Source organism: Pseudomonas sp. 10S4 (assembly GCF_034344865.1).
Classification (GTDB): domain Bacteria; phylum Pseudomonadota; class Gammaproteobacteria; order Pseudomonadales; family Pseudomonadaceae; genus Aquipseudomonas.
Genome location: NZ_CP133774.1, coordinates 3,734,462 through 3,847,640 on the forward strand (window position 1 = coordinate 3,734,462; position 113,179 = coordinate 3,847,640).

The window sequence follows — 113,179 nt, forward strand, 5'->3', positions numbered from 1 at the left end:
ACAAGCGTTGCGGGCTCGCTGGCTGCATCCTGACTAAACTGGATGAAACGGCGAGTCTGGGCGAGGTGTTGAGCCTGGCTATCAGTCATGAATTGCCGGTGGCTTACCTCACCGATGGTCCGCGTATCCCGGATGATTTGCATCTGCCGCGACGTCATCAGTTGGTCAGTCGCGCGGTCAGCGTGCAAATGCAGGAAGAACCCAGCGAAGAAGCCATGGCTGACATGTTCGCTGATATTTACCACAGCCCGACCAAGCAGGTTGGCTGAGGTACTAATGAACAGTTTTTGTACCTACATCGATGGTCTGCCATGCATTGTTCAGTTGATGAACGCGCAGCCAGTAATGTGGCCTCCGTCTATGCAAGACAAGGTAAAGAAATAACATGGGCAGCATGCATCCCGTACAGGTGATCGCGGTGACCGGCGGCAAAGGTGGCGTCGGGAAGACTAACGTGTCAGTGAACTTGTCCCTGGCTCTAGCTGAGCTCGGCCGGCGCGTCATGCTGCTGGATGCCGATCTGGGGCTGGCGAACGTCGACGTTCTGTTGGGACTGACGCCAAAACGTACCCTGGCCGACGTGATCGAAGGCCGCTGCGAGCTGCGCGACGTTCTGTTGCAAGGCCCGGGCGGTATTCGCATCGTCCCGGCCGCTTCCGGTACCCAGAGCATGGTTCATCTGAGCCCGGCCCAACATGCCGGCCTGATCCAGGCCTTCAGCGATATCGGCGACAACCTCGACGTACTCGTGATCGACACAGCTGCCGGTATTGGTGACTCGGTAGTCAGTTTTGTCCGCGCCGCCCAGGAAGTGTTGCTGGTGGTCTGCGATGAGCCGACCTCCATCACCGACGCCTACGCGCTGATCAAACTGCTGAATCGCGATTACGGCATGAACCGCTTCCGCGTCCTGGCCAATATGGCCCAGAGCCCGCAAGAAGGTCGCAACCTGTTCGCCAAGTTGACCAAGGTCACGGACCGCTTCCTCGACGTCGCCTTACAATACGTCGGCGCCGTGCCTTACGACGAAAGCGTGCGCAAGGCCGTGCAGAAGCAACGTGCCGTCTACGAAGCCTTCCCGCGCTCCAAGTGCGCCCTGGCGTTCAAGGCGATTGCACAGAAGGTCGACACCTGGCCACTGCCGGCCAACCCGCGCGGGCATCTGGAATTTTTCGTCGAGCGTCTCGTGCAACAGACCGCAGGACCCGTCCTATGACAGCCAGTGGCTACAACCTCTACAAGAAGTCGGCACGTGACTCGCAGTACGAGCTGATCGAGCGTTACGCGCCACTGGTTAAACGCATTGCTTACCACTTGCTGGCACGTTTGCCGGCCAGTGTTCAGGTGGAAGACCTGATCCAGGCCGGGATGATCGGCCTGCTTGAAGTATCGACCAAATACGACGCCAGCAAAGGCGCGAGTTTCGAGACGTACGCGGGCATTCGAATCCGCGGCGCGATGCTCGATGAAGTACGCAAAGGGGACTGGGCGCCACGTTCGGTCCACCGCAATACCCGCATGGTCAGCGACGCAATTCGCTCGATTGAAGCTAAAACCGGCCGTGACGCTAAAGATCACGAGGTTGCGGCCGAACTCCAATTGAGTCTCGACGATTATTACGGGATTTTGAACGACACCTTGGGCAGCCGCCTGTTCAGTTTCGACGACCTGTTGCAGGACGGCGAACACGAAGGGCTGCATGAGGACGGCGCCAGTGCTCATCTGGAGCCGTCACGCGATCTGGAAGATGAACGTTTCCAGGCTGCGTTGGCGGACGCGATTGCCAATTTGCCGGAGCGTGAGCGACTGGTGTTGGCGCTGTACTACGACGAAGAGCTGAACCTCAAGGAAATCGGTGAGGTCCTGGGGGTCAGCGAATCGCGTGTCAGCCAGTTACACAGCCAGTGCGCGGCCCGTTTGCGGGGGCGTTTGGGGGAGTGGCGAGCGCGCTGAAGGCAGTGTGGGGACACTGCGAACGAGGCTGGTGTGGTGTTGAACTGCAGCGGTCTCGATCTGTTGTGCTCCAGACAGTCATTTGAGTGCTTTGCCGGATTGATTGAAGTGGCGTGTCCAGGTGCTGGGCGCGTTTAAGACTGCTTGGAGGTCGAATTGGACAAGAACATGAAAATCCTCATCGTTGATGACTTCTCAACGATGCGGCGGATCATTAAAAACCTGTTGCGTGACCTTGGGTTCACCAACACGGTCGAGGCTGACGATGGCATCACTGCCATTCCGGTTCTCAACAGCGGCAGCATCGACTTTCTGGTAACGGACTGGAACATGCCTGGCATGACCGGTATCGATCTGCTGCGCCACGTGCGCGCCGATGAAAGACTCAAGCACCTGCCGGTGCTGATGGTGACTGCTGAAGCCAAGCGCGAGCAAATCATCGAAGCGGCCCAGGCCGGTGTAAACGGCTATGTGGTCAAACCCTTCACGGCCCAGGCGTTGAAAGACAAAATCGAGAAGATTTTCGAACGCATCGGTTGAGAAACTGCGCCACGGGGGAGCTATGGACCATAACGAATCTTCACAGGGCGACTTTGAGTCGACCCTGAAAAAACATGCCCGCGAACTGGTCGACAGCCTTGAAAAAGGCAAGTTTGGCGACGCTGTGCAACTGATCCATGAGCTCAATCAGACCCGTGACCGCGGCCTGTACCAGGAAGTGGGCAAGCTCACTCGTGAGCTGCATAGCGCGATCGTCAATTTTCAGATTGACCCGCACATGCCGCAAGCCGAGGAAGTTTCGCAGATCACGGACGCCACCGAGCGTCTGGGTTATGTGGTCAAGCTGACCGAGGCCGCAGCCAACCGCACCATGGACCTGGTGGAAAACGCCACGCCGCTGGTCAACGGCCTGAGCAATGAAGCCCAGGCGTTGAGCACCGACTGGGGACGGTTCATGCGTCGCGAAGTCGGGGCTGAAGAGTTCCGTGAGCTGGCGCGGCGGGTCGACGGTTTCCTGACACGCAGCAGCGAAGACAATCGCGTGGTGTCGAGCAACCTGAACGACATTCTGCTGGCTCAGGATTACCAGGACCTCACCGGTCAAGTGATCAAGCGCGTGACCCAATTGGTCACCGAAGTTGAAAGTAACCTGCTCAAGCTCGTGCTCATGGCCAGTCAGGTAGACCGCTTTGCGGGTATCGAACATGACCGTGAAGCGATGCTGGCTGAAAAAGATCCGCAAAAACATCTCTCTCAGGGTGAAGGTCCGCAGATTCATGCCGATAAAAGAGAAGATGTTGTGTCCGGTCAGGACGATGTGGACGATTTGTTATCCAGCCTAGGATTTTAGAGTTTTAGAATTTCAGGTTTTTTAGGTTTTTAGACCTTAGGAGCACCCCCTTAATGAGCTTCGGCGCCGATGAAGAGATCCTTCAGGATTTCCTGGTTGAGGCCGGCGAGATTCTAGAGCAGCTGTCCGAACAACTGGTTGAGCTGGAAAGCCGACCGGATGATGCGGACTTGCTCAATGCAATTTTTCGCGGTTTCCACACTGTAAAAGGGGGCGCCGGCTTCCTCCAGCTCAATGAGCTGGTGGAGTGCTGTCACATCGCCGAGAACGTGTTCGACATCCTGCGCAAGGGTGAACGACGCGTCGACTCGGAACTGATGGACGTGGTTCTCGAAGCGCTGGACGCAGTGAACGGCATGTTCACCGAAGTCCGCGAACGCAGTCCGATCACGGCTGCCACTCCAGAATTGCTTGCGGCACTGGCCCGTCTGGCCGAGCCGCAAAGCGCCGATGCAGCGGCTCCGGTTGCTGACGCGGTGGAAGAACCGGCCGCTGAAAGCGAGTCGGGCGACATTACCGATAACGAATTCGAACAACTGCTGGACTCGCTGAATGCCGTCAAGGCTCAGGCCGAGGCCCCGGCGGCTGCTCCTGCACCGGCCGCCGATGCATCGGCCAGCGACGAAATCACCGACGCCGAGTTCGAGTCGTTGCTCGATCAGCTGCATGGCAAAGGCCAGTTCGCGGTCGATGCCGTGGCCGCGCCTGCTGCCCCGGCTGCCCCGAAAGCGCCGGGCGACAGTTCGGACATCACCGACGACGAATTCGAAGCACTGCTCGATCAACTGCACGGCAAGGGCAACTTTGCTGTGGACGCGCTGGAATCGGCCATTGCCTCGGCACCGGCCCCGGCGGCGCCAACCGCTAAAGCGGCCGGCGGTGATCTGATTTCCGATCACGAGTTCGAATCGCTGCTCGACGAGTTACACGGTAAAGGCAAGTTCACCGAAGTCGGCACCGGGGCAGTGGTTTCCGCGCCAGTCGCCAAGGCGCCTGCCGCTGCCGCGAAACCTGCGGCTAAAGCCCCTGAGCCTAAAGCTGAAGCGCCGAAACCGGCGGCTGCGGCTGCTCCGGCACCTGCTCGCGCCGCACCGGCGGCACCGCCACCGGAAAAACCGGCCAGCGAAGCCGAGACCACCGTGCGGGTTGATACTGCGCGGCTGGACGAGATCATGAACATGGTCGGCGAATTGGTACTGGTGCGTAACCGCTTGGTTCGCCTGGGCGCCAACAGTGCCGACGAGGCCATGTCCAAAGCTGTGTCGAACCTCGACGTGGTGACGGCTGACCTGCAAACCGCGGTCATGAAGACCCGGATGCAACCGATCAAGAAAGTCTTCGGGCGCTTCCCGCGCCTGGTTCGAGACCTGGCTCGCCAGCTCAAGAAAGAGATCAACCTGGAACTGGTCGGCGAAGAAACCGACCTCGACAAGAACCTCGTCGAGGCCCTGGCCGACCCGCTGGTCCACTTGGTGCGCAACGCGGTCGACCACGGCATCGAGTCGCCGGAAGAGCGCGAAGCGTCGGGCAAGGCCCGCGGTGGCAAGGTGATCCTGGCCGCTGAACAGGAAGGCGACCACATCCTGCTGTCGATCTCCGATGACGGCAAAGGTATGGACCCGAACGTCCTGCGTGCCATCGCGGTAAAACGCGGTGTGATGGACAAGGACGCGGCCGATCGCTTGAGCGAAACCGAGTGCTACAACCTGATTTTCGCACCGGGCTTCTCGACCAAAACCGAGATCTCCGACGTGTCGGGTCGTGGCGTGGGCATGGACGTGGTGAAAACCAAGATTTCCCAGCTCAACGGTTCGATCAACATCTACTCGACCAAGGGCCTGGGCTCGAAGATCGTCATCAAGGTGCCGTTGACCCTGGCGATCATGCCGACGCTGATGGTCATGCTCGGCAACCAGGCGTTTGCGTTCCCGCTGGTGAACGTCAACGAGATCTTCCACCTCGACCTGTCGCGCACCAACGTGGTGGACGGCCAGGAAGTGGTGATCGTGCGGGACAAGGCCCTGCCCTTGTTCTACCTCAAACGCTGGCTGGTCAGCTCCGCCGCTCACGAAGAGCAGCGCGAGGGCCATGTGGTGATCCTGTCGGTGGGCACGCAGCGGATCGGCTTTGTCGTCGATCAACTGGTGGGCCAGGAAGAAGTGGTCATCAAGCCATTGGGCAAAATGCTTCAGGGAACCCCGGGCATGTCCGGCGCCACCATCACTGGTGACGGCCGCATCGCGCTGATTCTCGATGTCCCGAGCATGCTCAAGCGTTACGCCGCACGGCGTATTTGATTCTGGCGGGGCGGGGCGACTGAGCCTCGCTCCGTCTAATGGAGTGTTTATGGTAGTCAAAGTCCTGGTGGTGGACGATTCGGGGTTTTTCCGCCGCCGCGTCTCGGAAATTCTTTCAGCGGATTCGAACATCCAGGTTGTCGGTACGGCGACCAACGGAAAAGAGGCGATCGATCAGGCGCTGGCCCTCAAGCCAGACGTGATCACCATGGACTACGAGATGCCGATGATGGATGGCATCACGGCGGTGCGGCACATCATGCAGCGCTGTCCGACCCCGGTATTGATGTTCTCCTCGCTGACGCACGAAGGCGCCCGGGTCACCCTGGATGCGCTGGACGCTGGTGCGGTGGATTTCCTGCCGAAGAATTTCGAAGACATCTCCCGCAACCCGGAGAAGGTCAAGCAACTGCTGTGCGAGAAGATTCTCAGCATTTCGCGCAGTAACCGTCGCGCCAACACCTACACCGCCCCAGCCCCGGTCGCCGCGCCAGCCCCGACGCCTGCGCCTTCGAGCGCCAGCAGTTATGGCAGCAGCGCGCCTGTGCGTCCGGCACCGGCACCGATGCCAACTCGCAGCTATGCGCCTGCGTCGTCCAGCCCGTCGTCACCTGCGCCGAAACGCAAAGCCTACAAACTGGTGGCCATCGGCACGTCCACCGGCGGCCCGGTTGCCCTGCAACGGGTCTTGACCCAGTTGCCGGCCAACTTCCCGGCGCCGATCGTGTTGATCCAGCACATGCCGGCGGCCTTCACCAAGGCCTTCGCCGAGCGTTTGGACAAGCTCTGCCGCATCAGCGTCAAGGAAGCCGAGGATGGCGACATCCTGCGTCCTGGCCTGGCGTTGCTGGCGCCCGGTGGCAAGCAAATGATGATCGATGGCCGTGGCGCGGTGAAAATCCTGCCGGGTGACGAACGTCTGAACTACAAGCCGTGCGTGGACATCACGTTCGGTTCGGCAGCCAAGTCCTACGGCGACAAAGTTCTGGCGGTCGTACTGACCGGCATGGGCGCCGATGGCCGTGAAGGCGCACGCCTGCTCAAACAGGGCGGCAGTGCGATCTGGGCCCAGGATGAAGCGAGCTGCGTGATCTACGGCATGCCGATGGCCATCGTCAAAGCTGATCTGGCGGACGCGATTTACAGCCTGGACGACATTGGCAAGCACCTGGTTGAGGCCTGTATCTGATGGATGTACTCAGCCTGATCGGGATCATCATGGCGTTTGTCGCCATCATCGGCGGCAACTACCTTGAAGGCGGTCACCTCGGCGCACTGGCCAACGGCCCGGCGGCGTTGATCGTCATCGGTGGGACCATCGGTGCGGCGTTGTTGCAATCGCCGATGAGCGCTTTCAAGCGCGCCATGCAAATCCTTGCCTGGATCCTGTTTCCACCGCGTGTGGATCTGGCCGGTGGCATCGATCGCGTCGTGAACTGGAGCTTGACCGCCCGCAAGGAAGGTTTGCTGGGGTTGGAAGGAGTGGCGGACGCCGAACCGGATAACTACTCGCGCAAAGGCCTGCAATTGCTGGTGGACGGCGCCGAGCCGGAAGCGATTCGCAGCATCCTGGAAGTGGATTTCTACACCCAGGAAAGCCGCGACATTGAAGCCGCCAAAGTCTTTGAAAGCATGGGCGGCTACGCGCCGACCATCGGCATCATCGGTGCGGTGATGGGCTTGATCCACGTCATGGGCAACCTGGGCGATCCATCGCAACTGGGCAGCGGCATCGCCGTCGCCTTCGTCGCCACCATCTACGGCGTGGCCAGTGCCAACCTGGTGTTGCTGCCGGTCGCGTCCAAGCTCAAGTCCATCGCATTGCGTCAGTCGCGTTATCGCGAAATGTTGTTGGAAGGGATTCTGTCGATCGCCGAAGGTGAAAACCCTCGCTCTATTGAGTTGAAGCTTCAGGGCTTCATGGATTGATGGGAGACATGGACCATGGCACGTCGCCGGCAACCTGAAGAACACGTCAATCACGAACGCTGGCTGGTGTCCTATGCGGACTTCATCACCTTGCTGTTTGCGTTCTTCGTGGTGATGTACTCGATCTCTTCGATCAACGAAGGCAAGTACAAAGTCATTTCGGAAGCGTTGATCGGCGTGTTCACCGACTCGGATCGCGCCGTCAAGCCGATCCCGGTGGGTGAAGAGCGGCCGATGACGGTTACCCCGGCCAAGCCGTTGGTCAAAGACGCCGAACAGATTGATGCCGGCATCGCGGGCGCCAGCGATCCGCTCAAAAGCATCGCCGATGACATCAGTGCTGCGTTCGGCGACCTGATCAGCTCCAACCAGATGACCGTGCGTGGCAACGAACTGTGGGTCGAGATCGAACTCAATTCCAGCCTGTTGTTCGGCAGCGGCGACGCGATGCCCAGCGACATCGCCTTCAACATCATCGACAAGGTCGCGGCGATCCTGAAGCCGTTTGACAACCCGATCCACGTTGAAGGCTTTACCGACGATCAACCGATCCGCACCTCGCAGTACCCGACTAACTGGGAGCTGTCCTCGGCTCGTTCGGCGAGCATCGTGCGCATGCTGGCGATGCAAGGTGTCAACCCTGGCCGCCTGGCGTCGGTGGGTTACGGCGAATTCCAGCCTGTGGCCAACAACGCCACGGCAGAAGGCCGGGCGCGCAACCGTCGGGTGGTGCTGGTGGTGTCGCGAAATCTCGATGTACGCCGCAGCCTCACCGGTACCGGAACCGCCAATGCGAAACCGGATGCCGCGTTGAAGCGTGCTGGCACACAAACTGCACCGACCCCGGTCAAGTCGCCGGGACGAGAGAGCGCCGTCAATTCTCCGTCACCCGCATTAATACGTTGAGCTATTTCTCGGTCGGCGTTATCGACCGGGAGGAATATCCGAATGAGAGTCTGGGCAGTTGCCAATCAAAAGGGTGGTGTTGGTAAAACCACTTCCTCTATCGCTTTAGCCGGTTTGCTGGCCGAGGCGGGGAAACGTGTGGTCATGGTTGATCTCGACCCACACGGCTCGATGACCAGCTATTTCGGCTACGACCCCGACAGCCTGGAACACAGCAGCTACGACCTGTTCCTGCACAAGGGCAGCGTGCCTCAGGGCCTGCCCGGTCAGTTGTTGATGCCCACCAGTCATGAAAATATTTCGCTGTTGCCATCGAGCACCGCGCTGGCGACCCTTGAGCGTCAGTCGCCAGGCCAAAGTGGCCTGGGCCTGGTGATCGCCAAGAGTCTGGCGCAATTGTGGCAAGACTTTGATTACGCCGTGATCGACAGCCCGCCGTTGCTCGGTGTGTTGATGGTCAACGCCTTGGCCGCGAGCCAGCAGTTGGTGATCCCGGTGCAGACCGAGCATCTGGCCGTCAAAGGCCTTGAGCGCATGGTCAACACCCTGGCGATGATCAACCGTTCGCGCAAACAAGCGTTGCCGTTCACCATCGTCCCGACCCTGTTCGATCGCCGGACCCAGGCGTCCCTCGGGACCCTGCGCGTGCTGCGCGACAAATACCCGGAAGAAATTTGGCAAGGTTACATCCCGGTCGATACCCGTCTGCGCGATGCCAGCCGGGCCGGGGTCACGCCTTCGCAATTCGACGGCAAGAGCCGTGGCGTTCTGGCTTACCGCGCACTGCTCAAGCATCTGCTGACCGCACAACTCGTTCCGGCGGTGGCCTGACATGAACCCAATTCGCGTAGGAGCTGCCGCAGGCTGCGATCTTTTGATCCTGCTTTGTGACACCTTCGAATCCGCCAAAAGATCGCAGCCTTCGGCAGCTCCTACACAGGTGCGCGCATGAACCGGCCGGTGAAGGTCACCTCGCGTCCGCAACTGGCGCTCCAGTCTTATCTGGACAGCTTGCTGATGGAGGCGACTGAAGAGTTGCTGCCGGAAGTCGAGGCGGTTTCTGAAGTCGTTGAGGTTGTCGCAGTCGTCGAGGCCGAGGCCGCACTGGACGAGTTCCAGTTGGCGGTGCTCGAAGAACAGGCCCGTGATGCGCGGCCACCGGCGACCGTTGCCGCGCCAGCCGTTGCGCCCGTCGTTGAAAAAGCACCGGTTGCCGTGATCGAAGCCCCGGCACCGATCCTGGCGCCGGTATCGACCATCGCACCGCTGCTACAAGCCTTGGTGCCGCCGGTGGTCGAAGTCCACTTGCCGCCGAGCAACACGCCGCCACCGGTGGAAACCGATGGCCGCCCGTCTTGGGCTGCCGAGCCGTTCGAATGCCTGTTATTCGATGTCGCCGGGCTGACCCTGGCTGTGCCGCTGGTGTGCCTGGGCTCGATTTATTCCCTGGCCGGCCACGAACTGACGCCCCTGTTTGGTCAGCCGGAATGGTTCCTCGGGATCCTGCCGAGCCAGGCCGGCAACCTGAAAGTGCTGGATACCGCACGCTGGGTCATGCCGGACCGTTACCGCGATGACTTCCGCCAAGGCCTGCAATACGTTATTTCGGTGCAGGGCTACGAGTGGGGGTTGGCGGTGCATCAAGTCAGCCGCTCGTTGCGCCTGGACCCGAACGAAATCAAATGGAGAAGTCATCGAGGTCAGCGGCCATGGCTCGCCGGCACGGTGATTGAGCACATGTGTGCATTGCTGGACGTTTCCGCACTGGCCGAATTGATCGCCAGCGGTGGGGCAAAGCACATGGGCGGCAGTAAGCCGCTACATAAACCGACATAGCAGCCGACATAACAAGTAGGCGACGGCATTGTTGAATGCCGCCACACAGACACACACCGCCAAGCGCGGTTTTCTAGGGGTCAGGTATGAGCAGTCAAGCGACGAATGCAAAAGGTTCTGAAGATCCGATCCTGCAATGGGTAACCTTCAAACTGGACAATGAAACCTACGGCATCAACGTGATGCGCGTTCAGGAAGTCCTGCGTTACACCGAAATCGCCCCGGTCCCGGGTGCCCCGAGCTACGTGCTGGGCATCATCAACCTGCGCGGTAACGTGGTCACCGTGATCGACACCCGTCAGCGCTTTGGCCTGATGAACGCCGAGATCAGCGACAACACCCGTATCGTCATCATCGAAGCCGACAAGCAAGTGGTCGGGATCATGGTCGACAGCGTCGCCGAAGTGGTTTACCTGCGTCAGTCGGAAATCGAGACGGCGCCGAACGTCGGTAACGAAGAATCCGCCAAGTTCATCCAAGGCGTGTGCAACAAGAACAACGAACTGCTGATCCTGGTCGAACTCGACAAGATGATGAGCGAAGAAGAATGGTCGGATCTGGAGAACATCTGATTGATTCTTGAGGTTGCGGTCATTGTCCTGTTCCTGTTTTGGGCAGGCACGCTGGCGATGTTCCTGGCGTACATTCGCGGTCAGCGGCTGATCGCCGCGCAACAGGCCGAGGGCGATGCGCTGCGCGATCAGCGCATCAAGGACCTGGCCAAGCGCGTCGACAACTACCAGAACGGCAACGTGCGCATGGGTGAAGACCTGCACGAACTGCGTGCGGTGGTCGGCCCGTTGCCGGACAAACTCGCTCAGCTGGAACAGCGCGATCCTTCGAGCCTGTCGTTTGCCCAAGCGGCGCGACTGGTGGGAATGGGCGCGAGCGTCGATGAACTGACTCAGTCGTGTGGCTTGACCCAGGCTGAGGCGGAGTTGATGAGTAAGCTTCACAAGAGCTGACGCCTGTCAGAGCTCGTTCCCACGCTCTGCGTGGGAATGACTCTGGGGACGCTCCGCGTTCCGCTGTTGAATGTGACGCAGAGCGTCACGGGCTGCATCCCCACGCAGAGCGTGGGACCGATCCTGCCATTCGGGACGGATATATTTATCTGTCCCTGCCTTCCTCCCTGACGAATGCTGATGTCAATTAAACAGCGATGTTTAAAAGACATCTCCAGACATTCTCCGCGGCTACACATCCTTGCGCCGCTGCCTACGGCTACGTCAGAATCCACCGGCTTGTGCGTCTATAGCCCGAGACCTATCGTTTGCCTGCCACTGCTAATCAGTGGTCGGGTTTCGCAGCCCGGGTTAATCAAGGCGCATAGCGCCACTGTATCCTTTCAGTCGACGCTTTTTTGTCTACTGCATTGCGTTATGGCGGCTGTGTGCGGGAGATCTTCGGGTCTGCCGGGTTCCTTGATTCCCGGTCTGCGAACCCGCGCATAGCTGCCACCTCTCTTCGTTTCGCAGCGAAACGTGGTAGCTCCATTAATCAAGGAGCTCCAAATGTTCAAGATCACCCCCCAATCCGCCAGAAACCGATGACGTTTCCCCGTACGAAACCGCCGATTCCAAAAAACTCAACGACGCCGCCGATCGCGCTCTCGATTACTACCTCAAACCAGTTATTCCCAAAGACGCCCAACGCAAACCCAGCACGCTTTTTTTGTCGACCCCGACGCGGATGACGAAACGCTGCTGGCCAACACCTGCGAATCCCTGGCGTCGGCAAGTGTGATGCTCAGTGATGCCGCGGGCTTGTTGGAGGGCACGCAACGCAACACCATCCTGGGGATTCAACAGGTGGTGATGCTGGGTGAGTTGGCGGTGAATCGCATGCTGGACAGGCTTGATCCGCAGCCTTAGCGGTAATTGACAGATCGAGCTCCTACATCGGGATGGCGTACATGGTGTAGGAGCTGTCGAGCGAAGCGAGGTTGCGATCTTTTGAATTCAACCCGGAATCAGTAATCATCCCCACGCTCGGTCACATTCTTCTCGAGCACCGGTGCGTTTGGATCATGCCCCGCCGGGAACTTGCCCTTCAGATTCCACGCAAACGCAATAATCTCGGCAATCGTGCGATATAACTCCTGCGGAATACTTTCCCCCAGTTCCATCCGCGCCAGCAGCCTCACCAGTTCGGGGTTCTCATAGATTGGCACTTCGTAGTCGCGGGCAATCTTCAGAATGGCTTCGGCCAGTGCGTCGTCACCCTTGGCCGTGAGGGTCGGGGCGTGGGTGCCGTCGTACTTGAGGGCGATGGCCTGGCGTGGGGTGTTGGGATTGTTCATGCGGTTTCGTCGACCCAGCGTTGTTCGAGGCGGGTTTTGGGGGGCATCTGGCAAGGCACTAATCGGCTTGGCGTGGCAGCTATATTTATGGCGATACGGAAGGTGAAGGTGATGGAAATTCAGATTGGGTACCCGTCCTCAGACCAAGACTACACTGCCTTAGTCCCTTGCCCACAACTTTGTCGGATCCCGCCGACTTGTAATAGTTGTCCGTCGTCGGTAACTTGATAATCCATTGGATTGGTCGGTTCGTCTTAGCTAACTTAGCTAGTAATACGTCTTAAATAAGAGTTTTGTATTGAGTCGTGGCGTTTAAATAATAGGAGGTGGCTTTTTCAGTGAGTTTGTCTGCTTTCTGTTTTAAGCTGAAATTAATATGTAAATGATATCCATAGCCTCGTATTGAGAAAATAATAAGGACTATGTATCTCACTAAGATAAAAGAAATCACTGCTAATATACTTTTTTTGGGCTTTGCAGACGATATAAAAGGCGATGCATCATTCGAGGAAATTGGTTTTTCCTCCATTGACTTCATTGATTTTTGTTATGAGGTCAAGGCGCAGATAGATCCAAGTATTGAGCCGAATGATATATGGCCATTTACGAGGTTGCTGGTCGATCCACAATTTTATGCTGAAGGCTGCTGGACTGAGGCAGGTAGAAAAATTGTAAATGACCTATTAGGTGTGGACGACAGTGTGGTGGTAGATCCCAAGTCGCTGGATCAATACTGGACGCCAGAATTCTGCGCCCGACGAATTGAGACGGTTCTAAATGCCTAATCTATTCATCACCGGCTATGGCATTGAACAGGCAGCGTTGAATCCATATGACTTGGCTCAGTGCCTGACTGAGCGCCCAGACGATTTGCCAGACAACCAGCCAGGAGAGGCAAAGTTGTTAGCGGCTATTGTTCCGCACATCGCTCGCGAAGATCGGGCGATGCTGACCTCTCAAACGATTTGTAGCTTAAATGTTGGTTTCTTGGCCATGAGCATGGCCCAGCAACATGCTGGTTTCACTTTGGATGAAAAGGACGCCATGTGCGTGTACACCACCTATGAAACGGTCCGTGATTTCCATGAAGTAATTTGGCAATTCAAGTCGTCCAGCGAGCACTACACCAACAAAGATTTTCTGTTCGCCAATCTGGGGAAGTTGCCAACGCTGTGCATCCGTTGCGATTGTTTCGCAAGCTGCCTACCAATGGTCTTTTCCATTTATCCAAGCTCTTCGGGCTACGCGGCGGCGGTTATCCGTTGCGCAAGATGTCATTGGGTGGGCTTTCCTTGCTGGAGGAAGCTTTTTATAACCTACCTTGCAGTGAGTCCAGCGGGGCGTTGATCTGTGCCTACGGTGATATGTCGAAAGCCGATAACTCCCAGGTGTTCAAAAAAATGGGGTTGATCAATGCCAAGGAACCCCAGCGCTCAAGCGTTAATGGAACCAGTGGCGCGGTGTCGCTGGTTGTCGAAACCGGAGAACGGATTTCTCGGTTGCACGTCCAACCGCTGGCAGAAGTGTTGCTGGCGGTCAGTCGATTCTCCACCAGCATGTTCGCTTCACACCAGGACTGGGTCGAGGCTTACGCACAGTTGGAACCCTGGGTACGTGAAAGTCATCCGGTTGTGGTGCTTTACGACAACGGTGCACCTGGCATTGGCGAGGCGGAAGTGCAGGCGCTGGAGAGCAGTCTGAACACCTTTGAGTTACGTCGTTACAAACCCTGGTCGCGGTATGCAGTGGCAACCAGCGGTCTGGTAGATCTGGTGTGCGCGTTGGCCGACCCGTCCATTGAGCCGGGGCGGGTGATCATCATCCATGGCGAAGGTGCAGGGATGGGCCTGGGTTTGATCGTGTTGCGCAAGTCATCAATGCCATCGCAGAAGGCCTCGTCATGAATCAGCAAAGGGTTGTCATCAGCGGGTTCGGTTGTTGTACACCGTTGGGCGATCACTATGCAGCCATTGAAGAATCGCTGCGAGATGGCCGCTCCGGGGTGAGAAAAATCGCCAAATATGACACCGCTACATTCAAGAGCCATTTTGCCGGGATTCCGGTGTCGGGAAACTTTCCCACACACGACGTGCGGCGGCGGTTCAGTCACGATGAGTTCTATACCCGTACCGCCATGGAAAATCTGCTGGCGTCGGTGTCCTTTGATCCTGGCTCGATCGGTGAGCAGCGCATTGGTTGTTTCCTGGGGGTTGACGAGCCCGCGGTGGACATTCAGCAAACGGTCGACCTGGCCTACGATCTGAACAAGGTGGACGGGCAGTTTGCCAATCTCGACCCGGCACTCGAAAGGCATTTTCGCGTACAGGACTTCATTCGTTACGACCCGACCAATGCGTTGCGCACGGTGCATAAGTTTGTGCCGTTCAAGGGGCCGGCATCGGTGCATCTGGGGCTGTGTTCCGCTTCCCTGCAAGCCATCGGCACCGGTTTTCAAGCCGTAAGGCAAGGGCGCGTGGATGCGGCGATCGTTGGCGGTATCTCGGCCAAGGTCACCGCCGAACATTACATCGGGTTGGAGTCAGTCGATATCATCGCTACCGATGAACGACTCGACGCCACGGCGCTGTCGCGACCCTTCGATGCGCGGCGTTCGGGTTATCTGCCCGCTGAAGGCGCGGTGCTGTTTCTGCTCGAGTCTCTGGACGCATGTCTGAAAGCAGGGCGGGAACCGTTGATGGAACTGGTGGGTTTTGGCACCAGTACCAACGCCAGCCATATCGTCAAACCCGCACCCGACAGCGGCGAGATGAAACTGGCCATGACCCGGGCCTTGAAAAACGCCGGATTGCAGGCGCGCGATATTGGAATGGTCAATGCGCACGGGACTTCGACAATACTCAATGACTTGCACGAGTCCGCCGCCATTTGCGCGGTACTGGGAGAGCAAGTGCCTGTCACCGCCAACAAGTCTTTGCACGGGCACATGATTGCCGCCGCCGGGGCCATGGAAACCCTCAATACCTTGATCAGCCTGCGTTCGAGGTTCATTCCGGGAACGATCAATCTCGAGTCCAGGGACCCTGACTGCCTGGCCAATGTTTCTCCGTTCACCTTGCAGCGTCCAGTGGACTACTGCCTGAAAAACTCCTTCGGCATGGGCGGCCTGGCCGCGTCGATGATATTTAAAAGAATCGGATAATGACTATAAAAAGCCGCACTTCGTTTGATATCGAAAAATTCAACAAGATGATCGGCGAGTACGCCGAACAGGGTTATCCGCTGGATTTGCCAACGGTCACGGGATATGACGATTTCGTGCACAAATACCCGCCATTGAGCAAAAAAGCACTGATGCAGGTCAGCGATACGCTGATTGATGCTGGCAAGCTACAGCATTGCTACGTCATCTCGACCTCGGGCACCACCTCGGCGCCGCTGGTCCTGGCCAGTCGTATCTTCCAGCGTGTCACCGAGGACAGCTACCCTTATCAGGTGCGCGGTTTCATGGCCGAGCATGTGTTTTGTGCCGAGGACACCGTGGTCAATCTGCTGACCGCCGGCTGCCTGGGTTACAACTATGAAGGAATGTGCCGGATGCTTGAGCCGATCGGCTCGACGGTGTTGCCGGTAGGGCGTCCTCGACGTGATGAACAACATGCCGTCGTTACTCGCCACCATGAAGAGTTTCAACGCAAACGTATTGGTGGGCTCACCGACCGGGATCATCCAGGTCGCCCAGGCCGCGGAACAGCTTGACGTGGATCTGGCCATCACCAAGATCGTGTTTGTCGGGGAGGCATTTCACCTGGGCAAGCGCGAATTTATCCAGCGCCTGTGGCCCAAGGCGCAATTCCATAGCCTGTACGGGGCCACGGAGCTGGGGTTCGCGGCGGTGAACACGCCGGCCATGGAGCCGCACCAGCACTTGATATTGTCAGACTGGTTCTTCATGGAGCAGACCGATTCCGGCGAGCTACTGGTGACCGACCTGAAGGCCCCGGTGGTGCCGGTCATTCGCTACCGGATTGGTGATGTCGGTGAGCTGACCCTGAGTGAAGACAACCAGTATTACCTCAAGATCGGCCAACGCGTGGCTGAGGAGTTCAGTCTCGGCGGGCACCGCATCAGCCTGACACTGATTGAGCAGGCATTGGTGGCCGCCAAGGTGCCGTCAGAGGCGTTTCAGGTGCGCCTGTCAACCACTGACGCAGGCAAGGACAGCGTTACGGTCCTTGTCGATGTCGAGCCTTCGGTCATCAATGATGCCTGGGGCGTGCGGCTGCAAGAGCAACTCTTGCTGATTCCAAAGTTGAAGGAGGCAGTGACGCGTGGTGTTGCGGTGGTCAAGTGGGCGAACAACGCAGATTTCTCCTATAACCCACGGGGCAGCCTCAATCGTTTGCTCGACCATCGCAATCAACTTTCGGTTGTTGGCTGATCGTCATTGTTTGTCTCAGGCATGTGCAGTGCCAAGGGGTTTTTATACTGGACATTTTGCGCGGTACACCGCTGTGGGTTTATGCGGTTTTTTTCATCGTGACCTATTACGGCGTCATTGCCTGCTTCACGAATAATAAATCAAAACGCTCGTTGCAAATAACGCCGGTGATCTTCGTCGCCATTTCCCTGGCCTCGCTGAAACTCTCCCAGGGGGTCGTGATTCCGCTGTCGGTTTATGCCCTGGGATTGCTCGCGGGATGGGCGCTGGCCTTGCGCTTTTACTCGTATCACAACGTGGAACGTGAGGGCGAGCGGCTGGTACTGGGCGGCACGATCAAGGTGCTGATGGTGTACTGGTGTTTTTTTGCCTGGCGTTACTACAGCGGTTACCAGGCGGCGATGCATCCGGAGTTGGCCGATGACGTGTCGGTGGCGGCCTGGTCGGCGCTGGGGTCCGGGCTGATTAATGGTCTGATTGTCGGCCGAAGCCTCAGGCTGCTGCGTTTTTTCAAGACCGATAACGTGACCGCGGCGCCGTCCAAATGAAGGCTTACCTGGACATGTGCCCTGCGGTCGAGCCGATGGGAGAGGGCTGGAGCAGCCAAGTGAATGAGGGGCGCTTTGAGCGGTATATCGAACGTTATGGCGCGGTCGTCGTGCTGTCCGAATTGCTCAATCAGTTTGCCGTGCGATGCGTACGCGGGGCTAGCGGTACAGCGCCGTCGACCCATTACGTCCCGGCGCTGATTACCGGTTTGCGCGTCTTGAACCCTCGGCGGATCACGCAATTGACGGGGCGAGTCAGTGTGGACGGCGGCGCAGGGCGTGTCGAAGTCTTCGCCACGCTCGGTCCAGATGCCCAGGCTCATGCGTTGGCGACCATCACGGTGTTGAGCCTGAAGGCGCGCCAGCCATGATCAAACTCATGATTCCCTGGTTGTTGTTTCCCTACCTGATTGACTGGTTCGACGGCAATTTTGCGAAGGCCGCCTTGTCGGTAGCCTTTTTGATGTTCGTCTTGTGTTTCGACACGCTTCGAAGGGGCTTCGTCATTGAATGCACGTTGGTCATTTGCCTGCTCGGTATGGCGCTGATGTCCGTGTATTGGCCAGGTCTCTCTACCTTCGAAAACGTCAAGCTCCTGTTGTATGGCGTGTTGACGGTCATCGGCTGGTCGAGTGTATGGCGCGGGCAACCGTTCACCTTGCAGTACGGCAGTGAAGGCGTTGACGAAGATGCCCGCCAGTCCAGTGCGTTTTTCGACATCAACAACACGATCACCAAGACGTGGTGCATGACGTTCTCGATCAACGCGGTGTTAGCGGGGTTGAGCCTGGGTTTTGAAGCGTACTGGCCGGTGTTCCTGATCGGTTCTTACATGAGCATTTTGGTGGCATCGGTCATGACGGAAGTCTTCCCGGATGCCTACTTCAGCAAAAGGATGTCAGCTAATGGCTGATTTGCAGATTTTTCAAATCGACGCCTCCGTGGCCTCGGCCCAACATTTCGACGCTCGCTTGACTGTCAACGAGGCGGCGCCGATTTTCGCAGAGCACTTTCCCGATTATCCGATTGTGCCGGGCGCTTGCATCATTGGCTTCGTCAGTGACTGCATCGCACGGATGAAGGGGGCGGCCGTCGAAGCGTTTACGGTTTCCCGGGTGGCTATTCTCGAACCCATCGTCCCGCGTTTGTCCCTGTGCCTGGTGATCGACAAAAAACCGCGGGCCAGGACCCTGGCCACCAATACAGTTTCAGGCTCCATCACGAGGCCATTAACTACTGTCGTGGCGTGATTTCGCTGGAAGGAGAGGGCGTATGAGCGGCATTGCGGTGGTAACGGGTGGCACGCGGGGGATCGGTCGTCGTATCGCCGAACAGTTTCTGGGTGCCGGTTATAAAGTGTTCGTCACTTACGCTCGGGACGAACAGGCTGCGGCCAGTTTCATGGCGGATTGTAATCGCGTTTGACCAGACGGCAGAACGCTTGCTGGGCGGGACGGCATTCAGCGAAGACGGCTGGCGCTCGATTCGTCGTACCTATGATGAGTACTTGGTGGGCTGATAGGCAAAGAGGGGGAACGCCGTCTGGGGGGACGGCGTTTTCTATACCGGGCTAGCGTAGAGGCCACTAATAATCATCCCCACGATCCGTCACATCCTTCTCCACCACCGGCGCATTCGGATCCTGCCCCGCCGGGAATTTCCCCTTCAGGTTCCACGCAAACGCAATAATCTCGGCAATCGTGCGATATAACTCCTCCGGAATACTGTCCCCCAGTTCCATCTTCGCCAGCAGCCTTACCAGTTCCGGATTCTCATAGATCGGCACTTCGCATTCGCGGGCAATCTTCAGAATAGCTTCGGCCAGCTCTTCGTCGCCTTTGGCAGTGAGGGTCGGGGCGTGGCTGCCGTCGTATTTAAGGGCGATGGCCTGGCGTGGGGTGTTGGGGTTTTTCATGCGGTTTCGTCGACCCAGCGTTGTTCGAGGCGGGTTTGGCTGCCCTGGGGCGGCGTGCCGAGGTGGCAATCCAGATCGCCGACGTTCAGGCCGGATGCCAGCAAACGCTCACGCAGCGCTGCCAGGTTACTTTCGATCAGGCTTGCGGTGTATGGCCGTTCGGCCCATAGCTGGCTGGACAGGCTGCCCTGGATCAACTGTGCCTGAACCTGCAGCGGGCCAAGCGGTTCGAGGTCGAATGCCAACTCTACCCGCCATAACTGTTGTTTTGGCTCGCGTTCTTCACGGCGTTCGTTTTGCTGCTCTTTTTCCGGGGCTTCTTCGCGCTGGAACTTGACCTGCAACGGGACGATGTCCTGCATATTGCGCATCGGAATTTCAAGCTGCCAGGTGCTCAGCAGCCGTCCATCGTCGGTGACACCGGTCTGTTCCAGGCTCGACAGTTGGTGGCTTTGCAGGCGCGAAACCGCCGCAGCCGCCAGGCGCAGCAAGAGTTCAAGGTCGCCTTCACCCTCCTGGCTTTGCAACAAGCGTTCGGGCAGCGGAAAACTGGTCGGCAGCGGTTTGGCGCTGACCTGACCGAGCATGCCCAGCGCGCTGCGCACAAAGCTTGGCATTGCCTGGGCCAGGGTATTGGCGGCGATGATCGCGGTGAGGTTGGTGTTGGCCGGGGTCAGTTGCGCGATCAGCTTGAGCAGATCGGCTTTCAGGTCCGGGGCCTGTGTCGGGTTTTGGCCGGTGAGCAATTTCGTTTCGAGGAACAGTCCACTGCTGAGCAACGCCTGAGCCAGGCCTTTGGGCGTGCTCAGTTGCTGAACGTCCGGCAGGCTGGCGAGCAACTTGTTCACGGCGGCTTGCAGGTCGTCGGACGTTTCATCGGACTGCGGCAGGTTCTGCAAAGCGCTGAGCAGACCATCGAGCGAACCCTGGCGACTCTGCTGGGTGTTCAACTGCTGCGACACCGCCAACTGGTCCTGGCGATTGCTCAGCGGCAGGAATTTCAAGGTTTGCGTGTCCTGTACCAACGCGCTGAGCAAGGTGCCGATGCGCAGCGGTTGCGGGCTGTCGATGGTCAGCGTGCTGCCGCTCAGTGCGGTGTTGAGCAGACTCACCAGCGAGCGAAACACAGTCGGCTGGCCCGGCGTCTGCGGCAACACCTGAGAAGTCAGTACTTTGCCTTGCAGCAACGTGCCGACCGGCAGTTGCGCGGTGTCGATGCGGGTGAGGGTGGCCACGCTGGAGGCAATCGCCTGTTGCACCGTAATCGCCAGGTTGCTGGCGGACGGCTGGGTGATCGCCAGGTTGGTGCCTGTTGGTAGCGGTTGTGTGCTGGTGGCCTGGACCGTGGTCTGGCGGCCGCTGTCGAGGGTGACTTTGAGCAGCAATTGAAAGGACTGATCCGCTTGCTTGAGCGACAGCACTTCAGCGTTGGCAGTCTGGCCGGGCGTGATCAGGCCCTCCATCGGCGTCAGCAGCTTGAGCAAGTCGCCACTGACCACCAGCGGGCGGGTGACGGCCGGCGTGGTCTGGGGCAGCGGGAGGATGTTCATTTCGCCTGTCATACGCGGTCACAACCTTGGGAAAATGCGCTCTTTAGAGTAAGGCATGGCATGTATAATGCCGCCCGTCTTTCAGGGAGCGGTGAAAACATTGCAATTGTTTTGACGCAGCTCTCTAAAACAGGCCGCCAATGCATCTATGCTGCATCACTTTAGCGGCCGCGCCACTGCCGACTTGAACCGCCGATTTGAAACGCCGATTTGAAACGAAAAGGCCCGTGATCTCTTGAACAGTCCACTCCTGCAAACCGTCGACCTCGCCTGTGAGCGAGACCTTCGGCTGCTCTTCGAAAATCTCGAATTGAGACTGTCCAGTGGCGAAATGGTGCAGGTCAGCGGTCCGAACGGCAGCGGCAAGACCAGTTTGTTGCGTTTACTGTCCGGGCTGATGCAGCCGACCGCCGGTCAGGTGCTGCTCAATGGCCAGCCGCTAAACGAACAACGCAGCGAACTGGCGCGCAACCTGCTGTGGATCGGCCATGCCGCTGGGATCAAGGATTTGCTGACGCCGGAGGAAAATCTCAGCTGGCTCTGCGCCCTGCATCAACCGGCGACCCACGAGGCCATCTGGCAAGCGCTGGCTGCTGTCGGACTGCGCGGTTTCGAGGATGTTCCCTGCCACAGCTTGTCCGCCGGCCAGCAACGCCGTGTAGCCCTGGCACGGCTTTACCTCGACAGCCCGCCGTTGTGGATTCTCGATGAACCCTTCACCGCGCTCGATAAACAGGGCGTGGCGCAACTCGAAGAACACCTGGCCGGCCACTGCGAACGCGGCGGCATGGTGGTGTTGACCACCCACCACACGCTGACCCGGATGCCGGCCGGCTATCGCGACATTGATCTGGGGAACTGGGCCGTATGAGTGTGTTCGGCCTGTTGGTCGCCCGTGAGGCTCGTCTGTTGTTCCGCCGTCCTGCGGAGCTGGCCAATCCGCTGGTATTCTTCGCCATCGTGGTGTCGATGTTCCCGCTGGCGGTCGGCCCCGAGTCTCAATTGTTGCAAACCTTGTCTCCGGGACTGGTCTGGGTGGCAGCCCTTTTATCGGTTTTACTCTCGCTGGACGGGCTTTTCCGCAGTGATTTCGAAGACGGATCGCTTGAACAGTGGGTCCTTTCGCCGCACCCCCTGGCTCTTCTGGTTTTGGCCAAGGTACTGGCACACTGGGTCTTCTCTGGCCTGGCACTGGTTTTGCTCGCTCCACTGCTGGCGTTGATGCTCGGTTTGCCTGCCGCTTGTCTGCCGGTGTTGCTGCTTTCTTTATTGCTCGGTACACCGGTACTGAGCCTGCTCGGTGCGGTGGGCGCGGCGCTGACGGTTGGATTGAAGCGCGGCGGCCTGTTGCTGGCGTTGCTGATTCTGCCGCTGTACATCCCGGTGTTGATTCTTGGCAGTGGCGCCTTGCAGGCCGCACTCCAAGGCATGCCGGCGACCGGTTATCTCCTGTGGCTTGGTAGCCTGACCGCCCTGGCGATAACCCTGACACCTTTTGCAATAGCCGCTGGCCTGAAGATCAGCGTCGGCGAATAATGAGGTCTGGTTGTTTTTTAGCCAGTAAAGACCCTTGGCTCTTCTATAGCGAAGAGCAACCGTGATGGAAACAGTAATGACCTGGACCTGGTTTCATAAGCTCGGCTCGCCCAAATGGTTTTACGGCATCAGTGGCAAACTGCTGCCGTGGCTGAGCGTCGCGGCGTTGCTGCTGATTGGTGTCGGCGTGGTCTGGGGCCTGGCCTTCGCGCCACCGGACTACCAGCAAGGCAACAGCTTTCGCATCATCTATATCCATGTTCCGGCCGCCATGTTGGCGCAGTCCTGCTATGTGATGCTGGCGGTGTGCGGCGTGGTCGGGCTGGTCTGGAAGATGAAACTGGCCGACGTCGCCCTGCAATGCGCGGCACCGATCGGCGCCTGGATGACCGCCGTGGCGTTGGTCACCGGGGCGATCTGGGGCAAACCGACCTGGGGCTCGTGGTGGGTCTGGGACGCACGACTTACGTCCATGCTGATTCTGCTGTTTCTGTACTTCGGTCTCATTGCGCTGGGCAACGCCATCAGCAATCGTGACAGCGCGGCCAAGGCCTGTGCGGTGCTGGCGATTGTCGGCGTGATCAACATCCCGATCATCAAATACTCGGTGGAGTGGTGGAACACCCTGCACCAGGGCGCGACGTTCAGCCTCACCGAAAAACCGGCGATGCCTGCCGAGATGTGGCTGCCACTGCTGCTGACGGTGCTGGGCTTCTACTGTTTCTTCGGCGCGGTGCTGTTGCTGCGCATGCGTCTTGAAGTGCTCAAGCGCGAAGCCCGGGCGAGCTGGGTGAAAGCCGAAGTGCAGAACAGTCTGGAGGCGGCTCGATGAGTTTTGCTTCATTCGGCGACTTCCTCGCCATGGGCCATCATGCCCTGTATGTCTGGTCGGCCTATGGCATCTGCCTGGCGGTACTGGCCCTCAACGTGGCGGCGCCAATCCTGGCCCGCAAGCGGTATCTGCAACAAGAGGCGCGTCGTTTGCGCCGGGAGAACGGCAAGTGAATCCGCTGCGCAAAAAGCGTCTTATCATCATTCTCGCGATCCTGGTCGGTGTCGGCGCTGCCGTTGGCCTGGCGCTGAGCGCCCTGAAAGAGAACATCAATCTGTTTTACACCCCGACCCAGATCGCCAACGGCGAAGCCCCGCAAGACACGCGCATCCGCGCTGGCGGCATGGTCGAGAAAGGTTCGCTGCAACGTTCCGGCGATTCCCTGGACGTGAGATTCATCGTCACTGACTTCAACAAATCTGTGACTATCACTTATCGCGGCATCCTTCCGGACCTGTTCCGCGAAGGGCAGGGCATTGTGGCCCTGGGCAAAATCAACGCCGATGGCGTGGTGGTGGCCGACGAAGTGCTGGCCAAGCACGATGAGAAGTACATGCCGCCAGAAGTGACCAAGGCCCTGAAAGACAGCGGTCAGTCGGCGCCTACCCAAGCCAAAGAGGGTTGATTTGATGACGTCTGCAAACTTTATCCCAGGGCTTTTAATACCAGAGCTGGGCCAGTTGGCGATGATCCTGGCGCTGTGTTTCGCGCTGGTTCAAGCCACCGTGCCGTTGCTCGGCGCCTGGCGCGGTGACCGCCTGTGGATGAGCCTCGCTCAGCCTGCGGCCTGGGGCCAGTTCGCCTTTCTGGTCTTCGCCTTCGGTAGCCTGACCTATGCCTTCATGACCGACGACTTCTCCGTCGCGTATGTGGCCAACAACTCCAACAGTGCGTTGCCGTGGTACTACAAGTTCAGCGCGGTGTGGGGCGCCCACGAAGGGTCGTTGCTGCTGTGGGCCTTGATTCTCGGCGGCTGGACCTTCGCGGTGTCGGTGTTCTCCCGGCAGTTGCCGCAAGTCATGCTCGCCCGCGTCCTGGCGGTGATGGGCATGATCAGCGTTGGTTTCCTGCTGTTCCTGATCCTGACCTCGAACCCGTTCGCGCGGATCCTGCCGCAGATTCCGGCGGACGGTCACGACCTCAACCCGTTGCTGCAAGACATTGGCCTGATCGTTCACCCGCCGATGCTGTACATGGGGTACGTCGGTTTCTCCGTGGCGTTCGCTTTCGCCATCGCCGCGCTGCTGGGTGGCCGACTTGATGCGGCGTGGGCGCGCTGGTCGCGTCCATGGACCATCGTCGCCTGGGCCTTCCTCGGTATCGGCATCACGTTGGGCTCCTGGTGGGCCTACTACGAACTCGGCTGGGGCGGCTGGTGGTTCTGGGACCCGGTGGAAAACGCTTCCTTCATGCCTTGGCTGGTGGGTACGGCGCTGATTCACTCGTTGGCGGTCACGGAAAAACGTGGCGTGTTCAAGAGCTGGACCGTGTTGCTGGCTATTGCGGCATTCTCACTGAGTTTGCTGGGGACCTTCCTGGTGCGTTCCGGCGTACTGACCTCGGTTCACGCCTTTGCGTCCGACCCTGAGCGCGGCGTGTTTATCCTGATCTTCCTGCTGTTTGTGGTCGGTGGTTCGCTGACGTTGTTCGCCCTGCGCGCTCCGGTCGTGAAAAGCCATGTAGGCTTCAACCTCTGGTCTCGAGAAACCCTGCTGCTGGGTAACAACCTGGTGCTGGTGGTTGCCGCTTCGATGATCCTGCTCGGCACCTTGTATCCGCTGATTCTCGATGCGATGACCGGCGCCAAGTTGTCGGTCGGTCCGCCGTACTTCAACGCGTTGTTCATTCCGTTGATGGCGTTGCTGATGGTGGTAATGGCCGTCGGTATGCTGGTGCGCTGGAAAGACACCCCGGTCAAATGGCTGGTGGGCATGTTGACCCCGGTGTTGCTCGGCAGCGCCGCATTGGCCGTGGTGGCCGGCGTCGCTTACGGCGACTTCAACTGGGCGGTGATCGCGACGTTCATGCTCGCTGCGTGGGTATTGCTGGCCGGCGTGCGGGACATCCTCGACAAGACTCGCCACAAGGGCTTGATCAAAGGCCTGCCGACCTTGACCCGCAGCTATTGGGGCATGCAGGTCGCGCATTTGGGCATCGCCGTTTGTGCGCTCGGTGTCGTGCTGTCGAGCCAGAACAGTGCTGAGCGTGATTTGCGCCTGGCGCCTGGCGAGTCCATGGACCTGGCCGGTTACCACTTCGTCTTCGAAGGCGCCAAGCACTTCGAAGGGCCGAACTTCACGTCCGACAAGGGCACCATCCGGGTGATCCGCAGCGGTCAGGAAGTCGCTGTGCTGCACCCGGAAAAACGCCTCTATACCGTGCAGAACTCGATGATGACCGAAGCCGGGATCGACGCCGGTTTCACCCGTGACCTCTACGTTGCCCTCGGCGAACCGCTGGGCGATGGCGCCTGGGCCGTGCGCGTGCACGTCAAACCGTTCGTGCGCTGGATCTGGTTCGGCGGCCTGCTGACAGGTTTCGGCGGGTTGCTGGCGGCGCTGGATCGCCGTTATCGGGTCAAGGTGAAAAGCCGCGTGCGTGAAGCGCTGGGCATGACGGGAGCCACTGCATGAGACGTTGGTTGATGCTGTTGCCACTGGCGATTTTCCTGGTGGTGGCTGTTTTCCTGTATCGCGGTCTGTACCTGGACCCGGCCGAGTTGCCCTCGGCCATGATCAACAAGCCGTTCCCGGAGTTTTCCCTGCCAGCGGTGCAGGACGGCAAGACCCTGACCAAGGCTGACGTCGTCGGCAAACCGGCGCTGGTCAACGTCTGGGGCACCTGGTGCATTTCCTGCCGGGTTGAGCACCCGGTGCTGAATAAACTGGCCGAGAAGGGCGTGCTGATCTACGGGATCAACTACAAGGACGTCAACGCCGACGCCTTGAAGTGGCTGGTGGAATTCCACAACCCGTACCAACTCAATGTCCGCGACGACGAAGGCACCCTGGGCCTGAACCTCGGTGTGTATGGCGCTCCGGAAACCTTCTTCATCGACGCCAAGGGCATCATCCGCGACAAGTACGTCGGCGTGATCGACGAACAGGTCTGGCGCGAAAAACTGGCGGCCAAGTATCAGGCGCTGGTCGACGAGGCCAAGCCATGAAGCGCTGGATAGCCGCCGTTGTATTGGGGTTGAGCATGGCCGGCGTGGCACACGCGGCCATCGACACTTACGAGTTCGCCAAAGAAGGCGATCGCGAGCGTTTCCGCGAGTTGACCAAAGAGCTGCGTTGCCCCAAGTGCCAGAATCAGGACATTGCCGATTCCAATGCACCGATTGCCGCTGACCTGCGCAAAGAAATTTTCCGCATGCTCGGCGAGGGTAAGGACAACCAGCAGATCATCGACTTCATGGTGGATCGCTACGGTGATTTCGTCCGCTACAAACCCGCTCTGAACGCCAAGACTGCCTTGCTCTGGTTCGGCCCTGCCGGCCTGTTGCTGGGCGGCTTCGTGGTTATCGCCGTGATCGTCCGCCGTCGTCGCGTGCAACGCGCTGACACCCCGGACGCGCTTTCCGCCGAGGAGCGCGAGCGCCTCGACCACCTGTTGGATAAAAACCAAGAATGATTGATTTCTGGCTCGCTGCAGGTCTGCTACTTCTGGTTGCCCTGAGTTTTCTGTTGATCCCGGTTTTGCGTGTCCGTCGCGCCCAGCTCGAAGAGGATCGTACCGCCCTGAACGTCGCGCTGTATCAAGAGCGCGTGGCTGAGTTGCAGACTCAGCAGGAAGAGGGTGTGCTCGATGCAGCGCAAATGGATAGCGGTCGCGCCGAAGCGGCGCGTGAGTTGCTGGCCGACACTGAAGGCGTCGCGGCGCCGCGAGTGTCTCGTCTGGGTAAATCGTTGCCGTTGCTGGCGGCGATCATGGTGCCGGTGCTGGGCCTTGGGCTCTACCTGCATTTCGGCGCCAGCGATAAGGTCGAGCTGACCCGTGAATTCGCCCAGGCGCCGCAGTCGATGGAAGAAATGACCCGTCGCCTGGAACGCGCGGTCGCTGCTCAACCGGATTCGGCGGAAGGCTTGTACTTCCTCGGTCGCACCTACATGGCTCAGGATCGTCCGGCCGATGCCGCGAAGATTTTCGAGCGCACCGTGAACCTCGCTGGTCGCCAGCCGGAACTGCTCGGGCAATGGGCGCAGGCTCAGTACTTTGCTGATGGCAAGAAGTGGTCCGACAAGATTCAGGCCCTGACCGACGAAGCGCTGAAAGCCGATCCGAAAGAAGTCACCAGCCTTGGCTTGCTCGGCATCGCCGCGTTTGAAGGCGAGCGTTATCAGGACGCCATCGACTACTGGAGTCGCCTGCTGGCGCAACTGCCACCGGAAGACAACTCCCGGGCCGCACTGCAAGGCGGGATTACCCGGGCTACCGAGAAACTCGAAGCCAGCGGCGGCAAAGTTGTCCAGGCGCCTGCCACCAAAGGAGCCTTGCTCAAGGTTCGTGTCGATCTCGCGGCCGACCTGAAAGCCAAGGTTCAACCGGGCGACAGCGTGTTCATCTTCGCCCGCGCCACCTCCGGCCCTCCGGCACCGCTGGCAGCCAAACGCCTGACCGTGGCTGACCTGCCGGCGACCGTCGAGCTGGGCGATGCCGACGCAATGATGCCGCAGTTGAAACTGTCGAACTTCCCTGAAGTCCAACTGGTTGCACGCATCTCCCGCGCCGGCCAACCGACTGCCGGCGAATGGGTCGGTCGCAGCCAGCCTCTGGCCAGCAGCACCACCGCGCCACAAAAACTGACCATCGACAGTCCGGATAAATAACAGAGAAGCAACGCCATGACCGCGCATCGGCTCGTATCACCCTGCTCAGTCTGGTTCTGGGGTTAAGTGCTTGTGCGGTCCATCGGCCTCCTGAACATACATTGCCGCCGATTCCGCCATCGCAGCCCAGCCCGACGCCGTCACCCACACCGACGCCAAGTAAACCGGGCATCCCGGCCAAACCCGCCAAACCCATGCCCCGCACCTCCGCCAGCTTCGCCCCGCCACCGGGGGGCAACAGCCATTGGGATGCGAAGCTCGGCGTCTACGTCCTCGAAGACCAGCCCAACACCTTCTACCGCCAGCGCACCTACTACCGCTGGAACAACGGCTGGAGCCGCTCGATCAGCCCGAACGGGCCATGGGAAGACACCGACATCCATGGCGTGCCGGGCGGATTGGGCAGGCAATTCGGGGAGTAAGCAGAAACGGCGATCTTCGGATCGCCGTTTTGCTGTCTGGAATTCGAAAAGATCGCAGCCTTCGGCAGCTCCTACAGGATCGCGTACGACGTTGATCCACAGGTGTACGCGGCTTTTGCAGGAGCTGGCGAAGCCTGCGATCTTTTGATCTTGCTCAAAGAATGGCGCGGTATTTGGTGAGTGCCTCGACCGAACGGACCAAGCCTTGGCGCAACAGAAGATCAAGATAAGCACCGACTTCCATCGGCGGCATTTTCAATTGTTTACGTTGCCGCTGAGCCGCCGTGACAACGGCTGCCGGGTCCAGATCAAACAGGTTGTCGACGAACTCGTCAGGGTGCTGTGCCTCGACGCCAAAAGGCTCCAATGATGCGCACGGGAAGTCTTTTTGATTGAAGGTCACGATGACGCTGGCGTTGCAGCGAATGGCAGCGGCCAGGACATGGCGGTCATTTATGTCTGGCAGTGTTAACCCGTCAATAAGCGCTTCATGGCCGCAGACACAGGCATCAGGAATCGCCTGGTCCATCAGCTCTGATGTGCGATCGAGTTGCTCCGGCGTCAGGTCCGGACGGTTTTTCAGCAGGCTTCGTTTCCATTCGTTATGTATCTCCAATGACCATCGCGCCCGAAAACGTCCTGATAGCGCAAGCCACATCAGGAAGTCTCTCAAGGGAGCGGGGTACAAAACACATGCGTCATATACAGCGGTAAAAGGGAGTGCCTCACTCGTATCCTGTCCTTAACGCTTGTGCTTGCTCGGCGAGAAGCGTCATTGCTTGCTCGCTGGCGGTGTCGCGCCGGTTTTTATAATCCATCAAATCGGCAAAGCGCACACGTCGGTGCTTGCCGGTTTTGTGGTAGGACAACTCGCCGGACTCCAGTAGTTTGATCAGGTGCGGACGTGAGACGTTGAGCAGGTCGGCGGCTTCCTGGGTGGTCAGTTCCGCGTGAACCGGGACGACCTTGACCGCATTGCCCTCGGCCAATGCGGCCAGGATGTCGAGCAGTAACCGAAGGGCTGATGTGGGCAATTCGACGCTGTGAGCTTCATTCTGCTCATCGAAAATCTGGATGCGCTGGGTTTCGAATTGAGTCGCGAGATAGGCGGCGAGGGCGCGCTGGCCTTCAATAGCGGCCTGAACTTCGCGGGCTATGGGCAGGTTGATCGGTGGATGGATGACTAAGGACATGATGGTTTCCAACATTCTGAGCAAGCGATGCTGAAAGGCTATTCGAATCAAACGAAAATCGCAATAAACGAAAAAAGGCCCTGTTTAAGACTCTTTTGCCAGCAAGACCTGGACGTAATCCACAAACGCCCGAGCCTTGGCACTGGCCATCCTCCCCGTCGGAAACACCGCCCATAGGTCCTGATTCGGCAAAACCCAATCGCTCATCACTTCCACGACCGCACCATTGGCCAACTCCGGCGCAAACATCCATTCCGACGCCATGGTCAGCCCTAGATGCGCCAGCACTGATTCACGCAACCCTTCGGCGGCGTTGACGCGGATTCGGCCACTGATGATCACCGGTTGTTCTTCGCCGGCTTTCTTGAACTGCCAATTGGTGCCGCCGCCCTGGCTGTAAACGACGGCTTGGTGTTTGGTCAGGTCGACAGGGCAGGTGGGTTCGCCGTGTTTTTCGAAGTACGCCGGTGTGCCCAGCACCACGCGCCGGCATTCGGCGATCTTGCGGGCGGTCAAGCCGGAATCGCTCAAGATGCCCATGCGCAGGGCAACGTCGACGCCTTCTTCCACCAGATTGATGTTGCGGTCGTCGAGCATCAGGTCGATGTTCAACTCCGGGTTCTGATCAAGAAACGGCCCCAGGTGCGGCACGATGTGTTGCCGGCCGAAGGTGACGGCAGCGCAGATCCGCAGATTGCCGGTCAGCCTCCTCGGCGGCGCCGCGAGCGGCGTTGTCGGCCTCGTCGGCTTCTTCGATGGCGCGTTTGGCCCTGTCGAAAAACGCCAGCCCGGCTTCGGTCGGGGTCAGGCCGCGGGTCGAGCGCAACAGCAGTCGTACGGCGAGTCGGGTTTCCAGTTGCGCGATGGTTTTCGAGACGGCGGGCTGGCCGATATTCAGGCGTCGGGCTGCCGCGGAAAACGAGCCGGTTTCGACCACGTAGACGAAGGTTTCCATTGCGCCGAGGCGGTCCATCTTGAGTCCTTGTGAAGATCAAATGTGGGGGCGAGCTTGCTCGCGATAGCGGTCTGACATTCAGCATTGATACTGACTGTTATGGTCTCATCGCGAGCAAGCTCGCTCCCACAGTGGATTGATGTTGTCTGAAAAAACTCATCAGAACGCGGCTTTGCCGATCGAAGCGCCACCATCGACAAACAGCGTTTGCCCGGTGATGAACCCACTCTGTTCGGACAACAAAAAGGCAATCGCAGCGGCGATCTCTTCCGGTTGCCCCAGCCGGCCCATCGGCACGCCGGCCAGATAGCGGGCTTCACCTTCGCTGCCGATCGGGTTGTTGGCGCGGAACAGTTCGGTTTCGGTAGGGCCCGGGGCCACGGCGTTGACCGTGATCCCGGTTTGCGCCAGTTCCAGCGCCCAGGAGCGGGTGAAACTGATCAGCGCCGCTTTCGCCGCCGCATACGCCGTGCGCTGGGTAATCCCGAGCACCGTCAGACTGGAAATGTTCACCACCCGACCCCAGCCTTTGGCGCGCATGTTTGGCAGCAGTGTCTGCGTCGCTTGCAGGGCTGAATGCAGGTTGACCCGCATCACGTCATCGAAGGTGTCGAGGTCGATTTCGCCGAAGACCTCGAGCGCGCGAACCAGACCGACGTTGTTCACTAGTCCATCGAACTCATACGTCCTGGCCAGATCCGCCAACACTTCCTGGGTCAGTACTCGGTCGCTCAGGTCCAGTGGAAACAGAATGCCGGGGAATGTCAGGTCCGGTGTGCGGGCAATCCCGACCACGCGATGACCCGCACGGTCCAGATGCTCGGCCACCGCACGACCGATGCCTTTGCTGGCGCCGGTGATGAGAAAGGTACGTCGGGTCATGGGAACTCCTTCAAAGAACATGCCGCGGGTCAGGCGGCACGTGATCGGTTCAGCCGCGAATCGCATCCAGCATCGCTTCCGGCTCTGGTCGCTGAGTGTAATCCGGGTTGACCTCGGCGTAACGAATCACGCCATCCCGACCGATCACATAACGCGCCGGCATCGGCAGGGTCCAGGACGGATCGTCGTTAAACGTCGGCAGGTCATTGCGCAGGTTCTTGTACAACTCGATCAAATAATCCGGCAATTCGAAACGCAGGCCAAAGGCCTCCGCCACGTCGTTGTGGGTGTCGCTCAGAATCGGAAACGCCAGGCCATTGGTGCGCAGCGATTTGCGGCTGTTGGCGGCGATTTGCGGCGAGATTGCCACAAGGTTAGCCCCGGCCTCCTGCAAGGTCGGCAGGAAGGCCTGAAGGGCTTGCAGCTCCATGTTGCAGTACGGGCACCAGACGCCACGGTAAAACGTCAGCACCAACGGACCTTCGGCCAGCAGATCGGCAGAGGACACGGGTTTGCCGTCGGGATCCTTGAGGGTAAACAACGGCGCTTTGTCCCCGACTTTCAGCGCTTTGTCCGCCGCGCCGGACGCAATCAGTTCAGCGGTGGCACGCTCCATGATCGGATGGATTTCGGCCGGAGCGTTGTAGGGCGGTTTCCCGGCCTTGAAATCGGCTTTGAAGGCATCGAGTTTTGCTTGCAGGGTCATGATCGTAATCCTTGGTGGGGAGGCCGGTTAGCTGGGATCGATGGTGACCTTGTGCGGGTGAGGGCGGAACGCGGGTGGGGGGCATAGGATTCATTCTTGGGAAGAATGGCCTGCCCTTAATCACACTCTGTAAAACAACCGGACGTCGTGCTTTCCATTTTTGTGCTTGAGTAAAGATAACTCTGGAGTTACTTTTGTCTGGGTCAAAGCAAGGAGGCTGTTGGTGCAAAGCAGGTTATTGATCAAGGAACTGGAGGAGGCGGGCTGGACACTGGATCGGGTCACTGGCAGTCATCACATTTTCACTCACCGTTATAACCCGTACACGATTCCCGTCCCGCACCCGAAAAAGGATTTACCGATCGGGACGGTTAAAAGCATCAGGAGGCGAGCCGGGCTGTATTGCCCGCTAGCCAGCTACGCAGGAGATCCATAATGCAATATCCAATCTGTATCGAGTGGGGCGACGAGAACACCGCCATCGGTATTCAGATCCCCGATATTCCAGGCGCGGTAACCGCCGGGGATACGTTTGAAGACGCCTATAACGCGGCAGTCGAGATAGCCCACATCATGCTGCAGGAGATGGCGGCTGATGGGGAGCCGATTCCAATGCCGACTTCCGCGGCCGCGCACCGCGGCAATCCCGAGTTTGCCAACATGGGCTGGGGAATGCTGGAGTTGGACATCGCGCCGTACATGGGCAAAACCGAGAAGGTCAATGTGACGCTGCCGGGGTACGTGATTCAACGCATTGACCGTTATGTGCGTGAGCACAACGTCAAAAGCCGCTCCTCCTTTCTGGCGGATGCGGCGATGGAGAAGTTGGTTCGTCACTGAGAGCCGACAGTCACATCGTATTCGCGGGCAAGCCCCACTCCCGTAGGAGCGAGGCTTGCCCGCGAAGCTTCTAGCGATTTATGCCGTTGCCAGGGAAGGTTCTTTTGAAACGCTCAAGAATCGCAACAACGCCAACAGCGGAAACGCGCTGCCGACAATCACGATCCACAACCAGCCGCCGTGTTCATACACCGCACTGGCCACCGACGAACCGAAGGCGCCGCCGATGAAGATGCTGGTCATGTACAGCGCATTCAAGCGGCTGCGGCTTTTGGCGTCGAGGGCGTAGACCGCGCGTTGGCCCAGGACCATGTTCATCTGCACGCAGAAGTCGAGCACCACGCCGGTGACGGCCAGGCCGATGACGCTGTAGAGCGGGTGGATGAAGGCCGGCAGGAAGCTCAGGCTGGCGAATATCAGGGCCAGCAGTGAGGCTTTGCGGGTGTGCCCGGCGTCGGCCAGTCGACCGGCAATCGGTGCGGCGATGGCACCGATGGCACCGACCAGGGCGAAGATCGCGATCTGGGTTTGGCTCAAACCGTGGTTACGCGCCAGTTCCAGCGGCACCGCGGTCCAGAACAGGCTGAAGGTGGCGAACATGCAACCCTGGTAAAACGCTCGCTGGCGCAAGACTGGTTGTTGACGCAACAGCGTCCACAGCGAGCCGAGCAACTGACCATAAGAAGCGCTGTGATCAGGCTGGCGCTTGGGAATGGTCAACGCCAGCACGATACTGATCGCCGCCATCAACGCTGCCGCAATGATGAACATCGCCCGCCAGCCGAAGTGGTCAGCCACCAAGCTCGACACCGGACGCGCCAACAAAATACCCAGCAGCAAACCGCCCATGATCCCGCCGACCACTCGACCGCGAGACTCTTCCGGCGCCAGGTGTGCGGCCAACGGAATCAGGATCTGCACCGACACCGAACTGAAGCCCACCAGCAACGAGATCAGCAGAAACACATTCGGTTGATCGGTGAACGCTGCACCCAGCAGGCTGGCAATCGCCACCAGCGTGGTGATGATCATCAACTTGCGGTTTTCCAGCAGATCACCCAGCGGCACCAGAAAGAACAGGCCCAGCGCATAACCAATCTGGGTCAGTGACACGATGAAACTGGCCATGGTGCTGGTCAGGCCGATGTCCGGTGCGATCAGGCCGATGATTGGTTGGGCGTAATAGATGTTGGCAACGATGGCGCCGCAGCAGAAGGCGAACAACATCACCATGCCTTTGGTCATTGTCACGGCGCTGTGGGGCGCCTGAGTCGCTGGGTTCATAACGTGTCTCGCTAAACAGGAGGAATGCGCGAAGGCTAAGGGGCTGACCGAAACGGCGGAAGAGGGATTGGAGTGATAGTAATCATTCCGTTGCGGAATGAGTGACGGACGACTGCGATGTCCATCGATGAACCTTGCGTCAAAACAGTGAGGCTGATGATACATTCACTTACATCTTGTTCGATAGCGTGCTTATGTTCTCTCTTCACGTTTCATAACCGGAAGCCACTTCCATGAATGCGATGTTCCGTCACCTGATTCGCAGCGCCTCAGCGATTACGCTGGTCACCTTATTCTCGGCAGGACTGGCTCAGGCGGACGACGCTCCGGGCCTGCGCATAGGCGTGCGCGGCGAGATTACCGGCGTCAATGCCGATACCCTGAAGGTTCACACCAAAAGCGGCGAAAACGTGGTCATCACCCTGACCAAGGACACCAAAGTCCGAGCCGTGACCCTGGCCAATATCGAAGACATCAAACCCGGTAGCTACATCGGCTCGGCCGCCATTCCCCAGGATGACGGCACCCTCAAGGCACTCGAAGTCCACGTCTTCCCACCGGAACTGGCGGGCAGCGGCGACGGCCATCGGCCCTTCGACCTGGCCAAGGGCAGCAGCATGACCAATGGCAGCGTTGGCGATCTGGTGGTCAGCAATGGCCGCACCTTGACCGTTAACTACAAGGGCGGCCAGCAGAAGATTCTGGTGCCGGAAGACGTGCCGATCGTCAACCTGATGCCGGGGGATCGCACTTTGTTGAAGGTTGGCGTGAAGATCGTGACGTTTGTGACCCAAAGTGCGGACGGGACGCTGACGGCTCAATCCATCTCTGCGGGTAAGGATGGCGTTACACCGCCGATGTAACGACTTGCCGAAATCCCTGTGGGAGCGGGCTTGCTCGCGAAGGCGGCTTCACATTCAACAGAGATGTCTACTGAGACACCGCTTTCGCGAGCAAGCCCGCTCCCACAGGGGATCTTCGGTGAACACAAATTTACTGTTTGGCCACAAAAAAAGGCGACCTCCGCAGGTCGCCTTTTCATTGAGCCTTAGCCTTTACTGCGCATAAATCTGATCAAAAATCCCACCATCATTGAAGTGGGTCTTCTGCACGGTGCGCCAGTCACCAAAGGTCTTCTCTACCGAAAGGAAATCAACCTTCGGGAAACGATCGGTGTACTTGGCCAAAACCGCCGGGTCTCGCGGACGCAGGTAGTTTGCCGCTGCAATCTCCTGACCTTCCGGCGACCACAAGTACTTCAGGTATTCGTCAGCAGCGGCGCGAGTGCCTTTTTTGTCGACGACTTTATCGACGACAGATACCGGCGGCTCAGCCTCGGCGGAAACACTTGGGTAGATCACTTCAAACTGGTCACGGCCAAACTCGCGGGCAATCATTTCCGCTTCGTTTTCGAAGGTCACCAGCACGTCGCCGATCTGGTTGGTCATGAAGGTCGTCGTGGCTGCACGGCCGCCGGTGTCCAGCACGGGCGCCTGTTTGAACAGTTTGCCGACAAAGGCTTTGGCCTTTTCGTCATCGCCGCCATTCTTCAGCACGTAACCCCAGGCCGAGAGGTAGGTGTAGCGGCCGTTGCCCGAGGTTTTCGGGTTCGGCACGATCACTTGCACACCGTCCTTGAGCAGGTCGGGCCAGTCTTTCAGGGCTTTCGGGTTGCCTTTGCGGACGATGAACACGGTGGCCGAGGTGAACGGCGCGCTGTTGTTTGGCAGGCGGGTGACCCAGTTGTCCGGAACCAGTTTGCCGTTGTCTGCCAAGGCGTTGATGTCGGTGGCCATGTTCATGGTGATGACGTCAGCCGGCAGGCCATCGATGACCGAACGTGCCTGTTTGCTCGAGCCGCCGAAAGACATCTGCAGGGTGATGTTTTCGTTGTGCTTGGCTTGCCAGTGTTTCTGGAACGCAGTGTTGTAGTCCTTGTAGAAATCGCGCATCACGTCGTAGGAAACGTTGAGCAGGGTCGGTGCGGCCTGAGCCACGCTGGTCAATGCCAGGCCAGCGGCCAGAAGTGAGGCGCCAAAGAGTTTTTTCACTGCGCATTCCTTGTTCTGGTAGGCGCAGCCTTCGGCAGCTCCTACAGGTTATTTTTCAGTCATTGAAGAGGTGTTGCCACCGTTTTGCCAGCGACTATAGCCGGGCACGCATAGTCCTTTAAAGATTAAAAAGCTCTTTGCTTATTCCAGTTTTGTAAACAACGCATTACCACACCGCGAGCAAAACGCGGCACTGGGTTCGTGGCTGTTTTTCTTGCACACCGGACAGTCGTGTTGCTGTTGTTCGCCGCGCATCGCACTGGCCAGTTCAGCGGTAAAGATCCCGGTCGGGACCGCGATGATCGAGTAACCGGTGATCATCACCATCGACGAGATGATTTGCCCCAGCACGGTTTTCGGCACGATGTCGCCGTAGCCGACGGTGGTCAAGGTCACGATAGCCCAGTAGATGCCTTTCGGGATGCTGGTGAAGCCATGTTCCGGGCCTTCGACCACATACATCAAGGTGCCGAACACGGTCACCAAGGTGCAGACGCCGAGCAGGAAGACGAGGATTTTCTGCTTGCTGCCACGCAGGGCATCGAGCAGGTAATGGGCCTGTTTCAGGTAGGGGCTGAGCTTGAGCACCCGGAAAATCCGCAGCATCCGAATGATCCGGATGATCAGCAGGTACTGTGCATCGCTGTAGTACAACGCGAGGATGCCGGGCACGATCGCCAGCAAATCCACCAGCCCGTAAAAGCTGAACGCGTAACGCAGCGGCTTGGGCGAGCAGTAGAGGCGCAGGATGTACTCACCCAGAAAGATGACCGTGAACCCCCACTCGATGCACGCCAGTACGTCGGCGTAGTTCTGATGAACCGCGTCAATGCTGTCGAGGATCACGATCACCAGGCTGGCGAGGATGATCAGCAGCAACGTGCTGTCAAAGCGCCGGCCAGCTACCGTGTCGGTCTGGAAAATCATCACGTACAGGCGATTGCGCCACGTGTCGTTGCCGTTCATTCGAATCGCCCTGAGCATGAAAATCAGCGCAGCCTAGGGTTATTCTCCCCGGTAGCGCAAGGCGCAGTGTCTTTGGCGGCCCCACGCAGTACGCGAATGCCGGCACGGATCAGCCAGCAAGCGAGGATGAACGGCGCGGTCAGCGTGGCCAGGCCTATCGCGGCGAAACCCGGCGTCAGCATCATCGCCAGCACAATGCCCAGCAGCGGCAGCCAGGGTTGGCGGCGGACCTGGCTGAAGGCGAGGGCGGCTAGCACCGGGTTATAGCTGCTCAAGCCTGACAATGCGCTGGAAGTTTCGTGATGCAACAGAGCGAAGCCCAGACCCGCCAGCGAACCCAGCAACGCCCAGCAAAACCCACGCCGGTCGGCGATCAGCAAACCTGCGGCAATCAGCGCACCCGCCAGCGGATGCCCGAGAAACATCACCTGACCCAAGCCTTTTAATGAAGCGGCGATCACGTTGAGGGTGTTCATTTCAATCAGCGGCGCCGGGTGCTGGGGCGCAGCAAACGCGAGCAGCATCCAGCTCAGGCCAACGAACGGTGCGGTGTAGGCCGGCAGGCACTGATGATCACGGCAGCGCTTGAGCCATTGCTCGGTGAGCATCGCACTCAGGCCACCGCAGGCGATGATCAGCGGCGGCAACATGGCGGACCAGGGGAAATACAGGCTCAGCAACAGGCCGAGCAACACGCCGTTATAGCTGAACAGCCCGGCCTGACGATCAGCCTTGGCGTAGCCGCGACGTTGCGCGGTCAGCAACCCCGCGACCCCGCCCAGCAGCGCACCGCCGAGCAGGAGCGGCGCGGTAAAAAGAATCGCCAACAGGCACAGCAGGCCACACAGCGGATGGCGCTGGAGGAAGATCTGACTGAAACCGTTGAGCAGGGCAGTGGCCCAGTCGGGGCAGTGGGTGTTGAAGTGGTTGGCAGGCATGAAAGTAAATACCAGGGACTTGCACAAAACCCTGTGGCGAGGGGTTTACCCCCGTTGGGCTGCGAAGCGGCCCCAAATCGGCGAATGCGGTTTCTCTGTGAAAACCATCATGCCAAACAGACGACTGCTGCGCAGCCGAGCGGGAGCAAGCTCCCTCGCCACAAAGGTTGTTTTTTAGATCAGAGTCTCGATGCGCAAAGAGTTAGTCGACCCCGGCTGCCCAAACGGCACGCCCGCGGTGATCAACAACGTGTCGCCACGCTTGGCCATGCCTTGCGCCTGCGCAATCTCCAGCGCCGTCGAGCAGACTTCATCCACTTGGCGCAGCCGATCATTGACCACCGAGTGCACGCCCCACGCCACGGTCAGGCGGCGAGCGGTTTGCAGGTTGGGCGTCAGGTTCAGGATCGGCACGGTCGGCCGTTCCCGCGCGGCACGCAGGCTCGACGTCCCGGACTCGCTGTAGTTCACCAGCACCGCCACCGGCAGCACGTTACTGATGCGCCGGATCGCGCAGCTGATCGCATCGGAAACAGTCGCTTCAGCCTTAGGTCGGCTCACGTCCAGTTGCGCCTGATAGTCCGGACCATTTTCCACCTGGCGAATGATCTTGCTCATCATCTGCACGGCTTCCAGCGGGTATTCGCCGGATGCGGTTTCTGCCGACAGCATCACCGCATCCGCACCTTCAGCCACGGCGTTGGCAACGTCAGTCACCTCGGCGCGAGTCGGCGCCGGGGAGAAGCGCATCGACTCCAGCATCTGGGTCGCTACGACCACCGGCTTACCGAGTTCGCGGCAAACGGTGATGATGTTCTTCTGAATCTGCGGCACGCTCTCGGCCGGCACTTCCACGCCCAAATCACCGCGAGCCACCATGATCGCGTCGCTCAATTCGGCGATTTCCCGCAGTTGCGTGACCGCCGACGGTTTCTCGATCTTGGCCATCAAAAACGCTTTGTCACCGATCAACGCGCGGGCTTCTTGAATGTCTTCCGGACGCTGCACGAACGACAGCGCGACCCAGTCCACGCCCAGCTCCAGACCGAAGCTCAAATCGCGACGATCCTTGGCGGTCAGCGGGCTGAGGTCGAGCACCGCTTGCGGCACGTTCACGCCTTTACGATCTGACAGTTCTCCGCCATTGAGCACGGTGGTGTCGATCGCGTCGGAGTACTTGGTGACTACGCGCAGACGCAACTTGCCGTCGTCCAGCAGCAGGTCCATGCCCGGCTCCAGCGCAGCGATGATTTCCGGGTGCGGCAGGTTGACCCGGCGTTCGTCGCCCGGGGTCGGGTCGAGGTCCAGGCGCAGGGCCTGGCCGCGATGCAGTTGCACCTTGCCGCCGGCAAACTTGCCGACCCGCAGTTTCGGGCCTTGCAGGTCCATCAGAATCCCGAGCGGGTAATTCAGTTGGCGCTCGACTTCACGAATCCACTGATAGCGCTGGGCATGGTCAGCGTGATCGCCGTGGCTGAAATTCAGCCGGAAGATATTGACCCCGGCCTGCACCAGTTCGCGGATGTCATCGATCCCGTCGGTGGCAGGGCCGAGGGTGGCGAGGATTTTGACCTTTTTATCAGGCGTCATGGTGTGTGCTCTCGAGAATCAGGATGGCGCGGAAGTCGTTGACGTTGGTGCGCGTCGGTTCGGTGACGATCAGGGCGTCCAGCGCCTCGAAATAGCCGTAGCCATTGTTGTTGTCCAACTCGTCGCTGGCGCTCAAACCGAGGGCGGCGGCGCGGGCGTAGCTGTCCGGGGTCATGATCGCGCCGGCGTTGTCTTCGGAGCCGTCAATGCCGTCAGTGTCACCGGCCAGGGCGTAGACGCCGGGCAGGCCTTTGAGGCTGTCGGTCAGGCTCAGCAGGAATTCGGCGTTGCGCCCGCCGCGACCATTGCCGCGCACGGTGACCGTGGTTTCGCCGCCGGAAAGAATCACGCACGGCGCCGCCAATGGCTGGCCATGCAGGACGATCTGCCGCGCGATGCCGGCGTGGACTTTCGCCACTTCCCGGGATTCGCCTTCCAGGTCACCGAGGATCAGCGGACTGAAACCGGCCTGACGGCACTTCACCGCCGCCGCTTCCAGGGATTGCTGCGGACGAGCGATCAATTGGAAATGACTGCGGGCCAGGCTCGGGTCGCCTGGTTTGACGGTTTCCGATTCCGGGCTTTGCAGCCAGGTGCGCACCGAGGCCGGGACTTCGATGCTGTAGCGCTTTAGGATCGCCAGGGCTTCGGCCGAGGTACTCGGGTCGGCCACGGTCGGGCCGGAGGCGATGACGGTGGCGAGGTCGCCCGGTACATCGGAAATCGCGTAGGTATAAACAGTGGCGGGCCAGCAGGCTTTGCCGAGACGGCCGCCCTTGATCGCCGAGAGGTGCTTGCGCACGCAGTTCATCTCGCCGATGGTCGCGCCGGATTTGAGCAGGGCTTTGTTGATGGATTGCTTGTCGGCGAGGGTAATTCCCGCCGCCGGAAGTGCGAGTAGCGCAGAGCCGCCGCCGGAGAGCAGGAAGATCACGCGGTCGTCTTCGGTCAGGTTGCTGACCAGTTCCAGCACGCGTTTGGCCACGGCCAGACCGGCCGCATCCGGCACCGGGTGCGCGGCTTCGACCACTTCGATTTTTTCGCACGGGGCGCCGTGGCCGTAGCGGGTCACCACTAAGCCTGAGACTTCACCCTGCCAGCAACGCTCGACCACTTGGGCCATGGCCGCTGCGGCTTTGCCGGCGCCGATGACGATCACGCGACCGCTACGATCTTTGGGTAAATGGGCTTCGAGGACTTGTTGCGGATGGGCCGCGTCGATGGCTGTGGCAAACAGCTCGCGCAGCAGATGTTGCGGATCGACCGACATGGCGGGCTCCCGGAATTCTTGTTATTTGAAGGGTAACTCGGCCCCCTGTGGGAGCGGGCCCTGTGGCGAGGGGCTTGCCCCCGTTTGAGTGCGTAGCACTCACAAAATCTTTAATGCGTCAGAGATTTCGGGGCAGCTTCGCAGCCCAACGGGGTGGTGCGGCATTCCGACAAGCCCCCTCACCACAGGTCGCTCCTACAGGGGAGCGGGGGGTAAGGCTTACTTCTTATCGCGAATCGAGAAATTCGCCATGTGTTCCAGGCCTTTGATCAGCGCCGAGTGATCCCAGTTGCTGCCACCGATGGCCGCGCAGGTGCTGAACACTTGCTGGGCGTTGGCGGTGTTCGGCAGGTTGATGTTCAGTTCGCGGGCACCTTGCAGGGCCAGGTTCAGGTCCTTCTGGTGCAGGCTGATGCGGAAGCCTGGGTCGAAGGTGCCTTTGATCATGCGATCACCGTGCACTTCGAGGATCTTCGACGAAGCAAAACCGCCCATCAGCGCTTCACGAACCTTGGCTGGATCGGCACCGTTTTTCGAGGCGAACAGCAGGGCTTCAGCGACAGCCTGGATGTTCAGCGCAACGATGATCTGGTTCGCCACTTTCGCGGTTTGACCGTCGCCATTGCCACCGACCAGGGTGATGTTCTTGCCCATGGCCTGGAACAGCGGCAAGGCGCGTTCGAAGGCATCGGCATCGCCGCCGATCATGATGCTCAGGCTCGCAGCCTTGGCGCCCACTTCACCGCCGGACACTGGCGCGTCGAGGTACTGGGCGCCTTTTTCGTTGATCTTGGCGGCGAAAGCTTTGGTAGCGGTTGGCGAGATCGAGCTCATGTCGATCACCACTTTGCCTTTGCCAACACCGGCGGCGATGCCGTCAGCGCGGAACAGCACGTCTTCGACCTGCGGGGTATCCGGCACCATGATGATGATGAATTCGGCTTCCTGGGCGACTTCTTTCGGGTTGGCCAAGGCGATGGCGCCACCGGCAACCAGGTCAGCCGGGGCGGGGTCGTGGTGCGCCGACAGGAACAGGCTGTGACCGGCTTTCTGCAGGTTCAACGCCATTGGGTGGCCCATGATGCCGGTGCCGATAAATCCGATTTTAGCCATGAGAAAATCCTCTTGTTTTTGTTTGGCTCCCGGCTCTGGACCGATGAGCTCTTTGTGGCGAGGGGGCTTGCCCCCGTTGGGTCGCGAAGCGGCCCCAAATGTGTTTTTGCGGTCAGTCAGATAGAACACATGTGCAGGTTTTGCGACTGCTTCGCAGCCGAACGGGGGCAAGCCCCTCGCCACACAAGCTCGCTCCCACAGGTTCCGTGTCAAATTGCGTTATGGGTTTTCAACCAGCCCAGACCCGCTTCAGTGGTGGTCAGCGGCTTGTATTCACAACCAACCCAACCCTGATAACCAATGCGGTCCAAGTGTTCGAACAGGAAGCGGTAGTTGATTTCACCGGTGCCCGGTTCATTGCGCCCTGGGTTGTCCGCCAACTGCACGTGGTTGATCTCGCCCAGGTGCGATTGCAGGGTGCGGGCCAGGTCGCCTTCCATGATTTGCATGTGGTAGATGTCGTATTGCAGGAACAGGTTGGCGCTGCCGACCTGTTCGCGAATCGACAGGGCTTGCGCGGTGTTGTTCAGGTAGAAACCCGGGATGTCGCGAGTGTTGATCGCTTCCATCACCAGTTTGATACCCGCCGCTTGCAGCTTGTCGGCCGCGTACTTGAGGTTGCTGACGAAGGTTTTTTCCACGGTGGCGTCATCGACGTTTTGTGGACGAATCCCGGCCAGGCAGTTGATCTGGGTGTTGCCCAGCACTTTGGCGTAAGCGATTGCCAGGTCGACCCCGGCGCGGAACTCTTCGACCCGATCCGGCAGGCACGCGATACCGCGTTCGCCCTTGGCCCAGTCACCGGCCGGCAGGTTGAACAGCACCTGAGTCAGACCGTTGGCGTCGAGCTTGGCCTTGATCTCGGCGGAGCTGAAGTCGTAAGGGAACAGGTATTCGACACCACTGAAACCGGCCTTGGCGGCCGCTTCAAAACGGGCAAGAAAATCCTGTTCGGTGAACAGCATGGACAGGTTGGCTGCGAAACGCGGCATGGTGGTCTCCCGTATGTGTGTGAGGGCCCCCTGTGGGAGCGGGCTTGCTCGCGAAAGCGGTATATCAGGCGACATCAATGTTGACTGTGCCGACGCCTTCGCGAGCAAGCCCGCTCCCACAGTGGGAACGATCAGCAGTTAATCGAGCAGCGAAATCGCGGTCGGCGCATCGTTACCGACCAACGCCAGGTCTTCGAATTCGTTGACCGCGTTGATCTCGGTGCCCATGGAAATGTTGGTCACGCGCTCCAGGATAATCTCGACGATCACCGGCACCTTGAACTCTTCCATCAGTTCCTGAGCCTTGCGCAGGGCAGGCTGGATCTGAGCCGGCTCGAACACTCGCAGTGCCTTGCAACCGAGGCCTTCGGCAACTGCGACGTGGTCAACACCGTAACCGTTGAGTTCCGGAGCGTTGAGGTTATCGAAGGACAGCTGCACGCAGTAGTCCATGTCGAAACCGCGCTGGGCCTGACGGATCAGCCCCAGGTACGAGTTGTTCACCACCACGTGGATGTACGGCAGTTTGAACTGCGCGCCCACCGCCAATTCTTCGATCATGAACTGGAAGTCGTAGTCGCCCGACAATGCCACAACCTTGCGGGTCGGATCAGCCTTGACCACGCCCAGCGCTGCCGGAATGGTCCAGCCCAACGGGCCGGCCTGGCCGCAGTTGATCCAGTGACGCGGTTTGTAGACGTGCAGGAACTGCGCGCCGGCAATCTGCGACAGACCGATGGTGCTGACGTAGCAGGTGTCTTTGCCGAACACCTGGTTCATCTCTTCATACACGCGCTGCGGCTTGACCGGCACGTTGTCGAAGTGAGTCTTGCGATGCAGGCTGGCTTTGCGCTGCTGGCAATCTTGCAGCCAGGCGCTGCGGTTTTTCAGCTTGCCAGCAGCTTGCCATTCACGAGCGACTTCGATGAACACGGTCAGCGCGGCAGCGGCGTCGGAAACGATGCCCAGGTCCGGGGTGAACACGCGGCCGATTTGCGTCGGTTCGATGTCAACGTGAATGAACTTGCGGCCTTCGGTGTAAACGTCGATCGAGCCGGTGTGGCGGTTGGCCCAACGGTTACCGACGCCCAATACCACGTCCGATTTCAGCATTGTTGCGTTGCCGTAACGGTGCGAAGTTTGCAAGCCAACCATGCCGACCATCAATGGGTGATCGTCCGGGATGGTGCCCCAGCCCATCAGGGTCGGGATCACTGGAATGCCGGTCAACTCGGCAAACTCCACCAGCAACTCGCTGGCGTCGGCGTTGATGATGCCGCCACCGGCGACCAGCAATGGGCGCTCAGCCTGATCGAGCATGGCCAGGGCCTTCTCGATTTGCACGCGGTTAGCGGTGGGCTTGGCCAGTGGCAGTGGTTCGTAGGCATCGATGTCGAATTCGATTTCAGCCATCTGCACGTCGAACGGCAGGTCGATCAGCACTGGGCCTGGACGACCGGAGCGCATTTCGTAGAAAGCTTTCTGGAACGCGTAAGGCACTTGGCCCGGTTCCATGACGGTGGTCGACCACTTGGTCACTGGCTTGACGATGGCCGTGATGTCGACGGCCTGGAAGTCTTCCTTATGCATACGGGCCCGTGGTGCCTGGCCGGTGATGCACAGGATCGGCACCGAGTCGGCCGAGGCGCTGTAAAGCCCGGTGACCATGTCAGTGCCCGCCGGGCCGGAAGTGCCGATGCACACGCCGATGTTGCCAGCCTTGGTGCGGGTGTAGCCCTCGGCCATGTGCGAAGCGCCTTCAACATGGCGTGCGAGGACGTGATCGATGCCACCGACCTTCTGCAAGGCGGAGTACAGCGGGTTGATCGCGGCGCCCGGGATGCCAAAAGCGGTATCAACCCCTTCGCGGCGCATCACCAGAACGGCGGCTTCGATTGCTCTCATTTTGCTCATGGTTTTGGTGCCTCTTACGTTTTGTAATTGTATACAAGTGGCTTTGCGCAGAGTGTATTCACGGCGGACGGCGCAGGTCAATCCATTTTCTCAAGCGACTGTTTCATTCGTCGGAAGCCCGTTCTGCTGTGGCTTTTCGTCGCATGTGGCGCTTTTCGAGAATTATTGTATACAAATAAATAATCTATTGTGTTCTATTTGTTGCATCGGACTGCGGCATTACGTAGCAGTCCAACGGCTTTCCCAAAAACAAAATGAGGACGGCACCATGAGCGCTTTAACCTTGAAAGTCGCAGTCAGCCTGACCAGTCAGGCCATCGCCGCAGGGCGTGCAATCTGCGCAGCTCCGCTGACCATCGCTGTATTGGATGCCGGCGGGCATCTTCTTTCTCTACAGCGAGAAGACGGCGCCAGCCTGCTGCGCCCGCAAATCGCCATCGGCAAAGCCTGGGGTGCGATTGCGCTGGGCAAAGGCTCGCGGCTGCTGGCACTGGATGCCCAGCAACGCCCGGCGTTTATTGCTGCATTGAATAGCCTGGGGCAGGGCAGCGTCGTGCCGGCACCGGGCGGTGTATTGATTCGGGATCAGGACGGGAATGTGCTGGGAGCGGTAGGCATCAGCGGCGATCTGTCGGATGTGGATGAACAGTGCGCGATCAGCGCGATTGAGGCGCAGGGGTTGCGGGCGGATGCTGGGGTTACTGCCTGACATTTTTGTTGATTGATCTACCGCTTTCGCGAGCAAGCCCGCTCCCACATTGGGCCTGTGGTGGACACAACATGTGTAAACACCGCCAATCCACTGTGGGAGCGGGCTTGCTCGCGAATAGCCGCGCCGCGGTCTTTCAGTCCGGCTCACACCCCTTGAGCACCAACCGAATAATCGTCTGCGCCGCCGCTTCGTAATCCGCCTCGTCCAGCTTCGCTTTACCGGTCACCGCCGAGATCTGCCAGTCAAAGTCGGCATAGGTCTGGGTCGCGGCCCAGATGCTGAACATCAGGTGGTTGGGGTCGATGGCGGCGATCTGGCCGCGGTCGATCCAGGTCTGGATGCAGTCGATGTTGTGTTTGGCCTGGCCGTTGAGTCGTTCGACCAGGTCGGCGCTCAGGTGTGGGGCGCCGTGCATGATTTCGCTGGCGAACACCTTGGAGGCGAAGGGCAGATCGCGGGAGATGCGGATCTTGGAGCGGATGTAGCCGCTCAGCACTTCGCTGGGCACGCCATCGGCGTTGAAGGGCGTCGAGGCCTGCAGGATCGGCTCGATGATGCTTTCCAGGACCTCGCGGTAGAGGTTTTCCTTGGATTTGAAGTAGTAGTAGACGTTGGGCTTGGGCAATCCGGCCTTGGCTGCGATATCACTGGTTTTGGTCGCAGCGAAGCCCTTGTCGGCAAATTCTTCACTGGCGGCACGCAGGATCAGTTCTTTGTTGCGCTCGCGGATAGTGCTCATAAACCAGGGGGTTCCTTGCCTGTTCTGGCGGTTGCGCATGGTAGCACCGGCCTCGCGCGGCGCTCAAGAATGCCTGTAACCGAACGGTTACTGACAATCTCTGTCGGTACGCTGAACAAGTTTGCGGATGTTCGGGTGAACCGCCGACCCACTGCTAGAGTTCAAGGCAGCGATCAGCCATTGGCACTATTGATCTTGAGTGGCCGGGCTTCACTTTCAATCGCCGCGCATCACTGTCGGCCTGTTCGAGTGAACACTGTGGAGAAAAGCAGACGAAGCAAAATCGGCCTGGCAGTCGGGGTACTCCTGCTGGTGCTGCTGGCGGTCGCGCTTTGGTATTTCCTGGTGCAAGGGCGCCACAAGGTTAAACCGCCGCCTCCCGCCGAGCCCGTTGCGGCGGCGGCCGTCAAGTTGCAGGACGTGCCGGTGTACATCGATGCCTTGGGCACGGTCACGCCGACCCGCAGTGTGACGGTGATCACTCAGGTCGATGGGATTCTCAGCTCGGTCGAGTTCAAGGAAGGCCAGCAGGTGCACAAGGGACAGGTCATCGCCCGTATCGACGACCGCGCGCTCAAGGCGCAACTGGCGGTAGCCAAGGGCACGCTCATGCATGATCAGGCGTTGTTGAGCAACGCAGTGCGGGACCTGGCGCGCTATCGTGAGCTGATCAAGGTCGGCTCCACCACCCAGCAAACACTCGACACCCAGGCCTCTCTGGTACAGCAGCTGCAAGGCACGGTCGCCTCCGATCAGGGCAGTGTGCAGAACCTGGAAGTGCAGTTGAGTTATTGCACCATCACCTCACCGGTCGATGGTGTGGTCGGTTTGCGCCAGGTCGATCCCGGCAATTACGTCACCACCGCGAGCACCACCGGTATTGCGGTGATTACCCAGATGACCCCGGCGACCGTGGTCTTCGCCGTGCCAGAAGATGACCTGGGGGCGATCAATCAGGCCATGGCCAAAGGCGCGGTGACGGTACTGGCCTACGACCGTAACAAGCACAACCTGTTGGGCACCGGCAGCCTGCTGGCGCTGGACAATCAGGTCGATACCAGCACCGGTACGATCAAGGTCAAGGCGCAGTTCGATGACTCGGGCAAGGCGCTGTTTCCCAATCAGTTCGTCAACGCCCGGCTCAAGGCCGACACCCTGACGCAAATCACGGTGGTGCCGACCCGGGCGATTCAGCACGGCAGCAAGGGCGATTTCGTGTTTGTGGTGGTCGATCCCGGCAACAAGGTCAGCCTGCGTAACGTCAAGACCGGGCCGGCCACGGGCGATGTTTCGGCGATTCTCGACAATGGCGTGAAACAGGGCGAGCAGGTGGTCACCGAGGGCGCGGACAAACTGGATGACGGTTCTGCTGTGAAGGTCGTCACGCAGTGAGGGATGGCCAGTCATGAACGTCTCGCGGCCCTTTATCGAACGCCCGGTGGCCACCACATTACTGATGGTGGCCGTGCTGTTGCTGGGCATGCTCGGTTATCACCTGCTGTCGGTTTCGGCGCTGCCGGAAGTGGATTATCCGACGATTCAGGTTTTCACCCAGTATCCCGGCGCGAGCCCGGAGGTGATCAGTTCGTCGATCACCGCGCCGCTGGAACGTCAGCTCGGCGAGATGCCGGGCCTCAAGTCGATGAACTCCACCAGTTCCGACGGCGCGTCGGTGGTGACCCTGCAATTCGATTTGTCGCTGTCGCTGGATGTCGCCGAACAGGAAGTGCAAGCCGCGATCAACGCTGCCGGGACTTTCCTACCGGCCAACCTGCCGTATCCGCCGGTCTACAGCAAGGTCAACCCGGCCGATGCCCCGGTGCTGACGCTATCGCTGACCTCTGACGTGCTGCCGCTGACCAAGGTCGAAGACCTGGCCGACACCCGTCTGGCGCAGAAAATTTCGCAGATCACCGGGGTTGGCCTGGTCACCATCAGCGGCGGCCAGCGCCCGGCGGTGCGGGTCGAGGCCAACACCTCGGCGCTGAATAATCTGGGGTTGTCCATCGACGACCTGCGCACCTCGCTGGGCACCGCCAACGTCAACCAGGCCAAGGGCAACATCGACGGCAAGTACCAGGCCTACTCCATCGGCAGCAACGACCAGTTGCAGTCGGCCGAGGAATACCGTGATCTGGTGATCGCCTACAAAAACGGGGCGCCCATTCGCTTGTCGCAGATCGCCAGCTCGACCCAGGGTCCGGAAAACCCGCGTCAGGCGGCCTGGACCGACAGCACGCCATCGATTGTCCTTAATATTCAGCGCCAGCCCGGTGCCAACGTGATCGACGTCGTCGACCGGGTGCAGCAACTGTTGCCCAAACTGCGCGCCAGTTTGCCGGCCACCCTCAAGGTCGCCGTACTCACTGACCGCACGCAAACCATCCGCGCTTCGGTCACCGACGTGCAGTACGAACTGGGCGTAGCGGTGCTGCTGGTGGTAATCGTGATTTTCCTGTTCCTGCGCAATTTACCCGCGACGATCATTCCAGCCGTGACCGTGCCGCTGACGCTGATCGGCACTTTGGCGGTGGCCTATGGGTTTGGATTTTCGCTGAACAACCTGACGCTGATGGCGCTGACCATTGCCATCGGTTTTGTGGTCGATGACGCCATCGTCATGATCGAAAACATCACGCGCTACATCGAGGCCGGCGACTCGCCGATGGAAGCCGCGCTCAAGGGCTCGGAGCAGATCGGTTTCACCATTATTTCGCTGTCGATAGCGTTGATCGCGGTGATGATTCCGCTGCTATTCATGGGGGATGTGGTGGGACGGCTGTTTCGCGAATTCGCCATGACGGTGGCGGTGACCATCGTCATCTCGGCGCTGATTTCCCTGACGCTGACGCCGATGATGTGTTCGCGGATGCTCAAGCATAAAAAGGAAGAGCGCCGGGTCGATTTCTTCGACCGCATCAACGGCTATTACGTCAAAGGCCTGGACTGGGTGCTGGTGCATCGGGGCCTGACGTTGATCTCCGTGGTGATCACTGCGGTGCTGACCCTGCTGATCATTGTGATCATGCCAAAGGGCTTCTTTCCCGAGCAGGACACCGGGCTGATCCAGGGTATTTCCCAGGCGTCACCGACCATCTCCTTCCAGCAGATGCAGGTTGAACAACAACGGTTGGCGGCGCGGATTTTGAAGGACCCGGCGGTGGCGAGCCTGTCATCCTTCGTCGGCATCGATCAAACCAACCCGACGATCAACCAGGGCAACCTGCTGATCAACCTCAAGCCCCACGGCGATCGTGACAACAGTGCAGCGGTGATTCGCCGGCTCTCCGACGCCAATGCCGACGACGCCGGGATTCGCTTGTACCTGCATAGCGTGCAGGACCTGACCCTCGATGCCACGGTATCGACCACCAGTTATCGCCTGGGCTTGCAGGCCACCGATCCTGACGAGCTGGAGCAGTGGACCACCAAACTGCTGGCGGCGATCAAGCAGGACCCGATGTTCACCGATGTGCAAAGCCAGGCGATGCAGTTCGGCAATCAGCTCCAGCTCAACTTCGACCGCGCCACCGCGTCGCGCTTGGGCGTCACGCCGCAGGCCATCGACGACGTGCTGTACGACGCCTTCGGCCAGCGTCAGGTCTCGACCATCTACACCCAGCTCAACCAGTATCACGTGGTGATTGCCACCGATCATCCGCCACGCAATCTGGCGGACTTGCTGACCGGACTGTACGTGGACATCCCGTCCGGCGGCGTGGCGCCACTGTCGAGCATGGCGACCATGCAAGTGATCCGCACGCCGGTCACCATCAATCGCCTGGGGCAATTCCCCTATGCCGATGTCTCGTTCAACCTGGCCCCCGGCCAGACCCTCGGCGCTGCCGTCACCCGGCTCAAGGACATCGAAGCCCAGGCCGGGCTGCCGCTGTCGGTGCAGGCAAACCTGGAAGGGGCGGCGGCAACCTTTGAGGCGTCGCTGTCCAACCAGGTGTTTCTGGTGCTGGCCGCTGTCGTCGTGGTGTACCTGATGCTGGGGATTCTCTACGAGAGTTTCGTGCACCCGATAACGATTCTCTCGACCTTGCTGTCCGCTGCACTGGGGGCGTTGCTGGCGTTGCTGATCACCGGCACGCAGTTCGACATCATCGGCCTGATCGGCATTGTGTTGCTGATCGGGATCGTGATGAAGAACGGCATCATGATGGTCGACTTCGCCCTGGAACTGGAGCGCGAGGGCGGGCTGGACCCGGTGGCGGCGATTCGTCAGGCCGCCGAGTTACGGTTTCGACCGATCCTGATGACCAGCATGGCCTCGCTGTTTGGTGCGGTGCCTTTGGCGCTGGGCACCGGGATCGGCTCTGAACTGCGCCATCCACTGGGGATCGCGATCATTGGCGGGCTGCTGCTGAGCCAATTGCTGACGCTGTTTTCCACGCCGGTGATTTTCCTCGCCATGCACAGTCTGGAGCGGCGTTTCAGTCGGCGCCAGCCGGTGGTCGAGGCCTATCGCGATGAACCTTAGCGCGCCCTTTATCCAGCGTCCTATTGCCACCACATTGCTGGCAGTCGGGTTGGCGCTGTTTGGTGTGCTGGCGTTCAATCTGTTGCCGGTGGCGCCGCTGCCGCAGGTGGATTTCCCGACCATCAGTGTGCGCGCATCATTGCCGGGAGCAGACCCGAGTACCGTGGCGTCGTCGGTAGCCACGCCACTGGAACGCCAGTTCGGGCAAATCGCCGGGGTCACCGAGATGACGTCGTCCAGTTCGCTGGGGGCGACACGCATCACCCTGCAATTTGACCTTAATCGTGACATCGACGGCGCCGCCCGGGATGTTCAAGCGGCGATCAACGCTGCGCGCAGCAGCTTGCCCAGCGACTTGTCCGGCAACCCGACCTACCGCAAGGTCAACCCGGCCGACTCGCCGATCCTGATCCTCAGCCTGACCTCCGACAGCGCCACCCGCGGGCAAATGTATGACGTGGCCTCGACCTTGCTGGAGCAGCGTTTGCTGCAGACTACCGGGGTCGGCGATGTGACGGTGGGGGCGCGTCTTTGCCGGCGGTGCGGATTGATCTCAATCCGGACCGGCTCAATCGCTACGGCGTCAGCCTGGAGCAGGTGCGTCAGGTGATTCAGGCGGCCAACGTCAACCTGCCCAAGGGCACGGTGTCGGTGGGCGATCAGTCTTACGGCCTGAAAGCCAACGACATGCTTTACCAAGGCGCGGACTACGGGCCGTTGGTGGTCAAGCAAAGCAACGGCGATCTGGTGCGTATCTCGGACTTGGGCGATGTCACCGAGGATGTCGAGGACCTGCGCAACTTCGGTCTGTCCAACGGCAAACCGGCGGTGCTGCTGGTCGTGTTCAAGCAACCGGGGGCCAACGTCATCGACACCGTGGATGCGGTGAAGGCTGAGCTGCCGTTTCTCCAGAGTTCGATTCCGTCGTCGATCAAGATCAACACCCTGATGGACCGCACCACCACCATCCGGGCGTCGCTACGGGATGTCGAGTTGACGCTGATGATCTCGATTGCCTTGGTCACGTTGGTGACTTTCGCGTTTTTCCGCGACTGGCGCAGCACGCTGGTGCCGGCCATCGTGGTGCCGCTGTCGCTGCTCGGCACGTTTGGCGCGATGTATTTTCTGGGCTACAGCCTGAACAACTTGTCGCTGATGGCGCTGACCATTTCCACAGGCTTTGTGGTGGACGATGCCATCGTGGTCGTCGAGAACATCATGCGTCACCTGGAGAAGGGCGAAAGCCGGATGCAGGCGGCACTGGCCGGCGCGCGGGAAGTCGGGTTCACCGTGATGACCATCAGCGTCTCGCTGGTGGCGGTGTTCATTCCGTTGCTGCTGATGGGCGGGATTGTCGGGCGGTTGTTTCGCGAGTTCTCGATTTCGCTGTCGGTGGCCATCGTTATTTCGATGGTGGTTTCGCTGACGGTGACGCCGATGCTGTCCAGTGTACTGCTGCGTACTAAAGAGCAGGCCGCCAGCGACAGTGATCACCCGGATTCGCGCTTCCATCGCTTCTATGACCGCACCCTCGGCTGGGTGATCGAGCATTCGTTTCTGATGGGCCTGACCACTTTGCTGGTGATCGTGCTGGCGTGTGTGCTGTATGTGCTGGTACCCAAGGGTTTCTTCCCACAGGAAGACACCGGGCGCATGTCCGGCAGCATCATTGCTTCCCAGAGTATTTCGTTCGGTGCGATTCAGTCGAACTTCAGCGACATCAACCGCAAGGTCCTGAGCAATCCGAATGTCGAGACGGTCGGCGGGTTTGTCGGCGGTGGCGGGGGGATTGGCGGGGCGGTCAACAGTGCGCAGTTGTTCATCACCCTCAAATCCCTGTCTGACCGCAAGGACAGCGCCGATCAGGTCATGGCCCAGGTGCGCAAAACCCTCGGCGACATGCCCGGCACCCGCCTGTATTTACAGTCGGCCCAGGACATCACCGTAGGCGGCCGACAGAGCGGGGCGCAGTATCAATACACCATGACCGCTGATGACCAGAGCACCCTCGACGAATGGGTGCCCAAGGTGGTGGCGGTGCTGCACACCTTGCCCCAACTGACTGACATCAACACCGATCAGCAGGACAACAGTCTAATGGCCAGCGTGATCGTCAATCGCGACGCGGCTGCGCGTTTGGGGGTGAGCATGTCGGCCATCGATCAGACGTTGTACGACGCTTTCGGCCAACGTCAGGTCTCGACTATCTACCGCTCGGCCAACCAGTATCACGTGGTGATGGAAGTGGCGCCGCCGTACTGGTCCGACCCGGCGGCGCTCAAGGGGATTTATGTGCCCGTCGGCAAGGCCGCCGCCACTACCAAAGGCAGTGCGGCGGCGCCTAACCTCAGTGCCACCGCCAAGCAACAGTTGGTCCCGCTGTCGGCGATTGCCGACTATTCGGTGGGCCGCACGGCGATTTCCATCAGCCATCAGGGCACCTTTCCGGCGGTCACGGCCTCGTTCAACCTCGTCTCCGGCGTGTCCATCGGTCAGGCGACGGCGCTGGTGGAGAACGCCGTGGCGCAGTTGCGAATGCCAGCAAGCATCGTTGGCCAGTTCGCCGGCACGGCGCAGGTGTTCCAGTCGTCGGTGGCCAATGAGCCGTTGCTGATCGTCGCGGCGCTGCTGTCGGTGTATGTCGTGCTGGGCATGCTTTACGAGAGCCTGGTGCACCCGTTGACGATCCTCTCGACCCTGCCGTCCGCCGGGGTCGGTGCGCTGATTGCATTACTGCTGACCGGTACCGAACTGTCGATCATTGCGCTGGTGGGGGTGATTTTGCTGATTGGTATCGTCAAGAAAAACGCGATCATGATGATCGACTTCGCCATCACCGAGCGCCGGGAGTCCGGCCTGAGCGCCAAGGAAGCGATTCGCCGTGCGTGCCTGATCCGTTTTCGGCCGATCATGATGACCACCCTGGCGGCGATTCTCGGCGCATTGCCGCTGGTGCTGGGCATCGGCTATGGCTCCGAATTGCGCCGGCCCTTGGGGATTTCGATTATTGGCGGATTGGTGTTCAGCCAGTTGCTGACGCTCTACACCACTCCGGTGATTTACCTCTGGCTCGACCGGGCGTCCCAGCGCCTGCGCCGCAAGGAGCAATAAATGAAGCTTCATGCATCCCTCGTAGAAACTGTCGAAAACCCTGTGGGAGCGAGCTTGCTCGCGAAGGCGCCAAATCAGTCGACATCTATGTTGAATGTTCAGCCGCTATCGCGAGCAAGCTCGCTCCCGCAGGGGATTGTGGTGTTCATTCTGGCGGGTGTTTTCAGTATGGCGCTGAGCGGTTGCATGGTCGGCCCCGATTACCACAAGCCAGCCATCGAGCTGCCGATGACCTTCAAGGAAGGCAGTCAATGGCAGCGGGCGGAGGCCAATCCGCAGGGTGCGCTGGACAGCCAGTGGTGGCTGGCCTATCAGGATCCGGTCCTGAACGACCTGATCGCCCGTTCGGCCAAGGCCAACCAGTCGATCATCGCCGCTGAAGCCGCGTATCGCCTGGCGCAGGCGCAAGTGGCGTCGAGTCGCGCCGGGTTGTGGCCGACAGTGGGGGTCGGGCTTTCCGGGACGCGGGGTGTGGGCGGCAGCAGTTCCAGTTCCAGCACGACGACCACTGGCGTCAGCAGCAGTGGCGGTAGCGCCGGCGTTTCGCAATCGGTCAGCGCCACCCTGAGCGCCAGTTGGGAGCCGGATTTGTGGGGGCTGGTGCGACGAGGCATCGAGTCGAGCCAGGCCTCGCTGCAGTCGTCCGATGCGTTGCTGGCCGGGGTGCGCCTGTCCATCGATGCCAGCGTGGCTACCAACTACCTGGGATTGCGGCAACTGGACATGGATGTCGACCTGTTGCAGAAACAGCAGACCATCAATCAACAGTTGCTGGAGATGATTCAAGCGCAAACGGTCCAGGGCACGGCAACCAACGACCAGTTACTGGTGGCTCAGGACCAGTTGGCCACGGTAATTGCCGACCTGCAAACCTCACAGCGCTCGCGAGAACAGGCCGAACATGCACTGGCGGTGCTGGTGGGTGTGGCACCGGCGCAGTTCAATCTGCCCGCCGTGGACAGCTACAATTTTGTGCTGCCAATGCCGCCGCGAACCCTGCCATCAAGCCTGTTGCAACGACGCCCGGATGTGGTGTCTGCCGAGCGCGTGGCGGCGGCGGCGAACGCGAAAATCGGTGTCGCCGAAGCGGCGTTTTTCCCGACGCTGGACCTGACTGCCGAAGCCGGCTATCGCGGCACCGCGCTGGGGGATTGTTCTCCGTGCCTAACCGCATCTGGACCCTCGGCCCGGCGCTGGCCGAAACCATTTTCGACGGCGGCGCGCGGGAGGCGGCGAAACAACAGGCCCAGGCCAGCTACGATCAGGATGTGGCCAACTATCGGGGGACAGTGCTCAGTGCCCTGCAAAACGTCGAGGACAATCTGTCGGCGATCAATCATCTGCACACCCAGGCCCAGGCCTTTGAACAGATGTATCAGCGCAATCAGCAGTTGTTCGGCAGCCAGGAGGCGCAACAACGCGCGGGTATTGTCAGTCAGCAAGCGGTGCTGACCCAGCAGTTGGTGTTGCTGCAAGCCGAACAGAACTGGCGCGACACCCAAGGGTTGCTCAGTCAGGGCAGCGTTGCGCTGTTCCAGAGCCTTGGCGGCGGCTGGCAAATGCCCGCGGATCACTGAGGCGCCTCGCTTCCCCTGCATCGCGCGCGTTATGCTTCGCGCACTTTTTTATGTAGGGAAGCCTGACCCATGGCAGGAAGCAGTTTGCTGGTGCTGATCGACGATATTGCCGCCGTACTCGATGATGTAGCGTTGATGACCAAAATGGCCGCGAAGAAAACCGCCGGCGTGCTCGGCGATGACTTGGCGCTCAATGCCCAGCAGGTCAGCGGCGTACGCGCCGAACGGGAAATCCCGGTGGTTTGGGCCGTGGCCAAGGGCTCGTTTCGCAACAAACTGATTTTGGTGCCCTCGGCGCTGGCCATCAGCGCGTTCGTACCGTGGCTGGTCACGCCGTTGTTGATGGTCGGCGGTGCGTACCTGTGCTTCGAAGGGTTCGAAAAACTGGCCCACAAGTTTCTCCACAGCAAGGCTGAAGATGACGCCGGGCATGCCCAATTGGTCGAAGCCGTGGCTGATCCGGCGACCGATCTGGTGGCGTACGAACAGGACAAGATCAAAGGCGCGATTCGCACCGACTTCATCCTTTCGGCGGAAATCATCGCCATCACCCTCGGCACCGTGGCCGACGCCACGTTGACCCAGCAAGTGATCGTGCTGTCCGGCATCGCCATCGTCATGACCATCGGCGTCTATGGCCTGGTGGCGGGCATCGTCAAACTCGACGATCTCGGCCTGTGGCTGACCCAGAAACCGGGACAAATGGCCAAAAGCATCGGCGGGGCGATCCTGCGGGCGGCACCGTACATGATGAAAAGCCTGTCGGTGATTGGTACCGCTGCGATGTTTTTGGTCGGCGGCGGGATCCTGACCCACGGCGTGCCGGTGGTGCATCACTGGATTGAAAGTGTCGGCGCGAGTGCGGGTGGGGCAGGGTTTATTGTGCCGGCGTTGCTGAATGCGGTGGCGGGGATTGTGGCGGGGGCGGTGGTGTTGGTGGGTGTTATGGCCGCCAGCAAAATCTGGAAATCCGTGAAAGGCTAAAGCCTGATTATTTCCAGAGACCACCACAATCAAATGTGGGAGCGGGCTTGCTCGCGAAAGCGGTGTGTCAGTCAACATCTCTGTTGAATGTGAAGCCGCTTTCGCGAGCAAGCCCGCTCCCACATTGGGTTTGTGGTGTGGCCGGAAATGAAAAGGCCATTCGATTCGCATCGAATGGCCTTTTTTGTTGCCGTCAGATTTTGTGCCGCCAGAGTTACTCGGCGATCTGCAACTTGCGGGACTCGGTGTAGACGTAACGCACCTTCTCGTACTCGAACGGCGAGTTCAACTGGCCGTAGCGGAAGCTGGTCTGGTAGCGCTTGTCGATACCGCGCAGGACCCAGATTTCCGGGTGGTTTTCGCTGACTTTGGAGACGTTCAGGAAGTTGATCGCCGATTCTCCGGTGTAGTCGACGGCCAGGCCTGCGGTGTCGCGCAGGTTGGACGGGCCGAGGATCGGCAGGACGAAGTAGGCGCCGCCCGGTACGCCGTAGAAGCCCAGCGTCTGGCCGAAGTCTTCGCTTTGGCGCGGCAAGCCCATGGCGGTGGCCGGGTCCCAGAGGCCGGCGACGCCGATCGTGGTGTTGAGCAGCAGTCGCCCGGTTGTCTCCAACGAGCGATGACCCTTGAGCTGCAACAGACTGTTGAACAGGTTCGGCACGTCACCCAGGTTATTGAAGAAGTTGCTCACGCCGGTGCGCAGGAAGCTCGGGGTGATGTAGCGATAACCGTCGACCACGGGCAGGAACACCCATTGGTCGAAGCGGTAGTTGAAGTGGTAAACCCGGCGGTTCCACTCTTCCAGCGGGTCATAGACCGCCAGTGCGTTGAGCGTCGAGCGTTCGAATTCGCGTTGATCCAGCCCCGGGTTGAACTTGAGTTTGCTCAGCGGTTCCTTGAAGCCATCGTTGTCGATAACGACCGGTGCGTTGGCTTTGCTGTTGTCGGCTTGGGCGACGCCTGCACAGAGTAACGCTGCGAAAAGCAGGAGATATTTAGCCACGGAAGAACTCCAGCATGGCGTCGCTGTTGACGCGATAGTTAAGGTTGCCGCAGTGGCCGCCCAGTGGGTAAACGGTCAAGCGATCACCGAATGTCTTGCGCAGGAAACCCAGGTCGCCAGGGCCGAGGATCACGTCGTCGGCGTTGTGCATGACCGAGATTTTCGGGCTGTCATGCAGATAGTCCTTCAGTGCATACAAGCTGACCTGGTCGATCAGTTGCAGCAGGCTGCCGCCGTCGGTGCGGGCGCGCCACATCGGAATGACCTGTTCGGTGATGTAGCAGTCGAAGTCGCATTGCAGCGCACGCTTGAGGAACGGCGTGAGGCTGGTGCCTTCGGTGATCGGGTATTTCGGCGGGGTGATCAGGCCACGGCGGTTGATCAGGTCCGAGGTGAAGGCAATGTCGGCCGCCGAGAAGCGGAACGAGGTACCGATCAGCATGGCCATCTGTTCGTTGGTCAGGTGCTGCTTGGACTGCTGGAAGTCATAGAGCAGGGCATCGTTGAGGTCGATGTAGCCTTTCTGCTGGAAGTAGCGGGTCAGTTTGTTCAGCACCAGTTCATAGAAGGTGGTGCTGTTGTTGATGCCCTTGACCTCGGTCTGGACCAGCTTGTCCAGGTTGGTGATCGAGGTGTAGAGGTTGACCGGTGGGTTCAGCAGCAGGACTTTCTTGAAGTTGAAGCTGCGGCGGGTTTCGTCCAGGTGCGCGACGAAGGCGGCATCCAGAGCGCCCAGGCTGTAACCGGTCAGGAAGTACTCGGTGACCGGCGTTTTCGGGTTTTGCGCCCGTACGGCCTGCATCACCCGGTACATGTCTTCGGCGTCTTCCTTGGTGATACCGGGCGTGGCGAAGCGAGAAGCGGCGCTCATGAAGTCAAAGCTGGTCGGCGACGACAGTTGCACCACGTGATAGCCGGCCTTGTAGTAGAGCTTTTTCAGGTATTCGTTGAGGCTGCTGTCATAGCGCGCACCGGTACCGGCGATCAGGAAAATCAGTGGGGCGGCGTGATCCTGGGTGGCGATGCGGTAGGTGAGTTTTTTCACCGGCCAGAAATTGTCCGGCAGGCTGAATTCACGCTCCGGGCGCAATCGGACACTGCGGTCCTGCTGATTGATGTCCTCGTTGGAGGGCAACTCCGGGCGTAACTCCGGCGGTGTTGTTGCAATGGTCGCTTCGAACGGGTTGGTCAAAGGGTAGCCATAGCTGGCGGCGTCAATGTCGACCGCCAGTGCGGACGCACTCAAAATAAGGCCGCCAAACAAGGCGGCGAAGCGCAAGGAACGGAGCATGACTAAATCCCTTAGAGAAAGGTGCCGAATGAAGTTCGCAGGCTATGACCACGGGGGCGGCGTCAAAGTGCCATGGATCGGCACCAATCAGGCCTGATTTCGGAGTAATGGTAGCCGGACGATACACTTTGCAGTGATTGGCTGCCTAGTTAACTGTTGTTAACGCTTGCACACGGCTGCCGGGAGATTAAGCTGGCCGCCGTTTTCGTTTATTGGAGTGCTTCATGTCCCGCCGTCTGCCCGTGATTCTGCTGCTTGTTTTGCTGCCGTTATGGCTGGCCGCCAGTTATGGCGCGCGTTATGGCTTCATGGAGGATGCGCGGTGGGTCGGCCTCTGCGTGGATGAGGCGAGTCGCTGGGAATGCCAGGTTCGGTCGAACCTTGGGCTGATGATTCACTTCGCAGTCCTGGGTTGGGGCGCAGTGGCCGCGGCAGTCATCGGTTTTGTCGTACCGGGCCGGGCAGGTTGGTGGCTGGCGGTGTTGGCGCTGGTGCTGGGGTTCCCGGCACTGGCGTTGTACAACACGACGCTGGCGGTGTTTGCGGTGGTGATTGCGGGGTTGCGGTTGGTTCGGGGTTCTCGTAGCGCCTGATAGTCAGTCTTCGCGGGCAAGCCTCGCTCCTACGGATCAATCACAATCATCGTGTTCGACCCGTAGGAGCGAGGCTTGCCCGCGAAGAGGCCGGCAGCAGCGCTGAAGATCAGCCTTTGCGAACCCGTAAACTGCGCCACAACGCGGCAACCATCAACACACTCACCAGCGCCCAACCCCAGGCCTGCTGGTTCTGCAACCCTTCACGGAATAGCTGCGGCGCAATGCCGGCACCGATGATGAAGGTCAGCAAGGCAATCTCCCGACGCGGCACATTCACCGGACGGCACAGATACACCAGCGCCGGCAGGATGAACGCGACACTCGGGAAGCTGCGATAACGCGGGTCGAACACCAGTTCCAGCATCATCACCGCCGCCGCAAAGCCTGCCGCCGCCAGAAGCCAGCCGGCCCGACGTTCCAGCACGTTGAACGCGCGTTCACGCCATCCGGTGCGAGCACTCAAGGTCAGCGCGGCATGGGCCAGCACCAACAGATTCAACGCCGTCAGCAGGCCAACCCACAGCCATTCACTGGCGAATCGGGTGGTCACACGCGCCAGGTCGCCCCAAGCGCCGATCGAGCAGGCGGCCAGTGCGCCTAGCAGCGGCAGAATCAACGCCGAACGTGTGCTGCGAACCCGACCGCCCAGCAGCAACGTGCCGAGGAATATCAAACCGCCCACCGCCAGCCATTGCGACCAGTACGGCACGTTCGTCACTGGACCGGCCAGTACGCCCTTGTCCTGGCGATCGGCATCGAATAGGCCCCAATAACCACCGACTGCTCCTTCACTGGCGCGTTTCCACGGCTGGTCAAAGGCTTCGATCAGGTTGTAGTGCCAGCCTTGTTGCTCGGCTATGGCGACAAACCCACGAATGAACTTGGCCTCGTTGACCCGGCTCGGCAGGGCGGTTTCACGCTGGCGGCCTTCGCTCGGCCAGCCGGTTTCGCCAATCAGGACATCCTTGGGTGCGAACTTGTTGCCGAACACCTGGCGGACCTCAGCCACATGCTGCAGCGCGGCGTCGATGTTCGATGGATCATCTTCCCAGTACGGCAGCAAATGGATGGTCAGGAAATCCACCGCTGGCGCGACTTCCGGGTGTTTAAGCCAGAATTCCCAGACGTCGGCGTAAGTGACGGGCTGCTTGATCTGGCTTTTGACTTTATTAATCAGTGTCGCCAACTGCGCGCCGGTGACTTCCTTGCGCAGCAAGGCTTCGTTGCCGACGATCACCGAGGTCACCACGTCCGGGTTGGCATTGGCCGAGGCGATCAGCAGGTCGACTTCCTTGGCGGTGTCCACCGGGTTGCTGTTGACCCAGGCGCCGATCATCAGCTTCAAGCCGTGCTTGCGCGCCAGGTCAGGCAGGGCCTCGAGGCCGGTCATGGAATAGGTGCGGATGCATTCGAAGCGGGTGGCCAACAGCGCGAGGTCGGCGTCCATGCGCTCGGGGCGCAGCTTGAACGGCTGATCGAATGGCGACTGGTCTTTGTCGAATGGGGTGTAGGAGGCGCATTGCAGCTTGTGCGAAGCACTGGCGACGTCCGGCAGGATCACCGGTTTACCGAGGCCGTACCAGAAGCCGCCGAGAGCAAACAGCCCCAGCAGGCAGGCGAAGAGATAAGCAAAGAAAGGAAAGCGTGATGTCGCGGGCATGATCAGGCCGTCTGGGAGCAAAGGCGCGCATGTTACCTGCATTTGTCCCGCGCTAGGTGGCCTGCATGATTTAGACATGCAAAGTTCGGGCGGATCGGGCGGGGCATTTGCAGCGGTCGCGATTAATGGCGTTCTGATGTCGTTTCTCGATGCCTTGAGGTCGCTGGCAGAGCAGGTCGCTGTTGTCGCGAGGTTGATTATCGAAGTATCAGTACTCCGCTGATGATCGAACGAGTTTGCGGTGAGGCGTGATGGGGGCGCTGTGCACCATAACAATACGTTGACGCCGCTCGGCATCCGTCGGGCGCAGCACTTTCGGGGAAGTAACGATGAAGATGCGACGACTTTTAGGCGCCAGTGCCGCTCTGGTACTTGCGATTGGCTCCACATTTGCGAATGCCGAGAGCAAAACCCTGAGCATCGGCTACGTCGACGGTTGGTCCGACAGTGTCGCGACCACCCATGTCGCGGCTGAAGTGATCAAGCAGAAACTCGGTTATGACGTGAAGCTTCAAGCCGTCGCCACCGGGATCATGTGGCAGGGTGTGGCCACCGGTAAACTCGATGCCATGCTGTCCGCCTGGCTGCCCGTGACCCACGGTGAATACTGGGCCAAGAACAAGGATCAGGTCGTCGATTACGGCCCGAACTTCAAGGATGCAAAAATCGGCTTGATCGTGCCGGAGTACGTCAAGGCCAAGTCCATCGACGACCTGAAAACCGATGACAGCTTCAAAGGTCGTATCGTCGGCATCGACGCCGGTTCAGGCGTGATGCTCAAGACTGATCAGGCGATCAAGGATTACGGCCTGACCAATTACACCCTCAAGGCCAGTTCCGGCGCCGGCATGATTGCCGAGCTGACCCGTGCCGAGAAGAAAAACGAATCCATCGCCGTCACCGGTTGGGTGCCGCACTGGATGTTCGCCAAGTGGAAACTGCGCTTCCTCGACGACCCGAAAGGCGTGTACGGCGCGGCTGAAACCGTGAACAGCATCGGTAGCAAAGAACTGGCAACTAAAGCACCGGAAGTGGCCAAGTTCCTGAAAAACTTCCAGTGGGCTTCAAAAGACGAAATCGGCGAAGTCATGTTGGCGATTCAGGATGGTGCCAAACCTGAAGTTGCAGCCAAGGATTGGGTGGCCAAACACCCGGATCGCGTGGCTGAATGGATCAAGTGATTTGAGCGCAAGCGTCTAGTCAGTACCTTCCAGAGCCCCTTGGCATTTATGCCAAGGGGCTTTTTCGTTTCCGTGTGTTTACGGGGTGCAAAGCAGGCTAATTATTATTTTCTGAAAAGTGGCAAAACCGTCATGTCGTTCTAATACTAAGGTCGTCTGGAACCAGTTCCGCAGCCGCATAAAGTGGATACGTTCTAACAATAATCTGTGCTGCGAGGATAAAAACAATGAACGACAGCATTTACCTCTCGATTCAAAACAGCCCGCGTTTCAAGGAGCTGGTTAGTAAGCGAGAAAAGTTCGCCTGGATACTCTCCGCGATCATGCTTGGGCTTTACTCCGGATTCATCCTTTTGATTGCTTACGGGCCGCATATTCTGGGGGCGAAAATCAGCCCCGAATCTTCGATTACCTGGGGGATACCGATTGGTGTCGGGCTGATTCTCTCGGCCTTTATCCTGACTGCAATCTACGTACGACGCGCCAATGGCGAATTTGACGACCTGAACAATCTGATTCTCAAGGAGGCTCAGCAATGATCCGGCGTCTAATGGCTCTATTGAGCATCGCAGCCTTTGCACCCGGCGCCTGGGCGGCTGAAGCCCTGACCGGCGAAGTGCACAAACAACCCCTCAACGTTTCCGCGATCCTGATGTTTGTCGCATTTGTCGGCCTGACCCTGTGCATTACCTACTGGGCCTCCAAGCGCAACAACTCCGCAGCCGACTACTATGCGGCGGGTGGCAAGATCACCGGCCTGCAAAACGGTCTGGCGATTGCCGGTGACTATATGTCGGCAGCGTCCTTCCTGGGTATTTCCGCCTTGGTGTACGCCTCCGGCTATGACGGCCTGATCTACTCGATCGGCTTCCTGGTGGGCTGGCCGATCATTCTGTTCCTGATCGCCGAGCGTCTGCGTAACCTGGGTAAATACACCTTTGCCGACGTGGCGTCCTACCGCCTCGGGCAAACCCAGATCCGCACGCTGTCTGCTTGCGGTTCGCTGGTGGTGGTGGCGTTCTACCTGATTGCGCAAATGGTCGGTGCCGGCAAGCTGATCCAACTGCTGTTCGGTCTCGACTACTACGTTGCGGTGATCCTGGTCGGCATCCTGATGTGCATGTATGTGCTGTTCGGCGGCATGCTGGCGACCACTTGGGTGCAGATAATCAAGGCTGTGTTGCTGCTGTCTGGTGCCTCGTTCATGGCGCTGATGGTGATGAAACACGTCAACTTTGACTTCAACATGCTGTTTTCCGAGGCGATCAAGGTTCACCCTAAAGGTGAAGCGATCATGAGCCCGGGCGGTCTGGTGAAAGATCCAGTCTCGGCGTTCTCCCTGGGCCTGGCACTGATGTTTGGTACGGCTGGCCTGCCGCATATCCTGATGCGCTTCTTCACCGTGAGTGATGCGAAAGAAGCGCGTAAGAGCGTGCTGTACGCCACTGGCTTCATCGGCTACTTCTACATCCTGACCTTCATCATCGGTTTCGGCGCAATCCTTCTGGTCAGCACCAACCCGGCCTTCAAAGATGCGGCTGGCGCGCTGTTGGGCGGTAACAACATGGCGGCGGTGCATCTGGCTGACGCGGTGGGCGGCAGTATTTTCCTGGGCTTCATCTCGGCGGTAGCGTTCGCGACCATTCTGGCCGTTGTGGCCGGTTTGACCCTGGCCGGTGCGACGGCGGTGTCTCACGACCTTTACGCCAGCGTGATCAAGAAGGGCAAGGCCAACGACAAGGATGAGATCCGCGTCTCGAAAATCACCACCATCGCTCTGGGCGTGCTGGCGATTGGTCTGGGCATTCTGTTCGAAAGCCAGAACATCGCGTTCATGGTGGGCTTGGCGTTCTCCATTGCGGCGAGCTGTAACTTCCCGGTGCTGCTGCTTTCCATGTACTGGAAGAAGCTGACCACTCGCGGTGCGATGGTCGGTGGCTGGATGGGGTTGATCAGTGCGGTGGGCTTGATGGTGCTTGGGCCAACCATTTGGGTGCAGATTCTGCATCACGAGAAGGCGATCTTCCCGTACGAGTATCCGGCGCTGTTTTCCATGGCGATTGCGTTTGCCGGGATCTGGTTCTTCTCGATTACTGATAAGTCGGCGGCGGCTGATAAAGAGCGGGCGTTGTTCTTCCCGCAATTTGTGCGTTCGCAGACTGGGTTGGGGGCGAGTGGGGCGGTTTCGCACTAAGGTTTCAGGCTTGTCTATATAAGCTGCGTTAAACAGAAATGCCCTGGTCGAGAGATTGGGGCATTTTTATTGGCTTTGGCTTTGGCTTTGTTTTTGTAGGAGCGAGGCTTGCCCGCGAAGGCGGCCTGATAGCCGACCGGGATTTTGATGGTGTACATATCCGTTTCTGCGGTAACGGCTGCTTAGGGTTTCGCCCTTACGGCGACTCACTTTTTTTCAAACGCCAAAAAAAGTAAGCAAAAAAAGGCTCGCCCCGAGCGTCCGGCCCCTCGCTCGGGCTCGGCGTTCCTTCGTTCCGGTATTCATCCGGGGGCATTGCCCTCCGGTCTGCTTCGCTACGACCTACATGCAATGTGTTCGACTGCGTCGAACGGCGCTGCGCGCCAATCCTCGGATGAACACCTCCGCTCAGCCTCCCGAAGGGGCGGGTAGATCAAGATCAAAAGCCAAAGCAACGGCAACGGCAACAGCAAGATCAAAAGATCGCAGCCTTCGGCTGCTCCTACAGGGGGAACGCGTATGCTTGAAATCAGGCCGGCAGGCACGCCGAGCCTGAGCGAGGCACCGAACGAAAGGGGCATGAGCGCTTTGGTTACTTTCGCCTGGGCCGGCATTCCGGATTTTCGAAAGTGACTCGCTGTAAGAGCGAAACCAATAGCGGTCGTTACCGAAGAAACAGATATGTTCAAAAATCGCACAAACAAAAACGGCCTCAATATAGAGGCCGTTCCCGGTACAACTTAAGACGTTATCGCAAGACAAATCTTATTTGCGGTCTTCCAGCTTGGTAATGTCACGCGACTCGTAGCCGGTGTACAGCTGGCGCGGACGGCCAATCTTGTACGGGCTGGAGAGCATTTCTTTCCAGTGGGAGATCCAGCCCACGGTCCGCGCCAAAGCGAAGATCACGGTGAACATGCTGGTTGGAATGCCGATCGCCTTGAGGATAATCCCCGAGTAGAAGTCGACGTTCGGGTACAGAGAGCGTTCGATGAAGTACGGGTCGGTCAGGGCGATCTCTTCCAGGCGCATGGCCAGTTCGAGTTGCGGATCGTTTTTGATACCCAGTTCTTTCAGTACTTCGTCGCACGTCTTCTTCATAACTGTGGCGCGTGGGTCGCGGTTTTTGTAAACCCGGTGACCGAAGCCCATCAGTTTGAACGGATCGTTCTTGTCCTTGGCCTTGGCGATGTATTTGTCGATGTTCGAAACATCGCCAATTTCGTCAAGCATGGTCAGAACAGCTTCGTTCGCGCCGCCGTGGGCAGGGCCCCACAGTGCAGCGATACCGGCGGCGATACAGGCGAACGGGTTGGCCCCCGACGAACCTGCCAGACGTACGGTAGAGGTCGATGCGTTTTGCTCGTGGTCGGCATGGAGGATGAAGATCCGGTCCATGGCCTTGGCGAGTACCGGGCTGATCGGTTTGATCTCGCACGGGGTGTTGAACATCATGTGCAGGAAGTTTTCCGCGTACGTCAGGTCGTTGCGCGGGTACATCATGGGTTGCCCCATGGAGTACTTGTAAACCATCGCTGCCAGGGTCGGCATCTTGGCAACCAGGCGGATCGCGGAGATTTCGCGATGCTGCGGGTTATTGATGTCCAGGGAGTCGTGGTAGAAGGCCGAGAGGGCGCCGACTACACCGCACATGACGGCCATTGGGTGGGCGTCGCGACGGAAGCCGTTGAAGAAGGTCTTCAACTGCTCGTGAACCATTGTGTGGTTCTTCACGGTGCTGACGAACTGGGCCTTTTGTTCTGCGGTCGGCAATTCGCCGTTGAGCAGCAGATAGCAGGTTTCCAGGTAGTCCGACTTTTCAGCCAGCTGTTCGATCGGGTAGCCGCGGTAGCGCAGGATGCCCTTGCCGCCGTCGATATAGGTGATCTTCGACTCGCAGGAGGCGGTCGACATGAAGCCAGGGTCAAAGGTGAAACGGCCCGTGGCCGTCAGGCCCCGAACATCAATTACATCGGGACCAACGGTGCCGGTTAAAATGGGCAGCTCGACGGGGGCTGCGCCCTCGATGATCAACTGCGCTTTTTTGTCAGCCATGTGGCCTCCTATTTATGCTTGAAATCATCAGACAGACCCCCCACGCAGGGCCCGCACCACTATAGTGAGATAAATTCGAATGTCAATTTGCCTAAAGTCTTGCTCCAGAAGGCTTTAACCGGACTTTTTCCTCGAAATTACCTGCCATTTACGCCTTTTATCCGACTTGTGCAATGAGCTATTAGGGGAGGCGAACGCGTTGTCATTAGTAGCCTAACTGTCTATACTCGGCCACCGACCGCCAGGGGCTTTTGGGCCTGCTTTATTGGGGGTCGCATCCCTGGGTGGTGGTTACCTGACCAGTGCACTCCCCAACAACTTTGCCCTGATTGTTAGGGGCTCTTCAGTGTGAAAAAAGCCGTGAAAAGCCAACGACCTGTAAACCTAGACCTAAGGACCATCAAACTCCCCATCACCGGCGTTACGTCGTTTCTTCACCGTGTTTCCGGCATCATCCTCTTCCTGGGCCTTGGCATCATGCTTTATGCATTGGGCAAATCCCTGGGTTCCGAGGAAGGTTTTGTCGAGGTGAAGGCATGCTTGACCAGTCCGCTGGCCAAGTTCGTAGCATGGGGCCTCCTGTCCGCCTTGCTGTATCACATGGTAGCCGGCGTGCGCCATCTGATCATGGACATGGGCATCGGTGAGACGCTGGAAGGCGGCAAACTGGGCTCGAAAATCATTATCGCCGTGTCTGCGGTGCTGATCGTTCTGGCGGGAGTTTGGATATGGTAACCAGCGTAACGAACCTGTCGCGTTCCGGCCTCTATGACTGGATGGCGCAGCGTGTGTCTGCGGTTGTTCTCGCGGCTTATTTCATTTTCCTGATCGGATACCTCGCAGCGCACCCTGGCATTGGCTACGCCCAATGGCATGAGCTGTTTGCAAGCAACGGGATGCGTATCTTCAGTCTGCTGGCCCTGGTGGCCCTTGGCGCTCACGCCTGGGTTGGCATGTGGACCATCGCGACCGACTACCTGACGCCGATGGCGCTGGGCAAGTCCGCGACTGCAGTACGTTTCCTCTTCCAGGCAGTATGCGGCGTTGCGATGTTCGCCTACTTCGTCTGGGGTGTGCAGATTCTTTGGGGTATCTGATTCATGTCTACTACAGTTAATACGCTTTCGTTCGACGCCATTATTATTGGCGGCGGCGGTGCTGGCATGCGCGCTGCGCTGCAACTGGCACAAGGTGGTCACAAGACTGCCGTGGTAACCAAGGTTTTCCCGACTCGCTCGCACACCGTATCCGCTCAGGGTGGCATCACCTGCGCCATCGCCTCGGCAGATCCGAACGATGACTGGCGCTGGCACATGTACGATACCGTCAAGGGTTCCGACTATATCGGTGACCAGGACGCTATCGAATACATGTGTTCCGTAGGTCCGGAAGCGGTTTTCGAGCTCGAGCACATGGGTTTGCCGTTCTCCCGTACCGAACAGGGCCGCATTTATCAGCGTCCGTTCGGCGGTCAGTCGAAAGACTTCGGTAAAGGCGGCCAGGCTGCCCGTACTTGCGCTGCTGCCGACCGTACCGGTCACGCACTGCTGCACACCCTGTACCAGGCCAACCTCAAGGCTGGCACCGTATTCCTTAACGAATACTACGGCGTCGACCTGGTGAAGAACGAAGATGGTGCCTTTGTCGGCATGATCGTCATCTGCATCGAAACTGGCGAAACCTCCTACGTCCGCGCGAACGCCACCGTATTGGCGACCGGCGGTGCAGGCCGTATCTACTCGTCCACCACCAATGCCCTGATCAACACCGGTGACGGCGTCGGCATGGCTCTGCGTGCTGGCGTGCCGGTACAAGACATTGAAATGTGGCAGTTCCACCCGACCGGCATCGCCGGCGCTGGTGTACTGGTTACTGAAGGCTGCCGCGGTGAAGGCGGTTACCTGATCAACAAGCACGGCGAGCGTTTCATGGAGCGTTATGCTCCGAACGCCAAAGACCTGGCTGGTCGTGACGTAGTTGCTCGCTCGATGGTTAAAGAAATCATCGCCGGCAACGGTTGCGGTCCGGATGGCGACCACGTAATGCTGAAACTCGATCACCTCGGTGAAGAAGTTCTGCACAGCCGTCTGCCAGGCATCATGGAACTGTCCAAGACCTTCGCTCACGTCGATCCAGCCGTGTCGCCGATCCCGGTCGTTCCAACCTGCCACTATATGATGGGCGGCGTGCCGACCAACATTCATGGTCAGGCAATCACTCAGGACGCTGAAGGCGTTGACCAGATCATCCCGGGCCTGTTCGCTGTAGGCGAAGTGGCTTGTGTATCGGTTCACGGTGCCAACCGTCTGGGCGGTAACTCGTTGCTCGACCTGGTGGTATTCGGTCGTGCTGCCGGCCTGTTCCTGGAACAGACCCTGAAAGAAGGCGTTGACTACGCTCGCCCTCGCCAGTCCGACATCGACGCTGCCCTGGCACGTCTCGATGGCCTGAACTCGCGTACCGAAGGTGAAGACGTCGCCACCCTGCGTAAAGAACTGCAAAGCTGCATGCAGAACTACTTCGGTGTATTCCGTACCGGTGAATACATGCAGAAGGGTATTGCTCAGTTGGCTGATCTGCGTAGCCGTATCGCCAACGTCAAGATCAACGACAAGAGCCAGGCGTTCAACACCGCTCGTATCGAAGCGCTGGAACTGCAGAACCTGCTGGAAGTGGCCGAAGCTACCGCCATCGCCGCAGAGATCCGCAAAGAGTCCCGCGGTGCTCACGCCCGTGAAGACTTCGAAGAGCGCGATGACGTTAACTGGCTGTGTCACACCCTGTATTTCCCGGGTGAGAAGCGCGTTTCCAAGCGTGCCGTGAACTTCTCGCCAAAAACAGTCCCGACCTTTGAACCAATGATTCGGACTTATTAAGGGTGGCCGCCATGTTGAAAGTCAGTGTTTATCGCTACAACCCTGATCAGGACGCTGCGCCGTTCATGCAAGAATTCCAGGTCAATACCAACGGTAAAGACCTGATGGTGCTGGACGTGCTGGCCCTGATCAAAGAGCAGGACGAGGGTTTCTCCTATCGTCGCTCTTGCCGTGAAGGTGTTTGCGGTTCCGACGGCATGAACATCAACGGCAAAAACGGTCTGGCGTGCGTTACGCCGCTGTCCGCTGTCGTAAAAGGTAACAAGCTGATCGTTCGTCCTCTGCCAGGTTTGCCGGTTATCCGTGACTTGGTCGTCGATATGAGCATCTTCTACAAGCAATACGAGAAGGTTAAGCCATTCCTGCAGAACGACACGCCGGCTCCGGCCATCGAACGTCTGCAGACCCCTGAAGAGCGTGAAAAGCTTGACGGTCTGTACGAGTGCATCCTGTGCGCTTGCTGCTCGACCTCTTGCCCGTCCTTCTGGTGGAACCCGGACAAGTTCCTGGGTCCAGCTGCTCTGCTGCAAGCGTATCGCTTCCTGGCAGACAGCCGTGACACCAAGACTGCCGAGCGTCTGGCTTCGCTGGATGACCCGTTCAGCGTATTCCGCTGCCGCGGGATCATGAACTGCGTCAACGTCTGTCCGAAAGGCCTGAACCCGACTAAGGCCATCGGTCACGTACGTAACATGTTGCTGCAAAGCGGCGTGTGATTCAGCAGCTGTAACCCGGCTGTTGTAAATGTAGTACCGCTGTACCTGTAGATGCTACGGCGCAGGCTTCAACCGGCGCCGTAGTTTTAACCTGAGCAGCAGCTCATAAAGCTGCAGCTCTTATTTTGAAGAAATGAGACAAGCAGGGGCATCCGGGCTGGTACCCGGACTATCAGCGTGATCCTAAGTGGCTTGTTTTAGTCGCTGCATTCGGACTTCTGCAAGTTTGCTCGGTGTCGACGCCGGTGGTGTTCCCCTAACCGAGGGTGACCAAGCATGCAAGAAAGCGTGATGCAGCGCATGTGGAACAGCGCCTACCTATCCGGTAGTAACGCTGCCTATGTGGAAGAGCTCTACGAGCTCTACCTGCACGACCCTAACGCTGTGCCAGAAGAGTGGCGCACCTACTTTCAGAAGTTGCCTGCTGACGGCAACACTGCCACCGATGTTTCGCACTCCACAATTCGCGACCATTTCGTCTTGCTGGCAAAGAACCAGCGCCGCGCACAACCGGTTTCCGCCGGCAGCGTGAGCAGTGAGCACGAGAAGAAGCAAGTTGAAGTGCTGCGATTGATCCAGGCCTACCGTATGCGTGGCCACCAGGCAGCCCAGCTTGACCCGCTGGGGCTGTGGCAGCGTCCTGCACCTGCAGACCTGTCGATCAATCATTACGGCTTGACCAATGCCGATCTTGATACGACCTTCCGTGCCGGCGACCTGTTCATCGGCAAAGAGGAGGCGAGCCTACGCGAAATTCACGAAGCGTTGCAGCAGACATATTGCCGCACCATCGGCGCTGAATTCACGCATATCACCGATTCCGAGCAGCGTCACTGGTTCCAGCAGCGTCTGGAAAGCGTGCGCGGCCGTCCGACGTACTCCGCCGACATCAAGAGCCACCTGCTCGAACGCGTCACTGCCGGCGAAGGTCTGGAAAAATACCTGGGCACCAAATACCCGGGTACCAAGCGTTTCGGTCTGGAAGGCGGCGAGAGCCTGATTCCGATGCTCGACGAGCTGATCCAGCGTTCCGGTTCCTACGGCACCAAGGAAATCGTTATCGGCATGGCCCACCGTGGCCGGCTGAACGTGCTGGTCAACACCTTCGGCAAGAACCCGCGCGAGCTGTTCGACGAGTTCGAAGGCAAGAAGAAGGTCGAGCTGGGTTCCGGTGACGTTAAATACCACCAGGGCTTCTCCTCCAACGTCATGACCGCCGGCGGTGAAGTTCACCTGGCCATGGCCTTCAACCCGTCCCACCTGGAAATCGTTTCTCCAGTGGTCGAAGGTTCGGTCCGTGCCCGTCAGGATCGTCGTAACGACCCTACCGGTGAAAAGGTTCTGCCGATCTCCATCCACGGTGACGCGGCATTCGCCGGTCAGGGCGTGGTGATGGAAACCTTCCAGATGTCGCAGACCCGCGGTTTCAAAACCGGCGGTACCGTGCACATCGTGATCAACAACCAGGTCGGTTTCACCATCAGCAACCCGGAAGATTCGCGCTCTACCGAGTACGCAACCGACGTCGCGAAAATGATCCAGGCGCCGATCCTCCATGTAAATGGTGATGATCCGGAAGCCGTATTGTTCGTGACCCAGCTGGCCATCGACTACCGCATGCAGTTCAAGCGTGACGTGGTAATCGACCTGGTTTGCTACCGTCGTCGCGGCCACAACGAAGCTGACGAGCCTAGCGGCACCCAGCCTCTGATGTACCAGCAGATCACCAAGCAGCGCACCACCCGTGAGCTGTACGCCGAACGCCTGACCCAGGCCGGTGTGGTTGATGATGCACGCGTACAGGCCAAGATCGACGAATACCGCAACGCGCTGGACAACGGTCTGCATGTTGTGAAAAGCCTGGTCAAAGAGCCGAACAAAGAGTTGTTCGTGGACTGGCGTCCGTACCTGGGCCACGCCTGGACTGCACGTCACGACACGAGTTTCGATCTGAAAACCTTGCAGGAACTGTCCGCCAAGCTGCTGGAAATTCCAGAAGGCTTCGTGGTTCAGCGCCAGGTTTCGAAGATCTACGAAGACCGTCAGAAAATGCAAGTCGGCGGCCTGCCGATCAACTGGGGTTACGCCGAAACCATGGCGTACGCGACCCTGGCGTTCGAAGGTCACCCGATCCGCATGACTGGCCAGGACATCGGCCGCGGTACGTTCTCGCACCGTCACGCTGTGTTGCACAACCAGAAAGACGCCGGCAGCTACATTCCGCTGCAGAACCTGTACAAAGGTCAGCCACGTTTCGACTTGTACGATTCGTTCCTGTCCGAAGAAGCCGTACTGGCGTTCGAATACGGTTACTCGACCACCACGCCTGAGGCGCTGGTGATCTGGGAGGCCCAGTTCGGCGACTTCGCCAACGGCGCCCAGGTGGTTATCGACCAGTTCATCACCAGTGGCGAGCACAAGTGGGGCCGTCTTTGCGGTCTGACCATGCTGCTGCCGCACGGTTATGAAGGTCAGGGGCCGGAGCACTCTTCGGCTCGTCTGGAGCGTTACCTGCAACTGTGCGCCGAGCACAACATTCAGGTAGCCGTGCCGACTACGCCAGCTCAGATCTACCACTTGCTGCGTCGTCAGGTGATTCGCCCGCTGCGCAAGCCGTTGATCGTGCTGACACCGAAGTCGCTGCTGCGTCACAAGCTGGCTATTTCGACCCTGGAAGATCTGGCCGAAGGTTCGTTCCAGACCGTGATCCCGGAAATCGATGCCCAAGACCCGAAAAAGGTCGAGCGCATTGTTCTGTGTAGCGGCAAGGTCTACTACGACCTGCTGGAAAAACGTCGTGCCGAAGGTCGTGATGACATCGCCATCGTGCGTATCGAGCAGCTGTACCCATTCCCTGAGGACGACTTGAACGAAGTCCTGGCTCCTTATACCAACCTCAAACATATCGTTTGGTGTCAGGAAGAGCCGATGAACCAGGGTGCCTGGTACTGCAGCCAACACCACATGCGCCGCATCGTTGGCAATCACAACAAGGCGCTCGTTCTCGAGTACGCCGGCCGTGATGCTTCTGCTGCACCTGCTTGTGGTTATGCATCGATGCACGCTGAGCAGCAGGAAAAACTGCTGCTAGACGCCTTTACTGTTTAACGCCTTCGCGCACCTGAAACCGAATTTAAGGACCCACTGATAATGGCTATCGAAATCAAAGCCCCCACTTTCCCGGAATCGGTTGCCGATGGCACCGTTGCCACCTGGCACAAAAAACCAGGCGACGCCGTCAAGCGTGATGACCTGATCGTCGATATCGAAACCGACAAAGTGGTACTGGAAGTATTGGCTACTGCTGACGGCGTGCTGGGCGCTATCGTCAAGAACGAAGGCGACACCGTTCTGTCCGACGAAGTCCTGGGCTCCATCCAAGAGGGCGGCGCTGCTGCCGCTCCAGCTGCTGCCGCTGCTCCGGCCGCTGCACAAGCTGCTGCTCCAGCTGCCGACGGCGAAGACGATCCTGTTGCTGCACCGGCTGCTCGCAAGCTGGCTGAAGAAAACGGCATCAACGTCGCTTCCGTTGCCGGCACCGGCAAAGGCGGTCGTGTGACCAAGGAAGACGTAGTCGCTGCTGTTGCTGCCAAGAAAGCTGCTCCGGCCGCTGCTCCTGCCAAGGCTGCTGCTCCGGCTGCCGCTGCTCCTGTGTTCGCCGCTGGCGACCGCATCGAGAAGCGCGTACCGATGACCCGCGTGCGGGCCACCGTTGCCAAGCGTCTGGTAGAAGCTCAGTCGAACATGGCGATGCTGACCACTTTCAACGAAGTCGACATGACCGAAGTCATGGCCCTGCGTTCGAAGTACAAGGACCTGTTCGAGAAGTCCCACAACGGCGTACGCCTGGGCTTCATGTCGTTCTTCGTCAAAGCAGCTACCGAAGCGCTGAAACGCTTCCCGGCTGTCAACGCGTCGATCGACGGTGCTGACATCGTTTACCACGGCTACGCCGACGTTGGTGTTGCTGTTTCCAGCGACCGCGGTCTGGTTGTACCGGTTCTGCGTAACGCCGAACTGATGAGCCTGGCTGAAATCGAAGGCGGCATCGCTGCTTTCGGCAAAAAGGCGCGCGACGGCAAGCTGTCGATGGACGAAATGACCGGTGGTACGTTCACCATCACCAACGGTGGTACTTTCGGTTCGATGATGTCGACCCCGATCGTCAACCCGCCGCAAGCGGCCATCCTGGGCATGCACAACATTCTGCAGCGTCCTATGGCGATCAACGGTCAGGTCGTTATCCGTCCGATGATGTACCTGGCTCTGTCCTACGATCACCGTCTGATCGATGGCAAAGAAGCTGTGACCTTCCTGGTTACCATCAAGAACCTGCTGGAAGACCCGGCTCGTTTGCTGCTGGATATCTGATAGAAGCAGCCGTAGGTTTCAAGTCCCAAACTGCAAGTAATTGCAGCTTGGCTTGAGGCTTGCGGCTTCAAGCTTGTTGCTAAAAGAGGATTTTTTGAATGTCGCAGAAATTTGACGTAGTAGTGATCGGCGCGGGCCCTGGCGGCTACGTAGCTGCCATCAAAGCAGCGCAACTGGGTCTCACCACTGCCTGCATCGAGAAATACACCGACAAGGAAGGCAAACTGGCCTTGGGCGGTACTTGCCTGAACGTCGGCTGCATTCCTTCCAAGGCGCTGCTGGACAGCTCCTGGAAATACAAGGAAGCCAAAGAAGGCTTCGCGATCCACGGTATCAATCACGCTGGCGTGACCATGGACGTGGCTGCAATGGTTGGCCGTAAAGCCAACATCGTCAAAGGCCTGACCTCTGGCGTTGCAACCCTGTTCAAGGCTAACGGCGTTACTTCCCTGCAAGGCCACGGCAAACTGCTGGCCGGCAAGAAAGTTGAACTGACCAAGCCAGACGGCACCGTTGAAATCATCGAAGCCGAGAACGTGATTCTGGCGTCGGGCTCGCGTCCGATCGACATTCCACCGGCTCCGGTTGACCAGAATGTGATCGTCGATTCGACTGGCGCGCTGGAATTCCAAACCGTACCTAAGCGTCTGGGCGTGATCGGCGCTGGCGTGATCGGTCTGGAACTGGGTTCGGTATGGTCCCGCCTGGGCTCCGAAGTCGTGGTTCTGGAAGCGCTGGAGAAGTTCCTGCCAGCAGCTGACGAAGCGGTTTCCAAAGAAGCTTACAAAACCCTGACCAAACAAGGTCTGGACATCAAGCTGGGCGCTCGCGTTACCGGTTCCAAAGTGAACGGCGACGAAGTCGTTGTGAACTACACCGATACCAACGGCGAACAGAGCATCACGTTCGACAAGCTGATCGTTGCCGTTGGTCGCCGCCCAGTGACCACCGAGCTGCTGGCAGCTGACAGCGGCGTTAACATCGACGAACGTGGCTTCGTTTTCGTTGACGACCAGTGCGCAACCAGCGTTCCGGGCGTTTTCGCAATCGGTGACGTGGTTCGCGGCATGATGCTGGCGCACAAGGCGTCCGAAGAAGGCATCATGGTTGTAGAGCGCATCAAGGGCCACAAAGCCCAGATCAACTATGACCTGATCCCGTCTGTTATTTATACTCACCCGGAAATCGCGTGGGTCGGTAAAACCGAGCAAGCCTTGAAAGCTGAAGGCGTTGAAGTTAACGTCGGCACTTTCCCGTTCGCAGCCAGTGGCCGTGCCATGGCAGCCAACGATACCGGCGGTTTCGTGAAAGTCATTGCTGATGCCAAGACTGACCGCGTATTGGGCGTCCATGTGATTGGCCCGAGCGCTGCAGAACTGGTTCAGCAGGGCGCAATCGGCATGGAATTCGGCACCAGTGCCGAAGACCTGGGCATGATGGTTTTCTCCCATCCGACCCTGTCCGAAGCCCTGCACGAAGCTGCTCTGGCAGTGAATGGCGGCGCCATTCACATCGCCAACCGCAAGAAGCGTTAAGACAAGACAATAAGAAACCACGGCGGAAGGCCCGTCGTGAGCCTTGCGTGCAAGACTCACCGCGGAATGTCCGCCGGACGCAGCCTTGCGTAGTCTCACCGGTTATCCGGAACACCTACGCAAGCAGCAGTCACAGGTGGTGCGGCACTTGATCGAGTGCAGCACCGAATGCGCAGTACCTAACGAAGACGGTAATAAGCATGAATCTTCACGAGTATCAGGGTAAGCAGCTGTTCGCTGAATACGGCCTGCCAGTATCCCAGGGTTTCGCCGTAGACACCCCGGAAGCAGCAGCAGAAGCGTGCGACAAAATCGGCGGGACCGAATGGGTTGTCAAAGCCCAGGTTCACGCAGGTGGTCGCGGTAAAGCGGGCGGCGTTAAGCTGGTTCGCAGCAAAGAAGACGCCAAAGCATTCGCTCAACAGTGGTTGGGCAAGCGTCTGGTGACTTACCAGACTGATGCCAATGGTCAGCCAGTCACCAAGATCCTGGTTGAATCGTGCACTGATATCGCTAAAGAGCTGTACCTGGGCGCTGTCGTTGACCGTTCGAGCCGTCGCATCGTGTTCATGGCTTCCACCGAAGGTGGCGTGGACATCGAGAAAATCGCTCACGACACCCCTGAGAAAATCCTCAAGGCCACTATCGATCCACTGGTTGGCGCTCAGCCATTCCAGGGTCGCGAGCTGGCATTCCAGCTGGGTCTGGAAGGCAAGCAAGTTGCTCAGTTCGCCAAGATCTTCGTAGGTCTGGCCAAGCTGTTCAAGGATCACGACCTGGCTCTGCTGGAAGTGAACCCGCTGGTGATCAAGGCTGACGGCGATCTGCATTGCCTCGACGCCAAGATCAACATCGACGCCAACGCCATGTACCGTCAGCCTAAGCTGAAAACTTTCCACGATCCGTCGCAAGACGATCCGCGCGAAGCGCACGCTGCCAAGTTCGAACTGAACTACGTAGCACTGGAAGGCAACATCGGTTGCATGGTCAACGGTGCTGGCCTGGCCATGGGTACCATGGACATCGTCAACCTGCATGGCGGCAAACCAGCCAACTTCCTCGACGTGGGCGGCGGTGCTACCAAAGAACGCGTTACCGAAGCGTTCAAGATCATCCTGTCCGACACTAACGTCGCTGCAGTATTGGTCAACATCTTCGGCGGCATCGTTCGTTGCGACATGATTGCCGAAGGCATCATCGGTGCAGTGAAAGAAGTCGGCGTGAAAATCCCGGTTGTTGTTCGCCTTGAAGGTAACAACGCTGAACTGGGCGCTAAAGTACTGGCAGAAAGCGGTTTGAACATCATCGCTGCTACCAGCCTGACCGACGCTGCTCAACAAGTTGTCAAAGCTGCGGAGGGCAAATAATGAGCGTCCTGATCAATAAAGACACCAAAGTTATCTGCCAGGGTATTACCGGTTCGCAAGGTAGTTTCCACACCCAGCAAGCCATCGAATACGGCACCAAGATGGTTGGTGGCGTTACTCCTGGTAAGGGCGGCACCGAGCACCTGGGTCTGCCAGTGTTCAACACCGTGAAAGACGCTGTAGCTGCCACTGGCGCCACCGCCAGCGTGATCTACGTTCCAGCTCCTTTCTGCAAAGACTCCATCCTGGAAGCAGCATTCGGCGGCATCAAGCTGATCGTTTGCATCACTGAAGGCATTCCTACCCTGGACATGCTGGATGCCAAGGTCAAGTGCGACGAACTGGGCGTAGTCCTGATCGGTCCTAACTGCCCAGGCGTGATCACTCCAGGCGAATGCAAGATCGGCATCATGCCAGGTCACATTCACTTGCCAGGCAAGGTCGGTATCGTTTCCCGTTCCGGCACCCTGACCTACGAAGCTGTTAAGCAGACTACTGACGCCGGTTTCGGTCAGTCGACTTGCGTCGGCATCGGCGGTGACCCGATCCCGGGTTCGAACTTCATCGACATCCTGAAGCTGTTCCAGGAAGACCCGAAGACCGAAGCGATCGTAATGATCGGTGAGATCGGCGGTTCGGCTGAAGAAGAAGCGGCTGCCTACATCAAGGCACACGTGACCAAGCCGGTTGTTTCCTACATCGCTGGTGTGACTGCCCCTGCTGGCAAGCGCATGGGCCATGCTGGCGCAATCATCTCTGGCGGCAAGGGCACAGCAGACGAGAAGTTTGCTGCCCTGGAAGACGCAGGCGTTAAAACCGTGCGTTCGCTGGCAGACATCGGCAAGGCTTTGTCCGAGCTGACCGGTTGGGCTGTCAAGTAAGCCTCGCGCTTAGCTGACGCTTCACCAAACAAAGGCCACCTTCGGGTGGCCTTTGTTGTTTCCGGGATTTGAGCCATTCGCAGGGTTTTTGTGGCGAGGGGGCTTGCCCCCGTTTGGGTTGCGAAGCGACCCCAAAACAGGCGATTGCGTTACGTCAGGTAGATCACATTTGTTTGATTTGCGACTACTTCGCAGCCGAACGGGGGCAATCCCCTCGCCACAGGATCCTGTGAAGGTAAATTAGATATGTAAACGCGACATCGAAATGTCGCGTATCGGATACTTCGCCCCCTAACAGTGCGTTTGTCGTGCAAATTCGTTAGGCTAGCAGCCATTTTTGCGTCCGCTGCCCACAAGGTCGCTACGCGCTAAACGGGTTGGTCCTATACAGACCGACAGCATTTCCCTCACCCATAGGGAAATCCCTCTCTAAATTCCGATTCAGTAGTGTGGTATTTCCTTAATGAAAGTGTTGAAAGGCCAGGACATCCTGGCACTTGGTTTTATGACGTTTGCCCTGTTTGTCGGGGCTGGCAACATCATCTTCCCGCCTATCGTCGGTTTGCAGTCCGGGCCTCATGTCTGGATGGCGGCGCTGGGTTTTCTGATCACTGCAGTCGGTCTGCCGGTGATCACCGTTGTCGCCCTGGCCAAGGTCGGTGGGGCAATGGATGCGTTGAGCAGCCCGATCGGTAAAGTCGCTGGTGGCCTGTTGGCCGCGGCGTGCTACCTGGCTGTCGGCCCGCTGTTTGCGACGCCGCGCACCGCCACCGTGTCCTTCGAAGTAGGCCTGGCGCCGCTGACCGGTGAGAGCCCGCTGGCGCTGTTCCTCTACAGCTCGGTGTACTTCCTGTTGGTGTTCTTTATCTCGCTGTATCCGGGCCGCCTGCTGGATACCGTAGGACGTTTCCTTGCGCCGCTGAAGATCATCGCCCTGGCCGTGCTCGGCATCGCCGCGTTCGCCTTGCCGGCCGGTGATATCGGCGTGGCCACGCCTGAATATGTGGCGGCACCGTTCTCTCAAGGGTTTATCAATGGTTACCTGACCATGGATACCCTGGGTGCTCTGGTGTTCGGCATCGTTATCGTTAACGCGATCCGCTCCCGTGGCGTCGAGTCGCCAGCGTTGATCACCCGTTACGCGATCATTGCCGGTTTGATTGCCGGCGTCGGTCTGGCGCTGGTGTACGTCAGCCTGTTCCGCCTCGGTTCGGGCAGCCATGAAGTGGCCGCCGGTGCCGCGAATGGTGCGGCCGTCCTGCACGCCTACGTGCAGCACACCTTCGGTTCGCTGGGCAGCGGTTTCCTGGCGGTGTTGATCTCGCTGGCCTGCCTGGTGACTGCGGTCGGCCTGACCTGCGCCTGCGCCGAATACTTCAGCCGGGTGTTGCCTCTGTCCTACAAGACACTGGTCATCATCCTGGCGGTGTTCTCGCTGTTTGTGTCCAACCTGGGCCTCACCAAGCTGATCGCGTTCTCGATCCCGGTGCTGACCGCGATCTACCCGCCGTGCATCGTCCTGGTCGCCCTGAGCTTCTGCAAAGACTTCTGGCGTGAACAGGGCCGCATCGTTGGCCCGGTGATGCTGGTGTCGTTCATTTTCGGCATGATCGACGCGCTTAAAGGTGCCGGTCTGGCGGACTGGATGCCGACGCAGCTGTCGCACCTGCCGTTGAGCGAACAAGGTCTGGCCTGGCTGGTGCCGTCGGTCATGACCCTGGTAGTGGCCGCCGTTTGCGATCGCATGCTCGGCAAGCGCGCCGAAGCCCTGGCTTAAACCTGACCGTCCGCCACAAGCGGGCAGCAGGCCAAAACAGAAATGCCCCGTATCAATCGATACGGGGCATTTTTTATGGGCGTGAGGCAGTGTCTTTTTCCGTCAGCTAGCGTCGAACCACTGCCAAAACCACTTCTGGGGGCGAACCTTTGTGGCGAGGGGCTTGCCCCCATTGGGGCGCGAAGCGGCCCTGCGCGTTTCGGGGACTGCTGCGCAGTCCAGCGGGGGCAAGCCCCCTCGCCACAAAAGCCCGTTCCCACAGGTTTTCGGTTTTCCGCACCCACATCACAAGGACCTGCATGTCGTTCATCCACGCCAACCTGATCCACCTTCTCGCCGCGCTCTGGTTTGTCATCTGCTGGGGCGGCTACACCCGTTATGCGACGTGGAAGGGCCGTGATACCGCGTGCCTGGCCAGCGTGCTGCATCTGTACCGCGAAGACTGGATGCGCCGCATGCTGCTGCGTGACAACCGCATCGCCGATGCCAGCGTGATCGGCAACCTGGAACGCAACGCCTCGTTCTTCGCCTCCAGCACCTTGATTATCCTGGCGGGTATTCTCACCCTACTCGGCGCCTCCGAAAGGGCTGTGTCGTTGCTGGCAGACATTCCCATGGTCCAGCAGGCTTCTCAGGGTATGTCGGAGATCAAGTTGCTGTGTCTGGCGATGGTGTTTGTCTACGCGTTCTTCACCTTCAGTTGGTGCATGCGTCAGTACAACTTCGCGGCCGTGCTAGTTGGCTCGGCACCGATGATCGGCGAGCGGCATGTTTCCGAGCAGGAGCGTAAAGCCTTCGCCGCACGTGCGGCGCGGGTGATCTCGATGGCGGCCAACCAGTTCAACTTCGGCCTGCGCTCTTACTACTTCGGCATGACCATGCTGGCCTGGTTCGTCAGCCCATGGCTGTTCATGTTGATGAGCACCGGCGTGGTGCTGGTGTTGTATCGTCGGGAGTTTCACTCCGACGTTCTCGACGTGATGGTCTATACCCCTACAGAGGCGCCATTGCCCGAAGCCAACAAAGAGGCCGCTTGATGAGTATTCCGTTCTGGTGTGTGTTTATCAGTGCATTGCTGATTTACGTGGCCCGCATGCCCGTGGCCAAAGCCATGAAAGAGCAGGGCGGTTACAACAATCACCTGCCACGCCAGCAACAGGCGCAACTAACCGGTTTGGGCGCCCGTGCATTGGCGGCTCACCAGAACAGTATCGAAGCCTTCATCTTGTTTGCAGTGGGCGTGTTGATGGCGCACACCACGCAAACGGCGGGGTGGCTGATCGACTCGCTGGCGATCATCTTTGTGGTCGCGCGCATTCTCTATTTGTTGTGCTATTTGAAGGATCTTGCCTGGCAGCGCAGTCTGGTGTGGATCGTCGGGTTAGTCTGTTCGTTATTGCTGATGATTAGTCCGACTTTTAAAACCGTTTTGCTCTAACGCAGCAAATAACAGGCAAAAGAAAACCCGCACTTGGCGGGTTTTCTTTTATCACGCTAAAAACTGTTTTAGTTTTTAGGTGCTTCGGTTGGCGCGACCGGGGTGGCCGGAGCCGACTCCTGGGCTGCCGCTTTATTCGATTCAGCCTGATCTTTGGCGGCTTCGGCGTTTTCTTTCGCCGCGTCGTTCACTTTATCCTGAGCTTCGTTCATTTTTTGCTGGGCTTGCTCAGCATGTTGGTTAGCATCTTGAGCTTTGTCCTCGGATTTTTTATCGCAAGCAGCGAGACCGAGGGAAGCGGTCAACATCAAGGCAATAGCTAAAGTCTTACGCATGGGGTGTTTCTCCTTATGGAAAATATCTACTGGCCTTTCGAGCACAACCGCCGACGATAAGTTCCTCATTTCATACAGATATATATGTTTTTAACGATACGGAACTTTTGCCTGATTCACCTGAGGCTTTGGCTGGATACTAAGAAGAGATTTACCTAATGGCCGACAACCCCATTTTTGAGCGTGCAACACGATTTCTATCGGCACTGCGACATTGTCAGGTACTCGGTTTACGCGTGCACAGCGCAAGCAATGAAGGGCTGACAGTGATCCTGCCCTACAGCCCGCAAATTGTCGGAAACCCGCAAACCGGTGTCATCCATGGTGGCGCCCTGACGTCGCTGATGGACACCGCGTGCGGCATGTCCACCCTGTGCGTGTTGCCGGAATTCGAAGTCTGCCCGACCCTCGATTTGCGCATTGACTACATGCACGCGGCCCAGCCGCATAAGGATGTCTACGGTTTCGCCCAGTGTTACCGGGTGACCACTGACGTGATCTTCGCCCGAGGCTTTGCCTACCAGGACGACCCCGAGCACCCCATCGCCCACGTGGTCGGCACTTTTATGCGCATGGGCAAGGGCATCAAAGGCACTAAAGGCTTTGGCGGCACGATCGCCGGAGGTGCGAAATGACCGATTCGTTCAAGGAACAACTTCAACAGGCCCACGCGCAAGGGGACTACGCCTCGCTGCTGCACCTGATCCCGTACGCCAAGTTGATTGGTGTCGAGTGTTCGCGAGTCGGGGATGAGTTGCTGTTCCGCTTGCCGGCCAACAAGGACAACATTGGTAACCCTTTATTGCCGGCGATCCATGGCGGCGTGATCGCCGGGTTCATGGAGCTGTCGGCGGCACTGCACCTGTTGATCTTCACCGGCTCGCCCGGTGTGCCGAAGATTATCGACTTCTCCCTCGACTATCTGCGCGCCGGGCAATTTCGCGATACCTGGGCGCGTTGCCAGGTTTGCCGCCAGGGGCGGCGGGTGGCCAACGTGGCGATAACGGCCTGGCAAACCACCGAAGCCGAGCCGATTGCCACGGCCCGGGGGCATTTCAAAATTGAAGACCCCTTGAAATCCTGAACTCAGCCCCAAACTCTGATGACAACCCGCCGCCGACCCTTCAGGTCGCGGCCACTGCCATCTGATTGGAGTTTGATGACCATGAGTGTGGAAACTCAAAAGGAAACCCTGGGCTTCCAGACCGAGGTGAAGCAACTGCTGCACCTCATGATCCATTCGCTGTATTCCAACAAGGAAATCTTCCTTCGCGAATTGATCTCGAACGCCTCTGACGCTGTCGACAAATTACGTTTCGAAGCCCTGTCCAAGCCTGAGTTGCTGGAAGGTGGCGCCGAACTGAAAATCCGTGTGAGCTTCGACAAAGACGCCAAAACCGTCACCCTCGAAGACAACGGTATCGGCATGAGCCGTGAAGAAGCGATCACCCACTTGGGGACCATCGCCAAATCCGGTACGGCCGATTTCATGAAGCACCTGTCCGGCGATCAGAAAAAAGATTCGCACCTGATCGGTCAGTTCGGTGTGGGCTTCTACTCTGCATTCATCGTCGCCGACAAAGTCGACGTGTTCAGCCGTCGTGCCGGTGATGCTGCCAGCGAAGGCGTGCACTGGGCGTCCAAGGGTGAAGGCGAGTTCGAAGTCGCCACCGTTGAGAAAGCCGAGCGTGGCACCCGTATCGTCCTGCACCTGAAGGCTGCTGAAGACGAATTCGCCGATGGCTGGCGTCTGCGCAACATCATCAAGAAATACTCCGACCACATCGCTCTGCCGATCGAGTTGCCGAAAGAAGCGGCAGCCGCTGAAGGCGAAGAGCAGCCAGCCGTTGAATGGGAAACCGTCAACCGCGCCAGCGCCCTGTGGACCCGTCCTCGCACTGAAGTGAAGGATGAGGAATACCAGGAGTTCTACAAACACATCGCCCACGATTTCGAGAACCCGCTGAACTGGACCCATAACAAGGTCGAAGGCAAGCTGGAATACACCTCGCTGCTCTACGTGCCGACCCGCGCTCCGTTCGACCTGTACCAGCGTGAAGCGCCGAAAGGCCTGAAGCTGTACGTGCAGCGTGTGTTCGTGATGGATCAGGCCGAGTCGTTCCTGCCGCTGTACCTGCGCTTCATTAAAGGTGTGGTCGATTCCAACGACCTGTCGCTGAACGTGTCGCGGGAAATCCTGCAGAAAGACCCGATCATCGATTCCATGAAGTCGGCGCTGACCAAGCGCGTACTCGACATGCTGGAAAAACTGGCGAAGAACGAGCCCGAGCAATACAAAGGCTTCTGGAAAAACTTCGGTCAGGTCATGAAAGAAGGCCCGGCTGAAGATTTCGCCAACAAAGAAAAAATCGCAGGCCTGCTGCGCTTTGCATCCACCAACGGTGATGAAGGCGAGCAAGTGGTCGGTCTGGCTGAATACCTGGCCCGCGCCAAGGAAGGTCAGGACAAGATCTACTACCTGACCGGCGAAACCTACGCACAAGTCAAAAACAGCCCGCACCTGGAAGTCTTCCGCAAGAAAGGCATCGAAGTGCTGCTGCTGACCGACCGCATCGACGAGTGGCTGATGAGCTACCTCAGCGACTTCGACGGCAAGAGCTTTGTCGACGTGGCACGCGGAGACCTGGACCTCGGCAACCTGGATTCGGAAGAAGACAAGAAAGCCGCGGAAGAAGTCGCCAAGTCCAAAGAAGGTTTGGTTGAACGTCTGAAAACTGCACTGGGCGACTCGGTTGCTGAAGTGCGGGTTTCCCACCGTCTGACCGATTCCCCGGCGATCCTGGCCATCGGCGAGCAGGACCTGGGCTTGCAGATGCGTCAGATCCTCGAAGCCAGCGGGCAGAAGGTGCCGGATTCGAAGCCGATCTTCGAATTCAACCCGGCTCACCCACTGATCGAGAAGCTTGACGCTGAGCAGAGTGACGAGCGCTTTGGCGATCTGTCGCACATCCTGTTCGATCAGGCGGCCCTGGCGGCTGGTGATAGCTTGAAAGACCCGGCGGCCTACGTGCGCCGTCTCAACAAGCTGTTGGTTGAACTGTCGGTTTAACTGAGTTGTACAAAAACCCGCTTCGGCGGGTTTTTTTATTCTTGAGTCTTAGGAGTCTGAAATGAGCCAAGTCACTGTGCGTTCCGTGGTCTATCAACTGGATGGCCAATCTTACGAAAGCCGTCTGGCCTTTGATGCCGACCATAAAGGGCCACGTCCGGGTCTGTTGATGGCACCGAACTGGATGGGCGTCAGCGCTGGCGCCGAAGAAATCGCCAAGTCGGTGGCGGCCAAGGGTTACGTGGTGTTGCTTGCTGACCTTTACGGCCAGTCGGTTCGCCCGCAGAACGGCGATGAGGCGGGCGCGGCGATGATGCCGTTGAAGAATGACCGCGCATTGCTGCGCAAGCGCATGGCGGCAGCGTTCGAGCAATTGCAGACTCAGGGCGAGGCGGCGGTCGATACCTCGAAGCTGGCGACTTTCGGTTTCTGCTTTGGCGGTTGCTGCGCGCTGGAACTGGCTCGCACCGGTGCGCCGGTGAAAGCGGCGGTCTCGTTCCATGGCTCGCTGGATACACCGAACGTGAACGATGCGAAAAACATCAAGGGCTCGGTGTTGGTGCTGCACGGTGCGTCCGATCCGCTGGTGCCAAAAGAGCAATTGCCGGCGTTTGAAGATGAAATGAACGCGGCGGGCGTGGATTGGCAGCTGCTGAGCTACGGCGGTGCGGTTCACTCGTTTACCGATCCGCATGCGAACGTGCCGGGCAAGATGATGTATGACGCGAAAACGGCCACTCGGGCGTTTGTGTCGATGCATAACTTGCTGGATGAAGTCTTTAAAGGCTGATTGCTGCTTTTTGCCCTGACATCGTTGGTGTTAGTGCTGGCCTCATCGCGAGCAGGCTCGCTCCCACATTGGAATGCATTCCCCTGTGGGAGCGAGCCTGCTCGCGAAAGCGGTTTAACTGATGCTGAAGACCTTAAGGCAGTTCGATCCGCTCACTTTCCCCCGGCACCGTCGGCCAATCCCCGGCCGCCCAGCGTCGCCTCGCTTCATCGATCAGCGCCGGATCGCTCGCGACAAAGTTCCAGTTGATCCGCCGTGGCCCATCCAGCGGCGCACCGCCGAACAACACGGCGTGGCAGTCGCTCTCGGCAAACAACGTCATCTCTTCCCCGACCGGCAACACCACCAGCGAATGCGGTTCTACCGGCTCGCCGTCGAGTTGTACCTCGCCATCCAGCACATACAGTGCTCGCTCTTCATGCTCGGTCGGAATCAGCAAGGTCGTCGCGGTTTGCAGGTTCAATTCGGCGTACAGCGTAGGAGAAAGCACCGGCACCGGCGATTCCAGGCAAAAGCCTGTCCCGGCAATCATCCGGATCTTCACGCCGAGGTTATCGCTGACCGGCAACGTGGACGCAGGGTGATGGCTGTAGTGCCCCGGACCTTGTTCATGATCCTTGGGCGAGGCGAGCCAGATCTGCACGCCGTGCATCGTGAAGCCGCTATTTTTCAGCGCCTCGGGCGTGCGTTCAACGTGGGCAATCGCGCTGCCCGCCGTCATCCAACTCACATCGCCGGCGCCCACCACCTGATCAGAACCGAGGCTGTCCTTGTGCTGGATCTGCCCCTGGAACAAATAGGTGAGGGTCGACAGACCGATGTGCGGGTGTTGTCGGATGTTCATGCCTTTACCCGGCGGATAACGGGTTTCGAGCATGTGGTCGAAAAACACGAAAGGCCCGACGCTGCGGCATTTGGCTGACGGCAACGGACGAAGAATCGGTTGACCTTCGACATCTTCGGCGCGGGGGCTGATCACGAGTGGAGTGTTCATGCTGCATTCCAGGCTGAGCGGGTAATGCGTGGAGCATAACCCGCTTGCACTGCCCTTGCCGCTATTGGCTGAAGGCGCCTTCGGACAGGTGGGTCTCGATGCTGACCTCGGTGGTGGTCATCAGTTTGTGCACCGGGCAACGGTCGGCAACGCGGTGCAACTCCTCGCGCTGGGCGTCAGTGAGCACACCCTTGAGGGTCAGTTTGACGTGCAGGGCGTATTTGCCTTTCTGCTCCTCACTGTTGTCGCGTTTGACCTCGACCGTAACGCCGGTCAGCGGGATGTCCTTCTTCTTGGCGTACATCTTCAGGGTCAGGGCCTTGCAGGCACCGAGGGCGGCGTCGAAGTAGTCGTGAGGCTCCGGCGCCGAGCCTTCGCCGCCGGCGGAGGTGGGCACATCGGCAAACAGTTCGTGGTCGTCGATCTGGACGCTGTGACGAAAGCCTTCACTGGAAACGGTATTGACGGTAACAGTCATGGGAAACCTCATCGGCAGTAGGAAAAGTCATTCGATCAAAATTGGACCCTGAAGGTATAGAGCATGCGTGCTGTGGCGCGTTCCCAAAAAGATCGCAGCCTTCGCCCACAGGCGCGTAGGAGCTGCCGAAGGCTCGGGCCGCGTTCGGACGATCTTTTGATTTTGCTTGGCTCGGCTGAATCGTTACCGCCCGTTGATCGAAGTATTAAGGCGTTTTGATATCACGTTTTGGTCTTACGCAAAATTTCTGCGGGCCGATACCGTCTAAAGCAACCCGCTGCAGGGATATGCAGTGCCTAATTGGAAGGAACCAGAGCAATGAGTATCCGAAGTCTCAATATTGCGCCGCGCGCGGGGCTGGGTTTTGGCCTGCTGGCGTTGATGGTGTTCGGGTTGGGGGCGTTCGCCCTGCAACAGATGTCGAACATGCGCGCCGAGTCCGATCAGGTCGATAACAACTGGCTGCCCAGCGTGATGGCGGTGGGGGAGATGAGTCAGGACATGCTTCGCTTGCGCGCCCTGACCATGCGCCTGTTGATTAACCGTGATCCCCAGGCGCTGGCGCAGAACGTCAGCAAACTCAATGAACTCAAAGGCACGCTGGGCGACGCTCAACAGCGCTATGACGCGTTGATCGTGCTGCCGGAGGAGCGCTCGCTGTTTGATCGCTTCAAAATGTCTGAGCAACAGTACCTGCAATTTCAGGGGCAAGTGATGAGCCTGTCCGCCCAAGGGCAAGTCGACGACGCGGCGGTCATCGTCAATGGCGAGATGAGCCCGCTGGCCGATGAAATCTCTGTCACCCTTAAAACCCTGGTCGAGCTGAACAAACACAACGCCAACCTGGCGACCGAGGCGGCGCGTCGGGTGTTCAGTACTTCGCGGGTGTGGGTCGGGGTGATGGTCGCGATTGCGGCGCTGATGACCATCGGCCTGGCATTGCTGCTGACCCGCAGCATCGTCTTGCCCTTGTCCCAATCGTTGCGGGTCGCTGAGGTGGTGGCGGGTGGCGATCTGACCGGCGACATAAGCATCACCGGCAAAGACGAGCCGGCGCGGCTGCTGCATGCGCTCAAGAGCATGCAGCAAAGCCTGCGCGAGACCATTCGACAGATTTCCGATTCCTCCAGCCAATTGGCCTCAGCCTCGGAAGAACTCAGTTGCGTCACCGAGGACGCCACCCGTGGCTTGCATCAGCAAAGTCTGGAAATCGAGCAGGCCGCGACGGCGGTCAACCAGATGACGGCGGCGGTGGAAGAGGTGGCGAGCAACGCGGTGGCCACCTCCGAAGCATCCCGTGAGTCTGACCGGATCGCCCAGCATGGTCGTGAGCAGGTGCGTCAGACGGTATTGTCGATTGAGTCTCTGGCGGACGATGTCACCGCCAATGCGACCCAGGTCGAGGATCTGGCGCAGAAGGTTTATGGCATCAGCAAGGTGCTGGACGTGATTCGCTCGATCGCCGAGCAGACCAATCTGCTGGCCTTGAACGCGGCGATCGAAGCAGCGCGTGCCGGCAATGCCGGACGCGGCTTCGCCGTGGTGGCGGATGAAGTGCGGGCGCTGGCCCACCGGACGCAGCAGTCGACCCAGGAAATCGAGCAGATGATCAGCGGTATCCAGCAGGGTACCGACTCAGCCGTCAGCTCGATGCAGCAGAGCAATAGTCGGGCGCGCTCGACCCTGGAAGTAGCGAAAGCAGCGGGCGTTGCGCTGGAGGAGATTGCCTCGGCGTTCACCTTGATCAACGAGCGCAACATCGTGATCGCCAGTGCCTCGGAGGAGCAAGCGGCTGTGGCGCGGGAAGTGGATCGCAACCTGATGAATATCCGTGACCTGGCGTTGCAGACCTCGGCCGGGGCGAACCAGACCAGTGCTGCGAGTCAGGAGTTGTCGCGGTTGGCGGTGGACTTGAACACCATGGTGGCGCGGTTTTCGGTTTAGCCCGTCTGTTGAGCGCAACACTGAACTCTGTGGGAGCGAGCTTTTGTGGCGAGGGAGCTTGCTCCCGTTGGACTGCGCAGCAGTCCCGCTCTTTGGGGCCGCTTCGCAGCCCAGCGGGAGCAAGCTCCCTCGCCACAGGTTATCTATTGTTCATTCAGTTGCATTACTCCCCGACAAATCATCAGGCAAAAAAAGCCCCGCAATTGCGGGGCTTTTCATTTCGAGCCGGATCAGCTGCCTTTGACAGCCTTGCCATTGACCGTACCGTCCAGGAGCATGATGTTGTACTCCTTGCCGTCGGTTTCAACCTGTTGCAGACGGACCAGCAGGTAATCCCAGTCCTTGGCGAACCACATGACAGTGGTGCGCTTGGTTTGCGTCGGGTCGCGCACGCGCTCGACCTTGATCGCATCGATCTGGCCGGCCTTGGTGTCGACTTTTTCCGAACCCAGCACGCGGAAGTCGTAGGTATCGACATCACCGCCATCGACCACCTGGTAGCTCATGCTTTTCTTGCCGGCTGCCACGTCATGCTGAAGAGCAAGCTGGTAGGTGGATTTGTCGACCATACCACGGTTCAGCGGAACCTTGACCGGGTCACCACGATCAGTGCCGGTGACCATTTTTGTGGTCCAGTCGAAGTCCAGATCGGCTTTCTTGGCTTTGCCCAGGCCGCCACGTTCGAAGTGGTAGGACTGGGGCAGCAAAGTGTCCTTGTCCAGCGTCAGGGTACTTTCTTCATTCAGGCTGGCGATCATCATCGATGCCTTGAAGCTGAGTTTCCAGACGCCGTTCGCTTCCTTGGTCAGGCTGCGTTCCGCGGTGCCGCTCATTGGAAGTTGTTTCCAGTCGGCGGTGTAGCTGGCGGAGAACGGTTGAAGGTCTGCAGCCTGTGCCAGAGGCAGGGCGAACAGAGCGCAAGCGAAGAGCAGGGCGCGACGCATAAAATCTCCTAGGTTCGAATCAAGTGGCCGCTGGCCGCGAGTAACTTTTCATCCAGTAAAGCACCTTGTTCGCCGAGTGATAAACGACCTTCGGCAAACCAGCGCACAGCCATCGGGTAGATCAGGTGTTCCTGAACGTGTACCCGCTGAGCCAGACTCTGCGGCGTATCGTGCAACTCTACCGGTATTACTGCCTGTACGACCAGTGGTCCGCCATCGAGTTCCTCGGTGACGAAGTGCACGGAGCAGCCGTGCTCGGTGTCGCCGGCCTCCAGAGCGCGCTGATGAGTGTGTAACCCTTTGTATTTGGGTAGCAGCGAGGGATGGATGTTGAACAGGCGACCCTGGTAGTGCCGCACGAAGTCAGCGCTGAGAATGCGCATGAAACCGGCGAGTACCACGAGTTTGGGATTGAAGGCGTCGATCAGTTCGATCAGCGCGGCATCGAAGGCCTCGCGGCTATCGAAAGCCTTGTGATCCAGGGCGCGGGTATCGATACCCGCGTCCCTGGCGCGTTGCAGGCCGTAGGCGTCGGCGCGGTTGGAAATCACCGCAGCAATGCGGACCGGGCTGTCGCCGGTCCGCGTGCTGTCGATCAAGGCCTGCAAGTTACTGCCGGTGCCGGAGAGCAGCACCACGACATCACAGGTGGCGGACATTAATGAGCCTTGAGGTTCTTCAGTTCAACCTGAGCCGCGCCTTCGGCAGCGGTGGAGATCTGACCGATGACCCATGGCTGCTCGCCGGCTTCACGCAGAACGTTCAGAGCGGTTTCAACGTGCTCTTGAGCAACGCAGATAACCATGCCGACGCCGCAGTTCAGTACGCGGTGCATTTCGTTTTCGTCGACGTTGCCTTTCTCTTGCAGCCAGTCGAATACGGCCGGGCGAGTCCAGCTTGCCACGTCAACCACCGCTTGAGCGCCTTTTGGCAGAACGCGCGGGATGTTGTCGAGCAGGCCGCCACCGGTGATGTGGGCCATGGCTTTGACGGCGCCGGTTTCTTTGATCAGCTTGAGCAGCGGCTTCACGTAGATACGGGTCGGGGCCATCAGCAGGTCGGTCAGCGGTTTGCCGTCGAGCTGAATATTTTCGATGTCTGCACCGGAGACTTCGATGATCTTGCGGATCAGCGAGTAGCCGTTGGAGTGCGGGCCGGAAGACGGCAGGGCGAGCAGGGCATCGCCGGCAGCGACTTTGGAACCGTCGATGATTTCGGATTTTTCCACGACACCGACGCAGAAGCCTGCCAGGTCGTAGTCTTCGCCTTCGTACATGCCAGGCATTTCAGCGGTTTCACCGCCGACCAGGGAGCAGCCGGACAGCTCGCAGCCTGCGCCGATGCCGGTCACGACCTGGGTCGCGGTTTCGACGTTCAGTTTGCCGGTAGCGTAGTAGTCGAGGAAGAACAGCGGCTCGGCGCCGCACACCACCAGGTCGTTGACGCACATGGCGACCAGGTCGATGCCGATGCTGTCGTGCTTGTTCAGGTTCAGCGCCAGGCGCAGCTTGGTGCCGACGCCGTCAGTACCGGAAACCAGCACTGGCTGCTTGTAGCCGGCCGGGATTTCGCAGAGGGCGCCAAAACCGCCCAGGCCGCCCATGACTTCCGGGCGCGCAGTGCGCTTGGCGACGCTCTTGATGCGTTCGACCAATGCTTCACCGGCGTCGATGTCTACACCGGCGTCCTTGTAGCTCAGGGAGGGTTGCTTGCTCATGATCCAGGCCTTTAGGGGGATTCAGGGGTAACGACCGAGTCCAGTGGGACCGCCGAAACAAACGAAGGCGAGTGCCTTGCGCGAATTTCAGGGTGCCCGGCTGTTGCCGGTCTGCGAAGGCGCGCGATTTTATCAGGCTTGAGAGGCAGCGGCCATCCTCGCGCCGACGGCAGGGCCATATAGGCTGAAAAAACCATTATTGTCCCAGTGAGTGACGTCTCGCATAGCTGTATAAGGTATCCCCATTAACCGTCTATCGTTATGACAGCGCTAAAAACTTATCGAGGCCGGGTGAATGTTTTGCGTGGGGCGATGGTCACAGCCTTGCTCAATGTCTTCATGCGGCCAGTTCCAGCCGCTCTCGTCGTCAGGAATCTTCCATGCGTTTTTTTCTAGCTATCTATTTGTGGGCTGTTTGTCTCTTGTCAGCCTGACGAGTCATGCCGAAACCGTGAAAAACCTTTATCAGGTCCGCCAACCTGTCAGCGGTCAGAGCGCGGAGGTACGCGATCAGGCGACCCAGGCGGCGCTGGATACGTTGGTGTTGCGCCTGACCGGTGACCCGAAAGCGCCACAGAATCCGGGGCTGGCGGCGATCCGCAAGGACCCGCAACAAATCATCAGCCAGTACGGCTTTGATGCGGGGCCGCCGGAAGTGTTGAAGGTCGATTTCGACCCGGCCACTACCGAGCAGGCGCTGCGCCGTGCCGGATTGTCTTTGTGGGGCGCCAATCGGCCGTCGATCCTTGGCTGGTGGCTGAGTGACTCCACCGAAGGCTCAGGCCTGGTCGGTGATGCTCAGGCCAGTGCGGCACCGTTGCGTCGTGCCGCGCAACACCGTGGTTTGCCGTTGCGCCTGCCGTTAGGTGACCTGAGCGAACAACTCGTCGCGACGGCGCCAACCCTGGAAGGCAATGACCCTGCGCCGTTGCATAACGCGTCGGAGCGCTATGGGGCCGACGCCTTGCTGGCGGTGCATGCCCGTGAAGAGGGTGGTCAGTGGCAAGCCAAGTGGCATCTGTGGTTGGGCGATCAGAAAGAGGCTGGCAGTGTGCAGGGCGCCGACGTGCCTGCCTTGGCCGACGCGGTGATGCTGGCGGTCAGCGAGCGCATGGCGCCGCGATTTGTCGTCAAACCGGGCGTTTCAAGCGAGCAGTTGCTGGAAGTGCAGGGCATGACGCTGGAGCGTTACGCGGCGCTCGGGCATTTGCTGGAGCCTTTCGGTGGGCACCTGGTCAGTGTTGACGGTGATCACATTATTTACCGGGTTAACGGCAGCGCCGAACAGTTGAAGGCGCAGTTGTCCCTGGCCAAGTTGCAGGAGGTGCCGGCGGGTGAAGCCCCAGTGCCAGTCGCCCCGGTTCCGCCGACGGCCGATGGCGCGGTACCCGCTGTAGCACCGGTCCTGGCGCCGGTGCCGCAGTTGCGATTCCGTTGGTAAGGTTTTCTTTCTTTATATAGAAGCATAGGGAGTTGTAGATGGCCGATACGCGGCGTTGGTTCTGGTTGGGCGGGGTGGTCCTGCTCTGCGTGTTTGTCTGGTTGTTGCATCCGATCCTGACGCCATTTTTGGTGGCGCTGCTGCTGGCCTATCTGTTCGATCCGCTGGTGGATCGGCTGGAGAAGCTTGGCCTGTCTCGGACCTGGGGCGTGGTGACGGTGTTCGCGCTGTTCACCTTGATCTTCACGACGCTGCTGCTGGTGTTGGTACCGTTGCTCGCCAAGCAGTTGTTCCGCTTGTACGAGTTGGCGCCGCAGATGCTGGATTGGTTGCAGCACACTGCCTTGCCGTGGGCGCAATCGAAATTCGGACTGTCGGATAATTTCTGGAAGTTCGACAAGGTCAAGGCTGCGATCAGCGAGCACATGGGCCAGACCACCGACATTGTCAGTGTGGTACTGAGTCAGGCGACCGCGTCCGGTCTGGCGCTGATTGGTTGGCTAGCCAACCTGGTGCTGATCCCGGTGGTGAGCTTCTACCTGCTGCGCGATTGGGACCTGATGATGGCCAAGATCCGCAGCCTGTTGCCTCGTGATCGCGAAGAGCGCGTGGTGTCACTGGCCGGTGAATGCCATGAAGTGCTCGGGGCATTTGTTCGCGGGCAATTGCTGGTGATGCTGGCTCTGGGCGTGATCTATGCCGCGGGCCTGATGCTGGTCGGGTTGGAGTTGGGGCTGTTGATCGGTCTTATCGCCGGTCTGGCGGCGATCGTGCCTTACATGGGGTTTGTCATCGGGATTGGCGCGGCGTTGATTGCTGGCCTGTTCCAGTTTCACGGTGACTTGTATCCGATGCTCGGCATCGTTGCGGTGTTTATGGTTGGGCAGGCACTGGAAGGCATGGTGCTGACGCCGTTGCTGGTGGGCGACCGGATCGGCCTGCACCCGGTGGCGGTGATTTTCGCGATTCTGGCCGGTGGCGAGCTGTTCGGTTTCACTGGCGTGCTGCTGGCGTTGCCGGTGGCGGCGGTGATCATGGTGCTGGTGCGTCATGTGCATGATTTGTATAAAGATTCGGATATGTACAGCGGCGTCGACGAGCCTGAGCTTTAAAGTCGACTGATCGCTTGTAGCGGGCGGCCTGGATTCTTGCCTGGTCGGCCCGCTTCTCCCTCGCGGCTGTCACATGCGCCGCCAAAGAAACTGTCATAAAACCAGTGCGTTAACGCAAACCTTTGATTTTGCTTGTGGTCTGCTGCATTGTGCGGGCTGTCTCACGGGTATAAACTTCGCAAACTTTACACAGAGGCCACTAACGGTTCCTTTGGAACTGTTCAGTCAGCATGAAACCGATTCAGCTGCCCCTAGGTGTGCGTCTGCGTGATGACGCTACCTTTATCAATTACTACCCAGGCGCCAATGCCGCTGCACTCGGCTATGTCGAGCGGCTATGCGAAGCCGACGCCGGCTGGACCGAAAGCCTGATTTACCTCTGGGGCAAGGACGGGGTAGGGCGCACGCACTTGTTGCAGGCTGCCTGCCTGCGTTTCGAGCAAATGGGCGAGCCGGCGGTGTACTTGCCGTTGGCCGAGTTGCTGGATCGCGGCATCGAAATTCTCGACAACCTCGAACAATACGAACTGGTCTGCCTCGATGATCTACAGGCCGTCGCCGGGCGAGCGGATTGGGAAGAGGCGTTGTTCCACCTGTTCAACCGTCTGCGTGACAGTGGCCGACGTCTGCTGATTGCTGCGTCGACCTCGCCGCGTGAACTGCCGGTGAAGCTGGCGGATCTCAAATCGCGCCTCACCCTGGCGTTGATCTTCCAGATGCGCCCACTGTCCGATGAAGACAAATTGCGTGCCCTGCAATTGCGTGCGTCCCGTCGCGGTTTGCACCTGACCGATGAAGTCGGGCATTTTATTTTGACCCGCGGTACTCGCAGCATGAGTGCGCTTTTCGAGCTACTTGAACGCCTCGATCAGGCCTCCCTTCAAGCTCAGCGCAAGCTGACAATTCCCTTCCTGAAAGAAACCCTCGGTTGGTAGCTAGCCCCAGTAAATAAAGGCCTGTAGCGGGTTTCGGCATATTTCAGGCGTCAGAAAATCCGCTTTCCTGCAAGGTTGCAGGCTGCGCGAATGTTTAAAATGGGCTTAAGCGCTTAGATGTAAACGAGAAACCGAGAAGTCACAAAAAGATCGATTGAATTTGCAAATGAGGTTGATAGCGGGCATAGTCTCGCCTTCTTTACAACTATCAGCCACGGTCGTGCCCATGCTAAATCGCTTCGCACCCCTCGTGCCTCTCGCACTCGTCACCCTGTTGTTTGGTTGCGCTGCGCACTCTCCAGTGTCCCAGCAAGAGCAACAACAGCAGGTTAGAAACTCTGCTACCGCCCAATCTTCCGTTCTGTATCAGGAAGAAGTGGCCACCGAAAAAGAACTGGCAGACTTCGCCGATGGCAAGTCGTACCAGCTTCCGGTTCTGGCCGACAGCATCCTCGAACGTGGCATGTCCCTGATCGGTACCCGTTACCGTTTCGGCGGTACCTCTGAAGCCGGTTTCGACTGCAGCGGCTTCATCGGCTACCTGTTTCGTGAAGAGGCCGGCATGAATCTGCCGCGCTCCACTCGCGAAATGATCAACGTGGATGCCCCGTTGGTAGCGCGCAACAAGCTCAAGCCTGGTGATTTGCTGTTCTTCGCGACCAACGGTCGTCGCGGTCGCGTCAGTCACGCCGGTATCTACCTGGGTGATGACCAGTTCATCCATTCCAGCAGCCGCAAAAGCGGTGGCGTGCGGGTTGATAGCCTGGGCGACAGCTACTGGAGCAAGACCTTCATCGAAGCCAAACGCGCACTCGCGATGGCCCCGACTGTGGTCACTGCTCGCAAGTAAGCACACTTTATGTAAGGCGAACTTAAAGTCTTACTTGAAGTTTGCCGCATAGGCGCTAGAATCCTGATCTATTATTGATGGCAAACCGCCTGCGTCCTGCGCAGGCGGTTTTCTTTTCTGTCTTTCCGGCAGAAAAAGCCGCAGCCAGATCAGGATGTTCTGCTTATGACGATGTCGGCCCGCCTCGCACTCATGTTCTTCGCAGCGCTGCTCAGCGCCTGCGCCAGCCGTCCACCGCCCTCAGCGCCGGTGGTTCGCGCGCCGATTATTTTCGGTTCCTCCCAAGCATTCTCCCCGGAAGCAGAAGACGTATTGTTTCGCGCCCTCGGTCTGGTGGGCACGCCGTATCGCTGGGGCGGCAACACGCCGGATTCGGGATTCGATTGCAGTGGCCTGATCGGTTACGTCTACCGTGACGTCGCCGGCATTTCCCTGCCGCGCACCACCCGCGAGATGATCAGCATGCAAGCTGCCAATGTCGGCAAGGAAGGCCTGCAAACCGGCGACCTGATCTTCTTCGCCACCAATGGCGGCTCCCAGGTCAGCCACGCCGGGATCTACGTCGGTGAAGGCCGCTTCGTCCACGCCCCGGCCACGGGCGGCACGGTGAAGCTCGACAGCTTGTCCAAAGCCTATTGGCAGAAAGCCTACCTGAGCGCCAAGCGCGTCTTGCAGCCTGAGCACCTGGCGCGTAACCCGTAGATTGCAGAGGTTGCTGTCATGACCACTCGCACGCTCAATCTCGACGATTCCCTGTACCACTACCTGCTCGACGTTTCCCTCAGGGAAACGCCGCTGCTCAAGCGTTTGCGTGACGAAACCCAGATGCTGCCCATGGCGCGCTGGCAGATCGCGCCAGAGCAAGGGCAGTTCCTCGCGTTGCTGGTCAAACTCACCGGCGCCAGGCGTTTGCTGGAAGTCGGCACCTTCACCGGTTACAGCGCTTTGTGCATGGCGGCGGCATTGCCGGACGACGGCTTGCTGATCTGTTGCGATATCCAAGGCGATTACAACGCCACTGCATTGCGTTACTGGCAGGAGGCGGGCTTGGCCGAACGTATCGATCTGCGTCTGGCACCTGCGTTGGAAACCCTGGCTCTGTTGGAGCAGCCAGGGCAATTTGATCTGATCTTCATCGACGCCGACAAGGCTAACTACTCGAGTTATCTGGAGCACGCCCTGCGTTTGCTGCGGGTCGGTGGTTTGGCGGTGTTTGATAACACGCTGTGGAGCGGGCGGGTGCTTGAGGAAAATCCGGAGAGCGCAGACACCCGAGCGATACAGGTGCTCAATCGAGCTTTGAAGGATGACGTGCGGGTGGATCTGTCGATGTTGCCGATAGGTGATGGTTTAACCCTTTGCCGCAAAAGGTAAGCGCTGACACCGATTAAAAATGTGGGAGCGGGCTTGCTCGCGAAAGCGGTGTAACAGTCAACGGAGATGTTGAATGTCATGACGCCTTCGCGAGCAAGCCCGCTCCCACATTTGTTATGTGTGTTGGCGTTGGAGGCTTATTTAGCCGCCGAAACCCGCCAAATCTTGTTCCCTACATCATCCGCCACCAGCAAATCTCCCTGCTGATCAATCACCACACCCACCGGCCGGCCCATGGCATTTTCATCTTTATCAAGGAATCCGGTCAGCACATCCACCGGCTGCCCGGTCGGCTTGCCTGCCGCGAACGGCACGAAAATCACCTTGTAGCCGCTATGCGGTTTGCGGTTCCACGAGCCGTGCTGGCCGACGAATGCGCCGTTGGTAAACGGTGCAGGCAGTTTGCTGCCTTCGGCAAAGGTGAACCCCAGCGAGGCGGTGTGCGGGCCAACGGCGTAATCCGGGGCGATGGCTTTGGCCACCAGCTCCGGGTTCTGCGGCTCGACGCGCACATCGATGTGTTGCCCGTAATAACTGAACGGCCAGCCATAAAACGCGCCGTCCTTGACCGAGGTGATGTAGTCCGGCACCAGATCACTGCCGATTTCATCCCGCTCGTTGACCGAGGTCCAGAGCGCACCGCTGTTCGGTTCCCAGTCCATGCCGTTCGGGTTGCGCAGGCCCGAGGCGAAGATCCGGTGATTGCCGGTGGCACGATCCACTTCCCAGATCGCCGCGCGACCTTCTTCGGCCGCCAGGCCATTTTCGCCGACGTTGCTGTTGGAGCCCACCGTCACGTACAGCTTGCTGCCGTCCTTGCTGGCGATGACGTTTTTGGTCCAGTGATGGTTGATCGTGCCGCCCGGCAGATCGGTGACCTTAATGGGCTGTGACTTGATCGTCGTATCGCCGGTTTCATAGTGGAAGCGCAGCAGGCGATCCGTGTCGGCGACGTACAGGTCATTGCCGACCAGGGTCATGCCGAATGGCGAGTTGAGGTTTTCCAGGAATACCGTGCGGGTTTCGGCCACGCCATCGTGGTCCTTGTCCCGCAGCAGCGTGATGCGGTTCGGACTCGGTACGCCGGCACCAGCGCGGCCCATGACTTTCGTCATCACCCAGCCGCGAATGCCTTTGCTGTCATCGGGTTTGGGCGGTGCGTTGGTTTCGGCCACCAGCACATCGCCGTTGGGCAGCACGTAGAGCCAACGCGGGTGATCGAGGTTTTCGGCAAATGCCGCGACCTGCGTCCCTGCGGCCGCAGTGGGTTTGGTGCCGGCCGGCCAGCCGATCGCCGGGGCGATGTTGACTGTAGGGATCAGGGTCTTGTTCGGTTCTGGCAGCTTGGGCGACGGTCCGGTGCCGTCCGAGACTTGCAGGCTGGAGGATTCACCACAGGCGGCGAGCCCTCCGGCGAGCGCGATGACGAGAACGAACTGAAGCTTGAGCATGCTGATCTTCTTCCCTATGAATGCATTGTCTTAATCATAGAGAAGAGAAAAGACGCGATGGTTCAACCCGTCAACCACGGGCCTCTTTGAACAGTACGGCGATACCAGGGTGATAGTTGCCGGCTTCGTTGCGCAACTTGCGATAGGCGTAAGGGAAATACCAGGCCACGGCGCAGGTGTGTTCCTTTTGCAGGTCGTCGACCATGTCCTGGAGTTCTTCCGGGGTGGCGCTGTGCTGGGCTTTTTGTGGCGCGGCGAACAGGCAGCCGAGTTTCAGGTCGCTGGCGTGGCTGATTCGCTTCGCCTCGCTGGTGATATCGGCCAGGGCTTGCGTCAGATTCAGGCTATTGACCCGTGGCCAACGCTGGGTGGCCTGAATAAAAGCGCGAGCTTCGCTGCTGGCAATCAACAAATCGGCTCGGGCATTGCGTTCGCCTTCTTCGGTCTGTTTGCGGCTCGGCGTCTGTTGCAACGTGACCATTTCGGCCATCCACGCGGCGGCCGAGAGCAGCCCGAGGTTGGCTTTTTCGTCGAACCAGTAAGGTGTGTCGTTATCGCCGCGCACGGCGTTGTAACGGTCGATACAGTCAAACCAGCGTTCCAGCAGCGGGCGCAGGAATTCCAGCTTCGGATTGCTGATGATCATGCCTTGCATGTGGCTCACCCTTGTTATTGTGTTGTGAGTTGTGGCTCTTTGATATCACTGCTGGGAGTGTGGCGCAAGATTGGCGTCAGTAAATTGATCGACGGCAGTTTTTCGCCGGATGGCGCCCCGGCTTTAATTGACGCTCCACCCCCAACCCTCTAACCTTCGCGGCTTGTTTCAGGTGCTCTGTGACCGCGGTCGACAGAGTGAAACAGGGAAGCCGGTGAGTGATTTCTTCCATAGATGAAGAACCACGATCCCGGCGCTGCCCCCGCAACGGTAAATGAGAGAAAGCTGCGCCTGAGCCACTGTGTCTTAACTCGACATGGGAAGGCGCGCAGCCAGGCGTAATGCCGCTCATGAGCCCGGAGACCGGCCTGATCCATCCAGCGGCATCACGGTGGGCGATGCCAGGCTTCTTGCCATCTATTCTTGTGCCTGCCCGCCGTTATCCAGCCTCAACGGAGAGCTCCCCATGACTGATACCCCCGATCGTGACGAACGCCACCTGGCGCGCATGCTGCGTAAAAAAGCCGTGATTGACGAACGCATCGCCAATTCGCCGAACGAATGCGGCCTGCTGCTGGTGCTGACCGGCAACGGCAAAGGCAAAAGCAGCTCGGCCTTCGGCATGCTCGCCCGTTCCATGGGCCATGGCATGCAGTGCGGTGTGGTGCAGTTCATCAAGGGACGCAACAGCACAGGCGAGGAGTTGTTCTTCCGCCGCTTCCCGGAGCAAGTGCGTTTTCACGTGATGGGCGAGGGCTTCACCTGGGAAACCCAGGACCGCCAGCGTGACATCGCCGCCGCCGAAGCCGCGTGGGCCGTGTCCCGCGAGTTGCTGCGCGATCCGTCGATCGGTCTGGTTGTGCTCGATGAACTGAACATCGCCCTCAAACACGGTTACCTCGATCTCGATCAAGTCCTCAGCGACTTGCAGGCCCGTCCGCCGATGCAACACGTGGTGGTCACCGGTCGCGGCGCCAAGCCGGAAATGATCGAGCTGGCCGACACCGTCACCGAAATGAACGTGATCAAACACGCGTTCCAGGCCGGGATCAAAGCGCAAAAAGGCGTCGAGCTGTGAATCAACCACGTCATTGCCCGGCGGTACTGATTGCCGCGCCGGCCTCCGGTCAGGGCAAGACCACTGTCACTGCTGCGCTGGCCCGTTTGCATCGCAATCAGGGGCGCAAGGTGCGCGTATTCAAATGCGGCCCGGACTTTCTCGACCCGATGATTCTCGAGCGCGCCAGCGGTGCGCCGGTCTATCAACTGGACATGTGGATGGTCGGCGAGCAGGAAAGCCGTCGGCTGTTGTGGGAAGCGGCGGGTGAAGCGGACCTGATTCTGATCGAAGGGGTCATGGGCTTGTTCGACGGTACGCCATCCAGCGCTGACCTGGCGCGACACTTCGGTGTGCCGGTGCTTGGCGTGATCGATGGCACCGCCATGGCTCAGACCTTTGGTGCGTTGGCCCTGGGCTTGGCGCGTTATCAGCCGGACTTGCCGTTTGCCGGCGTGTTGGCTAACCGCGTCGGCACCTTGCGTCATGCGCAATTGCTTGAAGGCAGCCTGACCGAAGGCTTGCGTTGGTACGGTGCGTTGTCCCGGGAAACCGGGATCGAACTGCCGAGCCGTCACCTCGGGTTGGTGCAGGCCAGCGAGTTGAATGATCTCGATCTGCGCCTCGATGCGGCGGCCGATGCGTTGGCCAGTAGTTGCGAGGTGGCGCTACCACCGGCCGTCGAATTCGCCGCCCCGGATGTGATCAGCGCCGAGCCGTTGCTGGCGGGTGTGCGCATCGCCGTGGCCCGTGACGAAGCGTTCGCCTTCACCTACGGTGCGAGCCTGGATTTGCTGCGGGCGATGGGTGCCGAGTTGTCATTTTTCTCGCCGATCCGCGATACCGAGTTGCCGGAGGCAGACAGCCTCTATTTGCCCGGCGGCTACCCTGAACTGCACCATGTCGCCCTGTCGCAAAACACTTCGATGCTCAACGCTATTCGCGCACACCATGCGGCGGGCAAGCCATTGCTGGCCGAGTGCGGCGGCATGCTGTATCTGCTCGATTCCTTAACCGATGTCGACGGCACTCGCGCTGAACTGGTCGGCTTGCTGGCGGGGGATGCGGTGATGCAAAAACGTCTGGCGGCGTTGGCGTTGCAAGCGGTCGAGTTGCCCGAAGGTTTGTTGCGCGGGCACACCTATCATCACTCGTTGACCAGCACTGAGCTTGAGCCGATTGCCCGGGGCCTGAGCCCGAATGGCGGGCGCGGGGCGGAGGCGGTTTATCGTGAGGGGCGGATGACAGCCTCTTATGTGCACTTTTATTTCCCGTCGAATCCGTCGGCGATTGCCGCTCTGTTTGCGCCTGATCTTGAGGCCGCCTTCGCGAGCAAGCCCGCTCCCACAGTTGACCGCGTTTCGTCAGGCAGCACGCCATCTAATGTGGGAGCGGGCTTGCTCGCGAAGCGGCCATGACCGACAACGCCTTCTCCGAAGCCGAACGCGCCGCCGTCTACCGCGCCATCGCTGAACGCCGCGACATGCGCCACTTCAGCGGCGGCACTGTCGAGCCTGAATTGCTGCGGCGCCTGCTCGGAGCCGCGCACCAGGCACCCAGCGTCGGCCTGATGCAGCCATGGCGCTTCATCCGCATCAGCGATCGAGCCCTGCGCGGCAAGATCCAGTTATTAGTAGAAGAAGAACGCATCCGCACTGCCGAAGCCCTCGGCGAGCGCACCGACGAGTTCATGAAGCTCAAGGTCGAAGGCATCAACGACTGCGCCGAAGTGTTGGTAGCAGCGTTGATGGATGATCGCGAACGCCACATTTTCGGTCGCCGCACCTTGCCGGAAATGGACATGGCGTCGCTGTCCTGCGCGATCCAGAATTTGTGGCTGGCGTCCCGCGCTGAAGGGCTGGGGATGGGCTGGGTGTCGCTGTTCGAGCCGCAAGCTCTGGCGGACCTGCTGGGTTTGCCTGTCGGTGCCAAACCGCTGGCGGTTCTTTGCCTGGGTCCGGTCAAGGAATTCTATCCGGCGCCGATGTTGGTACTCGAAGGCTGGGCGCAGGCGCGCCCGCTCAGTGAATTGCTGTATGAAAACTATTGGGGAGTGAGTCAATGAGTGTGGCGTTATTGAGTGTCGCCGCGGTTGCGCTGGATGCGCTGCTGGGTGAACCCAAACGCTGGCATCCGCTGGTGGCGTTCGGCCGTTTTGCCGATCGCATCGAGCAACGTTTCAACTCCGGCGGTCGCGGTTGGCGCAGTCACGGCGTCACCGCGTGGGTGATCGCGGTGTTGCCGCTGACCTTGTTGGTTACGGCGCTTTCCTGGGCGCCTTATGTCGGTTGGGTGGTCGAGATTCTGGCGCTGTATTGCGCCCTCGGCATGCGCAGCCTTGGCGAACACGTCGAGCCGGTGGCCAAGGCCCTGCGCAGCGATGACTTGGACGAAGCGCGTAAACGCGTGGGTTATCTGGTCAGCCGCCAGACCAGTGAGCTGGATAAAACCGAAGTCGCCCGCGCCGCCACCGAATCGGTGCTGGAAAACGGCAGTGACGCGGTGTTCGCTGCGCTGTTCTGGTTTGCCGTGGCCGGTGCGCCGGGCGTGGTGCTCTATCGACTCAGTAACACCCTCGACGCCATGTGGGGCTATCGCAACGAACGCTTCGAACGGTTCGGCTGGGCGGCGGCGAAAATCGACGACGTCCTCAACTACATTCCCGCACGTTTGGTGGCGTTGACCTACGCACTGTTGGGCAAAACCCGACTCGCATTGAAATGCTGGCGTACCCAGGGCCCGACCTGGGACAGCCCGAACGCTGGCCCGGTGATGGCGGCCGGTGCCGGTGCGCTGGGTGTCGAGCTGGGCGGGGCGGCGATTTATCACGGTGAATTGCATCAGCGTCCACAACTCGGTGAAGGCGCGCCAGCGGATGCCGACTCCATCGACCGTGGCTGGCAATTGGTCCAGCGCGGCGTATGGTTATGGCTGCTGATTCTCTGCGTGGGGGCTGAATTCTATGCTTGAGCACGGTGGCCGGTTGCGTAAGGCGGCGCTCGAATACGGCATCGCCGAAGCTGATTGGCTCGACCTGTCCAGTGGCCTGGCACCCTGGCCATTTGCGATTCCTGAAATTCCGTTACGAGCCTGGGCGCGGTTGCCGGAAACCGATGACGGTCTGGAGCAGGCGGCTTGTGATTACTACGGCGCCGCCCAGGTGTTGCCGGTCGCCGGTTCGCAGATGGCGATCCAGTTGCTGCCGCGTCTGCGCCGGGCCGGTAAGGTCGGCGTGCTGTCGCCGTGTTATGCCGAACACGCCGAGGCGTGGCGTCGTAACGGTTACATCGTGCGCGAAGTGCTGGAGCAGGAAGTCGACTTCTTTCTCGACAGCCTCGATGTGTTGGTAGTGGTCAACCCGAACAATCCCACGGGCCTGAGCCTGAGCCCGAATCGTCTGCTCGACTGGCACTCGCGGCTGGCCCAGCGCGGTGGCTGGCTGGTGGTGGACGAAGCGTTCATGGACAACACGCCGCACCTGAGCCTGGCCGCGTTTGCCAATCAGGTCGGGCTGATCGTGCTGCGCTCTTTCGGCAAATTTTTTGGCCTGGCCGGGGTACGGCTGGGTTTCGTCCTGGCGGAGCGCAAGTTGCTCAGATTGCTCGCTGAGCAAGTCGGACCGTGGGCGGTCAGTGGCCCGACCCGGGTGCTGGGCCAGGCCTGTTTGCAGGACACTGAAGGGCACGCCCGGCAACGGGTGCGCAGCGACGAGGCCAGTCAGCGCCTGGCTGCGCTGCTGGAACGATATGACCTTAAGCCGCAGGGCGGTTGTGCCTTGTTTCAATGGCTGATCACTGAGCGCGCCGAAGAGCTGCATGCATTTATGGCTCGGCGCGGGATCTTGCTGCGGTTGTTCACCCACAACAGCAGCCTGCGTTTTGGCTTGCCGGCTGATGCAACTGAAGAGGCTCGCCTCGAGCAAGCCCTGCAAGCCTTCGCCAAGGAAACCCGATGACTACGTTGATGGTGCAAGGCACTACGTCCGACGCCGGTAAAAGCACGCTGGTGACGGCGTTGTGTCGCTGGGTCACGCGCCACGGTGTCAGCGTTGTGCCGTTCAAGCCGCAAAACATGGCGTTGAACAGCGCCGTGACCGCTGATGGTGGCGAGATCGGCCGCGCGCAAGCGGTGCAGGCTCAGGCCGCCAACCTTGAACCGCACACCGACATGAACCCGGTGCTGCTCAAACCCAACAGCGACACCGGCGCCCAAGTGATCATTCATGGTCGCGCCGTCACCACCATGAACGCGGTCGCCTATCACGACTACAAAGCCATCGCGATGCAAGCGGTGCTGGCCTCACATGAACGGCTGAGCGCGGCTTATCCGGTGGTGATGGTCGAAGGCGCGGGCTCGCCGGCCGAGATCAATCTGCGCGCTGGTGACATTGCCAACATGGGCTTTGCCGAAGCCGTGGACTGTCCGGTGGTGCTGATCGCCGACATCAATCGCGGCGGGGTTTTCGCCCATCTGGTCGGTACGCTTGAGCTGCTGTCGCCGAGCGAGCAGACGCGGGTCAAAGGTTTCATCATCAACCGTTTTCGCGGTGACATTGCCCTGCTGCAACCGGGCCTCGACTGGCTCGAAGAACGCACCGGCAAACCGGTGATCGGCGTCCTGCCCTACGTCATGGACCTGCACCTGGAGGCTGAAGACGGCATCGATCAACGCCAGACCGACAAGGCTGACCAAGTGCTGAAAGTGGTGGTGCCGGTACTGCCGCGCATCAGCAATCACACCGATTTCGATCCACTGCGCCTGCATCCGCAAGTGGACCTGCAATTCATCGGTCCCGGCCAAGCGATTCCGGCCGCTGACCTGATTATTCTTCCGGGCTCGAAAAGTGTGCGCAGCGACCTCGCGTACCTGCGGGCCAACGGCTGGGACACCGCGATCTCCCGACACTTGCGCTACGGCGGCAAAGTGTTGGGGATCTGCGGCGGCCTGCAAATGCTTGGTGAGCAGGTTCACGATCCGCTGGGCCTCGAGGGCGCGCCGGGTTCCAGTGCCGGTTTGGGTTTGCTGGCGTTCGAAACCTTGCTCGAAGCAGAGAAGCAGTTGCGCAATGTGCGCGGGCGTCTGGCGTTGGAAAATGCCGAGGTCAGTGGCTACGAAATCCATGCCGGCGTAACCACTGGACCGGCGTTGGAAAACGCTGCTGTGCAGCTGGACGATGGTCGCTGCGATGGCGCGCAAAGTCTCGACGGGCAGATTTTCGGCACCTACCTGCATGGGCTGTTTGAGTCACCGGCGGCGAGCAGTGCGCTGTTGCGTTGGGCCGGATTGCAGAACGTGCAGGCGGTGGATTATCACGCCTTGCGCGAACGCGATATCGAGCGGTTGGCGGATTTGGTGGAGAAGCATTTGGATACCGCGCTGTTGCGTGAGCTCTGTGGGTTTTAGGGTGGGTTTGATGGCCCCTTCGCGAGCAAGTCCACTCCCACATTGGAATGCGATCAACTGTGGGAGCGGGCTTGCTCGCGAAGGCGTAATTCGCCTCACCGCCCATATAAAGGAATAAACCATGCTCCAACTAATCCTCGGCGGCGCCCGCTCCGGCAAAAGTCGCCTGGCTGAAAAACTCGCCACTGACAGCCAGCTCCAGGTGACCTACATCGCCACCAGCCAACCGCTGGACGGCGAAATGAACGAACGGGTGGCTCATCACCGCGCCCGTCGCCCCGTCGAATGGGCGCTGATCGAAGAACCGCTTGAGCTGGCCCGCGTCCTGCGCGAAAACGCCAGTGCCGAGCGTTGCCTGCTGGTGGATTGCCTGACCCTGTGGCTGACCAATCTGCTGATGCTCGACAACCCCGAGCGCCTGACGGCCGAGCGTGATGCCTTGCTGGACTGCCTGGCGTCGCTGTCGGGCGAAATTATTTTTGTCAGCAACGAGACCGGAATGGGTGTCGTGCCGCTGGGCGAATTGACTCGCCGCTATGTCGATGAAGCCGGTTGGCTGCATCAAGCCTTGGCTGAGCGCTGTCAGCGAGTCGTCCTGACCGTCGCCGGCCTGCCCCTGACTCTTAAAGGTAATGCGTTATGACTCAATCCTGGTGGCTCAACCCGTGCAAGCCGATCGATGCAGCAGTCGTTGAGCAGGCTGAAGCCCGTCAACAGCAACTGACTAAACCGGCCGGTTCCCTCGGTCGGCTGGAGTCGGTCGCCGTGCAACTGGCCGGATTGCAAGGGCAGGTCAAACCGAGCCTCGATCAACTGTGGATCGCGATCTTTGCCGGTGATCATGGTGTGGTCGCTGAAGGGGTGTCGGCGTTTCCCCAGGAAGTCACCGGGCAGATGCTGCACAACTTCGTCACCGGCGGCGCGGCGATCAGTGTGTTGGCGCGGCAGTTGGGCGCCTCCCTTGAAGTGGTCGACCTCGGCACGGTTACACCGTCCTTGAACCTGCCGGGCGTGCGGCATCTGAATGTCGGCCCGGGCACGGCCAACTTTGTGAACGGCCCAGCCATGACCGTCGCCCAGGGCGAACTGGCCTTACAGGCTGGTCGCGACAGCGTGTTGCGCGCCATCGCGGCGGGCGCGCAGTTGTTCATCGGCGGCGAAATGGGCATCGGCAACACCACGGCAGCCAGCGCTTTGGCCTGCGCCTTGCTGGATTGCCCGGTGGTGCATCTGACCGGGCCGGGCACTGGGCTGAACGCTGCGGGTGTCAGCCATAAAGCGCAAGTGATTGAGCGTGCGTTGGCCTTGCACGGCGCTCAGCGAGGGGATGCGCTGCAAACCCTGTTCAACCTCGGTGGTTTTGAAATTGCGGCGTTGGTCGGTGCGTACCTGGCGTGTGCCCAGGAAGGCATCGCGGTGCTGGTGGATGGCTTTATTTGCAGCGTCGCCGCGTTGGTCGCGGTGCGTTTGAATCCGCAATGCCGCCAGTGGTTGCTGTTCGGCCATCGCGGTGCCGAGCCGGGCCATCGCCATGTGCTGGAAACCCTGAACGCCGAGCCGTTGCTGGACCTCGGTTTGCGTCTGGGCGAGGGCAGCGGTGCCGCGTTGGCGGTGCCGTTGTTGCGTCTGGCGTGCGATCTTCACGGGCAGATGGCGACCTTCGCCGAAGCCGCTGTGGCGGATCGCCCGGCATGACCTTGCGCCTGGACCTGTTGCGCCACGGCGAGACCGAACTCGGTGGCGGCTTGCGCGGCAGCCTCGACGACGCACTGACCGACAAGGGCTGGGCGCAATTGCGTGCGGCAGTGATCGGGCAGGGGCCTTGGGATCGACTGGTCAGCTCGCCGTTGCAGCGTTGCGCACGGTTCGCCGAGGAACTGGGCGGGCAACTCGGCTTGCCGGTTCAGCTGGAAAAAGACCTGCAAGAACTGCATTTCGGTGCATGGGAAGGGCAGAACACGGCGCAGCTGATGAAAACCAGCGCCGAGGCATTGGGGTTGTTCTGGACCGATCCGTATTCGTTTACCCCGCCTGAGGGTGAGCCGGTAGCGGACTTTTCGGCGCGGATATTGGCGGCGGTCGAGCGGTTGCACGCGACCTACGCGGGCGAGCGCGTGTTGCTGATCACCCATGGCGGCGTGATGAAATTGCTGCTGGCCCAGGCTCGAGGCTTGCCCCGCGAACAGTTGCTCAATGTCGAAGTCGCCCACGCGGCGTTGTATTCGCTGTCGGTGGGTTCCGGCCTGTTGCTGCGGGAAGCGCTCTGATCATGTTGCCTTTCTGGATCGCCCTGCAATTTTTGAGCAGTCTGCCGATTCGACTCCCGGGCATGCCGGCGCCTCAGGAATTGGGGCGCTCGCTGCTGTTTTATCCGCTGGTCGGGCTGCTGTTCGGCGGGCTGTTGTTTGCGCTGAACGGGTTGTTGTCGGGCGCGCCGTTGTTGCTGCACGCTGCATTGTTGCTGACTGCTTGGGTGTTGCTCAGCGGCGCGCTGCACCTGGATGGCCTGGCCGATAGCGCTGATGCGTGGCTCGGTGGGTTTGGCGACCGGGAACGCACACTAACCATCATGAAAGACCCGCGCAGCGGGCCGATTGCGGTGGTGACCTTGGTGTTGGTGCTGCTGCTTAAATTTGCTGCGTTGCTGGCGCTGATCGAGCAGGGACACAGCGTAGTTTTGATCGTCGTTCCGTTGATTGGCCGTGCGGCGCTGTTGGGGTTGTTCCTGACTACGCCTTATGTGCGTGCCGGTGGGTTGGGGCAGGCGCTGGCTGATCATTTGCCGCGCAAGGCCGGTTGGCAGGTGTTGGCGGTCAGTGCGCTGGCGTGTGGTTTGATTGCTGGGCTGAGCGGCGTGTTCGCTATCGTGCTCGCTGCGGTGGTGTTTGTCTGGTTGCGGCAAGTTATGCAGCGGCGATTGGGTGGCACGACCGGCGATACGGCAGGGGCGTTGTTGGAGTTGTTGGAAATGGTGGTGTTGGTGGGGTTGGCGTTGGTCTGCTGACTGTTGGGGTGGATGTGCTGGCCCCTTCGCGAGCCTGCTCGCGATGGCGATCTGCCTGATAACGATATTCTTGAACCTTGCTTTCATTCAACCGCGGGTATATACACGCACGATGCTCGATTCCCAATGTTTATGTATCAACCTGCGTCGCGCCGCTCGTGGCGTCAGCAGGCATTACGACGGCGCTCTCGACGGCTTCGGGATCAACGTTGCCCAGTATTCTTTGCTGTGCAATCTGCAGCGTCTGGATCAACCGAGTATTTCCACCCTGGCCGAAGCCATGGGCCTGGACCGCAGCACCCTGGGGCGCAATCTGCGGGTGCTGGAAGGCGAGGGGCTGGTGGCGCTGAACGAGGGCGAGGATATGCGCAATCGCATCGTCAGGCTCACCGAGGCTGGCGCTGAGCGCCTGGCAGCGGCGTTGCCGGCCTGGGAAGCGGCGCAGCAGCGGCTGATTGATCGTCTGGGCGCCGAAAAACGTGAAACCTTGCTGAAGTTGCTGGACGAACTGGCTTGATGCCAGTTTGTTCGATCTTAAGCGGGTATATACCCGCTACCGGAGAATAAGAATGACATCGATGTGGCGTACGTGCGGTTGGGTGTTGGTGGGGAGTGCGCTGATTCTGGCGTTGTCTCTGGGCGTGCGGCATGGCTTCGGGCTGTTCCTGGCGCCGATGAGCGCTGAGTTCGGCTGGGGGCGCGAGACCTTTGCGTTTGCCATCGCCTTGCAGAACCTGATCTGGGGCCTGGCACAGCCGTTCACCGGCGCCCTGGCCGACCGCTTCGGTGCCGCAAAAGTGGTGTTGGTCGGTGGTGTGTTGTACGCGGGGGGCCTGGTCTGCATGGGCTTGTCTGACTCGGCGGTGACCTTGTCCCTGAGTGCCGGTCTGTTGATCGGTATCGGCCTGTCAGGCACCTCGTTCTCAGTGATCCTCGGCGTGGTCGGGCGTGCGGTGCCGCCGGAGAAACGCAGCATGGGCATGGGCATCGCCAGCGCTGCCGGTTCTTTCGGCCAGTTCGCGGTGTTGCCCGGTACGCTGGGGCTGATCGGCTGGCTCGGCTGGTCCGCCGCTTTGTTGGTGCTGGGCTTGCTGGTGGCGTTGATCGTGCCGTTGGTGAGCATGCTCAAGGACAAGCCGCTGCCGGTGCTTGGTCATGAGCAAACCTTGTCCGAAGCCCTGCGTGAAGCCTGTTCCCATTCCGGGTTCTGGCTGCTGGCGTTCGGCTTTTTTGTCTGCGGGTTTCAAGTGGTATTCATCGGCGTGCACCTGCCGGCCTATCTGGTGGATCAACACCTGCCGGCCACCGTCGGCACCACGGTGCTGGCGCTGATCGGGTTGTTCAATATCTTCGGTACTTACACGGCAGGCTGGCTCGGCGGGCGGATGTCCAAGCCGCGCTTGCTCACGGGTTTGTACCTGTTGCGAGCGGTGGTGATCGGGCTGTTCCTGTGGGCGCCGGTTACAACGACCAGTGCTTATCTGTTCGGCATGGCGATGGGCTTTCTGTGGTTGTCCACGGTGCCGTTGACCAATGGCACCGTGGCAACCTTGTTCGGTGTGCGAAACCTGTCCATGCTCGGTGGGATTGTTTTCCTGTTCCACCAGCTCGGATCGTTCCTCGGTGGCTGGTTGGGCGGGGTGGTGTATGACCGTACCGGGAGCTACGACTTGATCTGGCAGGTAGCGATTCTCTTGAGTCTGTTGGCGGCAGCCCTGAATTGGCCAGTGCGTGAACGGCCGGTAGCGCGGCTGCAAACCCAGATGAGCGCGATATGAACAGTCTCTGGCCGCGAATAGTTGTAGCCGGTGTCGGCGCCTTGCTGCTGGCCCTGGCGTGGTGGGGTTGGCATCAGGGCGGGCTGGCGCTGATGCAATTGGGCATGGGCGCTTGCTAGCAGGATGTGAGGACGAGTAAGTTCGCTTTCTGACGATTCCTCAAGGATGCACCGACATGCTGATGCGCTGGCTCGCAGTCCCCGCGTTGCTGATGGCGTTTACCGGATTGGCCCAAGCGGCCGAGTGTCCGGAGCTGTTGCAGGGCTCGCTGCCCAAGTTGCGGGCCAAGGAATCGATCGATCTGTGCCAGCGTTATGCGGGCAAGCCGCTGGTGGTGGTCAATACCGCCAGCTTCTGCGGCTTCGCCCCACAGTTCAAAGGCCTTGAGGCGCTGTATCAGCGTTACAAGGACCAAGGGCTGGAGGTGCTCGGCGTTCCGTCCAATGACTTCAAACAAGAGGCCAAGGACGGCGCTGAGACGGCCAAGGTTTGCTACGTCAACTATGGCGTGACCTTCACCATGACCGAGCCGCAGAAAGTCCGCGGCGACGAGGCGACTCACCTGTTCAAAGTTCTCGCCGAGCAGAGCAGCGCGCCGAAGTGGAATTTCTATAAGTACGTCATCGATCGCCAAGGCAAAGTGATTGCCAATTTCTCCAGCCTGACCAAACCTGACAACCCGGAATTCATCGAGGCCGTAGAGAAAGCCATCGCCTCGAAGCCCTGATCGACGGCCACTAAAAAGCCCCGCCTCTGTGCAAGAGAGCGGGGCTTTTTTTGACTCAGGTGGCGAGGCGTGAACCTCGCCGTGAATCATCAGAAGCGGTAGGTTGCGCCTACACCGAAACCGCTCGCCCAGTTTTGATACTTGGCGTTGTAGGTCTGGCCTTGGGCATTGCTGTTGGCAACCTGGACGGACTCTTCACGCAGGTACGAGTACGCGAGGTCGATGGTCAGGTCATCAGTCGGGCTCCAACCGGCGCCGAAGCTGATCGCTTTGCGATCACCTGTCGGGATGCGCGGGGAGCGATCGACGTTGTTGGTTGGCGACTGGTCAACCGACAGACCGGTACGCAGTACCCATTCCTTGTTCAGCTGATACGAGGCACCGATGGCGTGAGCCCAGGTGTCGTGCCAGTTTTGTTCTTCGGTGATGGTACCGAATTGACTGCTCAGGCCAGCCGGAACATCTTTGTTGTTGACAGTGATTTCTTGCAGGCGGCTCCAGCGAGTCCAGGTGCTGCCCGCGTAGACGGTCCACTTGTCGTCGATCTGGTGAGTGACCGAGAAGTCCACAGATTCAGGCGTGGTCAAGCCCAGCGAGGCGTCGTACTTTTGGTTTGGGTTTTGCTGTACGGCAGCCAACAAGCCGTAGTAGACCTTAGTGTCACCTTCGAGCTTGTACTTCACTTTCGAGTGATAGGTCAGGCCGACGCGAGTGCTGTCGGTCAACTGAGCCAATATCCCGATGTTGTAGCCCAGAGCGGTATCGTTACCTTTGATCTTGACCTGGCCATCCGGCGCTGCCTGAGTGACCGACAGGTTCGATTCCAGGGTGCCGTCGATGCGGTTGATGGTCGGGCCGAAACCGATGGACACCTTGTCGTTGAAGGCGTAGCTGACAGTCGGCTGCATGGTCACGACTTTAACGTCGCTCTTGCTGCCGAAGTAACGGCCGGCAAAGTTGCTTTCATAGTCGGTTACCAGGCCGAACGGTGCGTAAACACCGATACCGAATGCCCAATGATCATCGATAGGCTTGACGTAGTAGCCCATCGGCACGGCGATGAACGGAACCATGTCACCTTTGTTGGTGCCGCTGTTCGGGCTGGAGCTGGCTTGGCTGATATCGGTGTGCGCGTCGAGCATTGCAAAACCGCCGGTAACTTGTTCCCGCTTGATGCGGGACATGCCGGCAGGGTTGCCATAAATTGTGCTTGCGTCATCGGCAGAGGAAGATCGCCCGGCAAAACCTGTACCCATCCCGCTGATACTTTG

111 protein-coding genes, 5 pseudogenes and 1 riboswitch (2 of these 117 cut by a window edge) are annotated in these 113,179 nt (G+C 59.4%); of the genes and pseudogenes, 85 read left to right on the forward strand and 31 right to left on the reverse strand.

Translation table 11 applies throughout. The features are described from left to right. The 14 genes and pseudogenes from flhF to RHM58_RS17455 form a co-directional block, all read left to right on the forward strand. Positions 1-269, forward strand: partial view of a flagellar biosynthesis protein FlhF gene (gene flhF / locus RHM58_RS17390; protein ID WP_201201799.1) — the 3' portion only. 1,066 nt of this gene lie to the left of the window's left edge; 269 of the gene's 1,335 nt are visible here — the last part of the coding sequence; its start codon lies off the left edge, out of view; the stop codon is at positions 267-269. 116 nt (positions 270-385) lie between these two features. After that, entirely contained in the window at positions 386-1,216 is an 831-nt protein-coding gene (gene fleN / locus RHM58_RS17395) for a flagellar synthesis regulator FleN (RefSeq protein ID WP_003222917.1), read from the forward strand. Continuing rightward, positions 1,213-1,953, forward strand: coding sequence for an RNA polymerase sigma factor FliA (gene fliA / locus RHM58_RS17400; RefSeq protein WP_085716996.1), 741 nt, complete (start codon positions 1,213-1,215; stop codon positions 1,951-1,953). Before fleN ends, fliA begins: the two co-directional genes overlap by 4 nt. Before the next feature lie 168 nt (positions 1,954-2,121). Continuing rightward, complete coding sequence (locus RHM58_RS17405) at positions 2,122-2,493, forward strand: chemotaxis response regulator CheY (RefSeq protein WP_201194993.1); 372 nt, start codon at positions 2,122-2,124, stop codon at positions 2,491-2,493. Positions 2,494-2,515: 22 nt separating this feature from the next. After that, positions 2,516-3,304, forward strand: coding sequence for a protein phosphatase CheZ (locus RHM58_RS17410; RefSeq protein ID WP_322267775.1), 789 nt, complete (start codon positions 2,516-2,518; stop codon positions 3,302-3,304). 53 nt (positions 3,305-3,357) lie between these two features. Continuing rightward, positions 3,358-5,601 carry a chemotaxis protein CheA gene (locus tag RHM58_RS17415; protein ID WP_322267776.1) on the forward strand — a complete coding sequence of 748 codons (2,244 nt, stop codon included), beginning with the start codon at positions 3,358-3,360 and terminating at the stop codon, positions 5,599-5,601. Positions 5,602-5,650: 49 nt separating this feature from the next. After that, complete coding sequence (locus tag RHM58_RS17420) at positions 5,651-6,790, forward strand: protein-glutamate methylesterase/protein-glutamine glutaminase (RefSeq protein WP_201201802.1); 1,140 nt, start codon at positions 5,651-5,653, stop codon at positions 6,788-6,790. Continuing rightward, on the forward strand, positions 6,790-7,530 hold the full coding sequence (locus tag RHM58_RS17425) for a flagellar motor protein (RefSeq protein ID WP_201201803.1): 741 nt from the start codon (positions 6,790-6,792) through the stop codon (positions 7,528-7,530). The genes RHM58_RS17420 and RHM58_RS17425 overlap by 1 nt, the downstream gene beginning before the upstream one ends. Positions 7,531-7,545: 15 nt before the next feature. Further along, the gene (motD, locus tag RHM58_RS17430; protein ID WP_201201804.1) at positions 7,546-8,436 is read left to right on the forward strand and encodes a flagellar motor protein MotD; all 891 of its coding nucleotides are present in this window, start codon (positions 7,546-7,548) and stop codon (positions 8,434-8,436) included. Between the two features lie 42 nt (positions 8,437-8,478). Beyond that, positions 8,479-9,267 carry a ParA family protein gene (locus RHM58_RS17435; RefSeq protein WP_201201806.1) on the forward strand — a complete coding sequence of 263 codons (789 nt, stop codon included), beginning with the start codon at positions 8,479-8,481 and terminating at the stop codon, positions 9,265-9,267. Between the two features lie 117 nt (positions 9,268-9,384). Beyond that, a complete protein-coding gene (locus RHM58_RS17440) occupies positions 9,385-10,272 on the forward strand; it encodes a CheW domain-containing protein (protein ID WP_201201807.1) in 888 nt (295 codons plus the stop codon). Positions 10,273-10,358: 86 nt separating this feature from the next. After that, positions 10,359-10,844: a chemotaxis protein CheW gene (locus tag RHM58_RS17445; protein WP_010456928.1), complete on the forward strand. Its 486-nt coding sequence runs from the start codon at positions 10,359-10,361 to the stop codon at positions 10,842-10,844. After that, the gene (locus RHM58_RS17450; RefSeq protein WP_201256231.1) at positions 10,845-11,237 is read left to right on the forward strand and encodes a DUF2802 domain-containing protein; all 393 of its coding nucleotides are present in this window, start codon (positions 10,845-10,847) and stop codon (positions 11,235-11,237) included. A 549-nt stretch (positions 11,238-11,786) separates the two neighbouring features. Beyond that, positions 11,787-12,146 (forward strand): annotated as a pseudogene (locus RHM58_RS17455) (DUF6124 family protein). 98 nt (positions 12,147-12,244) lie between these two features. On the opposite strand, the gene RHM58_RS17460 reads toward RHM58_RS17455, so the two are convergent. Next, positions 12,245-12,574 (reverse strand): EscU/YscU/HrcU family type III secretion system export apparatus switch protein, encoded by a 330-nt coding sequence (locus RHM58_RS17460; protein ID WP_201256232.1) that lies wholly within the window; start codon positions 12,572-12,574, stop codon positions 12,245-12,247. A gap of 422 nt (positions 12,575-12,996) precedes the next feature. Here RHM58_RS17460 and RHM58_RS17465 point away from each other — a divergent pair, with 422 nt between their 5' ends. The 11 genes from RHM58_RS17465 (at position 12,997) to RHM58_RS17515 (ending at position 18,946) form a co-directional block, all read left to right on the forward strand. Beyond that, on the forward strand, positions 12,997-13,359 hold the full coding sequence (locus RHM58_RS17465) for an acyl carrier protein (RefSeq protein ID WP_322267777.1): 363 nt from the start codon (positions 12,997-12,999) through the stop codon (positions 13,357-13,359). Further along, positions 13,352-13,921, forward strand: a complete 570-nt coding sequence (locus RHM58_RS17470) for a hypothetical protein (protein ID WP_322267778.1) — start codon at positions 13,352-13,354, stop codon at positions 13,919-13,921. The genes RHM58_RS17465 and RHM58_RS17470 overlap by 8 nt, the downstream gene beginning before the upstream one ends. A 53-nt stretch (positions 13,922-13,974) precedes the next feature. Then, positions 13,975-14,478: a hypothetical protein gene (locus RHM58_RS17475; RefSeq protein ID WP_201256235.1), complete on the forward strand. Its 504-nt coding sequence runs from the start codon at positions 13,975-13,977 to the stop codon at positions 14,476-14,478. Next, a complete protein-coding gene (locus tag RHM58_RS17480; RefSeq protein ID WP_322267779.1) occupies positions 14,475-15,734 on the forward strand; it encodes a beta-ketoacyl-[acyl-carrier-protein] synthase family protein in 1,260 nt (419 codons plus the stop codon). The genes RHM58_RS17475 and RHM58_RS17480 overlap by 4 nt, the downstream gene beginning before the upstream one ends. Further along, the gene (locus RHM58_RS17485; RefSeq protein ID WP_322267780.1) at positions 15,734-16,291 is read left to right on the forward strand and encodes a hypothetical protein; all 558 of its coding nucleotides are present in this window, start codon (positions 15,734-15,736) and stop codon (positions 16,289-16,291) included. The genes RHM58_RS17480 and RHM58_RS17485 overlap by 1 nt, the downstream gene beginning before the upstream one ends. After that, positions 16,191-16,973 carry a hypothetical protein gene (locus tag RHM58_RS17490; protein ID WP_322267781.1) on the forward strand — a complete coding sequence of 261 codons (783 nt, stop codon included), beginning with the start codon at positions 16,191-16,193 and terminating at the stop codon, positions 16,971-16,973. The genes RHM58_RS17485 and RHM58_RS17490 overlap by 101 nt, the downstream gene beginning before the upstream one ends. 98 nt (positions 16,974-17,071) lie before the next feature. After that, positions 17,072-17,521 (forward strand): hypothetical protein, encoded by a 450-nt coding sequence (locus RHM58_RS17495; RefSeq protein ID WP_416195261.1) that lies wholly within the window; start codon positions 17,072-17,074, stop codon positions 17,519-17,521. Beyond that, the gene (locus tag RHM58_RS17500; RefSeq protein WP_201256238.1) at positions 17,518-17,892 is read left to right on the forward strand and encodes a hypothetical protein; all 375 of its coding nucleotides are present in this window, start codon (positions 17,518-17,520) and stop codon (positions 17,890-17,892) included. Before RHM58_RS17495 ends, RHM58_RS17500 begins: the two co-directional genes overlap by 4 nt. Next, on the forward strand, positions 17,889-18,434 hold the full coding sequence (locus RHM58_RS17505; RefSeq protein WP_322267783.1) for a hypothetical protein: 546 nt from the start codon (positions 17,889-17,891) through the stop codon (positions 18,432-18,434). Before RHM58_RS17500 ends, RHM58_RS17505 begins: the two co-directional genes overlap by 4 nt. Then, positions 18,427-18,771: a hypothetical protein gene (locus tag RHM58_RS17510; RefSeq protein WP_322267784.1), complete on the forward strand. Its 345-nt coding sequence runs from the start codon at positions 18,427-18,429 to the stop codon at positions 18,769-18,771. Before RHM58_RS17505 ends, RHM58_RS17510 begins: the two co-directional genes overlap by 8 nt. Before the next feature lie 22 nt (positions 18,772-18,793). Next, the gene (locus RHM58_RS17515; protein ID WP_201256241.1) at positions 18,794-18,946 is read left to right on the forward strand and encodes an SDR family NAD(P)-dependent oxidoreductase; all 153 of its coding nucleotides are present in this window, start codon (positions 18,794-18,796) and stop codon (positions 18,944-18,946) included. Positions 18,947-19,106: 160 nt separating this feature from the next. On the opposite strand, the gene RHM58_RS17520 is transcribed toward RHM58_RS17515, so the two are convergent. Both RHM58_RS17520 and RHM58_RS17525 read right to left on the reverse strand, forming a co-directional pair. Further along, positions 19,107-19,436: an EscU/YscU/HrcU family type III secretion system export apparatus switch protein gene (locus RHM58_RS17520; protein ID WP_322267785.1), complete on the reverse strand. Its 330-nt coding sequence runs from the start codon at positions 19,434-19,436 to the stop codon at positions 19,107-19,109. After that, positions 19,433-20,998 (reverse strand): flagellar hook-length control protein FliK, encoded by a 1,566-nt coding sequence (locus tag RHM58_RS17525; protein WP_322267786.1) that lies wholly within the window; start codon positions 20,996-20,998, stop codon positions 19,433-19,435. Before RHM58_RS17525 ends, RHM58_RS17520 begins: the two co-directional genes overlap by 4 nt. Before the next feature lie 223 nt (positions 20,999-21,221). Between RHM58_RS17525 and ccmA the strand changes: the two genes are divergently transcribed. From ccmA to RHM58_RS17575, 10 genes are all read left to right on the forward strand, one after another. After that, a complete protein-coding gene (ccmA, locus tag RHM58_RS17530) occupies positions 21,222-21,857 on the forward strand; it encodes a cytochrome c biogenesis heme-transporting ATPase CcmA (protein WP_201201811.1) in 636 nt (211 codons plus the stop codon). Next, positions 21,854-22,522, forward strand: a complete 669-nt coding sequence (ccmB, locus tag RHM58_RS17535; protein WP_322267787.1) for a heme exporter protein CcmB — start codon at positions 21,854-21,856, stop codon at positions 22,520-22,522. Before ccmA ends, ccmB begins: the two co-directional genes overlap by 4 nt. A gap of 76 nt (positions 22,523-22,598) precedes the next feature. Next, complete coding sequence (locus RHM58_RS17540; protein WP_201201812.1) at positions 22,599-23,354, forward strand: heme ABC transporter permease; 756 nt, start codon at positions 22,599-22,601, stop codon at positions 23,352-23,354. Then, positions 23,351-23,527, forward strand: a complete 177-nt coding sequence (gene ccmD / locus RHM58_RS17545) for a heme exporter protein CcmD (protein WP_008145547.1) — start codon at positions 23,351-23,353, stop codon at positions 23,525-23,527. The genes RHM58_RS17540 and ccmD overlap by 4 nt, the downstream gene beginning before the upstream one ends. Next, on the forward strand, positions 23,524-23,979 hold the full coding sequence (gene ccmE / locus RHM58_RS17550) for a cytochrome c maturation protein CcmE (protein ID WP_201201813.1): 456 nt from the start codon (positions 23,524-23,526) through the stop codon (positions 23,977-23,979). Before ccmD ends, ccmE begins: the two co-directional genes overlap by 4 nt. A 4-nt stretch (positions 23,980-23,983) precedes the next feature. Next, the gene (locus RHM58_RS17555; protein WP_201201815.1) at positions 23,984-25,987 is read left to right on the forward strand and encodes a heme lyase CcmF/NrfE family subunit; all 2,004 of its coding nucleotides are present in this window, start codon (positions 23,984-23,986) and stop codon (positions 25,985-25,987) included. Further along, positions 25,984-26,520, forward strand: coding sequence for a DsbE family thiol:disulfide interchange protein (locus tag RHM58_RS17560; RefSeq protein WP_322267788.1), 537 nt, complete (start codon positions 25,984-25,986; stop codon positions 26,518-26,520). The genes RHM58_RS17555 and RHM58_RS17560 overlap by 4 nt, the downstream gene beginning before the upstream one ends. Next, positions 26,517-26,987 (forward strand): cytochrome c-type biogenesis protein, encoded by a 471-nt coding sequence (locus RHM58_RS17565; RefSeq protein WP_201201819.1) that lies wholly within the window; start codon positions 26,517-26,519, stop codon positions 26,985-26,987. The genes RHM58_RS17560 and RHM58_RS17565 overlap by 4 nt, the downstream gene beginning before the upstream one ends. Continuing rightward, on the forward strand, positions 26,984-28,183 hold the full coding sequence (ccmI, locus tag RHM58_RS17570) for a c-type cytochrome biogenesis protein CcmI (protein ID WP_201256244.1): 1,200 nt from the start codon (positions 26,984-26,986) through the stop codon (positions 28,181-28,183). Before RHM58_RS17565 ends, ccmI begins: the two co-directional genes overlap by 4 nt. Then, positions 28,180-28,605, forward strand: a complete 426-nt coding sequence (locus RHM58_RS17575; RefSeq protein ID WP_322270861.1) for a hypothetical protein — start codon at positions 28,180-28,182, stop codon at positions 28,603-28,605. Before ccmI ends, RHM58_RS17575 begins: the two co-directional genes overlap by 4 nt. A gap of 154 nt (positions 28,606-28,759) precedes the next feature. Here the strand turns inward: RHM58_RS17575 and RHM58_RS17580 are convergent. From RHM58_RS17580 to RHM58_RS17600, 5 genes and pseudogenes are all read right to left on the reverse strand, one after another. Then, positions 28,760-29,323, reverse strand: a pseudogene (locus RHM58_RS17580) (PIN domain-containing protein); the annotation flags it as partial. Positions 29,324-29,330: 7 nt separating this feature from the next. Then, the gene (locus RHM58_RS17585; protein ID WP_201201831.1) at positions 29,331-29,798 is read right to left on the reverse strand and encodes a helix-turn-helix domain-containing protein; all 468 of its coding nucleotides are present in this window, start codon (positions 29,796-29,798) and stop codon (positions 29,331-29,333) included. An 84-nt stretch (positions 29,799-29,882) separates the two neighbouring features. Next, positions 29,883-30,771 (reverse strand): annotated as a pseudogene (locus tag RHM58_RS17590) (LysR family transcriptional regulator). 141 nt (positions 30,772-30,912) lie between these two features. Next, positions 30,913-31,635: an SDR family oxidoreductase gene (locus RHM58_RS17595; protein WP_322267789.1), complete on the reverse strand. Its 723-nt coding sequence runs from the start codon at positions 31,633-31,635 to the stop codon at positions 30,913-30,915. Between the two features lie 49 nt (positions 31,636-31,684). Then, on the reverse strand, positions 31,685-32,341 hold the full coding sequence (locus RHM58_RS17600) for a peroxiredoxin-like family protein (protein WP_322267790.1): 657 nt from the start codon (positions 32,339-32,341) through the stop codon (positions 31,685-31,687). Between the two features lie 223 nt (positions 32,342-32,564). Here RHM58_RS17600 and RHM58_RS17605 point away from each other — a divergent pair, with 223 nt between their 5' ends. Both RHM58_RS17605 and RHM58_RS17610 read left to right on the forward strand, forming a co-directional pair. Continuing rightward, positions 32,565-32,777, forward strand: coding sequence for a type II toxin-antitoxin system HicA family toxin (locus tag RHM58_RS17605; protein WP_201256247.1), 213 nt, complete (start codon positions 32,565-32,567; stop codon positions 32,775-32,777). Continuing rightward, on the forward strand, positions 32,777-33,181 hold the full coding sequence (locus RHM58_RS17610) for a type II toxin-antitoxin system HicB family antitoxin (protein WP_201201838.1): 405 nt from the start codon (positions 32,777-32,779) through the stop codon (positions 33,179-33,181). The genes RHM58_RS17605 and RHM58_RS17610 overlap by 1 nt, the downstream gene beginning before the upstream one ends. Before the next feature lie 78 nt (positions 33,182-33,259). On the opposite strand, the gene RHM58_RS17615 is transcribed toward RHM58_RS17610, so the two are convergent. Continuing rightward, positions 33,260-34,465: an MFS transporter gene (locus RHM58_RS17615; protein WP_201201839.1), complete on the reverse strand. Its 1,206-nt coding sequence runs from the start codon at positions 34,463-34,465 to the stop codon at positions 33,260-33,262. Between the two features lie 233 nt (positions 34,466-34,698). Here RHM58_RS17615 and RHM58_RS17620 point away from each other — a divergent pair, with 233 nt between their 5' ends. Next, entirely contained in the window at positions 34,699-35,328 is a 630-nt protein-coding gene (locus RHM58_RS17620; RefSeq protein WP_322267791.1) for a DUF5666 domain-containing protein, read from the forward strand. Between the two features lie 192 nt (positions 35,329-35,520). On the opposite strand, the gene RHM58_RS17625 is transcribed toward RHM58_RS17620, so the two are convergent. The 8 genes from RHM58_RS17625 to gcl all read right to left on the reverse strand — a co-directional run bounded on the left by RHM58_RS17625 (position 35,521) and on the right by gcl (position 45,299). Next, complete coding sequence (locus RHM58_RS17625; RefSeq protein ID WP_322267792.1) at positions 35,521-36,516, reverse strand: sulfate ABC transporter substrate-binding protein; 996 nt, start codon at positions 36,514-36,516, stop codon at positions 35,521-35,523. 141 nt (positions 36,517-36,657) lie between these two features. After that, entirely contained in the window at positions 36,658-37,482 is an 825-nt protein-coding gene (locus RHM58_RS17630) for an ion transporter (protein ID WP_201201842.1), read from the reverse strand. Between the two features lie 23 nt (positions 37,483-37,505). Further along, positions 37,506-38,420, reverse strand: a complete 915-nt coding sequence (locus RHM58_RS17635) for an urea transporter (protein WP_322267793.1) — start codon at positions 38,418-38,420, stop codon at positions 37,506-37,508. 174 nt (positions 38,421-38,594) lie between these two features. Continuing rightward, on the reverse strand, positions 38,595-40,010 hold the full coding sequence (pyk, locus tag RHM58_RS17640) for a pyruvate kinase (protein ID WP_201256248.1): 1,416 nt from the start codon (positions 40,008-40,010) through the stop codon (positions 38,595-38,597). Then, positions 40,000-41,280, reverse strand: a complete 1,281-nt coding sequence (locus RHM58_RS17645) for a glycerate kinase type-2 family protein (RefSeq protein ID WP_201201845.1) — start codon at positions 41,278-41,280, stop codon at positions 40,000-40,002. Before RHM58_RS17645 ends, pyk begins: the two co-directional genes overlap by 11 nt. A 219-nt stretch (positions 41,281-41,499) precedes the next feature. Then, a complete protein-coding gene (locus RHM58_RS17650) occupies positions 41,500-42,393 on the reverse strand; it encodes a 2-hydroxy-3-oxopropionate reductase (RefSeq protein ID WP_322267794.1) in 894 nt (297 codons plus the stop codon). A gap of 209 nt (positions 42,394-42,602) precedes the next feature. Beyond that, a complete protein-coding gene (gene hyi / locus RHM58_RS17655) occupies positions 42,603-43,385 on the reverse strand; it encodes a hydroxypyruvate isomerase (RefSeq protein WP_054049422.1) in 783 nt (260 codons plus the stop codon). A 138-nt stretch (positions 43,386-43,523) separates the two neighbouring features. Then, positions 43,524-45,299 (reverse strand): glyoxylate carboligase, encoded by a 1,776-nt coding sequence (gene gcl, locus RHM58_RS17660; RefSeq protein ID WP_322267795.1) that lies wholly within the window; start codon positions 45,297-45,299, stop codon positions 43,524-43,526. Positions 45,300-45,567: 268 nt separating this feature from the next. Here gcl and RHM58_RS17665 point away from each other — a divergent pair, with 268 nt between their 5' ends. Beyond that, positions 45,568-46,008 (forward strand): GlcG/HbpS family heme-binding protein, encoded by a 441-nt coding sequence (locus tag RHM58_RS17665; protein ID WP_201194945.1) that lies wholly within the window; start codon positions 45,568-45,570, stop codon positions 46,006-46,008. A 136-nt stretch (positions 46,009-46,144) separates the two neighbouring features. On the opposite strand, the gene RHM58_RS17670 is transcribed toward RHM58_RS17665, so the two are convergent. After that, the gene (locus RHM58_RS17670) at positions 46,145-46,750 is read right to left on the reverse strand and encodes a TetR/AcrR family transcriptional regulator (protein WP_201201861.1); all 606 of its coding nucleotides are present in this window, start codon (positions 46,748-46,750) and stop codon (positions 46,145-46,147) included. Between the two features lie 258 nt (positions 46,751-47,008). Here RHM58_RS17670 and RHM58_RS17675 point away from each other — a divergent pair, with 258 nt between their 5' ends. The 5 genes and pseudogenes from RHM58_RS17675 to RHM58_RS17700 all read left to right on the forward strand — a co-directional run bounded on the left by RHM58_RS17675 (position 47,009) and on the right by RHM58_RS17700 (position 56,908). After that, a complete protein-coding gene (locus RHM58_RS17675) occupies positions 47,009-48,142 on the forward strand; it encodes an efflux RND transporter periplasmic adaptor subunit (RefSeq protein WP_201256250.1) in 1,134 nt (377 codons plus the stop codon). Positions 48,143-48,155: 13 nt separating this feature from the next. Continuing rightward, positions 48,156-51,236: an efflux RND transporter permease subunit gene (locus RHM58_RS17680; RefSeq protein WP_322267796.1), complete on the forward strand. Its 3,081-nt coding sequence runs from the start codon at positions 48,156-48,158 to the stop codon at positions 51,234-51,236. Next, a pseudogene (locus RHM58_RS17690) lies at positions 51,226-54,347 on the forward strand (efflux RND transporter permease subunit). The gene RHM58_RS17680 and the pseudogene RHM58_RS17690 overlap by 11 nt, the downstream one beginning before the upstream one ends. A gap of 168 nt (positions 54,348-54,515) precedes the next feature. Then, positions 54,516-55,924 (forward strand): annotated as a pseudogene (locus RHM58_RS17695) (efflux transporter outer membrane subunit). A 69-nt stretch (positions 55,925-55,993) separates the two neighbouring features. Continuing rightward, positions 55,994-56,908 (forward strand): DUF808 domain-containing protein, encoded by a 915-nt coding sequence (locus tag RHM58_RS17700; protein ID WP_322267798.1) that lies wholly within the window; start codon positions 55,994-55,996, stop codon positions 56,906-56,908. Between the two features lie 214 nt (positions 56,909-57,122). Here RHM58_RS17700 and RHM58_RS17705 read toward each other — a convergent pair whose 3' ends face one another. Beyond that, positions 57,123-57,911: a VacJ family lipoprotein gene (locus tag RHM58_RS17705; RefSeq protein WP_201201869.1), complete on the reverse strand. Its 789-nt coding sequence runs from the start codon at positions 57,909-57,911 to the stop codon at positions 57,123-57,125. Then, entirely contained in the window at positions 57,904-59,202 is a 1,299-nt protein-coding gene (locus RHM58_RS17710; RefSeq protein WP_201201870.1) for a serine/threonine protein kinase, read from the reverse strand. The genes RHM58_RS17705 and RHM58_RS17710 overlap by 8 nt, the downstream gene beginning before the upstream one ends. A gap of 224 nt (positions 59,203-59,426) precedes the next feature. On the opposite strand from RHM58_RS17710, the gene RHM58_RS17715 reads away from it, so the two are divergent. Then, positions 59,427-59,795 (forward strand): hypothetical protein, encoded by a 369-nt coding sequence (locus RHM58_RS17715; RefSeq protein WP_322267799.1) that lies wholly within the window; start codon positions 59,427-59,429, stop codon positions 59,793-59,795. Between the two features lie 109 nt (positions 59,796-59,904). Here RHM58_RS17715 and RHM58_RS17720 read toward each other — a convergent pair whose 3' ends face one another. Further along, a complete protein-coding gene (locus RHM58_RS17720) occupies positions 59,905-61,500 on the reverse strand; it encodes a beta (1-6) glucans synthase (protein ID WP_322267800.1) in 1,596 nt (531 codons plus the stop codon). A 287-nt stretch (positions 61,501-61,787) separates the two neighbouring features. Here RHM58_RS17720 and RHM58_RS17725 point away from each other — a divergent pair, with 287 nt between their 5' ends. The 3 genes from RHM58_RS17725 (at position 61,788) to RHM58_RS17735 (ending at position 64,833) form a co-directional block, all read left to right on the forward strand. Beyond that, a complete protein-coding gene (locus RHM58_RS17725; protein ID WP_201194927.1) occupies positions 61,788-62,639 on the forward strand; it encodes a glycine betaine ABC transporter substrate-binding protein in 852 nt (283 codons plus the stop codon). Positions 62,640-62,866: 227 nt separating this feature from the next. After that, the gene (locus RHM58_RS17730) at positions 62,867-63,178 is read left to right on the forward strand and encodes a DUF485 domain-containing protein (RefSeq protein WP_059407499.1); all 312 of its coding nucleotides are present in this window, start codon (positions 62,867-62,869) and stop codon (positions 63,176-63,178) included. Then, on the forward strand, positions 63,175-64,833 hold the full coding sequence (locus RHM58_RS17735; RefSeq protein WP_201194925.1) for a cation acetate symporter: 1,659 nt from the start codon (positions 63,175-63,177) through the stop codon (positions 64,831-64,833). The genes RHM58_RS17730 and RHM58_RS17735 overlap by 4 nt, the downstream gene beginning before the upstream one ends. A 765-nt stretch (positions 64,834-65,598) precedes the next feature. Here the strand turns inward: RHM58_RS17735 and gltA are convergent. Beyond that, positions 65,599-66,888 carry a citrate synthase gene (gltA, locus tag RHM58_RS17740; protein ID WP_322267801.1) on the reverse strand — a complete coding sequence of 430 codons (1,290 nt, stop codon included), beginning with the start codon at positions 66,886-66,888 and terminating at the stop codon, positions 65,599-65,601. Positions 66,889-67,236: 348 nt separating this feature from the next. Between gltA and sdhC the strand changes: the two genes are divergently transcribed. The 12 genes from sdhC to RHM58_RS17800 all read left to right on the forward strand — a co-directional run bounded on the left by sdhC (position 67,237) and on the right by RHM58_RS17800 (position 81,849). Continuing rightward, positions 67,237-67,623, forward strand: a complete 387-nt coding sequence (sdhC, locus tag RHM58_RS17745; RefSeq protein ID WP_201194921.1) for a succinate dehydrogenase, cytochrome b556 subunit — start codon at positions 67,237-67,239, stop codon at positions 67,621-67,623. Next, positions 67,617-67,985 (forward strand): succinate dehydrogenase, hydrophobic membrane anchor protein, encoded by a 369-nt coding sequence (gene sdhD, locus RHM58_RS17750; RefSeq protein ID WP_123510546.1) that lies wholly within the window; start codon positions 67,617-67,619, stop codon positions 67,983-67,985. Before sdhC ends, sdhD begins: the two co-directional genes overlap by 7 nt. A 3-nt stretch (positions 67,986-67,988) precedes the next feature. Continuing rightward, positions 67,989-69,764, forward strand: a complete 1,776-nt coding sequence (sdhA, locus tag RHM58_RS17755) for a succinate dehydrogenase flavoprotein subunit (protein ID WP_201201873.1) — start codon at positions 67,989-67,991, stop codon at positions 69,762-69,764. 11 nt (positions 69,765-69,775) lie between these two features. Then, positions 69,776-70,480 (forward strand): succinate dehydrogenase iron-sulfur subunit, encoded by a 705-nt coding sequence (locus RHM58_RS17760; protein WP_201194917.1) that lies wholly within the window; start codon positions 69,776-69,778, stop codon positions 70,478-70,480. 276 nt (positions 70,481-70,756) lie between these two features. Then, complete coding sequence (locus RHM58_RS17765) at positions 70,757-73,588, forward strand: 2-oxoglutarate dehydrogenase E1 component (RefSeq protein WP_201201879.1); 2,832 nt, start codon at positions 70,757-70,759, stop codon at positions 73,586-73,588. A gap of 42 nt (positions 73,589-73,630) precedes the next feature. Next, positions 73,631-74,851: a 2-oxoglutarate dehydrogenase complex dihydrolipoyllysine-residue succinyltransferase gene (gene odhB, locus RHM58_RS17770; RefSeq protein ID WP_322267802.1), complete on the forward strand. Its 1,221-nt coding sequence runs from the start codon at positions 73,631-73,633 to the stop codon at positions 74,849-74,851. 98 nt (positions 74,852-74,949) lie between these two features. Continuing rightward, complete coding sequence (gene lpdA, locus RHM58_RS17775) at positions 74,950-76,386, forward strand: dihydrolipoyl dehydrogenase (protein ID WP_201201882.1); 1,437 nt, start codon at positions 74,950-74,952, stop codon at positions 76,384-76,386. A gap of 200 nt (positions 76,387-76,586) precedes the next feature. Further along, entirely contained in the window at positions 76,587-77,753 is a 1,167-nt protein-coding gene (gene sucC / locus RHM58_RS17780; protein WP_008148602.1) for an ADP-forming succinate--CoA ligase subunit beta, read from the forward strand. After that, on the forward strand, positions 77,753-78,634 hold the full coding sequence (sucD, locus tag RHM58_RS17785) for a succinate--CoA ligase subunit alpha (protein WP_003210566.1): 882 nt from the start codon (positions 77,753-77,755) through the stop codon (positions 78,632-78,634). Before sucC ends, sucD begins: the two co-directional genes overlap by 1 nt. Positions 78,635-79,097: 463 nt before the next feature. Further along, on the forward strand, positions 79,098-80,411 hold the full coding sequence (gene brnQ / locus RHM58_RS17790; RefSeq protein WP_201201884.1) for a branched-chain amino acid transport system II carrier protein: 1,314 nt from the start codon (positions 79,098-79,100) through the stop codon (positions 80,409-80,411). A gap of 299 nt (positions 80,412-80,710) precedes the next feature. Then, the gene (locus tag RHM58_RS17795; RefSeq protein ID WP_201201886.1) at positions 80,711-81,448 is read left to right on the forward strand and encodes a DUF599 domain-containing protein; all 738 of its coding nucleotides are present in this window, start codon (positions 80,711-80,713) and stop codon (positions 81,446-81,448) included. Next, entirely contained in the window at positions 81,448-81,849 is a 402-nt protein-coding gene (locus tag RHM58_RS17800; protein WP_201256258.1) for an MAPEG family protein, read from the forward strand. The genes RHM58_RS17795 and RHM58_RS17800 overlap by 1 nt, the downstream gene beginning before the upstream one ends. Before the next feature lie 68 nt (positions 81,850-81,917). On the opposite strand, the gene RHM58_RS17805 is transcribed toward RHM58_RS17800, so the two are convergent. Then, the gene (locus RHM58_RS17805; protein WP_201256259.1) at positions 81,918-82,184 is read right to left on the reverse strand and encodes a hypothetical protein; all 267 of its coding nucleotides are present in this window, start codon (positions 82,182-82,184) and stop codon (positions 81,918-81,920) included. A gap of 158 nt (positions 82,185-82,342) precedes the next feature. Between RHM58_RS17805 and RHM58_RS17810 the strand changes: the two genes are divergently transcribed. From RHM58_RS17810 to RHM58_RS17825, 4 genes are all read left to right on the forward strand, one after another. Then, entirely contained in the window at positions 82,343-82,819 is a 477-nt protein-coding gene (locus tag RHM58_RS17810; RefSeq protein WP_201201888.1) for a PaaI family thioesterase, read from the forward strand. Further along, positions 82,816-83,268 (forward strand): PaaI family thioesterase, encoded by a 453-nt coding sequence (locus RHM58_RS17815; protein ID WP_201201889.1) that lies wholly within the window; start codon positions 82,816-82,818, stop codon positions 83,266-83,268. Before RHM58_RS17810 ends, RHM58_RS17815 begins: the two co-directional genes overlap by 4 nt. A gap of 81 nt (positions 83,269-83,349) precedes the next feature. Continuing rightward, a complete protein-coding gene (gene htpG, locus RHM58_RS17820; protein WP_322267803.1) occupies positions 83,350-85,254 on the forward strand; it encodes a molecular chaperone HtpG in 1,905 nt (634 codons plus the stop codon). Between the two features lie 61 nt (positions 85,255-85,315). Continuing rightward, positions 85,316-86,044 (forward strand): dienelactone hydrolase family protein, encoded by a 729-nt coding sequence (locus RHM58_RS17825; RefSeq protein ID WP_322267804.1) that lies wholly within the window; start codon positions 85,316-85,318, stop codon positions 86,042-86,044. 133 nt (positions 86,045-86,177) lie between these two features. Here RHM58_RS17825 and RHM58_RS17830 read toward each other — a convergent pair whose 3' ends face one another. After that, positions 86,178-87,038 (reverse strand): pirin family protein, encoded by an 861-nt coding sequence (locus RHM58_RS17830; RefSeq protein ID WP_322267805.1) that lies wholly within the window; start codon positions 87,036-87,038, stop codon positions 86,178-86,180. A 61-nt stretch (positions 87,039-87,099) separates the two neighbouring features. Next, positions 87,100-87,516, reverse strand: a complete 417-nt coding sequence (locus tag RHM58_RS17835; RefSeq protein ID WP_201201893.1) for an OsmC family protein — start codon at positions 87,514-87,516, stop codon at positions 87,100-87,102. A 318-nt stretch (positions 87,517-87,834) separates the two neighbouring features. Between RHM58_RS17835 and RHM58_RS17840 the strand changes: the two genes are divergently transcribed. Next, entirely contained in the window at positions 87,835-89,460 is a 1,626-nt protein-coding gene (locus tag RHM58_RS17840; RefSeq protein WP_322267806.1) for a methyl-accepting chemotaxis protein, read from the forward strand. Positions 89,461-89,690: 230 nt separating this feature from the next. On the opposite strand, the gene RHM58_RS17845 is transcribed toward RHM58_RS17840, so the two are convergent. Genes RHM58_RS17845 through purM form a run of 3 tightly spaced genes read right to left on the reverse strand, consistent with a single transcriptional unit; the run spans position 89,691 to position 92,121 of the window. Continuing rightward, positions 89,691-90,404, reverse strand: coding sequence for a DUF3108 domain-containing protein (locus RHM58_RS17845; protein ID WP_201201896.1), 714 nt, complete (start codon positions 90,402-90,404; stop codon positions 89,691-89,693). 8 nt (positions 90,405-90,412) lie between these two features. Beyond that, positions 90,413-91,063, reverse strand: a complete 651-nt coding sequence (gene purN, locus RHM58_RS17850) for a phosphoribosylglycinamide formyltransferase (protein ID WP_322267807.1) — start codon at positions 91,061-91,063, stop codon at positions 90,413-90,415. Beyond that, positions 91,063-92,121 carry a phosphoribosylformylglycinamidine cyclo-ligase gene (gene purM, locus RHM58_RS17855; protein WP_008148639.1) on the reverse strand — a complete coding sequence of 353 codons (1,059 nt, stop codon included), beginning with the start codon at positions 92,119-92,121 and terminating at the stop codon, positions 91,063-91,065. Before purM ends, purN begins: the two co-directional genes overlap by 1 nt. A gap of 331 nt (positions 92,122-92,452) precedes the next feature. On the opposite strand from purM, the gene RHM58_RS17860 reads away from it, so the two are divergent. From RHM58_RS17860 to RHM58_RS17885, 6 genes are all read left to right on the forward strand, one after another. Continuing rightward, the gene (locus RHM58_RS17860; protein ID WP_416195262.1) at positions 92,453-93,562 is read left to right on the forward strand and encodes a DUF2066 domain-containing protein; all 1,110 of its coding nucleotides are present in this window, start codon (positions 92,453-92,455) and stop codon (positions 93,560-93,562) included. Positions 93,563-93,600: 38 nt separating this feature from the next. Beyond that, positions 93,601-94,674 (forward strand): AI-2E family transporter, encoded by a 1,074-nt coding sequence (locus tag RHM58_RS17865; RefSeq protein ID WP_201201898.1) that lies wholly within the window; start codon positions 93,601-93,603, stop codon positions 94,672-94,674. A 230-nt stretch (positions 94,675-94,904) separates the two neighbouring features. Then, entirely contained in the window at positions 94,905-95,609 is a 705-nt protein-coding gene (gene hda / locus RHM58_RS17870; protein WP_054049492.1) for a DnaA regulatory inactivator Hda, read from the forward strand. A 226-nt stretch (positions 95,610-95,835) separates the two neighbouring features. Then, on the forward strand, positions 95,836-96,459 hold the full coding sequence (locus RHM58_RS17875) for a C40 family peptidase (RefSeq protein ID WP_201201899.1): 624 nt from the start codon (positions 95,836-95,838) through the stop codon (positions 96,457-96,459). Positions 96,460-96,624: 165 nt separating this feature from the next. Next, a complete protein-coding gene (locus RHM58_RS17880; protein ID WP_201194887.1) occupies positions 96,625-97,161 on the forward strand; it encodes a C40 family peptidase in 537 nt (178 codons plus the stop codon). 18 nt (positions 97,162-97,179) lie between these two features. Continuing rightward, positions 97,180-97,833, forward strand: coding sequence for a class I SAM-dependent methyltransferase (locus tag RHM58_RS17885; RefSeq protein WP_322267809.1), 654 nt, complete (start codon positions 97,180-97,182; stop codon positions 97,831-97,833). 137 nt (positions 97,834-97,970) lie between these two features. Here RHM58_RS17885 and RHM58_RS17890 read toward each other — a convergent pair whose 3' ends face one another. Next, the gene (locus RHM58_RS17890; RefSeq protein ID WP_322267810.1) at positions 97,971-99,284 is read right to left on the reverse strand and encodes a PQQ-dependent sugar dehydrogenase; all 1,314 of its coding nucleotides are present in this window, start codon (positions 99,282-99,284) and stop codon (positions 97,971-97,973) included. Between the two features lie 70 nt (positions 99,285-99,354). Then, the gene (locus RHM58_RS17895) at positions 99,355-99,939 is read right to left on the reverse strand and encodes a hypothetical protein (RefSeq protein ID WP_201201902.1); all 585 of its coding nucleotides are present in this window, start codon (positions 99,937-99,939) and stop codon (positions 99,355-99,357) included. 153 nt (positions 99,940-100,092) lie between these two features. After that, positions 100,093-100,326: riboswitch (cobalamin riboswitch) on the forward strand. A gap of 79 nt (positions 100,327-100,405) precedes the next feature. On the opposite strand from RHM58_RS17895, the gene cobO reads away from it, so the two are divergent. The 14 genes from cobO to RHM58_RS17965 all read left to right on the forward strand — a co-directional run bounded on the left by cobO (position 100,406) and on the right by RHM58_RS17965 (position 111,908). Further along, a complete protein-coding gene (cobO, locus tag RHM58_RS17900) occupies positions 100,406-101,017 on the forward strand; it encodes a cob(I)yrinic acid a,c-diamide adenosyltransferase (RefSeq protein ID WP_054049504.1) in 612 nt (203 codons plus the stop codon). After that, entirely contained in the window at positions 101,014-102,414 is a 1,401-nt protein-coding gene (locus RHM58_RS17905) for a cobyrinate a,c-diamide synthase (protein ID WP_201201905.1), read from the forward strand. Before cobO ends, RHM58_RS17905 begins: the two co-directional genes overlap by 4 nt. After that, positions 102,411-103,061, forward strand: a complete 651-nt coding sequence (gene bluB / locus RHM58_RS17910) for a 5,6-dimethylbenzimidazole synthase (RefSeq protein WP_322267811.1) — start codon at positions 102,411-102,413, stop codon at positions 103,059-103,061. Before RHM58_RS17905 ends, bluB begins: the two co-directional genes overlap by 4 nt. Further along, entirely contained in the window at positions 103,058-103,966 is a 909-nt protein-coding gene (gene cbiB / locus RHM58_RS17915) for an adenosylcobinamide-phosphate synthase CbiB (RefSeq protein WP_201201908.1), read from the forward strand. The genes bluB and cbiB overlap by 4 nt, the downstream gene beginning before the upstream one ends. Continuing rightward, entirely contained in the window at positions 103,959-104,951 is a 993-nt protein-coding gene (gene cobD / locus RHM58_RS17920) for a threonine-phosphate decarboxylase CobD (RefSeq protein WP_201201909.1), read from the forward strand. The genes cbiB and cobD overlap by 8 nt, the downstream gene beginning before the upstream one ends. Further along, complete coding sequence (locus RHM58_RS17925; RefSeq protein WP_201201910.1) at positions 104,948-106,399, forward strand: cobyric acid synthase; 1,452 nt, start codon at positions 104,948-104,950, stop codon at positions 106,397-106,399. Before cobD ends, RHM58_RS17925 begins: the two co-directional genes overlap by 4 nt. A 121-nt stretch (positions 106,400-106,520) precedes the next feature. Beyond that, complete coding sequence (cobU, locus tag RHM58_RS17930; RefSeq protein WP_322267812.1) at positions 106,521-107,042, forward strand: bifunctional adenosylcobinamide kinase/adenosylcobinamide-phosphate guanylyltransferase; 522 nt, start codon at positions 106,521-106,523, stop codon at positions 107,040-107,042. Next, positions 107,039-108,094, forward strand: a complete 1,056-nt coding sequence (cobT, locus tag RHM58_RS17935; RefSeq protein ID WP_201201912.1) for a nicotinate-nucleotide--dimethylbenzimidazole phosphoribosyltransferase — start codon at positions 107,039-107,041, stop codon at positions 108,092-108,094. Before cobU ends, cobT begins: the two co-directional genes overlap by 4 nt. After that, a complete protein-coding gene (locus RHM58_RS17940) occupies positions 108,091-108,666 on the forward strand; it encodes a histidine phosphatase family protein (protein WP_201255959.1) in 576 nt (191 codons plus the stop codon). Before cobT ends, RHM58_RS17940 begins: the two co-directional genes overlap by 4 nt. Before the next feature lie 2 nt (positions 108,667-108,668). Beyond that, positions 108,669-109,403, forward strand: coding sequence for an adenosylcobinamide-GDP ribazoletransferase (locus RHM58_RS17945; RefSeq protein WP_322267813.1), 735 nt, complete (start codon positions 108,669-108,671; stop codon positions 109,401-109,403). A 112-nt stretch (positions 109,404-109,515) separates the two neighbouring features. After that, entirely contained in the window at positions 109,516-109,920 is a 405-nt protein-coding gene (locus RHM58_RS17950) for a MarR family winged helix-turn-helix transcriptional regulator (protein ID WP_201194864.1), read from the forward strand. A 52-nt stretch (positions 109,921-109,972) separates the two neighbouring features. Then, entirely contained in the window at positions 109,973-111,181 is a 1,209-nt protein-coding gene (locus tag RHM58_RS17955) for an MFS transporter (protein WP_322267814.1), read from the forward strand. Continuing rightward, positions 111,178-111,300 carry a hypothetical protein gene (locus RHM58_RS17960; protein ID WP_274610069.1) on the forward strand — a complete coding sequence of 41 codons (123 nt, stop codon included), beginning with the start codon at positions 111,178-111,180 and terminating at the stop codon, positions 111,298-111,300. The genes RHM58_RS17955 and RHM58_RS17960 overlap by 4 nt, the downstream gene beginning before the upstream one ends. 56 nt (positions 111,301-111,356) lie before the next feature. Next, a complete protein-coding gene (locus RHM58_RS17965; RefSeq protein WP_201255958.1) occupies positions 111,357-111,908 on the forward strand; it encodes a glutathione peroxidase in 552 nt (183 codons plus the stop codon). An 89-nt stretch (positions 111,909-111,997) separates the two neighbouring features. On the opposite strand, the gene RHM58_RS17970 is transcribed toward RHM58_RS17965, so the two are convergent. Beyond that, a protein-coding gene (locus tag RHM58_RS17970; protein WP_322267815.1) for an OmpP1/FadL family transporter crosses the window boundary here: on the reverse strand, positions 111,998-113,179 show its 3' portion. 90 nt of this gene lie beyond the right edge of the window; the window shows 1,182 of its 1,272 coding nt (coding positions 91-1,272); its start codon lies off the right edge, out of view; it ends in the stop codon at positions 111,998-112,000.

Coding starts and splice junctions, on each gene's coding strand:
- RHM58_RS17610 (WP_201201838.1), top strand. CDS start 32,777: ATGCAATATCCAATCTGTATCGAGTGGGGCGACGAGAACACCGCCATC.
- RHM58_RS17840 (WP_322267806.1), top strand. CDS start 87,835: ATGAGTATCCGAAGTCTCAATATTGCGCCGCGCGCGGGGCTGGGTTTT.
- RHM58_RS17710 (WP_201201870.1), bottom strand. CDS start 59,202: ATGCTCCGTTCCTTGCGCTTCGCCGCCTTGTTTGGCGGCCTTATTTTG.
- RHM58_RS17620 (WP_322267791.1), top strand. CDS start 34,699: ATGAATGCGATGTTCCGTCACCTGATTCGCAGCGCCTCAGCGATTACG.
- odhB (WP_322267802.1), top strand. CDS start 73,631: ATGGCTATCGAAATCAAAGCCCCCACTTTCCCGGAATCGGTTGCCGAT.
- RHM58_RS17540 (WP_201201812.1), top strand. CDS start 22,599: ATGACCTGGACCTGGTTTCATAAGCTCGGCTCGCCCAAATGGTTTTAC.
- sucD (WP_003210566.1), top strand. CDS start 77,753: ATGAGCGTCCTGATCAATAAAGACACCAAAGTTATCTGCCAGGGTATT.
- RHM58_RS17410 (WP_322267775.1), top strand. CDS start 2,516: ATGGACCATAACGAATCTTCACAGGGCGACTTTGAGTCGACCCTGAAA.
- RHM58_RS17715 (WP_322267799.1), top strand. CDS start 59,427: ATGTCCCGCCGTCTGCCCGTGATTCTGCTGCTTGTTTTGCTGCCGTTA.
- RHM58_RS17460 (WP_201256232.1), bottom strand. CDS start 12,574: ATGAACAATCCCAACACCCCACGCCAGGCCATCGCCCTCAAGTACGAC.
- RHM58_RS17795 (WP_201201886.1), top strand. CDS start 80,711: ATGTCGTTCATCCACGCCAACCTGATCCACCTTCTCGCCGCGCTCTGG.
- RHM58_RS17560 (WP_322267788.1), top strand. CDS start 25,984: ATGAGACGTTGGTTGATGCTGTTGCCACTGGCGATTTTCCTGGTGGTG.
- RHM58_RS17445 (WP_010456928.1), top strand. CDS start 10,359: ATGAGCAGTCAAGCGACGAATGCAAAAGGTTCTGAAGATCCGATCCTG.
- RHM58_RS17440 (WP_201201807.1), top strand. CDS start 9,385: ATGAACCGGCCGGTGAAGGTCACCTCGCGTCCGCAACTGGCGCTCCAG.
- cbiB (WP_201201908.1), top strand. CDS start 103,058: ATGAGTGTGGCGTTATTGAGTGTCGCCGCGGTTGCGCTGGATGCGCTG.
- fleN (WP_003222917.1), top strand. CDS start 386: ATGGGCAGCATGCATCCCGTACAGGTGATCGCGGTGACCGGCGGCAAA.
- RHM58_RS17800 (WP_201256258.1), top strand. CDS start 81,448: ATGAGTATTCCGTTCTGGTGTGTGTTTATCAGTGCATTGCTGATTTAC.
- RHM58_RS17965 (WP_201255958.1), top strand. CDS start 111,357: ATGCTGATGCGCTGGCTCGCAGTCCCCGCGTTGCTGATGGCGTTTACC.
- sdhD (WP_123510546.1), top strand. CDS start 67,617: ATGGTAACCAGCGTAACGAACCTGTCGCGTTCCGGCCTCTATGACTGG.
- cobT (WP_201201912.1), top strand. CDS start 107,039: ATGACTCAATCCTGGTGGCTCAACCCGTGCAAGCCGATCGATGCAGCA.
- cobD (WP_201201909.1), top strand. CDS start 103,959: ATGCTTGAGCACGGTGGCCGGTTGCGTAAGGCGGCGCTCGAATACGGC.
- RHM58_RS17880 (WP_201194887.1), top strand. CDS start 96,625: ATGACGATGTCGGCCCGCCTCGCACTCATGTTCTTCGCAGCGCTGCTC.
- gcl (WP_322267795.1), bottom strand. CDS start 45,299: ATGAGCAAAATGAGAGCAATCGAAGCCGCCGTTCTGGTGATGCGCCGC.
- RHM58_RS17475 (WP_201256235.1), top strand. CDS start 13,975: ATGGGGTTGATCAATGCCAAGGAACCCCAGCGCTCAAGCGTTAATGGA.
- RHM58_RS17865 (WP_201201898.1), top strand. CDS start 93,601: ATGGCCGATACGCGGCGTTGGTTCTGGTTGGGCGGGGTGGTCCTGCTC.
- RHM58_RS17505 (WP_322267783.1), top strand. CDS start 17,889: ATGATCAAACTCATGATTCCCTGGTTGTTGTTTCCCTACCTGATTGAC.
- ccmI (WP_201256244.1), top strand. CDS start 26,984: ATGATTGATTTCTGGCTCGCTGCAGGTCTGCTACTTCTGGTTGCCCTG.
- RHM58_RS17465 (WP_322267777.1), top strand. CDS start 12,997: ATGTATCTCACTAAGATAAAAGAAATCACTGCTAATATACTTTTTTTG.
- RHM58_RS17680 (WP_322267796.1), top strand. CDS start 48,156: ATGAACGTCTCGCGGCCCTTTATCGAACGCCCGGTGGCCACCACATTA.
- RHM58_RS17635 (WP_322267793.1), bottom strand. CDS start 38,420: ATGCCTGCCAACCACTTCAACACCCACTGCCCCGACTGGGCCACTGCC.
- RHM58_RS17875 (WP_201201899.1), top strand. CDS start 95,836: ATGCTAAATCGCTTCGCACCCCTCGTGCCTCTCGCACTCGTCACCCTG.
- RHM58_RS17470 (WP_322267778.1), top strand. CDS start 13,352: ATGCCTAATCTATTCATCACCGGCTATGGCATTGAACAGGCAGCGTTG.
- RHM58_RS17925 (WP_201201910.1), top strand. CDS start 104,948: ATGACTACGTTGATGGTGCAAGGCACTACGTCCGACGCCGGTAAAAGC.
- RHM58_RS17665 (WP_201194945.1), top strand. CDS start 45,568: ATGAGCGCTTTAACCTTGAAAGTCGCAGTCAGCCTGACCAGTCAGGCC.
- motD (WP_201201804.1), top strand. CDS start 7,546: ATGGCACGTCGCCGGCAACCTGAAGAACACGTCAATCACGAACGCTGG.
- RHM58_RS17895 (WP_201201902.1), bottom strand. CDS start 99,939: ATGCAAGGCATGATCATCAGCAATCCGAAGCTGGAATTCCTGCGCCCG.
- RHM58_RS17845 (WP_201201896.1), bottom strand. CDS start 90,404: ATGCGTCGCGCCCTGCTCTTCGCTTGCGCTCTGTTCGCCCTGCCTCTG.
- RHM58_RS17645 (WP_201201845.1), bottom strand. CDS start 41,280: ATGTCGGTCGATCCGCAACATCTGCTGCGCGAGCTGTTTGCCACAGCC.
- RHM58_RS17765 (WP_201201879.1), top strand. CDS start 70,757: ATGCAAGAAAGCGTGATGCAGCGCATGTGGAACAGCGCCTACCTATCC.
- sdhA (WP_201201873.1), top strand. CDS start 67,989: ATGTCTACTACAGTTAATACGCTTTCGTTCGACGCCATTATTATTGGC.
- gltA (WP_322267801.1), bottom strand. CDS start 66,888: ATGGCTGACAAAAAAGCGCAGTTGATCATCGAGGGCGCAGCCCCCGTC.
- RHM58_RS17480 (WP_322267779.1), top strand. CDS start 14,475: ATGAATCAGCAAAGGGTTGTCATCAGCGGGTTCGGTTGTTGTACACCG.
- RHM58_RS17600 (WP_322267790.1), bottom strand. CDS start 32,341: ATGACCCTGCAAGCAAAACTCGATGCCTTCAAAGCCGATTTCAAGGCC.
- RHM58_RS17960 (WP_274610069.1), top strand. CDS start 111,178: ATGAACAGTCTCTGGCCGCGAATAGTTGTAGCCGGTGTCGGCGCCTTG.
- RHM58_RS17500 (WP_201256238.1), top strand. CDS start 17,518: ATGAAGGCTTACCTGGACATGTGCCCTGCGGTCGAGCCGATGGGAGAG.
- sucC (WP_008148602.1), top strand. CDS start 76,587: ATGAATCTTCACGAGTATCAGGGTAAGCAGCTGTTCGCTGAATACGGC.
- RHM58_RS17760 (WP_201194917.1), top strand. CDS start 69,776: ATGTTGAAAGTCAGTGTTTATCGCTACAACCCTGATCAGGACGCTGCG.
- ccmD (WP_008145547.1), top strand. CDS start 23,351: ATGAGTTTTGCTTCATTCGGCGACTTCCTCGCCATGGGCCATCATGCC.
- RHM58_RS17415 (WP_322267776.1), top strand. CDS start 3,358: ATGAGCTTCGGCGCCGATGAAGAGATCCTTCAGGATTTCCTGGTTGAG.
- fliA (WP_085716996.1), top strand. CDS start 1,213: ATGACAGCCAGTGGCTACAACCTCTACAAGAAGTCGGCACGTGACTCG.
- RHM58_RS17815 (WP_201201889.1), top strand. CDS start 82,816: ATGACCGATTCGTTCAAGGAACAACTTCAACAGGCCCACGCGCAAGGG.
- RHM58_RS17555 (WP_201201815.1), top strand. CDS start 23,984: ATGACGTCTGCAAACTTTATCCCAGGGCTTTTAATACCAGAGCTGGGC.
- lpdA (WP_201201882.1), top strand. CDS start 74,950: ATGTCGCAGAAATTTGACGTAGTAGTGATCGGCGCGGGCCCTGGCGGC.
- RHM58_RS17435 (WP_201201806.1), top strand. CDS start 8,479: ATGAGAGTCTGGGCAGTTGCCAATCAAAAGGGTGGTGTTGGTAAAACC.
- hyi (WP_054049422.1), bottom strand. CDS start 43,385: ATGCCGCGTTTCGCAGCCAACCTGTCCATGCTGTTCACCGAACAGGAT.
- cobU (WP_322267812.1), top strand. CDS start 106,521: ATGCTCCAACTAATCCTCGGCGGCGCCCGCTCCGGCAAAAGTCGCCTG.
- RHM58_RS17485 (WP_322267780.1), top strand. CDS start 15,734: ATGACTATAAAAAGCCGCACTTCGTTTGATATCGAAAAATTCAACAAG.
- RHM58_RS17830 (WP_322267805.1), bottom strand. CDS start 87,038: ATGAACACTCCACTCGTGATCAGCCCCCGCGCCGAAGATGTCGAAGGT.
- RHM58_RS17950 (WP_201194864.1), top strand. CDS start 109,516: ATGCTCGATTCCCAATGTTTATGTATCAACCTGCGTCGCGCCGCTCGT.
- RHM58_RS17565 (WP_201201819.1), top strand. CDS start 26,517: ATGAAGCGCTGGATAGCCGCCGTTGTATTGGGGTTGAGCATGGCCGGC.
- RHM58_RS17810 (WP_201201888.1), top strand. CDS start 82,343: ATGGCCGACAACCCCATTTTTGAGCGTGCAACACGATTTCTATCGGCA.
- RHM58_RS17615 (WP_201201839.1), bottom strand. CDS start 34,465: ATGAACCCAGCGACTCAGGCGCCCCACAGCGCCGTGACAATGACCAAA.
- RHM58_RS17425 (WP_201201803.1), top strand. CDS start 6,790: ATGGATGTACTCAGCCTGATCGGGATCATCATGGCGTTTGTCGCCATC.
- RHM58_RS17490 (WP_322267781.1), top strand. CDS start 16,191: ATGCCGTCGTTACTCGCCACCATGAAGAGTTTCAACGCAAACGTATTG.
- RHM58_RS17730 (WP_059407499.1), top strand. CDS start 62,867: ATGAACGACAGCATTTACCTCTCGATTCAAAACAGCCCGCGTTTCAAG.
- RHM58_RS17955 (WP_322267814.1), top strand. CDS start 109,973: ATGACATCGATGTGGCGTACGTGCGGTTGGGTGTTGGTGGGGAGTGCG.
- RHM58_RS17630 (WP_201201842.1), bottom strand. CDS start 37,482: ATGAACGGCAACGACACGTGGCGCAATCGCCTGTACGTGATGATTTTC.
- brnQ (WP_201201884.1), top strand. CDS start 79,098: ATGAAAGTGTTGAAAGGCCAGGACATCCTGGCACTTGGTTTTATGACG.
- bluB (WP_322267811.1), top strand. CDS start 102,411: ATGACCGACAACGCCTTCTCCGAAGCCGAACGCGCCGCCGTCTACCGC.
- RHM58_RS17405 (WP_201194993.1), top strand. CDS start 2,122: ATGAAAATCCTCATCGTTGATGACTTCTCAACGATGCGGCGGATCATT.
- hda (WP_054049492.1), top strand. CDS start 94,905: ATGAAACCGATTCAGCTGCCCCTAGGTGTGCGTCTGCGTGATGACGCT.
- RHM58_RS17670 (WP_201201861.1), bottom strand. CDS start 46,750: ATGAGCACTATCCGCGAGCGCAACAAAGAACTGATCCTGCGTGCCGCC.
- RHM58_RS17650 (WP_322267794.1), bottom strand. CDS start 42,393: ATGGCTAAAATCGGATTTATCGGCACCGGCATCATGGGCCACCCAATG.
- RHM58_RS17515 (WP_201256241.1), top strand. CDS start 18,794: ATGAGCGGCATTGCGGTGGTAACGGGTGGCACGCGGGGGATCGGTCGT.
- cobO (WP_054049504.1), top strand. CDS start 100,406: ATGACTGATACCCCCGATCGTGACGAACGCCACCTGGCGCGCATGCTG.
- RHM58_RS17525 (WP_322267786.1), bottom strand. CDS start 20,998: ATGACAGGCGAAATGAACATCCTCCCGCTGCCCCAGACCACGCCGGCC.
- RHM58_RS17585 (WP_201201831.1), bottom strand. CDS start 29,798: ATGTCCTTAGTCATCCATCCACCGATCAACCTGCCCATAGCCCGCGAA.
- RHM58_RS17725 (WP_201194927.1), top strand. CDS start 61,788: ATGAAGATGCGACGACTTTTAGGCGCCAGTGCCGCTCTGGTACTTGCG.
- RHM58_RS17510 (WP_322267784.1), top strand. CDS start 18,427: ATGGCTGATTTGCAGATTTTTCAAATCGACGCCTCCGTGGCCTCGGCC.
- RHM58_RS17940 (WP_201255959.1), top strand. CDS start 108,091: ATGACCTTGCGCCTGGACCTGTTGCGCCACGGCGAGACCGAACTCGGT.
- ccmB (WP_322267787.1), top strand. CDS start 21,854: ATGAGTGTGTTCGGCCTGTTGGTCGCCCGTGAGGCTCGTCTGTTGTTC.
- RHM58_RS17885 (WP_322267809.1), top strand. CDS start 97,180: ATGACCACTCGCACGCTCAATCTCGACGATTCCCTGTACCACTACCTG.
- RHM58_RS17520 (WP_322267785.1), bottom strand. CDS start 19,436: ATGAAAAACCCCAACACCCCACGCCAGGCCATCGCCCTTAAATACGAC.
- RHM58_RS17595 (WP_322267789.1), bottom strand. CDS start 31,635: ATGACCCGACGTACCTTTCTCATCACCGGCGCCAGCAAAGGCATCGGT.
- RHM58_RS17700 (WP_322267798.1), top strand. CDS start 55,994: ATGGCAGGAAGCAGTTTGCTGGTGCTGATCGACGATATTGCCGCCGTA.
- purM (WP_008148639.1), bottom strand. CDS start 92,121: ATGAGCAAGCAACCCTCCCTGAGCTACAAGGACGCCGGTGTAGACATC.
- RHM58_RS17720 (WP_322267800.1), bottom strand. CDS start 61,500: ATGCAGGTAACATGCGCGCCTTTGCTCCCAGACGGCCTGATCATGCCC.
- RHM58_RS17860 (WP_416195262.1), top strand. CDS start 92,453: ATGTCTTCATGCGGCCAGTTCCAGCCGCTCTCGTCGTCAGGAATCTTC.
- htpG (WP_322267803.1), top strand. CDS start 83,350: ATGAGTGTGGAAACTCAAAAGGAAACCCTGGGCTTCCAGACCGAGGTG.
- RHM58_RS17835 (WP_201201893.1), bottom strand. CDS start 87,516: ATGACTGTTACCGTCAATACCGTTTCCAGTGAAGGCTTTCGTCACAGC.
- RHM58_RS17735 (WP_201194925.1), top strand. CDS start 63,175: ATGATCCGGCGTCTAATGGCTCTATTGAGCATCGCAGCCTTTGCACCC.
- RHM58_RS17890 (WP_322267810.1), bottom strand. CDS start 99,284: ATGCTCAAGCTTCAGTTCGTTCTCGTCATCGCGCTCGCCGGAGGGCTC.
- RHM58_RS17945 (WP_322267813.1), top strand. CDS start 108,669: ATGTTGCCTTTCTGGATCGCCCTGCAATTTTTGAGCAGTCTGCCGATT.
- RHM58_RS17805 (WP_201256259.1), bottom strand. CDS start 82,184: ATGCGTAAGACTTTAGCTATTGCCTTGATGTTGACCGCTTCCCTCGGT.
- RHM58_RS17420 (WP_201201802.1), top strand. CDS start 5,651: ATGGTAGTCAAAGTCCTGGTGGTGGACGATTCGGGGTTTTTCCGCCGC.
- RHM58_RS17825 (WP_322267804.1), top strand. CDS start 85,316: ATGAGCCAAGTCACTGTGCGTTCCGTGGTCTATCAACTGGATGGCCAA.
- pyk (WP_201256248.1), bottom strand. CDS start 40,010: ATGACGCCTGATAAAAAGGTCAAAATCCTCGCCACCCTCGGCCCTGCC.
- purN (WP_322267807.1), bottom strand. CDS start 91,063: ATGTCCGCCACCTGTGATGTCGTGGTGCTGCTCTCCGGCACCGGCAGT.